At 70.6% G+C, this 111,589-nt stretch carries 115 protein-coding genes, 2 tRNA genes and 5 pseudogenes (2 of these 122 running past the window's edge); 50 read left to right on the top strand and 72 right to left on the bottom strand.

The genetic code is table 11. The features are described 5' to 3' along the window. Positions 1-201 carry the end of a hypothetical protein gene (locus BS80_RS30160; RefSeq protein WP_035803955.1) on the top strand. 339 nt of this gene lie to the left of the window's left edge, so 201 of the gene's 540 nt are visible here — the last part of the coding sequence; its start codon lies off the left edge, out of view; it ends in the stop codon at positions 199-201. 505 nt (positions 202-706) lie between these two features. On the opposite strand, the gene BS80_RS30155 is transcribed toward BS80_RS30160, so the two are convergent. The 4 genes from BS80_RS30155 to BS80_RS30140 form a co-directional block, all read right to left on the bottom strand. Continuing rightward, entirely contained in the window at positions 707-1,312 is a 606-nt protein-coding gene (locus tag BS80_RS30155) for a hypothetical protein (protein ID WP_035804350.1), read from the bottom strand. 432 nt (positions 1,313-1,744) lie between these two features. Continuing rightward, positions 1,745-2,476 (bottom strand): hypothetical protein, encoded by a 732-nt coding sequence (locus tag BS80_RS30150; protein WP_035803954.1) that lies wholly within the window; start codon positions 2,474-2,476, stop codon positions 1,745-1,747. Positions 2,477-2,530: 54 nt separating this feature from the next. After that, a complete protein-coding gene (locus BS80_RS30145; protein WP_035803953.1) occupies positions 2,531-3,025 on the bottom strand; it encodes a DUF4265 domain-containing protein in 495 nt (164 codons plus the stop codon). Positions 3,026-3,276: 251 nt separating this feature from the next. Beyond that, positions 3,277-3,813 carry a hypothetical protein gene (locus BS80_RS30140; RefSeq protein ID WP_157536677.1) on the bottom strand — a complete coding sequence of 179 codons (537 nt, stop codon included), beginning with the start codon at positions 3,811-3,813 and terminating at the stop codon, positions 3,277-3,279. Positions 3,814-3,893: 80 nt separating this feature from the next. Between BS80_RS30140 and BS80_RS30135 the strand changes: the two genes are divergently transcribed. After that, positions 3,894-4,175, top strand: coding sequence for a hypothetical protein (locus BS80_RS30135; protein ID WP_035803952.1), 282 nt, complete (start codon positions 3,894-3,896; stop codon positions 4,173-4,175). On the opposite strand, the gene BS80_RS30130 is transcribed toward BS80_RS30135, so the two are convergent. Next, positions 4,156-4,827, bottom strand: coding sequence for a hypothetical protein (locus BS80_RS30130; RefSeq protein WP_035803951.1), 672 nt, complete (start codon positions 4,825-4,827; stop codon positions 4,156-4,158). The genes BS80_RS30135 and BS80_RS30130 overlap by 20 nt on opposite strands. An 83-nt stretch (positions 4,828-4,910) precedes the next feature. On the opposite strand from BS80_RS30130, the gene BS80_RS44295 reads away from it, so the two are divergent. Then, positions 4,911-5,974, top strand: a protein-coding gene (locus BS80_RS44295) for an IS630 family transposase (RefSeq protein ID WP_456298582.1) whose coding sequence is annotated in 2 segments (ribosomal slippage) — positions 4,911-5,358 and positions 5,358-5,974 — 1,065 coding nt in all. Because the reading frame shifts where the segments join, the coding sequence is not laid out codon by codon here. 6 nt (positions 5,975-5,980) lie between these two features. Here BS80_RS44295 and BS80_RS30115 read toward each other — a convergent pair. Next, positions 5,981-6,469: an SUKH-4 family immunity protein gene (locus tag BS80_RS30115; RefSeq protein WP_232246699.1), complete on the bottom strand. Its 489-nt coding sequence runs from the start codon at positions 6,467-6,469 to the stop codon at positions 5,981-5,983. A gap of 262 nt (positions 6,470-6,731) precedes the next feature. Next, the gene (locus tag BS80_RS38250) at positions 6,732-7,427 is read right to left on the bottom strand and encodes an SMI1/KNR4 family protein (protein ID WP_198045651.1); all 696 of its coding nucleotides are present in this window, start codon (positions 7,425-7,427) and stop codon (positions 6,732-6,734) included. A gap of 254 nt (positions 7,428-7,681) precedes the next feature. Here BS80_RS38250 and BS80_RS30105 point away from each other — a divergent pair, with 254 nt between their 5' ends. Further along, positions 7,682-8,209, top strand: a complete 528-nt coding sequence (locus tag BS80_RS30105; protein ID WP_035803950.1) for a hypothetical protein — start codon at positions 7,682-7,684, stop codon at positions 8,207-8,209. A gap of 64 nt (positions 8,210-8,273) precedes the next feature. Here BS80_RS30105 and BS80_RS30100 read toward each other — a convergent pair whose 3' ends face one another. Beyond that, complete coding sequence (locus tag BS80_RS30100) at positions 8,274-8,708, bottom strand: hypothetical protein (RefSeq protein WP_035803949.1); 435 nt, start codon at positions 8,706-8,708, stop codon at positions 8,274-8,276. Then, positions 8,705-9,064, bottom strand: a pseudogene (locus BS80_RS39875) (transposase); the annotation flags it as partial. The gene BS80_RS30100 and the pseudogene BS80_RS39875, both read right to left, overlap by 4 nt. Before the next feature lie 324 nt (positions 9,065-9,388). Here BS80_RS39875 and BS80_RS30095 point away from each other — a divergent pair. Beyond that, positions 9,389-10,666 (top strand): Fic family protein, encoded by a 1,278-nt coding sequence (locus BS80_RS30095; RefSeq protein ID WP_232246698.1) that lies wholly within the window; start codon positions 9,389-9,391, stop codon positions 10,664-10,666. Here the strand turns inward: BS80_RS30095 and BS80_RS30090 are convergent. Then, positions 10,651-12,138 (bottom strand): NF041680 family putative transposase, encoded by a 1,488-nt coding sequence (locus BS80_RS30090; protein WP_035804344.1) that lies wholly within the window; start codon positions 12,136-12,138, stop codon positions 10,651-10,653. The genes BS80_RS30095 and BS80_RS30090 overlap by 16 nt on opposite strands. 314 nt (positions 12,139-12,452) lie before the next feature. Here BS80_RS30090 and BS80_RS30085 point away from each other — a divergent pair, with 314 nt between their 5' ends. The 4 genes from BS80_RS30085 (at position 12,453) to BS80_RS30070 (ending at position 17,273) form a co-directional block, all read left to right on the top strand. Beyond that, positions 12,453-13,064, top strand: coding sequence for an SMI1/KNR4 family protein (locus BS80_RS30085; RefSeq protein WP_035803947.1), 612 nt, complete (start codon positions 12,453-12,455; stop codon positions 13,062-13,064). Between the two features lie 569 nt (positions 13,065-13,633). Further along, positions 13,634-14,212, top strand: coding sequence for a DUF4328 domain-containing protein (locus tag BS80_RS38245; protein WP_051967368.1), 579 nt, complete (start codon positions 13,634-13,636; stop codon positions 14,210-14,212). 388 nt (positions 14,213-14,600) lie between these two features. Next, positions 14,601-14,861: a hypothetical protein gene (locus tag BS80_RS30075; protein ID WP_035803946.1), complete on the top strand. Its 261-nt coding sequence runs from the start codon at positions 14,601-14,603 to the stop codon at positions 14,859-14,861. Between the two features lie 234 nt (positions 14,862-15,095). Beyond that, on the top strand, positions 15,096-17,273 hold the full coding sequence (locus BS80_RS30070) for a TerD family protein (protein WP_035803945.1): 2,178 nt from the start codon (positions 15,096-15,098) through the stop codon (positions 17,271-17,273). 163 nt (positions 17,274-17,436) lie between these two features. Here the strand turns inward: BS80_RS30070 and BS80_RS30065 are convergent, their stop codons facing one another. Then, positions 17,437-17,703 (bottom strand): hypothetical protein, encoded by a 267-nt coding sequence (locus tag BS80_RS30065; protein WP_035803944.1) that lies wholly within the window; start codon positions 17,701-17,703, stop codon positions 17,437-17,439. Positions 17,704-18,023: 320 nt separating this feature from the next. Here BS80_RS30065 and BS80_RS30060 point away from each other — a divergent pair, with 320 nt between their 5' ends. After that, positions 18,024-18,476 carry an NUDIX domain-containing protein gene (locus tag BS80_RS30060; protein ID WP_232246697.1) on the top strand — a complete coding sequence of 151 codons (453 nt, stop codon included), beginning with the start codon at positions 18,024-18,026 and terminating at the stop codon, positions 18,474-18,476. Positions 18,477-18,552: 76 nt separating this feature from the next. On the opposite strand, the gene BS80_RS30055 is transcribed toward BS80_RS30060, so the two are convergent. The 3 genes from BS80_RS30055 to BS80_RS30045 all read right to left on the bottom strand — a co-directional run bounded on the left by BS80_RS30055 (position 18,553) and on the right by BS80_RS30045 (position 20,672). Next, positions 18,553-18,885: a hypothetical protein gene (locus tag BS80_RS30055; RefSeq protein WP_035803943.1), complete on the bottom strand. Its 333-nt coding sequence runs from the start codon at positions 18,883-18,885 to the stop codon at positions 18,553-18,555. 194 nt (positions 18,886-19,079) lie between these two features. Beyond that, complete coding sequence (locus tag BS80_RS30050) at positions 19,080-19,946, bottom strand: YhjD/YihY/BrkB family envelope integrity protein (protein ID WP_232246696.1); 867 nt, start codon at positions 19,944-19,946, stop codon at positions 19,080-19,082. 66 nt (positions 19,947-20,012) lie between these two features. Then, positions 20,013-20,672 carry a hypothetical protein gene (locus BS80_RS30045; RefSeq protein WP_157536676.1) on the bottom strand — a complete coding sequence of 220 codons (660 nt, stop codon included), beginning with the start codon at positions 20,670-20,672 and terminating at the stop codon, positions 20,013-20,015. A 328-nt stretch (positions 20,673-21,000) separates the two neighbouring features. Between BS80_RS30045 and BS80_RS30040 the strand changes: the two genes are divergently transcribed. Together BS80_RS30040 and BS80_RS38240 are read left to right on the top strand one after the other, a co-directional pair. Beyond that, positions 21,001-21,288 carry a hypothetical protein gene (locus BS80_RS30040; RefSeq protein ID WP_035803941.1) on the top strand — a complete coding sequence of 96 codons (288 nt, stop codon included), beginning with the start codon at positions 21,001-21,003 and terminating at the stop codon, positions 21,286-21,288. Positions 21,289-21,296: 8 nt separating this feature from the next. Beyond that, a complete protein-coding gene (locus tag BS80_RS38240) occupies positions 21,297-22,259 on the top strand; it encodes a hypothetical protein (protein ID WP_051967366.1) in 963 nt (320 codons plus the stop codon). 18 nt (positions 22,260-22,277) lie between these two features. On the opposite strand, the gene BS80_RS30030 is transcribed toward BS80_RS38240, so the two are convergent. The 4 genes from BS80_RS30030 to BS80_RS30015 all read right to left on the bottom strand — a co-directional run bounded on the left by BS80_RS30030 (position 22,278) and on the right by BS80_RS30015 (position 25,314). Further along, positions 22,278-22,517 (bottom strand): amphi-Trp domain-containing protein, encoded by a 240-nt coding sequence (locus tag BS80_RS30030; RefSeq protein ID WP_083975575.1) that lies wholly within the window; start codon positions 22,515-22,517, stop codon positions 22,278-22,280. A 45-nt stretch (positions 22,518-22,562) separates the two neighbouring features. Continuing rightward, positions 22,563-22,973: an SHOCT domain-containing protein gene (locus BS80_RS30025; RefSeq protein ID WP_035803939.1), complete on the bottom strand. Its 411-nt coding sequence runs from the start codon at positions 22,971-22,973 to the stop codon at positions 22,563-22,565. 471 nt (positions 22,974-23,444) lie between these two features. After that, on the bottom strand, positions 23,445-24,296 hold the full coding sequence (locus tag BS80_RS30020) for an IS5 family transposase (protein WP_035803938.1): 852 nt from the start codon (positions 24,294-24,296) through the stop codon (positions 23,445-23,447). 97 nt (positions 24,297-24,393) lie between these two features. Then, positions 24,394-25,314 carry an SDR family NAD(P)-dependent oxidoreductase gene (locus tag BS80_RS30015; protein ID WP_035803936.1) on the bottom strand — a complete coding sequence of 307 codons (921 nt, stop codon included), beginning with the start codon at positions 25,312-25,314 and terminating at the stop codon, positions 24,394-24,396. A 168-nt stretch (positions 25,315-25,482) separates the two neighbouring features. Here BS80_RS30015 and BS80_RS30010 point away from each other — a divergent pair, with 168 nt between their 5' ends. Together BS80_RS30010 and BS80_RS30005 are read left to right on the top strand one after the other, a co-directional pair. Further along, a complete protein-coding gene (locus BS80_RS30010) occupies positions 25,483-26,088 on the top strand; it encodes a TetR/AcrR family transcriptional regulator (RefSeq protein WP_035803929.1) in 606 nt (201 codons plus the stop codon). Positions 26,089-26,820: 732 nt separating this feature from the next. After that, complete coding sequence (locus BS80_RS30005; RefSeq protein WP_035803927.1) at positions 26,821-28,656, top strand: glycoside hydrolase family 15 protein; 1,836 nt, start codon at positions 26,821-26,823, stop codon at positions 28,654-28,656. Here the strand turns inward: BS80_RS30005 and BS80_RS30000 are convergent. Beyond that, positions 28,631-29,056: an arabinofuranosidase catalytic domain-containing protein gene (locus tag BS80_RS30000; protein WP_035803925.1), complete on the bottom strand. Its 426-nt coding sequence runs from the start codon at positions 29,054-29,056 to the stop codon at positions 28,631-28,633. The genes BS80_RS30005 and BS80_RS30000 overlap by 26 nt on opposite strands. Before the next feature lie 365 nt (positions 29,057-29,421). Between BS80_RS30000 and BS80_RS29995 the strand changes: the two genes are divergently transcribed. Further along, on the top strand, positions 29,422-30,816 hold the full coding sequence (locus BS80_RS29995) for an extracellular catalytic domain type 1 short-chain-length polyhydroxyalkanoate depolymerase (protein WP_035803923.1): 1,395 nt from the start codon (positions 29,422-29,424) through the stop codon (positions 30,814-30,816). 37 nt (positions 30,817-30,853) lie between these two features. Next, positions 30,854-32,665 carry a ricin-type beta-trefoil lectin domain protein gene (locus tag BS80_RS38235; RefSeq protein ID WP_051967364.1) on the top strand — a complete coding sequence of 604 codons (1,812 nt, stop codon included), beginning with the start codon at positions 30,854-30,856 and terminating at the stop codon, positions 32,663-32,665. Between the two features lie 289 nt (positions 32,666-32,954). Here the strand turns inward: BS80_RS38235 and BS80_RS29985 are convergent, their stop codons facing one another. Continuing rightward, complete coding sequence (locus tag BS80_RS29985) at positions 32,955-33,356, bottom strand: transglycosylase family protein (RefSeq protein WP_269676129.1); 402 nt, start codon at positions 33,354-33,356, stop codon at positions 32,955-32,957. Positions 33,357-34,306: 950 nt separating this feature from the next. On the opposite strand from BS80_RS29985, the gene BS80_RS29980 reads away from it, so the two are divergent. Next, a complete protein-coding gene (locus BS80_RS29980; RefSeq protein WP_035803921.1) occupies positions 34,307-34,525 on the top strand; it encodes a hypothetical protein in 219 nt (72 codons plus the stop codon). Positions 34,526-34,558: 33 nt separating this feature from the next. Here the strand turns inward: BS80_RS29980 and BS80_RS29975 are convergent, their stop codons facing one another. Next, positions 34,559-35,464 carry a spherulation-specific family 4 protein gene (locus BS80_RS29975; RefSeq protein ID WP_035803919.1) on the bottom strand — a complete coding sequence of 302 codons (906 nt, stop codon included), beginning with the start codon at positions 35,462-35,464 and terminating at the stop codon, positions 34,559-34,561. A gap of 366 nt (positions 35,465-35,830) precedes the next feature. Here BS80_RS29975 and BS80_RS29970 point away from each other — a divergent pair, with 366 nt between their 5' ends. After that, entirely contained in the window at positions 35,831-37,144 is a 1,314-nt protein-coding gene (locus tag BS80_RS29970; RefSeq protein ID WP_051967363.1) for a Tim44 domain-containing protein, read from the top strand. Between the two features lie 22 nt (positions 37,145-37,166). On the opposite strand, the gene BS80_RS29965 is transcribed toward BS80_RS29970, so the two are convergent. Next, the gene (locus tag BS80_RS29965; protein WP_035804330.1) at positions 37,167-37,409 is read right to left on the bottom strand and encodes a hypothetical protein; all 243 of its coding nucleotides are present in this window, start codon (positions 37,407-37,409) and stop codon (positions 37,167-37,169) included. Continuing rightward, positions 37,396-37,683: a DUF6400 family protein gene (locus BS80_RS29960; protein WP_051967425.1), complete on the bottom strand. Its 288-nt coding sequence runs from the start codon at positions 37,681-37,683 to the stop codon at positions 37,396-37,398. Before BS80_RS29960 ends, BS80_RS29965 begins: the two co-directional genes overlap by 14 nt. A gap of 30 nt (positions 37,684-37,713) precedes the next feature. Here BS80_RS29960 and BS80_RS43920 point away from each other — a divergent pair, with 30 nt between their 5' ends. The 3 genes from BS80_RS43920 to BS80_RS38225 all read left to right on the top strand — a co-directional run bounded on the left by BS80_RS43920 (position 37,714) and on the right by BS80_RS38225 (position 40,105). Further along, positions 37,714-38,142 (top strand): LacI family DNA-binding transcriptional regulator, encoded by a 429-nt coding sequence (locus BS80_RS43920; RefSeq protein WP_157536675.1) that lies wholly within the window; start codon positions 37,714-37,716, stop codon positions 38,140-38,142. Next, positions 38,132-39,121, top strand: a complete 990-nt coding sequence (locus tag BS80_RS38230) for a helix-turn-helix domain-containing protein (RefSeq protein WP_051967362.1) — start codon at positions 38,132-38,134, stop codon at positions 39,119-39,121. The genes BS80_RS43920 and BS80_RS38230 overlap by 11 nt, the downstream gene beginning before the upstream one ends. Positions 39,122-39,322: 201 nt before the next feature. After that, a complete protein-coding gene (locus BS80_RS38225; RefSeq protein WP_157536674.1) occupies positions 39,323-40,105 on the top strand; it encodes a hypothetical protein in 783 nt (260 codons plus the stop codon). A 198-nt stretch (positions 40,106-40,303) separates the two neighbouring features. Here BS80_RS38225 and BS80_RS41255 read toward each other — a convergent pair. Beyond that, positions 40,304-40,395 (bottom strand) — tRNA-Gln (locus tag BS80_RS41255). Positions 40,396-40,624: 229 nt separating this feature from the next. Next, a complete protein-coding gene (locus tag BS80_RS29940) occupies positions 40,625-41,899 on the bottom strand; it encodes a glycosyltransferase (RefSeq protein ID WP_232246695.1) in 1,275 nt (424 codons plus the stop codon). A gap of 607 nt (positions 41,900-42,506) precedes the next feature. Here BS80_RS29940 and BS80_RS29935 point away from each other — a divergent pair. After that, complete coding sequence (locus BS80_RS29935) at positions 42,507-43,442, top strand: hypothetical protein (RefSeq protein ID WP_051967360.1); 936 nt, start codon at positions 42,507-42,509, stop codon at positions 43,440-43,442. 109 nt (positions 43,443-43,551) lie between these two features. On the opposite strand, the gene BS80_RS29930 is transcribed toward BS80_RS29935, so the two are convergent. Both BS80_RS29930 and BS80_RS29925 read right to left on the bottom strand, forming a co-directional pair. After that, on the bottom strand, positions 43,552-43,932 hold the full coding sequence (locus BS80_RS29930) for a hypothetical protein (RefSeq protein ID WP_035803912.1): 381 nt from the start codon (positions 43,930-43,932) through the stop codon (positions 43,552-43,554). Between the two features lie 34 nt (positions 43,933-43,966). Beyond that, positions 43,967-45,586, bottom strand: a complete 1,620-nt coding sequence (locus BS80_RS29925) for a restriction endonuclease fold toxin-2 domain-containing protein (protein ID WP_157536673.1) — start codon at positions 45,584-45,586, stop codon at positions 43,967-43,969. On the opposite strand from BS80_RS29925, the gene BS80_RS29920 reads away from it, so the two are divergent. Next, positions 45,585-45,836 carry a hypothetical protein gene (locus BS80_RS29920; protein WP_157536672.1) on the top strand — a complete coding sequence of 84 codons (252 nt, stop codon included), beginning with the start codon at positions 45,585-45,587 and terminating at the stop codon, positions 45,834-45,836. The two genes, BS80_RS29925 and BS80_RS29920, sit on opposite strands and share 2 nt — an antisense overlap. A gap of 33 nt (positions 45,837-45,869) precedes the next feature. Here the strand turns inward: BS80_RS29920 and BS80_RS43670 are convergent, their stop codons facing one another. From BS80_RS43670 to BS80_RS29895, 6 genes are all read right to left on the bottom strand, one after another. Continuing rightward, complete coding sequence (locus BS80_RS43670) at positions 45,870-45,992, bottom strand: hypothetical protein (RefSeq protein WP_269676128.1); 123 nt, start codon at positions 45,990-45,992, stop codon at positions 45,870-45,872. Then, entirely contained in the window at positions 45,992-47,059 is a 1,068-nt protein-coding gene (locus BS80_RS29915) for a hypothetical protein (RefSeq protein ID WP_035803902.1), read from the bottom strand. Before BS80_RS29915 ends, BS80_RS43670 begins: the two co-directional genes overlap by 1 nt. 739 nt (positions 47,060-47,798) lie before the next feature. Next, the gene (locus BS80_RS29910) at positions 47,799-47,987 is read right to left on the bottom strand and encodes a hypothetical protein (RefSeq protein WP_157536671.1); all 189 of its coding nucleotides are present in this window, start codon (positions 47,985-47,987) and stop codon (positions 47,799-47,801) included. A gap of 53 nt (positions 47,988-48,040) precedes the next feature. Then, positions 48,041-48,286, bottom strand: a complete 246-nt coding sequence (locus tag BS80_RS29905) for a hypothetical protein (protein ID WP_035803896.1) — start codon at positions 48,284-48,286, stop codon at positions 48,041-48,043. Positions 48,287-48,432: 146 nt separating this feature from the next. Next, on the bottom strand, positions 48,433-49,509 hold the full coding sequence (locus tag BS80_RS29900; protein ID WP_035803895.1) for a hypothetical protein: 1,077 nt from the start codon (positions 49,507-49,509) through the stop codon (positions 48,433-48,435). A gap of 289 nt (positions 49,510-49,798) precedes the next feature. After that, on the bottom strand, positions 49,799-49,981 hold the full coding sequence (locus BS80_RS29895; protein WP_035803893.1) for a hypothetical protein: 183 nt from the start codon (positions 49,979-49,981) through the stop codon (positions 49,799-49,801). A gap of 83 nt (positions 49,982-50,064) precedes the next feature. On the opposite strand from BS80_RS29895, the gene BS80_RS29890 reads away from it, so the two are divergent. From BS80_RS29890 to BS80_RS29875, 4 genes are all read left to right on the top strand, one after another. Continuing rightward, positions 50,065-50,358 (top strand): hypothetical protein, encoded by a 294-nt coding sequence (locus BS80_RS29890; protein ID WP_035803892.1) that lies wholly within the window; start codon positions 50,065-50,067, stop codon positions 50,356-50,358. Positions 50,359-50,499: 141 nt separating this feature from the next. Continuing rightward, positions 50,500-50,856 (top strand): PadR family transcriptional regulator, encoded by a 357-nt coding sequence (locus BS80_RS29885; RefSeq protein WP_232246694.1) that lies wholly within the window; start codon positions 50,500-50,502, stop codon positions 50,854-50,856. 1 nt (position 50,857) lies between these two features. Further along, positions 50,858-51,415 (top strand): hypothetical protein, encoded by a 558-nt coding sequence (locus tag BS80_RS29880; RefSeq protein ID WP_035803890.1) that lies wholly within the window; start codon positions 50,858-50,860, stop codon positions 51,413-51,415. A 461-nt stretch (positions 51,416-51,876) separates the two neighbouring features. Continuing rightward, on the top strand, positions 51,877-52,653 hold the full coding sequence (locus tag BS80_RS29875; RefSeq protein WP_035803888.1) for a hypothetical protein: 777 nt from the start codon (positions 51,877-51,879) through the stop codon (positions 52,651-52,653). Between the two features lie 244 nt (positions 52,654-52,897). Here the strand turns inward: BS80_RS29875 and BS80_RS29870 are convergent, their stop codons facing one another. Further along, a complete protein-coding gene (locus BS80_RS29870) occupies positions 52,898-53,815 on the bottom strand; it encodes a S1 RNA-binding domain-containing protein (RefSeq protein ID WP_232246693.1) in 918 nt (305 codons plus the stop codon). A 1,010-nt stretch (positions 53,816-54,825) separates the two neighbouring features. Here BS80_RS29870 and BS80_RS29860 point away from each other — a divergent pair. Then, positions 54,826-55,500: a formylglycine-generating enzyme family protein gene (locus BS80_RS29860; RefSeq protein WP_035803886.1), complete on the top strand. Its 675-nt coding sequence runs from the start codon at positions 54,826-54,828 to the stop codon at positions 55,498-55,500. Positions 55,501-56,049: 549 nt separating this feature from the next. Here BS80_RS29860 and BS80_RS29855 read toward each other — a convergent pair. Then, entirely contained in the window at positions 56,050-56,418 is a 369-nt protein-coding gene (locus BS80_RS29855) for a hypothetical protein (RefSeq protein ID WP_035803885.1), read from the bottom strand. Positions 56,419-56,749: 331 nt separating this feature from the next. On the opposite strand from BS80_RS29855, the pseudogene BS80_RS29850 reads away from it, so the two are divergent. From BS80_RS29850 to BS80_RS29830, 5 genes and pseudogenes are all read left to right on the top strand, one after another. Beyond that, positions 56,750-57,253: pseudogene (locus BS80_RS29850) on the top strand (GNAT family N-acetyltransferase); the annotation flags it as partial. A gap of 339 nt (positions 57,254-57,592) precedes the next feature. Beyond that, complete coding sequence (locus BS80_RS38220; RefSeq protein WP_157536670.1) at positions 57,593-58,813, top strand: sensor histidine kinase; 1,221 nt, start codon at positions 57,593-57,595, stop codon at positions 58,811-58,813. Further along, positions 58,810-59,496, top strand: coding sequence for a response regulator (locus BS80_RS29840; RefSeq protein WP_035803883.1), 687 nt, complete (start codon positions 58,810-58,812; stop codon positions 59,494-59,496). Before BS80_RS38220 ends, BS80_RS29840 begins: the two co-directional genes overlap by 4 nt. A 73-nt stretch (positions 59,497-59,569) precedes the next feature. Next, positions 59,570-60,112: a DUF1453 family protein gene (locus BS80_RS29835; protein WP_035803881.1), complete on the top strand. Its 543-nt coding sequence runs from the start codon at positions 59,570-59,572 to the stop codon at positions 60,110-60,112. Positions 60,113-60,230: 118 nt separating this feature from the next. Continuing rightward, on the top strand, positions 60,231-61,265 hold the full coding sequence (locus BS80_RS29830; RefSeq protein ID WP_035803879.1) for an alpha/beta fold hydrolase: 1,035 nt from the start codon (positions 60,231-60,233) through the stop codon (positions 61,263-61,265). Here the strand turns inward: BS80_RS29830 and BS80_RS29825 are convergent. Then, positions 61,240-62,190 (bottom strand): hypothetical protein, encoded by a 951-nt coding sequence (locus BS80_RS29825; RefSeq protein ID WP_035803876.1) that lies wholly within the window; start codon positions 62,188-62,190, stop codon positions 61,240-61,242. The genes BS80_RS29830 and BS80_RS29825 overlap by 26 nt on opposite strands. On the opposite strand from BS80_RS29825, the gene BS80_RS41250 reads away from it, so the two are divergent. From BS80_RS41250 to BS80_RS29815, 3 genes are all read left to right on the top strand, one after another. Then, positions 62,185-62,361: a hypothetical protein gene (locus tag BS80_RS41250; protein WP_157536669.1), complete on the top strand. Its 177-nt coding sequence runs from the start codon at positions 62,185-62,187 to the stop codon at positions 62,359-62,361. The two genes, BS80_RS29825 and BS80_RS41250, sit on opposite strands and share 6 nt — an antisense overlap. Positions 62,362-62,457: 96 nt before the next feature. Next, complete coding sequence (locus BS80_RS29820) at positions 62,458-63,270, top strand: DUF6193 family natural product biosynthesis protein (RefSeq protein WP_157536668.1); 813 nt, start codon at positions 62,458-62,460, stop codon at positions 63,268-63,270. 523 nt (positions 63,271-63,793) lie between these two features. Continuing rightward, complete coding sequence (locus BS80_RS29815) at positions 63,794-64,489, top strand: alpha/beta hydrolase (RefSeq protein ID WP_035804313.1); 696 nt, start codon at positions 63,794-63,796, stop codon at positions 64,487-64,489. A 109-nt stretch (positions 64,490-64,598) separates the two neighbouring features. On the opposite strand, the gene BS80_RS29810 is transcribed toward BS80_RS29815, so the two are convergent. From BS80_RS29810 to thpR, 6 genes are all read right to left on the bottom strand, one after another. Then, on the bottom strand, positions 64,599-64,991 hold the full coding sequence (locus BS80_RS29810; protein WP_083975539.1) for a transcriptional regulator: 393 nt from the start codon (positions 64,989-64,991) through the stop codon (positions 64,599-64,601). Further along, complete coding sequence (locus tag BS80_RS29805; protein WP_035803872.1) at positions 64,988-65,491, bottom strand: hypothetical protein; 504 nt, start codon at positions 65,489-65,491, stop codon at positions 64,988-64,990. Before BS80_RS29805 ends, BS80_RS29810 begins: the two co-directional genes overlap by 4 nt. 250 nt (positions 65,492-65,741) lie before the next feature. After that, positions 65,742-66,206 (bottom strand): hypothetical protein, encoded by a 465-nt coding sequence (locus BS80_RS29800; RefSeq protein WP_035803870.1) that lies wholly within the window; start codon positions 66,204-66,206, stop codon positions 65,742-65,744. Positions 66,207-66,731: 525 nt separating this feature from the next. Beyond that, positions 66,732-66,820: transfer RNA gene (locus tag BS80_RS41245), tRNA-Gln, on the bottom strand. A 217-nt stretch (positions 66,821-67,037) separates the two neighbouring features. Next, a complete protein-coding gene (locus BS80_RS41240) occupies positions 67,038-67,379 on the bottom strand; it encodes a hypothetical protein (protein WP_035803869.1) in 342 nt (113 codons plus the stop codon). A gap of 236 nt (positions 67,380-67,615) precedes the next feature. After that, on the bottom strand, positions 67,616-68,224 hold the full coding sequence (gene thpR / locus BS80_RS29790) for an RNA 2',3'-cyclic phosphodiesterase (protein ID WP_035803866.1): 609 nt from the start codon (positions 68,222-68,224) through the stop codon (positions 67,616-67,618). 218 nt (positions 68,225-68,442) lie between these two features. Here thpR and BS80_RS29785 point away from each other — a divergent pair, with 218 nt between their 5' ends. Beyond that, positions 68,443-68,874 carry a DUF6228 family protein gene (locus BS80_RS29785; protein WP_035804309.1) on the top strand — a complete coding sequence of 144 codons (432 nt, stop codon included), beginning with the start codon at positions 68,443-68,445 and terminating at the stop codon, positions 68,872-68,874. Positions 68,875-69,168: 294 nt separating this feature from the next. Here BS80_RS29785 and BS80_RS29780 read toward each other — a convergent pair whose 3' ends face one another. Both BS80_RS29780 and BS80_RS29775 read right to left on the bottom strand, forming a co-directional pair. Beyond that, positions 69,169-69,456 carry a hypothetical protein gene (locus tag BS80_RS29780; protein WP_035803865.1) on the bottom strand — a complete coding sequence of 96 codons (288 nt, stop codon included), beginning with the start codon at positions 69,454-69,456 and terminating at the stop codon, positions 69,169-69,171. A gap of 146 nt (positions 69,457-69,602) precedes the next feature. After that, positions 69,603-69,965, bottom strand: coding sequence for an MDR/zinc-dependent alcohol dehydrogenase-like family protein (locus BS80_RS29775; protein WP_035803863.1), 363 nt, complete (start codon positions 69,963-69,965; stop codon positions 69,603-69,605). 123 nt (positions 69,966-70,088) lie between these two features. Here BS80_RS29775 and BS80_RS29770 point away from each other — a divergent pair, with 123 nt between their 5' ends. Beyond that, positions 70,089-70,403: a hypothetical protein gene (locus BS80_RS29770; RefSeq protein WP_035803861.1), complete on the top strand. Its 315-nt coding sequence runs from the start codon at positions 70,089-70,091 to the stop codon at positions 70,401-70,403. 39 nt (positions 70,404-70,442) lie between these two features. Here the strand turns inward: BS80_RS29770 and BS80_RS29765 are convergent, their stop codons facing one another. After that, a complete protein-coding gene (locus BS80_RS29765) occupies positions 70,443-71,006 on the bottom strand; it encodes a hypothetical protein (protein WP_157536667.1) in 564 nt (187 codons plus the stop codon). A gap of 205 nt (positions 71,007-71,211) precedes the next feature. Between BS80_RS29765 and BS80_RS43190 the strand changes: the two genes are divergently transcribed. The 4 genes from BS80_RS43190 (at position 71,212) to BS80_RS29745 (ending at position 76,451) form a co-directional block, all read left to right on the top strand. Beyond that, positions 71,212-71,535: a YciI family protein gene (locus tag BS80_RS43190; RefSeq protein ID WP_035803857.1), complete on the top strand. Its 324-nt coding sequence runs from the start codon at positions 71,212-71,214 to the stop codon at positions 71,533-71,535. Then, positions 71,532-72,770 (top strand): RNA polymerase sigma factor, encoded by a 1,239-nt coding sequence (locus BS80_RS29755; protein WP_035803855.1) that lies wholly within the window; start codon positions 71,532-71,534, stop codon positions 72,768-72,770. Before BS80_RS43190 ends, BS80_RS29755 begins: the two co-directional genes overlap by 4 nt. A 502-nt stretch (positions 72,771-73,272) precedes the next feature. Further along, positions 73,273-75,372 carry an alpha-L-fucosidase gene (locus BS80_RS29750; RefSeq protein ID WP_083975537.1) on the top strand — a complete coding sequence of 700 codons (2,100 nt, stop codon included), beginning with the start codon at positions 73,273-73,275 and terminating at the stop codon, positions 75,370-75,372. Beyond that, on the top strand, positions 75,369-76,451 hold the full coding sequence (locus BS80_RS29745; protein WP_051967356.1) for a lactonase family protein: 1,083 nt from the start codon (positions 75,369-75,371) through the stop codon (positions 76,449-76,451). The genes BS80_RS29750 and BS80_RS29745 overlap by 4 nt, the downstream gene beginning before the upstream one ends. On the opposite strand, the gene BS80_RS29740 is transcribed toward BS80_RS29745, so the two are convergent. The 10 genes and pseudogenes from BS80_RS29740 to BS80_RS29705 form a co-directional block, all read right to left on the bottom strand. After that, on the bottom strand, positions 76,445-76,810 hold the full coding sequence (locus BS80_RS29740) for a DUF1304 domain-containing protein (RefSeq protein ID WP_035803853.1): 366 nt from the start codon (positions 76,808-76,810) through the stop codon (positions 76,445-76,447). The genes BS80_RS29745 and BS80_RS29740 overlap by 7 nt on opposite strands. Positions 76,811-76,850: 40 nt before the next feature. Beyond that, a complete protein-coding gene (locus BS80_RS29735) occupies positions 76,851-77,366 on the bottom strand; it encodes a universal stress protein (RefSeq protein ID WP_035803851.1) in 516 nt (171 codons plus the stop codon). 4 nt (positions 77,367-77,370) lie between these two features. Beyond that, positions 77,371-78,633 (bottom strand): SLC13 family permease, encoded by a 1,263-nt coding sequence (locus BS80_RS29730; protein ID WP_198045667.1) that lies wholly within the window; start codon positions 78,631-78,633, stop codon positions 77,371-77,373. A gap of 179 nt (positions 78,634-78,812) precedes the next feature. Further along, positions 78,813-79,031 (bottom strand): annotated as a pseudogene (locus BS80_RS41235) (DoxX family protein); the annotation flags it as partial. Between the two features lie 193 nt (positions 79,032-79,224). Then, positions 79,225-79,539: a glycoside hydrolase family 95-like protein gene (locus BS80_RS44180; protein ID WP_035803849.1), complete on the bottom strand. Its 315-nt coding sequence runs from the start codon at positions 79,537-79,539 to the stop codon at positions 79,225-79,227. A 6-nt stretch (positions 79,540-79,545) separates the two neighbouring features. Continuing rightward, positions 79,546-79,776: pseudogene (locus BS80_RS44175) on the bottom strand (glycosyl hydrolase family 95 catalytic domain-containing protein); the annotation flags it as partial. A 50-nt stretch (positions 79,777-79,826) separates the two neighbouring features. Next, positions 79,827-80,015 (bottom strand): annotated as a pseudogene (locus tag BS80_RS44170) (glycoside hydrolase N-terminal domain-containing protein); the annotation flags it as partial. Positions 80,016-80,163: 148 nt separating this feature from the next. Then, positions 80,164-80,796, bottom strand: coding sequence for a LutC/YkgG family protein (locus BS80_RS29715; RefSeq protein ID WP_035803848.1), 633 nt, complete (start codon positions 80,794-80,796; stop codon positions 80,164-80,166). After that, the gene (locus BS80_RS29710; RefSeq protein WP_035803846.1) at positions 80,793-82,229 is read right to left on the bottom strand and encodes a LutB/LldF family L-lactate oxidation iron-sulfur protein; all 1,437 of its coding nucleotides are present in this window, start codon (positions 82,227-82,229) and stop codon (positions 80,793-80,795) included. The genes BS80_RS29715 and BS80_RS29710 overlap by 4 nt, the downstream gene beginning before the upstream one ends. Beyond that, entirely contained in the window at positions 82,226-83,005 is a 780-nt protein-coding gene (locus tag BS80_RS29705) for a (Fe-S)-binding protein (RefSeq protein WP_035803839.1), read from the bottom strand. The genes BS80_RS29710 and BS80_RS29705 overlap by 4 nt, the downstream gene beginning before the upstream one ends. Before the next feature lie 112 nt (positions 83,006-83,117). On the opposite strand from BS80_RS29705, the gene BS80_RS29700 reads away from it, so the two are divergent. Beyond that, positions 83,118-83,789, top strand: a complete 672-nt coding sequence (locus tag BS80_RS29700) for a GntR family transcriptional regulator (protein ID WP_035803836.1) — start codon at positions 83,118-83,120, stop codon at positions 83,787-83,789. A gap of 228 nt (positions 83,790-84,017) precedes the next feature. Here BS80_RS29700 and BS80_RS29695 read toward each other — a convergent pair whose 3' ends face one another. Beyond that, positions 84,018-84,893, bottom strand: coding sequence for an amidohydrolase family protein (locus BS80_RS29695; protein ID WP_035803834.1), 876 nt, complete (start codon positions 84,891-84,893; stop codon positions 84,018-84,020). A 444-nt stretch (positions 84,894-85,337) separates the two neighbouring features. Here BS80_RS29695 and BS80_RS29690 point away from each other — a divergent pair, with 444 nt between their 5' ends. Together BS80_RS29690 and BS80_RS29685 are read left to right on the top strand one after the other, a co-directional pair. Further along, on the top strand, positions 85,338-85,775 hold the full coding sequence (locus tag BS80_RS29690; protein WP_035803832.1) for an alpha-amylase family protein: 438 nt from the start codon (positions 85,338-85,340) through the stop codon (positions 85,773-85,775). Between the two features lie 87 nt (positions 85,776-85,862). Next, complete coding sequence (locus BS80_RS29685) at positions 85,863-87,656, top strand: alpha-L-fucosidase (protein WP_035803829.1); 1,794 nt, start codon at positions 85,863-85,865, stop codon at positions 87,654-87,656. 109 nt (positions 87,657-87,765) lie between these two features. Here BS80_RS29685 and BS80_RS29680 read toward each other — a convergent pair whose 3' ends face one another. The 8 genes from BS80_RS29680 to BS80_RS29645 all read right to left on the bottom strand — a co-directional run bounded on the left by BS80_RS29680 (position 87,766) and on the right by BS80_RS29645 (position 94,642). Further along, positions 87,766-88,551 (bottom strand): superantigen-like protein SSL4, encoded by a 786-nt coding sequence (locus BS80_RS29680; protein WP_035803826.1) that lies wholly within the window; start codon positions 88,549-88,551, stop codon positions 87,766-87,768. Then, on the bottom strand, positions 88,548-89,078 hold the full coding sequence (locus BS80_RS29675; protein ID WP_035803822.1) for a SigE family RNA polymerase sigma factor: 531 nt from the start codon (positions 89,076-89,078) through the stop codon (positions 88,548-88,550). The genes BS80_RS29680 and BS80_RS29675 overlap by 4 nt, the downstream gene beginning before the upstream one ends. A 100-nt stretch (positions 89,079-89,178) precedes the next feature. After that, the gene (locus BS80_RS29670) at positions 89,179-90,207 is read right to left on the bottom strand and encodes an expansin EXLX1 family cellulose-binding protein (protein ID WP_035803818.1); all 1,029 of its coding nucleotides are present in this window, start codon (positions 90,205-90,207) and stop codon (positions 89,179-89,181) included. Between the two features lie 143 nt (positions 90,208-90,350). Then, the gene (locus BS80_RS29665) at positions 90,351-90,662 is read right to left on the bottom strand and encodes an L-rhamnose mutarotase (RefSeq protein ID WP_035803815.1); all 312 of its coding nucleotides are present in this window, start codon (positions 90,660-90,662) and stop codon (positions 90,351-90,353) included. Next, entirely contained in the window at positions 90,659-91,672 is a 1,014-nt protein-coding gene (locus BS80_RS29660; protein WP_035803813.1) for an aldo/keto reductase, read from the bottom strand. Before BS80_RS29660 ends, BS80_RS29665 begins: the two co-directional genes overlap by 4 nt. Next, positions 91,669-92,430, bottom strand: a complete 762-nt coding sequence (locus BS80_RS29655) for an SDR family NAD(P)-dependent oxidoreductase (protein ID WP_035803811.1) — start codon at positions 92,428-92,430, stop codon at positions 91,669-91,671. Before BS80_RS29655 ends, BS80_RS29660 begins: the two co-directional genes overlap by 4 nt. After that, positions 92,427-93,704, bottom strand: a complete 1,278-nt coding sequence (locus BS80_RS29650; RefSeq protein ID WP_232246692.1) for an enolase C-terminal domain-like protein — start codon at positions 93,702-93,704, stop codon at positions 92,427-92,429. Before BS80_RS29650 ends, BS80_RS29655 begins: the two co-directional genes overlap by 4 nt. An 86-nt stretch (positions 93,705-93,790) precedes the next feature. Further along, positions 93,791-94,642 (bottom strand): fumarylacetoacetate hydrolase family protein, encoded by an 852-nt coding sequence (locus BS80_RS29645; protein WP_035803807.1) that lies wholly within the window; start codon positions 94,640-94,642, stop codon positions 93,791-93,793. Positions 94,643-94,957: 315 nt separating this feature from the next. On the opposite strand from BS80_RS29645, the gene BS80_RS29640 reads away from it, so the two are divergent. The 4 genes from BS80_RS29640 (at position 94,958) to BS80_RS29625 (ending at position 99,409) form a co-directional block, all read left to right on the top strand. Next, a complete protein-coding gene (locus tag BS80_RS29640) occupies positions 94,958-96,004 on the top strand; it encodes a sugar ABC transporter substrate-binding protein (protein WP_035803805.1) in 1,047 nt (348 codons plus the stop codon). Between the two features lie 81 nt (positions 96,005-96,085). Continuing rightward, positions 96,086-97,630 (top strand): sugar ABC transporter ATP-binding protein, encoded by a 1,545-nt coding sequence (locus BS80_RS29635; RefSeq protein ID WP_035803803.1) that lies wholly within the window; start codon positions 96,086-96,088, stop codon positions 97,628-97,630. After that, on the top strand, positions 97,614-98,633 hold the full coding sequence (locus BS80_RS29630; RefSeq protein ID WP_035803801.1) for an ABC transporter permease: 1,020 nt from the start codon (positions 97,614-97,616) through the stop codon (positions 98,631-98,633). The genes BS80_RS29635 and BS80_RS29630 overlap by 17 nt, the downstream gene beginning before the upstream one ends. Before the next feature lie 29 nt (positions 98,634-98,662). Then, positions 98,663-99,409, top strand: coding sequence for a FadR/GntR family transcriptional regulator (locus tag BS80_RS29625; RefSeq protein WP_035803799.1), 747 nt, complete (start codon positions 98,663-98,665; stop codon positions 99,407-99,409). 126 nt (positions 99,410-99,535) lie between these two features. Here the strand turns inward: BS80_RS29625 and BS80_RS29620 are convergent, their stop codons facing one another. Genes BS80_RS29620 through BS80_RS29600 form a run of 5 tightly spaced genes read right to left on the bottom strand, consistent with a single transcriptional unit; the run spans position 99,536 to position 106,107 of the window. Continuing rightward, the gene (locus BS80_RS29620) at positions 99,536-101,353 is read right to left on the bottom strand and encodes an RICIN domain-containing protein (RefSeq protein WP_232246691.1); all 1,818 of its coding nucleotides are present in this window, start codon (positions 101,351-101,353) and stop codon (positions 99,536-99,538) included. Positions 101,354-101,411: 58 nt separating this feature from the next. Next, positions 101,412-103,103, bottom strand: coding sequence for an amylo-alpha-1,6-glucosidase (locus BS80_RS29615; RefSeq protein ID WP_035803796.1), 1,692 nt, complete (start codon positions 103,101-103,103; stop codon positions 101,412-101,414). A 36-nt stretch (positions 103,104-103,139) separates the two neighbouring features. Continuing rightward, positions 103,140-103,961 carry a carbohydrate ABC transporter permease gene (locus BS80_RS29610; RefSeq protein ID WP_035803793.1) on the bottom strand — a complete coding sequence of 274 codons (822 nt, stop codon included), beginning with the start codon at positions 103,959-103,961 and terminating at the stop codon, positions 103,140-103,142. Beyond that, entirely contained in the window at positions 103,958-104,884 is a 927-nt protein-coding gene (locus BS80_RS29605; RefSeq protein ID WP_035803790.1) for a carbohydrate ABC transporter permease, read from the bottom strand. Before BS80_RS29605 ends, BS80_RS29610 begins: the two co-directional genes overlap by 4 nt. Next, a complete protein-coding gene (locus tag BS80_RS29600) occupies positions 104,881-106,107 on the bottom strand; it encodes a sugar ABC transporter substrate-binding protein (protein ID WP_035803787.1) in 1,227 nt (408 codons plus the stop codon). Before BS80_RS29600 ends, BS80_RS29605 begins: the two co-directional genes overlap by 4 nt. A gap of 182 nt (positions 106,108-106,289) precedes the next feature. Here BS80_RS29600 and BS80_RS29595 point away from each other — a divergent pair, with 182 nt between their 5' ends. Next, positions 106,290-107,363, top strand: coding sequence for a LacI family DNA-binding transcriptional regulator (locus tag BS80_RS29595; protein WP_035803785.1), 1,074 nt, complete (start codon positions 106,290-106,292; stop codon positions 107,361-107,363). Here the strand turns inward: BS80_RS29595 and BS80_RS29590 are convergent, their stop codons facing one another. The 3 genes from BS80_RS29590 to BS80_RS29580 form a co-directional block, all read right to left on the bottom strand. Continuing rightward, positions 107,364-109,787 (bottom strand): SpoIIE family protein phosphatase, encoded by a 2,424-nt coding sequence (locus BS80_RS29590; protein WP_035803782.1) that lies wholly within the window; start codon positions 109,785-109,787, stop codon positions 107,364-107,366. A 379-nt stretch (positions 109,788-110,166) separates the two neighbouring features. After that, complete coding sequence (locus tag BS80_RS29585) at positions 110,167-110,838, bottom strand: FadR/GntR family transcriptional regulator (protein ID WP_035803779.1); 672 nt, start codon at positions 110,836-110,838, stop codon at positions 110,167-110,169. Between the two features lie 74 nt (positions 110,839-110,912). Further along, positions 110,913-111,589, bottom strand: partial view of an ROK family protein gene (locus BS80_RS29580; RefSeq protein WP_083975573.1) — the 3' portion only. It continues 487 nt past the right edge of the window; only the last 677 of its 1,164 coding nucleotides appear in the window; the start codon falls outside the window, past its right edge; its stop codon occupies positions 110,913-110,915.

Genomic DNA, 111,589 nt, shown 5'->3' with positions numbered 1-111,589 from the left:
CCCGACACTCTGGCCCAAGACGACAACACTCGCGCCACTGAGGCCTGCGGCACTCTGGCTGACATCATGGCCGCGCGTCCGAGCGACCCGCAGACGGGCGCCGATCGACCTGCCGCCAACGGCACTTGGTTTAACGACGCTGTCGGGCACCTGGCCCGAACGGTGCGAGATGACAACGGCGCCGACCACACGACCACATGACCACCACCAGGCGCCCGAAGCCGTCACCCTGACCACGCAGGTCACCGTCGCGGCGGGCGGGCACCAGCTGCACTCCACGGCTGGCCGATTTTCTGCTTGCCCGCGCCCCGTCCCCGCACACGCCCGGGGGCGGGGCGTCGTCGTTCGTCCGGCTGCTGGTGCTCGGGTGAGACATTCCGCACGACATGCCCCTCCCGTAGGCGGCCGTGCTGATGCATCAACGGAAGCGCTCTGCCCCAGTTCCTGCCCTGCAGCTGAGGAGGCCAGGTCCCACTTCAGGGCACCACGAAGATCAGACCCGCTGCGGGCCCGAGCTGTAGCGGCTTCGTTTCGGGAAGCGATCACTCGCCGTACGGGAAGCGATCTTCGCTCGCTGCCTTCCCATGCCGGTCAGATCTACTCGCCAACACCCCACCACGGTTTCCTCGGCTCGCCGCACGGTCAAGAGGCCCGACGCCATGGCGGGGAGCGGCCACCGTATGGATGGGAAGCACTGATCGCTTCGTCAGCACTCGACGTGACACCTGATATTGACGACGCGATTGGGACGGCCGAGCCCGCTGGTTTGGATCCAGTTCCGGCCGCGTACGTGGCCGGCGGCGATCAAATTCTCCGCTTGGCCCTGGGGGGCCAGCGTCTGGTTGTAGCTCTGGCACAAGCCTTCCCCAGTGTCGGCAAACAGGTACCGGTCCGCGTAGACCTGCCCGTTGTGCTCCCACTCATGTCGCACGATGGGCTTCCGCAGGACGGCCTCGAACCACGTGGCGGTGTGCTCGGCGAGTTCCTGAGGGGAACCGGTCGCCTCCATCGCCAGATCTGTCGGCTGATCCGGAAGGAAGTACAGCTGATTGCAGAGACGGTCGCCACGGACGGTGGAACCGATCACATGCACCCCGATGTCCACGAGTGAGATCCGGTATCCCTGATCGCTCAGCCCGACGAGGGCCAGGAGTGATGAGTCATCCTCAGGGCGTCCCACCCAGCTGTGGGCAAGCGGGACAGTCCAGGAGCCGGCGCGCTCTCGGAGTGCCGCCGCGAAGGCAAGCTCGGCAGCACTGAACCCGAACTCGTCGTCAGGGTCATCTATCTCGAACCACGGATTCTCAGGCACGGCGGCCACTGTAGAACGCCAGCCGAGGCGTGAGCAGTATCAGCCCAGATTTGGGAAACGATCACTCGACGAACGGGAAGCGATCTACGGCGACCCTCCAGCACGGCTGGCCAGCCCTACTCGTCAACACCCCTTGTTCTCCAACTCGTCGACCAGTGCCGGGACTATCCGGCCGTCGGCAACGAGCACGACGCTCCCTGGCTCTTCCCGAGCCAGCGGCCGGCACGACCGCTGACCGCGCGCCACCTCGGCGCCCGGCTCCGAACGATCGGCCTTCCGCCTGGAGTCGGTCGGAAGGCAGCTCTGCTTGATCTCTCCGCTCAGATGCCTCCCGCCGTCCTCCAGCGGCTCCTGGGGATCAGCATCGCCAGTGGTCAGTTCTGGTCGGCAGGAGCCAACAGGAACGAGTACGCAGCCGAGCTGGCTCGGCGACTATGAGCATTCCCAGAAGAAGCGTCCTTCGCGGCGATCGGGGCTGACGAAGGCGAATCCGTAGCCGTAGCCGAAGTTGAGGAAGTACGGGTCGTCCTCGGCTTCGCCACCGTCGCTGATCTTGAAGAGGAACTGCCAAGGGGACTCGACGCGCGCGTAGCAGTTGGGGTAGCAGGCGGCACCACCGAAGTAGTCATGCAGGTCCTCGCCGCCGGGAAGATCGACGTCAGGACCGTCGCCACGCATGCTCCGCTCCCAGGCGGCCTGCTCATCAATCGAACGGGCGACCTCTGGCGATACCGGTTGGAGATCGACGTGCCACTCGACGGGGATCTCCGATTCGTCGGGCCCCCAGCGCCAGAGCGTTCGACCGCGCGTTCCGGGCGGCCCGACATCTGCGAAGGAGGGGATACGGCCTCTAGGCTGAACCAGTAGGACGCCGTCTCCGGCCTCCGGGTCCATCCCACCCATGCAGATGTCTTCTTCGTGGAGAAAGAGGTAGGCCAGACGGAGCTCATCGCCGGGGATGGGGAACTGACCGACGAACACTAAGGGCACCTTGGTGCGCGGGTCCACGGGCCACGTGGGCTCGGAGAGCCAGACAGGCTCTCCGCCGAGCTTCGCCACTGGCTCAGTGATCGGTCGCTCGGGCGCCCGAAGGACTATCTGCTGACGCGGTAGGAAGGCGGCGTCGTACGGCCCATCCGCCTGCCCCGTGGGACGGGTGATCATGCCGTGGACCCTACGACACCGCGCTGACTTCGCTGACCTGAGCTGAGGTGGCGCTCAGTCGTCCTCGGTTGCACTGGCGTTCCAGACGGCGGTGACACATCCCTCTTCCCAGTGCCACCAGCCTTTCGCGTCGCCGTGTTCCAACAGCTTGCGTATCCGCTGGATGTCCGCTGCCGGCGGGATGTCCAGCGCGACCATCCGGAACTGCTCGATGCCCTCGCCGGTGGTGCCGAGGCGGTGGAAGGTCTCCAGCACGGTCTGTCGGGCCGCAGCTGAGCCTCCGTCCTTCAACACGATCAACCGGATGGTGCAGTTCTCCGAGGCGTGAACAGTCTCCCCGGCCCAGCGCAGGCCGTCGCTATCGATGTCCACGCGGATGACATCGCCGCTGGCGACCCCGCGGACGAACCATGGAGTGTTGTCGAGACGCACCGTTCCGTCGCCGAGGTCCACTACCCACAGGCTCTCGACGCTCGCCGGCGGCCAACCGTCCTCGTCCACCTCCATTCGGAAGTGGACCTTCACGTAGGCATCACTGATGTTCGTCACTGGGCCATCATCCACGCTGACTAACCGCCGCTGACCACGGCACCTGAGCGCCTGCTGCCGGTCTATTCAGCGCCACCGAATATCGGAGACCACCAGTACTGGCCGCCTGGGCGGGCAAGGCGGACTACGTGAAGCGGTGCACCGTTGTCCGCGCCGAGGGGATGGGACCGGACGGCAGCGGCCCGGGTACGGCGCTCTTCGAACTCGACCTTCTCTGCACCAAGAGGAGCTACGCTCCAATGCTTGGGAGCTCAGCCGTTAGCTGGCTTGAGGTCGATCACGACCATCTTGTCCATCCGGTAGCTGTCGAGGTCGGGGTTGTTCCACGACTCACCCGCACGGATCTGGTGGAACCTGAACGTCGCGTTGGTTTCGTTGGCTCCGACGATGCAGCGCACCGGACTTGGGCGATGCAGCCCGTTGATGAGCTGTCGGAACTCCACGGCGAGTGCGATCCCGTGGAGGAGAAGGACCCGCTGATCGTCCTCCGATATCTGCGGAGCGTCGTCGATGATCCGAACTTCGACGGGCACGTAGTCCTCCAGGTGGAAGGAGCTGTCTGCGCACTCCCAACCCGTGAGATCTCCGAAGAACGATGGAGCGTCGTTGGCGTTGCCCGTCGAGTTGGCCCAGGTGAGTACGGAGCCTTGGGGGGTGATCCCGTCCGCAAGCCGATCACGCAGGCCAGGGGCAAGGCCGCCCGGCGGCGTCAGGGTGGCCCGACCGGCGAGCACTCCCAGCAATTCGTCCGCGGCGTCGTTCATCCTCAGGGACAGCATGTGGCTCATGATCGCAGTCAACGGCTGAGCGCGTTACCGAATAAGCGGCTGGTGGTCTCATCCGTCCCTGCCACGGCTGGCAGTGCTCGATGATGACGATCGACCAACTCGCGGTGCTGGCGACGTTCGGATCAGTGTGGGCCGTGCTCGCGGTCAGTCACAACCTCGCGGACCACGTGTTCGGCCAGAGCGACCATCAGGCGGCGAACAAGGGGGCGCCGGCGGCCGAGGACGTGGCCGCCGGGGCGAGCCCGCGGCGGGGCTGGGCCGCCTGCCTGGCCCACGTCGGCCAGCGGCCGAGGTGGCCCGCCGATCAGACGCCGGCGAGACTGTGGATCAGTCCTGATGTCCTCAGCTGGTGCTTTCCTTGACGCCTCCTCTCAGGCCCCAATCATCCAAGCCGGAATAGATCAACGCAGTGCGGCCCCGCGGAAAGGAGAGGGCCTCGGCCTCACCTGTATAGACCGCCACCAGTGAGTCGGCTCCTCGCCACCAGGCGTCGGCCAGGCCCATCACTTCGCGGACCGGCTCGAACCCGTCCAGCACGATGTCATCGACATCGTCGCCGGTGACCTTGGTGATCTGCTTCGCCCACATGGACGCATGGTGGGTCAACGCGAGCGACTCCACCCAGCCCCCGACAGTGGCATGGAGAGGCACCCACTGGCCTGCGTGAATGCCGAACTCACCCGACGGCCCGATCGCGAACCCGTACGGGACCGCGGTCCGCTGCATCCCGGCCTCGAACCACCAACCTTCAGATTCAGAGCCTTCAGGGGAGTCCGCTTCCAGATACCTCGGGCCACCGTCGTACTGAGACGCGGGTGGTAGGACCAGACCGCCCCAGCGCTCTTCATAAGCCGCCATCCGGTCGATAACCCCCGCCGGGATATCTCGCTCAAGCCACCACTGTCTGTGGTCCTCGACGTGCCTGACATCGACCTTGACACCGTGCGCCTGGACGAACGATCGAGCTCGTTGAGTCAGGCCGTCGGGCACATCGTTGAAGAGGTTGAGATTCACCGGAGGGACGCTACTGAACTTGATTGGGTGATGTCGGGCTGTTCGCCGGACAGCGTGCGGGTGGTTTCGGTAGTCCTGGTGGGGTGAGATATCCGCAGGGCGGCGGCTTGACCGACGCCGAGAGTGCCGGGCGAGAGCGGGTCCGGCTCCAGGCCGTGACTGGCTTCGAGGCCGGCGAGAAGAACCGGGAGATCGCTGCGGTGTTGCGGGTCTCGGAGCGGTCGGTGGAACGGTGGCGGTGCCAGTGGCGCGAGGAGGGCCTGGCCGGGTTGGCGTCGAAGGGATCGCCTGGCCGACCTCGACTGTCGGAGACGCAGATAGCCAGGCTGGAGCAGGAGTTGGAGCGAGGCCCGCTGGCCCATGGGTGGGCCGACCAGCGGTGGACGCTGGCCCGGGTGAAGACTATGATCGGCCGCCTGTTCCACGTCTCGTACACCGTGGAGGGCACGTGGCGGCTGCTGCGGCGGCACGGCTGGTCGTGGCAGCAGCCCGCCCGGCGCGCGATCGAGCGCGACGACGACGTGGTGGAGCTGTGGAGGCAGGAGGTCTGGCCGCGGGTAAGAGCACCGCGGCGGTGAACAACGCCTGGGTGGTCTTCGAGGACGAAGCCGGCCAGTCGATGACGCCGCCGCGCGCCAGGACCTGGGGCCGCCAGGGCGTCACCCCGGTCGTCCGCGTGCGCGGGCGGGGCTCGGGCCGTGTCTCCATGGCGGGGATGACCTGCTACAAGCCCGGTGAGCGGTCCCGGCTGATCTATGCGATCCGCGAGTACCGGGGCCGCAAGGACGAACCGAAGGGCTTCGGGTGGAAGGACTACCGCGACCTGATCGTCCGTGCCCACAGCCAGCTCGGCGGTCCGATCGTCCTGGTGTGGGACAACTTGCGCATGCACCTGGTCGCGCCGCTGCGGGAGTTCTTCGAGGCCAACGCCGCCTGGCTCACGGTGTTCCAGCTACCGACCTACGCTCCGGACCTGAACCCGCAGGAGGGCGTCTGGTCGCTGGTCAAGCGGGGCATCGGTAACCTCGCCGCCGCTGACCTCGGCCAGATCACCCGCGCGGTGAAGCGCAAGCTCAAGATGCTGCAGTACCGGCCGGAGGTGATCGACGGCTGCCTGACGGCCACGGGTCTGATGCTGGAGAGCTGATGTGCTTCAGTCCTCCCAGTTCGCGTAGTCGCCCATCGCGACGTCGTCACACAGGGTCTCCCAGAACCCGTTGTGTGCCAGCGCGGTGGCGTCGAGGGTGGCGAGGAGCTCGCGAAGGTCGTCCGCTGCCGGGTCGAACCGGTCCTCCTCGTGTTCTTCGTAGAAGGGGAAGCGGGCGATAGTGGCTGCCACGCACCGGTGGAAGGCCCCGAGGTCCCGGTTCACGTGGTTGACGACCGAAGCCTCGGTGCTGGGGATGTGCACGATGAGGCGCGAAGCCACATCGATGCCGATCAGCCCGAACAGACTGCAGGACCCGAAGACGACTACCCCGCACTCGCCGAACCCGTCCAGAACTGCCGCCTCGGCCAGCGGTCGGTACTCGTAGCCGATCAGTCCCGCCGGTACGCCGGTCTGCCGCAGATCGGCGGCGATCTCTGTGGGCACCCGCGGCGAGCAGCCGATCCGGACCACGGCGTACTGGGGCAACGGCAACGGCGGCAGGTCTCGAACTCACGCGGACATCATCCTCGTACTCCCGCGTCGTGGGGAAGCCGCAAGTCGGGCCCCATCACCGAGCAGCAGACCCCGACATCACGGATTCAAGTTCAGTGGCAGATGGCGAACACCCGGTGCCCCCGTGGCACGACGCGCTGATCACCGGGAAGCTGCATTCCGCGATGGGTGCATTTCCTTTCAAGGGAAGGGGTTGAGTTGGCCTCGATGCGTGGGTCGGGCGAGGGCCACCAGCTCTTGATCATCGTGCTGCGTTCTCGCGTTGCTCAAGCCACTCGAGGTACCAGGTGTGGAAGGTGTGGCGGTTCGCCTTTGAATCGACGTACGGCTCGAAGGGCGGGTTGGTTGCGCAGTCCCGGTCGCGTAGTTCTCCGCGGTGCGGGCCGACGATGATGAGCCAGCCGGTCATCCCGCAGCCGTTGTCGCTGATGAGGATCGCGCCCCGGCCGCGTTCCAGGTACCAGGCCTCGTCGCCGGCGTCGCCGAAGACGTTGCGGTAGTCGTCCAGGTAGTCGTCGTCTTCGTCGCGGGTGGTGGGTTCGTACCCGGCGGCGCGCAGGGTCGCTATCTGCTGGTCGGCCCAGTCTTCCGTCTCGACGAACGGCGCGCTGGAGTCCAGCAGCCAGTGGTACCCCCCGTCCCAGAGCCATCCCCATGTTCCGTCGATGCGGCACAACGACGTGAGGTGGAGTGCCGGGCCAGGACCGCCGGCCCCGACCTCCGCCAGAAACGTGCGGTACTCGTCAGGGAGCGTGACGCCGAGCTGTGCTTCGACCTCCGCGATCTCAGCGGGTGTCAGGACAGGTTCGAATGTCGGGTATCCAGACGGCTCGTAGCCACGGGCCCGACGCTCGGCTTCCTCTACGGCGATGACGCGTTCCCGGACTCCGGACCAGTCCACGTGCGTGTTCACGGCTCTCCTATCGACGGCGAGCACGGACATTAGTGCCTGCCGCCGACATCTGACCTGTGGATCGCCAGGGTCACCGGATGCTCTCCCGCAGTGATCAAGAAGCATGGCTGGCAGAGCAGACTCCGATAGGACGGAAAACCTCGAAGTCGAGATAAATGACCGGGGGATGCCTATCACCGGGGCCCAAGCCGACCAAGGCGAGGGCGCGTAACTGCCGTGAGTTAACCTCCACCCGCAGGTGCACCCCGCCCTGCAGAGCGACGGCAGAGGGAACACGGATGCCCATCGATGACTTCGACGCGTGGCGAAGCGAACTGCTGGCCACCGGCAATATCGTGCAGGACGCGGACGATTCAGTCCCGCAACCGGAGGCCGAGCGGCGCTTCCACCGCTACCGCGAACTGGCTGATCTTGTCGACGGCACGGAGGGCCCCAAGGCGGTCGCGGCGCTGGTCAGCTCGATGCAGGCTCGCCACGACTACGGTGCGTACCAGGCAACACACAGCGCGCTCGCTAGATTTCCCCTTGCCGAACTGGCGCGCGGCATGATCTTGGCGGCGCCCGCTCTGGTGGCCATGAGCAGAGACCGTGCCGGCGAAGTTCTCCTGCCAGTGGCTCTTGCAGAGACTGCGATCGTTGAGGATTTCACCCATGCTGCCGCTGACCTCGACCAGCAGATGCGCGATGAGCTGGCTGCCGTCATCGCCAGTCAGGAGGAAGAAGGCGGCTGGTTCGATCGCCCGCGCGCACGCGGTCGACTCCGCGTCGGACCGTTCGAAGCAACCCTCGCGGATGAGCTGCGATGACAGTGGGGCAGCGGGTGGCAGGACACGCTATTCATCGGGAAGCCCCGGGCCTCGGGAGCAATAGTCAGGGGTTGTGGGCGGGGCTCTCCAGCTCGGCTGCTGCGAGTCGGGCTTGTTCGCGCACCTGTGGGTCGGGGTGGCGGAGGAACGGCTCGATCAGCGGGCTGGCCTGCGGGTCGTGGGTGGCGCCGAGGATGTAGAGGGTGTGTTCGAGGAGCTCGCGCTCCATCGTCGGCATGGCGGCGGCCAGGGGTTCGACGAGGTCTAGGGGCAGGCAGTGGTGGTTGAACGCCTCACCGATCGAGTTCAAGGCGGACTCGCGGACCTTGGTCACCGGTTCGTTGACAGCCAGGCTGACCAGGCGTCCGACGACCAGGTTGGCAGTGTCCGTGTCGAGTGCGGTGCCGCGCAGGAGATCCCCGAGGGTGTCGGCGGCGACATCCCGACGGTTCGGACCGCGGTGGGTCAGCGTTTCCAGCGCCGCGAACATGTCGTTCATGCCACCGCCTCGGACCGACCGACCAGGACGCCGTTCCCGAAGCGCCCGCGAGCGCGGACCAGGGGCACCAGGTGGGCTCCGGTGATCGCGCACCATCGTGCCTGGGCGGACTCGACGAGCTTGAACACTACCGCGAGCGCGGCCGTCGGGCTGCCGGCGCCGCGGGTGACCTTGGTGCGGAGCTTGACCCTGGAGAAGGTCGACTCGATGGGGTTAGTGGTCCGCAGGTGGATCCAGTGCTCGGCCGGGAAGTCGTAGAACGCGAGCAGTTCGTCCCGGTCGTCGGTGATCTTCGCGACGGCCTTCGGGAACTTGGCTCCGTAGGTCTTCGCGAACGCCTCGATCGCCTTCTCAGCATGGGTGGGCTCACAAGATCTTTGACCCCGAGGTCTGACCGCCCCTCAGCTTGCCGTTTAACCTTGGCGAGCTTGGTGCTCCTCGACCGACTTGGCGGGCCCTCTTCTCTGCCCGGGCCATGCTCCCGGCCGGGGACGACTCCGCGCAACGCAAGCGGCGCCCGAGTCGCATTCCTCGTTGACTCAGCCGGGGAAATGCCGTTGCACGCACCGCCGGTCTCCGTGCACCCTGGCCGGGTGTCCAGAGTGCCTTACCCCAGAGACCTGTCCTGGGACGATGTCGATCCCGCCAGCCATCCCTTCGACCCCGATACGGTGGCGCAGGTGGTCCAGTCCTTGGGCCCGGCGAGGCGGGTGCCCTCCCGGACGGATCCGGACATCGACCTGACCAGGGTCAACTGGGCTCACGAGGTGGCCAAGCCCTGGTCCGACGCCATGACGCATGCGCTGGTCGAGCACTACGGCCCGTGGGCGGCAGGATGGCGCTGGTCGCACGGCGAGGGAGACATTGACGGAGGGCCGATCGGGAGCTGGTGTTGCGGCTCGCACTCGATCGCCACCCCGCAGCAGACCCTCGACCGGGTCGTGGCGGCGCTGTGCGAGTGGCGTGACTGGCTGGAGCGTCTCGTGGAGTGGTTCGAGGCCTACCCGCTAGACCCGGAGACCGTGACGGCCGACCGTGTCTTGTGGGAGAGCGCCGCCCGCAACGTGATCCTGCAGGTGGCGGACTGGACAGGTGCCGAAAGTGGCTGGCACGGGCACTGCCAGCAGGTCCTGGGTTGGTTCCTCACCTACTGGGGTGTCGCCCCGGAGACGGCCAAGAACCTGGTAGGTCAGGCGGTCGGGGGCCGGTTCAAGAGTTGGACCGCGCCGGACACCGTCCTGGCTGATGACATCGCGGAGCGGCTCGTCGGCCCCTTGCGACCTGAGGACACCCGCTGGTCGCCTGAGCCCGGCGAGTTCCCGGACCACTTGGCGCGCTGGCTGGTGGTGCGCGAGACCGTGCCGTGGCCGGAACACGAGGTCAGTACGGACGACGGACCGGTGGTGCCCGCCCGGGATGGCGCGGTCGAGGAGTTCCGCTTCTTCGACACAGCCGTGGACGCCGCTCGCGGAGCGGGCTTGCTTGCCGCACTCGAACTGGTACGGGCCGACGCCGCACGAGGCGCCGCACTCGACTTCGAGTTGATACGCGGCTGGCAGCAGCACGTACTTGGCACCCCTGAGCTGCCGCTGCTGCGCACCCACCCCGCCTTCGCCAAGGGCGGTGCCGAGCGCTACGGGATCGGCCCCGACACCCGCGCCCGCCTCGACACCTGCTTGGCACAGGCCACCGACGGCCGGCTCTCGCTCGCCGCCAGGGCGGCCCGCGCACATCTGGACGTCTGCTTCTTCCACCCGTTCGACGACGGCAACGCCCGCGCTGCCCTGCTCACCCTGCTGTTCGTGCTGGCCCGCGAAGGCGTCACCCTCGACTCAGTGCTGCTCATCCGTCGGTTCAGTCACCGGGCCGACGACCCGCAGGACGCCCTGGGCCTGTGCGGTTCCGTCAAGTTCCACCTTGAGCAGAGCCGTGCCTCTGTCGCTCAGCTTGACGGTTGACCGTTTGTAGCGGTTCGTCGTGGTTTGGTGCCCTTCTTGTGGTGGGCGGGCCGGGCGTACGCCTCGCCAGTGGCCAGGACTCTGCCCACCTCGTGGCGGGCGGCGGATCGTTGGTTCTTCGAGCCGGGCGGTCGGCCGGGGCCGGGGCGGGTGGGTTTCGGCGCTTGTGCTGGTGAGGGGGCCTTCGTGTGCAGGTTCCTGAACCCGCGTCGGACGCGGGCGGGGGTGAGCTTGTTCGGTTCCGCCGGTCGTTCCCACGGGCGGCGGAGGTCCGCGACGAGCGGTCGGGCGAGACGGAGCTGGGTGTGGGCGGCGATCACCAGCCAGGTCCAGCGGTCGGCCGCCGCGGAGTCGCGCAGGCGGGGCCGGGTCCAGCCGAGGGTCTGCTTGAGCAGGCGGAAGGTGTGCTCCAGATCGAACCTTCGCAGGAACACCTGCCAACAGCGGTCCACATCGGCTGGATCGGCGTCGGTGCCCGACCACCAGAGCCAGACCGGCCGGTTGACCCCGCCGCTGGGTAGCTTCTCAACGGCCAGCCGGATGACTGTGCCCTCGATGACCGGCAGCGGCCCGTCATGGTCCAGCCAGGCTGCCCGTTTCGTGAGACGGGGGTGGAGCCGGTCCCAGGCCCGGGCAACGGCGATACCGTAGCGGCGGGTGACGGTGGTGGTCACCACCTGCTCGTTGCCCCAGGTGGCCGGGTCGCCGAAGACGAACTCGCCACCGTGCTTGGGTAGTCGGCCCCCGGCTGGGTTGGCCGCGGCGAACTCCGCGCGGGTCGGTGCCGGTCGGCGCATCACCCGGTCCGAGCGGAGCCGGCCGAGGATCTGCACCGGTAGGTCGGCCAGCAGGTGGGCGATGCGCGGGGCGTCGTAGCCGGCATCCATGACGACCAGCACCTCCGGATCACCCGCCCTCCACTGCTCTGCGGCGATCAACCGGACTACTACGTCCCGGAGTTGGGTGGCGGTGACGGCGGCAAGATCGGCGCCGGGCTCCAGCCGCACGACGTCGAGGATCGCCGTCCAGGAGGTGCGGCCGCTCTCCAATGCGACGACGAAGGAGTACGGCCAGCCCGGGATCATCTGGTGCTTGGCGTCGCCGCGGCCGTAGGTGTGGCAGAACGAGCGGTCCGGGCAGGTGGCAGCGTCCGGCCGCAGCCACGGTGAGACGTCGACGGCGAGCACCAGGCGGCCACCGACGCGCGGTAGCGGCAGGCCAGCCAGCTCGGCCCGGAGCCGGTCGGCGTCCAGGCGACCCTTGTTCAGCGCGCCGTACAGGGAGCCGTGACCGCGCCGGTGCTCAGGCGCCAGCGCCAGATCCACCAGCGTCTTCACCGGCCCGTCGGTGCACAGCACCGCGTCGGCCAGTTCGAACAGTGCGTCGCGCCGCCCGGTCAGACAGTCGTAGAAGACTCCCCGGAAGCGTGCCAGGTCTGCGACCGGCTCGCCCTGCTCCACCAAACTCACCAGCACGGCCTTCGCGTTGAATCCTACTTCTCATGGTCGAGTGCCAGGATCACGCGACGGGCGTACCGCCGTCCCAGAAACACCCGCACGAGTGATCAAAAGGGCTGTCTGTTCGAAGCCGGACGTTAAACGTCAAGCTGAGAGCCTGTGCCTGAAGCGCTCATGCCATGCGAGGGTGAGCCAGGCGATGGTGTGAGTGCGTACTGCACATTCGTGCAGGCCGTGATGTCGTTCCTTCCGGTTACCCTCTCGAGGCCACGGCATTCGCGGTGGCGGCGGTGCGGCGTCCAATGCCCTGAATCTGATGAGGAGAGCCGGTGCGCGACTATCTCGCTGAGGTCTTCGCCATGCTCGGCCCTGGCGGCGATCGGTTCGCCAATCCAGAGGCGTGGGCCGGCTTGGAGGCCGAGCTCGGCACCAAGCTTCCCGAGGACTACAAGGCGGTGATCGACGCCTATGCTCCGATGCAGGTCAACGGGCACCTCTACCTCAAGCACCCGGCCACCGAGCGCTGGAACCTCGGGAAGGAGATCCGCGAGACCTCCCGAGCCTGGGCCGAGCTCGACTGGGAGCGCGAGGACTGGCTGGAGCCGGAGGAGAACGCCCGCGCCGTCCTCGGCCTGAGCGAGGTGACGTTCGGTACGAAGGACGGCCTGATCCCGCTCACCAGTACCGATCGGGGTGAGTACATCTTCTTGGCCCCGCTGCCTGACGGGACGGGACGACGGATCTGCGCGGTCGAGCACGACGGCTCCTGGTACGAGTACCGGATGAGCTTCGCCGAGTGGCTCTACCGCTACCTGATCGGTGAGGACATGGTCGGCTCGAATAGCTCCGCCTTCTACCCCGGCCCGGTGCTCCTGGAGCCGCTTCCGATGTCACCCGACGACCGCCCCACGCCGACGCACGGCCCACACCGCGGCATGTGACGGACGCGAGCACGTCGACTGACTGTGAATGTCGCCACGTCAACTGCAAGGGGCGTGCCCGTTCTACGCTGGCCGGGTGACCGGTGATCTGGTGCGGTCGTGCCCGGCGTGCGGTGATCGGCTAAGCACGGGGGCTCGGGCGGGGGCGGTGTTCTGTTCGGCGCGGTGTCGGTCGGCGCATTGGCGTTCCGTGCGCCGTACGGGTGTCAAGGTGGCCGCGATCCGGGCGGGTCGCACAGCGGTGTGCCCGGAGTGCGGGCTCTCGTGGACAGTGGGCCTGGAGCGGCCTGCGGGCACCGTGTTCTGCTCGGGGCGGTGCCGAACCCGGGCGTGGAGGCGTCGGGCGGGGCGTGCGAGCGGCTGCGCGCAACCGGAGTGACAGTTCCCAGCTGTCCGGGCCGACCTCACTCTCGGGCAGGTGGCTGGACCACACCAGCCACCAACGACCTGACCAGGGATCCCCTTGGCACTGCGCCAGGCGATGCGCCGATGTCTGCACTGATCGCGCTGGACAGCCGAAACGATCAACACATAGCCTCCCGACGACTATGACGTTGAGAGGAACACCAGTGGCATCCATCCAGCCCGTCGACCCCCGGGAACCGGCCACCAACCTCAAGGTGCTCACCGGTCTGACGAACGTCTGTCTCGTCCTGATCTACACGGCCTTCCTCTACTCGCCCTCACCAGCCGTGCTGGGCCTCCTCTTCCTGCTCACGCTGGGTGCCATGGCGGCCAGCTTCATCGTGCGCAGCGTCTGGATCCGGCGCTGCTGGACCAATGCCGAGGTGCTCGCCCCGGGCAGCCAGCGCAGCAGCCGCAGCTGGGCGGTCGGCGTATGGTTCATCCCACTGGTGCAGCTCTGGCTGCCGCGGCGGGTCACGCTGGACATCCGGCGCGCGAGCGGGCTGCCGGACAACGGGACCGTGAACCTCTGGTGGGGCGTCAGCGTCGCCACCTTCGTCATCGGTACGGCGGCGGGGGTCCGGAGCCTGCACCAAGTGGCCATCCTCGTCGCGTGTGCGCTGGCGCTGGTCAAGGCGGTGGCCTTCATCCGGATCATCGGCCAGGTCACCTCCCACCAGGTCGAGGCCCTCAACCTTCCCCCCATCCCAGAACTCGGAGAGCGGGCCAGCCGGCGCGCCTGAACTCACCCGAGCAGGGCAGCGGCACCCGCTTCCTGGCCTTCTCCGTACTCTGGATCGTCGTGGTCCGTGCCTTCTCTGAACTAGCTGAGCCTTGCGGCACCGTGGCGGGCGGACGGTTGATCCGTCCACCCCAGCCCAGCGGTCCTGCCTTGCCTGCCGACACCCGTGGAGACCGCCTGCGGGGGCGCCCGTGCGCAAAGGACGCGAGCGACTATCGAACTAGTATTCGAGCAGGTGTCCTGCTGGCTCCTCCCCGCGTGCTGTCGTCGCCACTGCGGACGGCCAGCACCTCACTGTCGACATCCCGGCCCGCAGCAGGCGACCGGACGGCCGATGGTGGTACGCGGTCCGAGCCTGCCTGCTCCCCGACCTGACCGTGGAGACCTGGGTGCCCTACCCCACGGTCCAGCCGATCACCGGAGAGTCGCACGCCGCTCTGGACACGGCATCGACGCCGCCGACACCAGAGTCGGTTGCGTGGCTCGTGATCACGATGCCCAGCCACAAACTAGTCCTGCACCGCGACAATGCCACCTGCTGGCTTGACCTCACCGGTTCCCGTCCCATCCCCGCCGACCAGGCACCCGCGCTGGTGGACGCCGGAGCCGAGTTGTGCCATGTGTGCCGGTATTGCGCGGCCCACCAGTGACTCGGGGGCGAGGGTGGCGTGAAGAGCGAGCGGCACGGCCTGCACCTTCGCCAACCTCGAGTGGAGCGGAGTCCGACGGCGTTGCACGCGCCACCCGTGGCACCTCAGGAGTTAGCGAGGGTCAGCCGAGCTCGATCGGGTCCTGGATCATCGATGTCCTCCAGGACGACGATGAGCGCTACCCCTCCCCAAACCCGGGTGCGTCGGCCTGCGGGGTTCTGCCAGCATGTGCGAATGCCCCAGCGTTTCGAACACATGGTCATCCGGCACACGTCCCGCATCCCTGCCCCGACCGGGCCCGTCGGGCAAGGGGGTTCCGCAGCACGGCAGTTCGACGCCGCGCTGATGTCCGTGGGCTTCAAGCTCTCGGCGGATCTTCTGGAGCATCTCTCGGGACTGTCCGAGAAGACGGTGGTCGAGACTGCCGCGCGGGCGATGGAGACCGTGCGCGCGATGGTCGGTGACCATGTCCGGCACAACGTCTACTTCATCGACTTCCCGGCCAACGTGCCGGACACGTTCGACTTCTGGATGCGGTGCATCGCCGGGGCGCTCGGCGACCGCGCCTTGCGCGCGGGCACGGTGGCCCAGCTCCGTACGGGTGTGGTCGACCTGCTGACGCTCCCGTCGTACGGCAACTACCGGCACACGTACGCCGAGATGCTCGCCGCGCACGACGAGCTGATCGCCGTCGCCGGCGACCGCCTGACGGTGCTGCACCTGGGCGGCAGGCCGCACGACGAGGTGACGGCGCTGTACCTGGCCCTGGCGGGCAGCAGCACCCCGCTGGGGGAGGAGGGTCTTGCGGACCTGCGCTCGCTGGCCGGGTACTGCGTCGACGGGCCGCAGCCCGCGGCGATCCCGGTCCGGGAGAACCGCGCCGTCGTCAACGTCGCCCGCCTGGAGGCCGGCGCGGACCTCCTGCTGGACACCGTGACCGACGTGCTGCGCCTGGCCTGCGCGCTGTCGGACGGTGACGTGAGCCTGCTGGAGCCGACCCGGTTCCGGCCGCTGTCCCGACCGGTGCGCCGCGCCCTGCTGGCAGGCCTGGACGCGGTGGTCGCGGCGGCCCCCGGCAAGCTCGCCGACGTCAACGCGCACCGCGAGGCGTTCAAGCGTCTCGGCGAGCGGCTCCACCCGCACGAGTACCCGCGCCGGCCGCACGCCGCCGAGGTCTTCGCGGTGGCGCGTGGTGACCAGGAGGCCAGGTCCTTCGACAGTCGCGTCGAGGAACTGCTCGGTGCCGGCGACGTCACCGGGGCCGTGCGGCTGCTGACAGCCGCGCCGGGCAGGCTGTTCCGCTCGCTGGACCGCCTGCTGCGCGCGTGCTCCACGCAGGACGAGCGCGACGCCGTGGTGGCCGCCGCCGAGCAGGTCGCCCCGCAGGTCGCCGGCCGGGTGCTGCTGTCGGTCCGCGAGCACCTGCAGAACCGCGCGGCGCAGACCGGGTCCGGCGCGCGCCGCGTCTTCGTCAACCGTCTGGGCAGCGCCTGGGTCGCCGACGACACCCGCCCGCCCGTGCCGGCGCCCGAGCGGGGGCGCCTGATCGCCGTGCTGGACGCCGAGACGGGCCGCCGCCTGCCGGAGCCGGGGCACCTGCTGATCGACCCGGACGTCCTGGACGTCGCGCTCCCGCTCAGCGGCAGGGCGACGTCCGGCGGCTTCGGCGTGCTGCCCCGAGGCTCGCTCTCCCCGGTCGACGGCGAACTGCTGCGGTTCTTCGTCTACTGGAAGGAGAGCAGCAGCACCACCGACTTCGACCTGTCGGCGCTGCTGCTGGACGCCGGGTACCAGACCCTCACCTGGCTGTCGTACACCGCCCTGCAGGCAGTTGGGGGCGAGCACTCCGGTGACATCACGGCCGCGCCCGACGGCGCCTCGGAGTTCATCAACCTGCGGTTGGACGTGGTGCGCGGCAGCTTCATCGTCCCGCAGGTCAACATCTACTCGGGGGAGGGGTTCGACGAGGTCGAGGAGTCGTTCTTCGGCTTCATGCTGCGCGACGCGGAGCAGGTGGGCCGCCCCTTCGAGGCGCGCACCGTGCGGATGAAGTCCGAGCTGCGCGGTCCGGGCAGGGTCGCGCTGCCGCTGGCGTTCCTGCGTGGGCGCGACGGCCGCTGGCGCGCCAAGTGGCTGCACCTGTACCTGCGGGGCAACCCGAACTCCAACCAGGTCGAGGGGAACCGGGTGTCGGTCGCCACGCTGGTGCGCGGCGTCGTCGAGCGCGACCACCTCACGGTCCGGCACCTCACGGAGCTGATGGGTCCGCGCGCCACCGCCACCACACTGTGGGACGGCACGACCGTCCCGGACGGCCCGGTCACGTACATCGGCCTGCAGCGTCCGGAGGGACTGCACCCGGACTCCGTGATCGTCACCCCGGAGAATCTGCGCGCGCTGATCCCCGGGTAACTGCTAGCTTTGGTCCCGGCGAGGCCATGGACGGACTTCCTTCTCAACTCACTTGCGATTAGTCCCTCCGCTTTCCTCGCCCTCGACATGACGCCGGGGTGCCGAACAGCACCCCGGCGTCGTCGTCTCCCCCGGTCGGCTCTCTGCCAGGGGAGGCCAGCGGCTACGGGACGTCGCCCTGCCACTGCCACCGCCGCGGATCGGCGTCCGGTCCGTAACAGGCCCGTCCACCGGAGCCGTGGATGCCGATCTCAGTGCTCAGTGCCGCACCGCTGGCCAACTCCTCCTCGCTCCAGCCCGAGACGTCGAGCAGCAGTCCGTCGAGCGGGCCGGCCACCAGCTCCCGGTACACGTGCCCCTCGCGCGGGCCGGTCTCGTCGTCGTGATCCGCACCGTAGACCCGGCCCCGCAGCAACGCCTCGTCGTCCATGCCCGACAGGATCCCAGCCTCCACCGACACCGCGGCCAGCGAACGACAACCCTATGCACCGGATCGCCAGCAGCGCGAGGAAGCGACGTAGGCGTCGCCCCGTGCCCCCGCCCTGCCCAAGGCAGCACCCCGACCGGCACGTCTGCCGCTCGGTGGAAGAGGATGGTTCTGACCTCTTATCAGAGTTTTGTCCTGGGTTGGCTGCAGAGGCGCGCTTCACCTCTCGGGTCGTCGGGGGCGCCCTAGGCTCAGGCGGCATGAGTGCTACTACTGCGCGTGATGCCGGTCCTCTGGCGCAGCTGTCGGAGTACGACCGGGGGTTGCCGCGTAGGAGATCGGCCGCCGGGGTGCTGTTCTTCGACGCCGAGGGGCGGGTCCTGCTGGTTGATCCGGTCTACAAGGAGCCGTGGGAGATCCCGGGGGGCGGGGTGGAGTGGGACGAGTCCCCGAAGGCCGGCGCGGTGCGGGAGGTCAAGGAGGAGCTGGAGCTGTCGCGGCCGGTGGGACGGCTGCTGGGGATGGACTGGGTGGGTCCGCAGCCGGGCCGCAGCGAGGGCGTCATCACGGTGTTCGACGGCGGTGTGCTCACCCCCGAGGACGTGGCGCAGATCCGGCTGCAGGCCGAGGAGCTGAGGGCGATGGAGTTCGTACCGGTGGAGCAGGTGCATGAGCGGCTGATCCCGCTGCTCGCGCGGCGGGCGGAGGCATGCGCGCAGGCCCGGGGGGACGGGACGACCGTCTACTTGGAGAACGGCGTGGCGACGCTGGACTGAACCCTCCCCGCGCGAACGCCGAGGCCCGGTCTCCAAGCATTCGGGGGCCGGGCCTGGGTGTTCGTCGGATCGCGGGTCAGGCGACGGGCGCGTGTGCGGGTTCGTGCTCGGCGGTGCGCGGGGCTGGGATGCGGGCCAGGGTGGTGAGGGTGCGGCCGGCCGAGCGGAGCGGGGAGTCGTGGATGCCGTCGGCGTAGAGGAGGCCGCCGAGGTCGGCGCGGGCCTTGGCCAGGGTGGAGTGGGCCTGGAAGCCGCTGGCGCCGGCGAGCAGGGACAGCTCGGCGACCGCGCGGTTGGCGGTGTCGACGACGGTGGCCTTGACGGAGCGGGGCCAGGTGTCGGCCTGGGGGTGGCGACAACAGGGCAGGACAGGCGGCCGAACACGCGCTGAGTGCCCGGCCGGGGACACAACACGGCGGCCTCCACGTGGGCGCCCACCCGCGCGCGAACACGCGGGCCCAGCGTTCGAAGCGACGGCCGGGCCGCCACCCACAGCGTCCCGGCCCCGATACCGATCACCGCCGGCGCGGTGCCACTGAGCCAACCGTGGCGATCACGGACGCGGCGGGCAGGGAGCCGCTGCTGCCGTTCGGCGGACACGGCTCAGGGCCGCTTCGACTTCCTGGCCGAGCGTAGCCGGGAGATCCTTCCCCGGCCGGCCTGCCAGCGCTCGCGCATCTGGCCGACCACGTTGTCCCATTCGCGGCGAACCTCGTTGTCGGGCGGCCGCTGCCCTTGGCGGATGCGGGCCGTCTCGTCCCGCACCTCCCGGCCGAGCGCCGCCGACCCCACGATGATCAGAACGACCACGAAGAACGCCGAGAGCATCGCGAACACCACACCCACCGCGCCGTAGCGCGCGGCGTAGGAGTTGAACAGGCGCGGCAGGTAGAGCTTCGCGCCCACCGAGTAGACCGTCGTCATCGCGGCCGCGATGACGCCGAACGGTACGAGGTCCCGCAAGACGACCCGCCTCGCGGAGAGGATCCACCCGCCCCAGACGAGGAAGATCCCGGTCAGCGGCACCTCCACCAGGTATGTCCAGAACCCGAGGCGCCCGCGGCCCACGAAGCCGAGAAGCCAGCCGCTCACCGGCACGTAGAGCATGAACGCGAGCGCCCATCGCAGGTCGTTCGCGGTGTTGCGCACACTCAGCGGCTTGAGCTGCCAGGTCTGCTCGAAGAGCCGCTGGACCGCCCGCGCGAAGCTCAGCATGGAGATCGTCAGGAACAGGGCGCCGAGCACACCGGTACTCGTGTCGGTGACCGAGGAGAAGATGTGCCTGACCGCATCGGCCCCACTGCCCGTCAGGCCGTAGCGGTCGATGATGCGCTGAGCCACGTCACTGCCCCCGAAGCGGGCCAGCACGGAGCCGTAGACGATCGCGAGTGGGATCATCGCCGTCAGCATGCTGGAGGCCAGTGCCATCGACCGGTCGAAGCCCGCGATCCGCTGGAAGCGGTTGACCACGCGGAGCGCGAATGCCGGACGCAGCCAGAACGTGAGGTTCCTGACCAGGCGCTCTCGGTTGATCTGCTACTCCCCCGTGTCCTGGCCCGCGGCCGCCTCGTGCTGCTCGGTCACCCGGCCGCTCGCGGCCAGCAGCGCGGGCACGGCGAGCAGGATGAGCAGGATGAGCAGGGTGAGCACCAGGAGCGGCACGGTCAGCACCGTCGGACAGCTCCACAGCGCGAGCACCAGCCCGAGCACCAGGCAGGCTGCGGCCGCGCCCAGCCCGGTCGTGACCAGCGCGCGGCGGCGCCGGCGGGCGAGCGGCACCCCGATCGCGCCGAGCACCACCGTGAAGATCGGCACCCAGTTCCCGAGGACGTCGAGGAGGTGGGCTGCGCCCTGGATCTTGGCGAGCTTGTCCGACTGGAAGAGCACCAGCTGCCTCTCGACCTGGGGGATCTTGTCGGCCGGAGTGAGGCCGGCACTCACCAGGTCCTGCTTGACCGTGTCCACGGCGGTGCCGACGTCGAGGGTGACGGTGCCAGTGCCGCCCTCCACCGCACCCCGGCCGCGGCCGCTGAGCGCACGGACCACGGCGGTGGGGTGCGCCTCGTCCAGGGCCTGCCGACGGACCCTGGATGCGTCCCGCTCCCGCGTGCAGAGCCGGGCGTTGTCGATCGAGACGGCGGTCCGGGTGGCCAGCAGGGACAGCGGCACCAGGATGCAGGTGAGTGTGACGAACACGACCGGCACCGCGCTCATCGCGATCGGGCCGGCTCGCGATGAGCGCGGTGCCGCGCGGCGGGTGTCGAGTCGGGCGCGGGTGTTCTTTCGGACGGCTCGGGCGTGCTCATGGCGCTCCAGGGATGACATGCGGCAGGACACCGCTCGCCTCCATTGACACCCAGGGCGACCGGATCCGCACACGGGGTTGCATGCGATCGGCGGACCGCACCAGTCCCTGATGCCTGCCGCGGCGTGCCGGAGCGGCCGATGGCACGGATCCTGGCATTGCGGGCGGCCGCTGGAGCAGGCGCCCGGCGGCCACCTGGGCGAATCGGAGGGAGCGGGAGTGGCATCGACCGATTCCCACGCGCCCGCGCGCAGCCGTCTGCCGACCCGGCTGGTGCTGCTCTGCCCGCTGGGCTCGCCGGTGGCGCTGCTGGTCGTGAGCGGACGCGGCGGCCTGCTGATCCTCGCCAGCGGGGTGGCCGGTCCGGCGGTCGCGGCGGCCGGGATCTGGTGGGCACTGTCGCACCACGGCGTGGTGCGGGTGGCCGGGGCACTGCTCGCGCTCGCCGCACCCGTCGGCGCCGTGGTGCTCTACGCCTGGGCACGTCTGTGGCCGGCCAACGGGTGAGGCGGCCCATGAGAGACGAGGACGACCGGGTGGAACCGGACCGAGCGGAGTCGGGCAGGGCCGGCTCGACGCGCAGGCTGCTCGCCGCCGTGCGGGCCGATCCCCGGCACATGCCGGAGCTGATGGCCGTGTTCGCCGTCGAGTTCCTCGGCGAGCGCGCGGCCACGACCGTGTCGGACCTTCGCGAACGACATGCCGAGGCGCCGGAGCACGCTCCCGAGCCGGCCGCTCGGGTGGTCCGCGGCGGGGTCCAGCGGTCGGTCGTGGAAGGGTCCTTCCTCGGCGGGCCGTTCATGCTGCTGCTGCCGATCGCCTTCTGCGCGGCGCTGCTGGCCCAGCTGCGGATGATCCTCGAACTGGCCGCACTGGCCGGTCGCGACCCGCGCGACCCGGCGCTGGCGGCCGACCTGCTGGTGGTCCAGGGCGTGTACGGCGATGTCGTCACGGCCGAGGCGGCCCTGCGAGCGGCTTCGAGCAGTCCCGTCGAAGCAGGTGACGTCGAGGCCGGTGACCGGGCCGGGTGGTGGAGCACGGTCAGACGGCAGGCGTACCTGCTGGGTCTGGTGGCCCCCGAGGACCAGCCGCGCGGGCGACTACGCCGGGCCGCCGGGTGGATCGGCATCGGCGTACTGGTCCTCGTGGGGCTGGTGCTGCCCCTCATCTGGGTTCCGGCCTGCGGTGAGATGTACCGGCGGGCGACCGGCCAGCTGGCCGAACGGGGCGCCGCGTACTTCGCGCTGGACCATCAGCAGCAAGCGGCACCGGCGGCCGAGCGGCGCTTCGCGGTGCGTCCGGGTGCGGTGCTGGTGGCGGTACGCACGCTGGTCGTCGGCGTGGTGTCGGTCGGAACCGTGCTGGTGGTCCTGGTAGCGGACCTGCGCCTCTTCACGAGCCACTGGCTCATGGCCATGCTCATCCTGTTCGTCGCCTCCGGTGTCGCCGCTGCTGTCTGGTACCGCCGGCGGCGCTGACCGAGCAGGGCCCGGCGGCTACGACTCGACCTGTCCGGTCGGCCACTTCAGCTCGATCTCGAGTTCGATCTCCCCGTCGCCGACCTCGATCTCGACCTCGCTGCGCAGTTCCTCGGGGATCCGCAGGCTCAGCGTCCCGGGACCGAAGTCCAGTTCGGCGTTGCCGCCGTGCCTCAGCGCGTCCGCGAGCGCCGACAGGCGGTCGGCGGCCTCAAGACGCGAGAGTGAGCTCTTCTGCTCGAATTTGAGGTCCTTCACGACCGCCTCCAATGTCATCGGGTCCTACCGTGCCGGACAGGTCGCTCAAGCAAGGACCTTCGCCTTGGCCTGGGCGTACTCCTCGTCCGTGAGGTCGCCGCTCTTCCTGAGCTCGGCCAGCCGTGCCAGTGCGTCGGCGTGCCCGCCACCCGTGTCGGCGGCGGAGCGGACGTACTCCTGGAACTGCTGCTCGTTGCGCTTCATCTGACGGACGTCGCGTTCCTGCATCCCGCTGCCCCGCACGATCAGGTACACGAAGACGCCGAGGAAGGGCAGGACGACGACGAAGATCGACCAGCCCGCCTTGCCCCACCCCTTCAAGGTGTGATCTCGGAAGATGTCGCCGAAGACCCGGAACAGCAGCATGAACCAGAGCACCCAGAGGAAGAAGATCGCCATGGTCCAGAACAGGTTCAGCATCGGGTAATCCGATGCCAGACTCACCGTGTTGTTCATGGTTTTCTCCGTCGGTCGCAGTCGTAGAACGCTCCCTGAATCCACCATGCCCCGGAATCCCGAGGCGTGCATCACCCCGCCGGTAGGCTTTCCTGCCGCGCCGCCATTCGACTGACCGGCGTGGCGGGTCGCCGGTCCGCGCCCCCGGGCGCGCTCGGAGCATGGCGCCCATGGCAGCCCCTGAGAATTCGACCGCGCCAGGTCTCGTCCTGCTGACGCTGGGGCCGGGCAGTTCCTGATGCTGCTCGACGGCTCCGTCATGAACGTCTCGATCGCTCGGCTGCGGTGGTCTCGACGGGGGCGCCGCTCCGGGACTCCTCAGCTCGGCCAGGCGGCGAGGTCAGTGCGCAGGGCCCGGACCCTGTACCGCTCGAATCCACCTGGCCAGAGCGTTCAGGCGATGATCGTCGGCGCGCGGTGCGGCCCGCTGTCGCAGCGCTTAGAGCGTCCGCCAGTAGGCGTTGACCTGGGCTATCGGATGCGGGGGCTGCGCGGGCGGGTGTCCCACCGGTGGGTGTACCAGGCTCGTCGGATCAGGCTACGGACGGTGATGATGGCCGTGGCCAGAGCAAGGAAGAACTCGGTGCATGCGCGTCGCCGCTCGGTGTTGCGGCGAAACTTGCCGAAGTTGTTCATCCACGAGTTTGTGTGCTCGACCACCCAGCGGCCGTCGGCCTGGATCGGCGTCTTCGTGCCGCGCTTGCTGATTCGTGGCCTGATCTCGCGTTCGGCCAGGGCGGTGTGGACGGGCTGGTAGTCGTAGCCGGCATCCAGGCTTAGCGCCGGGTTCTGCGGTGCGTGGTCCAGGCGTTCTGTCAACTCGGTGAACTCGTCGAGGGTTTCGGGGAGCAGCGTGTGGTCGCGAGTGTTCGCGGCGGCGGGCACCGTGACCACGGGTATCCCGTGACCGTCGGTCAGCTGGGACCGCTTCGTGCCCTGCTTGCCCCGGTCCACCGGAGACTTCCCCGCGCACTGGCCGCCCGAGGGTGCCTTGGTGATGCACCCGTCCGCGGCCAGATCCTCGAGTTCCAGGCCCACTATCTGGTCGTACGCTCGCAGCACCGCGAGAAGCAGGTGGCCGATGACACCGGCCTCGATCCACTCGTCCCGCCGCCGGCGGATCGTGGTCGCCGAACAGGCCCGGTCAGCGACCCGCTCGTAGCTCATCCCCGAGACCAACGCCAGGACAAGCCGGTCGAACACGACCGCGTCCGCGATCCGCGGGTTGTCGCACCCCAACGGGTGCGAATCGGGCCGGGCAGGGAACAGCCCCAGGAACTCCTCACGGCTCGGGTCGATGATGGACGCGGGCACGACGGACACGAACCCCCCAGATGGTCACATAGCGTAGGCAACTCCATGATCATCAAACCCGTCTCCGTCGTGCCATCCTCTCCGTTCTGGCCTACTGGCCGACGCTCTACACGATGAAGCGGTGGATGGCCTCGTTGGCGTGGTCCTGAAACGACGGGTTGGCCAAGTCGGGGAAGATGTCCGCTTGGTCGACCAGGGGGCCCTTCAGCTTGTTGGCCGCGCTGGCGTAGAACACGCCGCTGGACAGGGTCGGGTCGGTGACGCCGTCGACCAGTCGTTTCGCGCCGACCTCGAGCTTGTGGGAGATCCCCAGGGCGGGCAGGACGTACTTGGACGCCAGACGCAGCGGTAGGGCGATGTCGTTGGAGGCTTGGGTGCCGGTGGTGGCGCCGGGGCTCACGGTGATGAAGCGGCGGTCGGGGTGCTGGCGGGCCAGGTAGGCCATCCATAGGGCCCCGATGTACTTGGCCTGCCCGAAGGCGAGGTTGAAGTCGGTCTTTCCGTCGGCGAAGTACCTGCCGTCGATGACGGTGGCGAGTTCATCGGCAGAGGTTGAGGCGAAGGACGGCCGCTTCATCCGCAGCATCGGAAGTCCCCTGGCTGCTTCGCTCCCGGCGAGGACCGCGACCTCGCCGAGCCGCCCCTCGGCCAGGAGTCCTTCGAGGAGGACGACGTGGCCGAGAACATTCGTCGCGAAGACGTTGGTGACCCCGTCAGCGGTCAACTCCATCGACCGCGGGCCGATGACGCCGGCGTTCATGACCAACGCGTCGACGGTTCCGTCGACGGCGGCAAGGCCGGCTCGCACCGAGCCCAGATCGGCGACATCCATGACGACGATGTCGAAGATGCGCCGCCCGGTGACGGCTTCGAGCTCGGCTTTCGCCGTTGTCGCCCGGTCTGGGTTGCGGCAAGCCAGGTAGATGCGGGCCGTCTCCGGTCGCAGAGCCAGTTGCCGGGCCACGTCCTTGCCGATCCCGACGTTGGCGCCCGTAATCATCACGGTCTTTCCCGGGAGTGTGCTCATCGGGATTGCCTCTCATCTTCTGCGGGGCTGCTCAGGTTGGACGGCTCATGCTGATTCGCGGGGCCGGTGCTGCGTTGACGAGTCACGCGGCCCTCAAAGTGGGTTGTGCAACTCAGTCTGACCCGGGTCAGACTGGGCTGTCAAACTCAGAATCGCTACCATGGGTGCATGGCGAACAAGACGAACGATCGGCCGCGGCTCACCGCGAAGGGCGAGCGCGTCCGGGGCCGAATCGTGGAGGGGGCTGCGGCCCTGATCCACGAGCGCGGAGTCGCGGGTACCACCCTGGAAGACGTCAAGGGGGCAGCGGAGGTCAGCGGCTCGCAGCTCTACCACTACTTTCCCGACAAGAACGAGCTCCTGCAGGCGGTCATCGACTACCAAGCCGACACCCTCGTCAATCACAATCGGCAGGCGCTCAGCAGTGAAGACGGAGTCGCAGCCTGGCGGGACATGCTGATCGCCGGGGTGAAGCACGGCCAGGCAAAGGGCGGCTGCCCACTCGGTTCGCTCGGCGGCCAACTCGCCGAGAGCGACCCCGAGGCCCGAGCCCTCATCGCCGCCGGATTCGAGCGATGGTCAGCTGCCATCAGCGAAGGACTCACATCGCTTCACGCCGACGGGAAGCTCGCACCCGGCATCGACCCGGACGCCCTCGCCACCACGATGCTCGCCACCCTGCAAGGCGGACTGCTACTCGCCCAGGTACAACGGAGTACGCGCCCCTTCGAAGTTGCAATCGATACCGTCCTCGCCCTTGCCATCCGGACTTGAGACTCGAAGACCGGTCCCGATAGAAGGGCAACCCCCGGATGGTCCCCGAAGCCACCGGCCTGGGGCCGTCCGTGACAGCTAGGACAAGTCGCCCGTGGGCTTCCCCGCGGCTCACCAACGGGTGCCCCTCTCCCGAGGGTGCCGCTGGGCCCCCAGCAGCCACTCACGCGGCGGAGCCACCGCTGAAGATGAGCGACCTGGTCGCGTCCGTCACCAACACGGCCGACGTCTCCCCCGAGTTCGCCCTGCGCAGCTGCCGGGCGCGCCTGGCAGCCCTGCAAGTAGCCGAGTGGACTCCGCCATGGGCCGCTGAACGATGCGTAGCAATGCCACCAGGCCACCCTCCGCGCGCCGCCCGACGGCTCTGGCCTGGCCCCGCTTATGCAGTTCCTCGGACTCATCGTCGCGTTGAGGCAGAGCGGCACGACCCCGCCGAGCGGCGGCGATGCGGTCCTCCACCTGAGGCACGGCCGTCATCACCGTCCGTAGCCTGATCCGAGCCTGATATACCCACCGGCAAGACACCCGCCGCCCAGCCCCCGCATCCGATAGCCCAGCTCAACGCCTACTGGCGGACGCTCTTAGAGGGCAGAGCGCGCTTCAGCCGGGTCCAGCCGACGTCACACGAGGGGCTGCTCCGCACGCTCCACACCGCCTCCGCCTCGAACAGCGATCTAGCATGAAAGCAAGACTCCACCTCGAAGCCCGCGCCGCAGCGGCAGGGAGAGCGACATGGCGTTCGACACGACCGGCTTCGAGCAGTCGGACAAACGCCGCTACACACCGATCTCCGAGCACGGCCTGATCGGCGATCTTCGGACGACCGCCCTGGTCGGCACGAACGGCACCATCGACTGGTACTGCTGCCCGCGCTTCGACGCGCCCAGCGTCTTCGGGTCCATCCTCGACGCCGACCGGGGCGGGTCGTTCGAGTTGGCCGCCGAGGTCCCGACCCGCACCCGGCAGTTCTACTTCCCCGACACGAACGTCCTGATCACGCGGTTCTTCGCCGCGGACGGGGTGGCGGAGATCCAGGACTTCATGCCCGTAGTCGACGAGTCGCGCGAAGTGGCCCGGCACCGGCTGATCCGACGGGTGCTCTGCGTCCGCGGAGCGCTCCCGTTCAGGGCGCGGATCGCCCCGCGCTTCGGCTACGGCACCGAAGCGCACACCACGCACCTCGATGGCCACGAGGCGGTGTTCCGCTCCCCGTCACTGACCCTCGCGCTGACCGCCACCGCACCCCTGGAGAGCGACGGCCAGGACGTCTGGTCGGACTTCAAACTCCTGGAGGGCGAGTCCCACGTGTTCGCCCTCGACCAGATCGGCGACGACGTCCCGGCCCGGTCGTGTCCGCACGCCGAGGCTCAGGAGCAGGCCGACGCGACCGTCCGGTTCTGGCGCCGCTGGCTGTCCCGCTCGCAGTACCACGGGCGGTGGCGCGAGATGGTGAACCGTTCCGCACTGCTGCTGAAGCTGCTCACCTACGCGCCGACCGGCGCGATCGTCGCCGCACCGACCACCAGCCTGCCCGAGCAGATCGGCGGCGGGCGCAACTGGGACTACCGGTACGTCTGGGTCCGCGACGCCGCCTTCTGCGTCTACGCGCTGCTGCGCCTGGGGTTCACCTCGGAGGCCGAGGCGTTCATGGGGTTCCTCGGCGAGCGTGGCATCATGCGCGGCACGGGTGCGACCGGACCGCTGCAGATCATGTACGGCATCGACGGGCGCACCGAGCTGCCCGAATACGAGTTGCCGCACCTGGAGGGCTACCTCGGCTCCGCACCGGTCCGGGTCGGCAACGCCGCCACCGGCCAGCTCCAGCTGGACATCTACGGAGCCCTGATCGACTCCGTCTACCTGTACGACAAGTGGGGACAGCCGATCAGCAGCGCGCGCTGGGACGAGGTCGGTGCGATGGCGGACTGGCTCTGCGAGCACTGGGACCAGCCCGACGAGGGGATCTGGGAGACCCGCGCGGGCCGGAGGGACTTCGTGTACTCGCGGCTGATGTGCTGGGTGGCGCTGGAGCGGGCGATGCGGATGGGGAACCGTCGCGGGCTGCCTGCCGACCTGCCCCGCTGGCGCCAGTCCCGGGACGCGATCTACCGCCAGATCATGCGGCGCGGCTGGTCGGTCGACCGGGGAGCGTTCGTGCAGGTCCTGGACGACGGGCAGCTGGACGCGTCGCTGCTGATGATGCCGATGGCCAAGTTCATCTCGCCCACCGACCCCCGGTGGCTCTCCACCCTGGACGCCCTCACCACGGATCTGGTCTCCGACTCGCTGGTCTACCGCTACAACCCGGCCACCAGCCCGGACGGCCTGCACGGTCCCGAGGGCACCTTCTCGATCTGCTCCTTCTGGTACGTGGAGGCGCTGGCCCGCGCGGGCCGGCTGGAGGAGGCCAGGCTCGCCTTCGAGAAGATGCTCACCTACGCCAACCACCTCGGTCTGTTCGCCGAGGAGATCGGCCCGACCGGTGAGCAACTCGGCAACTTCCCGCAGGCGTTCACGCACCTCTCGCTGATCAGCGCCGCCTTCAACCTCGACCGTGCGCTGGGCTGACACGGATTCCGCTCGTCCTCGGGGAACGGAGGGGCGGGGTCTCGGTCGAGCTCCCGGCGCAGAAGGACGTCTGGGCCGACGCGTCGGCGAAGCCGCCGGCGGAGTGCAGGCCCACGTCGTGGTACGCGTGGTCGGAGGCGCGCTGCACCTGGTAGAGCGGGCCGTTGTAGCCCGCGAACAGCGCCCGCGTGGTGGAGTGGGCTGCTGTGCAGGGCGTGCCGCCGGCCGCGTAGAGGTCGCAGGGCAGTGCCGTCGCGGCGGCGGCCGCCCTCGGTGCGGGACCGCTCGCGGTGGCCCGGTCGCCGAGGGCGACCACCACCAGCGCGAGGACCAGCACCAGCACAATGGCCGGTCTGACCGGGCGTGAACCGGTGGGCACCGAGGACGGGCGCTGGTGCATCGGTGGCCGGCACTCACACCCCTGGCCTGCGTAAATTTCACAGCGGGACACCCGGCCCGACGAGCCACGATGCCGGGGAGAGCGCGAGCGGCCGCCACAACTCCTTGACAGGTCACGATCATTGATGCAGCGTCATCAGTCCGAAACATGTTCGGAACCAGGGACTCGACAGCCGCGGGTGCACGATCGGGATTGTGAGCGCTCACTCCGCTCCGGCGAACCGGCTGAGGGCCTGCGACCCGTGCGACGGACCCGCTCCTCGATGACCCCGCCGCGGTGCCCCACCAGCACCGCGAACTCCCATGGGGCGTCCGGTGACTTCCACACCTGCCGACGCCCCCCAGCTGCCCGCGGAGGAAGATGCCATGCTGCGCCCCCAGAGCCTCACATCCCGTCTGGTATCCCGTCTGGTATCCCGCCTGCTCGCCGTGCTCCTGGCGGTCGGCGTCGCGATCGGGGTGGGTCTGCCCGCCGCATCCCCAGCCGCTGCAGCATCCCCGGCCACTGCCGCATCCCTGACCCAGATCACGAACTTCGGCACCAACCCGACCGGCCTGCAGATGTCGCTCTACGTGCCGAATCGTGTCAAGGCCAACCCGTCGATCCTCCTGGCCCTGCACGGCTGCCAGGGCTCCGGGCCCTACCTCTACTCCAGCACCGACTTCGCCGCGCTGGCCGACCAGTACGGGTTCCTCGTCATCTACCCCTCGACCAACCCCGCCGGCAGTTGCTGGGACGTCTCGTCCGACCAGGCGCTCAGCCGCAACGGCGGCAGCGACCCGGTCGGGCTGATGTCGATGATCACGTACACCGAGCAGCACTACGGCGGGAACCCCAACGCCGTGTTCGTCACCGGCGAGTCGTCGGGCGGCATGATGACCAACGTCATGCTCGCGGACTACCCGGACGTGTTCAAGGCGGGCGCGGCCTTCATGGGCGTGCCCTACCACTGCTTCTACACGGGCACGGTGCGCGGCTGGAACGGGCCGTGCGCGGGCGGTCAGGTCTCGCTGACCGCGCAGCAGTGGGGCGACCTGGTGCGCGGCGCCGACCCCGGCTACACCGGGCCGCGCCCCCGGGTGCAGCTGTGGCACGGCACCGCCGACACCACCCTGAACCACAACAACCTCGCAGAGGAGACCAAGCAGTGGACGAACGTGCTCGGAGTGAGCCAGAGCCCGTCGTCGACTGACACCCCGGTCACCAACTGGAATCGGGCCCGGTACGACAGCAGCCCCGGCACCCCCCAGGTCGAGAGCTACAGCATCGGCGGCGCCGGCCACCAACTTCCGGTCCAGGGCACGCCGATGGCCGCCTACGCGATCCACTTCATGGGGCTGGACGGCGGCGGCTCCAGCACCGGCGGCACCGGGGCGCTGCACGCGGTGGGTGCGGGCAAGTGCCTGGACGACCCGAACGCGACCACCACAGCGGGCACCCAGCAGCAGACCTACAGCTGCTCCGGCGCGGCCAACCAGACCTGGACACACACCTCGTCGAACGAGCTGACGCTCACGCTCGGCGGCGCCACCCTGTGCCTGGACGCCAACGCCCGTGGCACCGCCAACGGCACCAAGGCGATCGTCTGGTCCTGCAACGGCCAGACCAACCAGCAGTGGAACCTCAACGCCAACGGCACCGTCACCAGCGTCCTTTCCGGCCTGTGCCTCGATGTGACCGGAGCCTCCACCGCCGACAGCGCGCCGGTCGAACTCTGGTCGTGCGACGGCGGCAGCAACCAGCAGTGGACCCTCGGCTAACCGGCCCACCCGTACCCAACTGAGAGGCCCGACACCGATGTCAAGGGGAATACGCCGCGTCAGCCTGGCCGCTTCGCTGGCCGGCGCGCTCGGACTCACGCTGGCGGTACTGCCGGCACCGCCCGCCTCGGCCGCCGGTCAGCCGGTCCAGAAATGGCTGACCACCTCGGACCTGAGCCAGCACCTGACGCAGCAGAGCGACCTCGCCTTCACCGCCTCGTCCGGTCCCGGGACCATCAGCGTCGATGACACGCAGACGTTCCAGAGCATCGTCGGCTTCGGTGCCGCGATGACGGACACCTCCGCCTGGCTGATCTCCGACAAGCTGAGCGGCACCGCGCACACCAACCTGATGAACGCACTGTTCAACCCGAGCCAGGGCATCGGCATGAGCTGGGTCCGGGTGCCGATGGGCTCCTCCGACTTCTCCGCCACCGCGCAGCCGTACTCCTACGACGACGGCCTCTCGGTCTCCACCGGCAGCACGGTCGGGGTGGGCTCCGGCCGCTGCCTGGACGACACCGGGAACCCGGCGAACGGCACCCAGGTCTACATCTGGGACTGCACGAGCGGCAACGCCAACCAGCAGTTCGGCTACACCGCGGCGGGGCAACTGCAGATCGCCGGCAAGTGCCTGGACGCCAACGGCCAGGGCACGGCCAACGGCACCAAGGTGATCCTCTGGACCTGCAACGGCCAGCCGAACCAGCAGTGGAAGCTCACCGGCAACGGCACGATCACCGGCCTGCAGTCCGGTCTGTGCCTCGACGTCACCGGGGCGTCCACCGGCAACGGTTCGCCGGCCCAACTCTGGGGCTGCAGCGGCCAGTCCAACCAGCAGTGGACCCGCCCCGACCCGGCGCTGGCGAACTTCTCGATCGGCCACGACCTCGACTACATCGTTCCGGACCTGAAGGAAGCGCTCGCGCTCAACCCCGGGCTGAAGCTGATGGCGAACCCGTGGAGCCCGCCGGGCTGGATGAAGGCGAACGGCCAGATGAACAACACCAACCACGCGGGAACGCTGCTCCCGTCGAGCTACGGACCGCTGGCGCAGTACTTCGTGAAATTCCTCCAGGGCTACGCCGCCCAGGGCGTCCCGATCTACGCGATCACCCCGCAGAACGAACCGGCCTACGCCTCCGCCTACCCGGGGATGGAGCTCAGCGAGCCCCAGGAGGCCGCCTTCGTCGCCAACAACCTCGGCCCCGCGCTGGCCCAGGCGAACCTCTCGCCCGCGGTGCTCGGCACGGACTTCAACACCAATGTGCTCAGCGACTACGCCGAGCCGCTGATGCGGGACGCCGGCGCCGCCAAGTACCTGTCCGGCACGGCCTGGCACTGCTACGCGGGCGGTCTGGACGCCCTCGGGACCATGCAGGCCGCCTTCCCGGCCAAGGACACCTACGAGACCGAGTGCTCCGACGGCATCGACCCGCAGAACGCGATCGAGACCTTCATCCAGAGCACCCGCAACTGGGCGCGGTCCGCCACGATGTGGAACATCGCCGAGGACCGCGACAACGGCCCGGTGATCCCCGGCGGCTGCAACGCCTGCACCCCGCTCGTCACCATCGACCAGAGCACCGGGAACGTGGCCTACGGCGCCGGCTACTACTCCGTCGGCCACTTCAGCAAGTTCGTGCTCCCCGGCGCCAAGCGCATCGCCTCGACCATCACCGCGAACCTCGACGACGTCGCGTTCCGCAACCCCGACGGCTCCCTCGTGCTGATCGTCGACAACACCTCCGGCTCGGCCCAGTCGTTCAGCACCACCTGGGGCGCACAGCAGATCAGCGACTCGCTGCCCGCCCACGGCATCGCCACCTACGAGTGGAAGCCGGCCTGACCGGAACCGTAGGGCTACCAGGAGTAGCCGTGATCTGACTGATGCCCGATTGGGCGCGCGGCCCGGCCGCGAGGCCCGTCCCGACGGGCACCGGGCCGGTTGGGAATCCAAGATCCCGAACGCGCTCGCCGGGGCCGACGCGCCAGGCCCGGCGCGACAGCGTGAAGCGCCCGGCTGCACGGTGGGCAGTCGGGCGCTTCACGGGGGTCGTTCAGCCGCTCGGGCGGTCAGGCTCGGGCGGTCAGGCTCGGGCGGTCAGGCTCGGGCGGTCGGGCTCAGGCGGTCGGGCTCAGGAGAGGCCGGCCTTGACCGAGCAGATCGGCCAGGCACCGGGCCCCTGCGCCGCCAGCACCTTCTCGCCGATGGAGATCTGCTGCGCGGGCGTGGCCTGGTTGGCCTGCGGCGCGAACTGCGTACCGCCGAAGGCCGCCCACGTCGAGGACGTGAACTGCAGACCGCCGTAGAAGCCGTTGCCGCTGTCGATCGACCAGTTCCCCGTGCTCTCGCACTGCGCGACCTTGTCCCACGTGCTCACCGGCGCGGCCGACGAAGCGGTAGCCGTCACCAGACCCGCAACCGGCACCACGGCCAGCGCCCCGCCCAGCACAGCGATCCGCACACGGTTGCGCCGACGAGCGGAGGCAGGGGTGGCAGCGGTGGTGGCAGCGGTGGTCTCGTTACGGAAGGTCATGCGGATCCTCTCGGAAGTACCGAACACGGGCACACGGAACCAGGCCCGCAGAGCGGTGTCGTTCGGGGAAGGTGCGACGGCCTGTCGTGCTCGCCGCTGCAACCGAAGCTACGCAAAGCCCCGCACCGCCACAAGGTTTCCACACGAACACCCAGCTCAGAGGCCCATTACCGGCGGTAAGCGCGGGCATCGCCCCCGAAGAACCGGCCCTCGGAGCACCCCCCGCACCCCGAATGTGGCCGCCGTCACCGACCGCCCCGCGTGAGGCCCGCCACAAAGTCGACCCAGCGTGAGCAGCACCCCACACCCAGCCCACCCCAGCACCCGTCGATCAAGGCCCCGGAATGAAGCAGGTCACACACGCAGCAGCGCACCGGGACTCGCCCGCCCCCTTCAGGACCCGACCGCGCCGGGCGTCGGTGCGCAGCGGCAGAGTGGCTGCCATGACGCCGACCCCGATGACGCCCGATGCGCTCAAAGCCGCCTGCCTGGCCCTCAACGGAGGTAGACGTTGTACGCGCCGTTGGCAGGCTGCCCCGGCGCGACGTCGGCCGCGCCGCTGGAGAACACGACGTACCGGTTCGATCGGTCTCACGGTGATCGGTCCTCCCCGGGACGACTGCCCGACCCACCCCCCGCCCCCGTCGATGGGTCCTAGGAGAGCCCATCGCCGGATCCCGCCGACGGTCAACGAGGTGACCGGACCCCGGCCGAAAATCGCCCTCGCCGACGGCCGCGCCCGTTCCACCCGGGCGACCGCTGCCCCGGCGCTTCGGTCAACTTTCGTGACATACAGGCGTTGTGACTGTGCGTCAGAAATTTATGCCGGACCATTCGCCTCGGCTGGGACGACGCGACAGTCCTGGTCGGACCGGACGGCCCGGACTACTCGGTGTCGGGTCGGTACTCGGCCCGGACGTGGCCCGCGGGGGTGCCGGCGAGGGGCCGGGATGCCGCGCGCGGCGCGCCCCGCCGACGGCGGGGGCCTCGGCGCCGGGTCAGGGGCAGGAGAGCACGGTGCTGGTGGTGGCCGTCGGGGCGGCCCCTTCCCGGACGGGCACGAGCTGCTGATCTCGGCGCTCTCGGACGGCAACGCGACCGAGTCCGCCGGCATCGCCGTGGTGCAGTCGGCGGCCCAGGCGGCGGCAGGCTCACTGACCGGCGGGTGAGCCCGCCGGGCACCACGTACCCGGTGCTGCCGCTCAGCCCAGTGCGGCGGCGTGCGAGGTCTCCGAGCTGAAGCCCCAACTCGGTTCGGAGTCCCACGGGTCGGGGAGGTCGTCGTCGGTGGCGTAGGCGTAGCCGGCGCCGCGGGTGAAGGCGGTGTCCAGGGCTGTGCGCATCGCGGCGGCGTCGGGTACGGCGTCCACGAGGTGCCAGAAGGACGTCCCCGCCGGGTCGAAGGCGGCGCCGGAGTAGTAGCCGGCGTCGTCGTTGAAGACGTTGCCGCCCAGCCAGCCGCCGCCGGTGTAGTCGGCGTAGCTGCCCTCGTACGTGACGAAGACGTCCGCGGTGCGGTGGTCGGCCTCCAGGTAGCAGTCCGCGACCGCGGTGCCCGGGTTGTCGACCACCAGGTCGCGCGCGTCCGGGTCCAGCCGGTAGACCGCCTCCTGGACGTAACTGCGGAGCGTGGCGTAGTAGTTGCGGGTCACGTCGGCGTCGCCGCAGTCGCGTCCGGTCTGGTCGAAGAAGATGCCGTCCACGTGCAGCCGGTGGTCGGCGGTCCTCAGGTAGTTGTCGACCACCGCCTCCACGTCGTCCAGCGAAGGGGCGCCATGGCTGGTGTTGACATAGCCCAGCACCTTGGTCCGGCCGCCGACCGCCGTGGTGCGCCCGCGCAGGGCGTCGGCCTGGGCCTGCCAGGCCGCGTCGAACGGGGCGTCTCCGCTGTCCGGGTTGAGCACCACGACGGCCGGCGCGGGTGAGGCGGACAGTGCCGCCGTCAGCATCGCGGAGCCCGGCAGCGCGTAGGCCGGAACGGCGACCTCCAGACCGCGGGCACCGACGCCGGCCCGGCCGTCGGCCGTGGCGGCCGTGCTGCCACCCACCGCCACGGTGAGCGCGCCGCCGATCAGCAGTGAGGCCAGTCGCTTGGTCAGGTGACGCATGGTGCCTCTCGGGGGCGTCGGCAGGCAGCGGTCCGGAACCACCGCGGGACAGGCCACTCCGGTGACTCCGCGTGGGACTGCGCCATTCCTACCGCATCCCGCGGCCGCCGGTGGCCCGGATGCCGCCTTCGGCCCCTCCGGCGTCACCGGAGAGCCCGATCGCTCGCTCACCTGGGCATGTACTGGTCGGACGTTCGACAGTGACGGCGGTGCCGTCAGGCCGGCCGGGGCGGCGGGTGCGCGCGCCGGTAGGACCCGGAGACCGCCACGCCCCGGGAATTCCCCGGGCGCCCCGGCTTGTAGGCTCACGCGGAACAGTTCTGCTGGTGGAAAGGGGGGCCCGTGCGCGCCCGTCGATGGATAACCGTGGTTGCCGGCGTCGTCGCGCTGAGCAGCCCTACGGGCGCGTATGCCCGCGGCGGGGGCGGTAGCCACGGGTTCAGCGGCGGCGGGGGCAGCCACGGCGGCGGGGGCGGCAGTCACAGCGGCGGCTCGCACGGGTGGACCGGCGGCGGACTCCCCTACGGTGCCGGAACCGGTGGCGCCGGGTTCCTCCCCCTCCTGGTGGTCGTCGCCGTCCTCCTGCTGGTCCTGTGGCTCGCGTACCGGCGCCGGAAGGCACGGCAGGCAGTCGGCCTGAACACCGTGTCGGACCGTACGGCGCACCGCGCGGACGCGCAGGCGCGCGAGCGCGCCGCCCAGGTCGGGGCCCGGGTCGACGCCGTCGCCGACCTGGACGCGACCTTCGACCGCGCCGCGCTCGAGCGCCGGGCCGTCTGGCTGTACGTGACCGCCCAGCAGGCCTGGAGCCGGCACGACCACGCCACGCTGCAGCAGATCCTGTCCCCGGTGCTCTACGGCAAGTGGGCCGACGAGCTGCGCGACTACGCGTCCCGCGGCGAGACCAACGTCGTGGAGATCGTCTCCGGGCCGGTGGTCGAGCTGGTCGACGTCGCCAATCGCGCAGGCGAGCTGAACGACACCGTCACCTTCCGGGTCACCGCGACGCTCAGGGACTACGTACGCCGCGACCACGGCCCGGACGCCGTGCGCAAGGACGGCTCGACGCGCCCGGTCGAGTACTGGACGCTTCGCAAGAGCCGGGACGGAGCGTGGATCGTGTCGACGGTGGAGCAGGCGGCCGAGGGCGCGCACCACCTGACCGACGCCATCGAGACGGACGGCTGGGACCAGCGGGAGGTGGCCCGCGAGGCGGTGCTCGAGGTGGCCGGACGGACCGCGGCCAAGGGAGCCACGGACATCCTGGCGCTCACCAACGTCTCGTGGAGCACGGATGCCGACGCCGCCGTCGGCGATCTGAGCGTGCTCGACGGCCGGTTCGACAGGGCGGTGCTCGAGGTCGCCGTCGAACGGTTCCTCGAGGAATGGGTCATGAACGACGGCAGCCTGGACTTCACGTCCGTGCGCACGGTCCATCGCACGGTCATGCGTGATGCCGTCGTCAGGTCGGTCACCGTGCGCTCACTCGTCTCCCGCGCCCCGATCGTCTTCCGTGTCGCGGTCGAAGCGGAAGGCGTCTGCTACGAGGTCGACCGGCGCACCGAGCAGGTGCTCCGCGGCGACCCGCACCGGCGCAGGCCGATCCCCTTCGCGTTCGACCTGCGGCTGGACGACACGTCGGCCGAGGCCTGGACCGTGATCGCCGCCGACGTGGAGTAACCGGGTACCAGCGACGCGACCGTCAGGCGCGCCCGCCGGGGCTCGGGCCGCGGGTGGCGCCGAAGCCGCTCTCGTGGTCCCAGTGGTGGGTGCAGCCCGGGCACTGGAGGTGCAGCAGGCTGCCGGTGTGGGAGATCAGGTAGCGCCAGTGGTCGGGGCAGTGGCGCCGCTCGCCGCAGGGGACGCAGTCGCGGGCGTCGTCGCAGCTCGGGCAGGGCACCCAGGCGCGGCGGCCGATGTCGGCCAGCGGGTCAATGGGCAGCAGCACGGTTCGGCCCCTCGTCCGGTGCGGCGGGCAGCACGCCGGCCGCCACCAGGTCGTCGTGCAGCCGCTGCTGCTCGGCGTCGAGCCCCGAGTACAGCAGCGCGTAGGCCGCGCGCTCCTCGCGCAGCACGGCCAGCGGGTCCCAGTCCGGTCCGAGCGCGGCGACCACCTCGGCGCGGCGGCGCAGCTCGTCGGCGGTGAGGTCGACGGAGAAGTCCACGAGCTGCGGTGACGGGTCGGCCGGGCCGGTGACGGGGGCGGTGTTCGAAGCCATGGTCGCCATGGTTAGGCAAGCCTTACTTCGATGTCAACGTGTTCTCGGCAACAGCGGCGGGCGCACCGGCCGCCCGGCGTCGCTCCGGCGACCCGGGAGCGGGTGCCGGCGGCGGTCAAGGCGTTGGGCTACCGGCCCAACGCGCCGGCCCGCTCGCTCCGGATGAGTCACACGATGACGCTCGGCCTGATCATCGCGGACAGCGCCAACCCGTTCTTCGCCGAGCCGGCCCGGGGACTGGAGGACCAGGCCTGGGCGAACGGCTACACCCTGCTGGTCGGCAACACGGGCGACGACGCCGCCCGCGAGATGGGCTACCTGCACACCTTCGGCGGGTGCCGCCGAACAGGGCGGTCGCCGGTAGTCGGCCGAAAAGTGCTATCCGCGCCGCCGACGGACGTGCCAGAGTACCGACCGGCGTGGCGGAGTTCGACCGGAAAGAGCAGGGATGGGCCGTAGACAGCGCGACTTGGACATATCCGGCGGCCCGGTGGCGGAGTTCGCCGCACTGCTGCGGGCGGCTCGCGAAGCTGCCGGCAATCCCACGTTCGCCACCATGAGCCGACGGGCACACCGCTCCATCTCCGCGCTCTCCGACGCGGCCGGCGGGGTGCAGTTCCCGACCTGGGCGACCGTCGAGGCGTTCGTGAACGCCTGCGGTCACGAGGAGACGGGCCCGTGGCGGGAGTCCTGGGAGACGGCGCAGGCCGCCATCAGCCGGGCGCCCGTCCCTCAGCCTCTCCCCGAGGCGGCGGAAGGGGTACCGGCGGCCGGTGCGCGGGCGGCGGTGCATGAGCCCGACACCGCCCCCGGCCTCCCGTCCGTCCCGGCGTCCGGGGGCCACGCCACGGCGGAGGCGGCGCCGCTGACGCCTCGCCACCGGCCGCCCAGGCTGCCGTCGCGCCTGCGGACACTCGCCGCCCTGGTGCTGGGGGTGGCCGTCGGCGTGCCGGTGGGAACCCTCCTGCCCAGGGACGCAGGCCAGGGGGCGGCGGCCGCGGCCGTCCCCCGCCCGATGCCCTCCGTCGTGGTCGTCCCCGCGCCGTCGCCGCCGCCGTGGGCCGCCGCGGGCTCCGGATGCCAGGCCCGGACCCACTGGGTCTACCAGTACACCCAGACCTTCACCGGGCAGGTCTACGTCCAGCTCGCCGTGCCCACCGCGCAGTCCGCCGAGATACCGACCACCGTCACCTGGGGGCAGTGGGTCTGGCGCCACTCGGTGACCGTCAACCCGGGCGACCCGGCGCAGGCGGTCGGCGGCACGGTCCTGCTCTTCGCCAAGCTCGACACCGGCCCGCGCAACCCGCTGGTCGTGGTCGACACCGCGACCCCGGTCTGTGTCACCTTCGGCACCGCCGGCGGCACGTCGGTCGCGCCGCTGGCTTCCGTGGACGCCAATCAGGGCTGGGTGAGCAGCAGCCCTGCTCCGACCGGCTGAACCCGGCGGCTCATTCGGCCGGGAGACCGGGCGGGCGGGAGAGCGGCGATTTTCCGCGATTGTTTGTCCGAGCCCGGTCGGTGTTGGCTACCGCGCCACCGGGCCCCACTGTGGGTGCCGAACCGCATGGCCGCGACCGCTCGGCCATGACGGCTGGTCATGGCCGGTCCGCCCGGACCGGGACGAGAGAAGTGGGGACGCATGAAATTCGCAGGAATATGGCTGGGCCGTCTGGTCGCCGTGCTGGCGATGGTGGCCGGAGGCCTCGTCTGGTTCGGTGGCGCCGCGCAGGCGGCCACCGTGTGCGGCAGCCAGACGGTGCCGCCCGGCTACGTGATCACCTCGGAATCGCTCACCTCGGCCTGTACCGGCGGCTACCTCACGGAGACCATCCAGCTCCCTTACAACGGGATCGCGATCTGCGACAACACGCCGATCCCCGGTGGCTACGTCCTCACCGCCAACTACACGACCAACAACTGCGGCAGCTACCAGGGCGGCACCCTCAACACGCCCTACAGCGGCATCACCATCTGCGGCAACGGCAACGGGGCGATCCCCGGCAGCTACGTGATCACCTCGGAGGGGCCGTCCGGTCCCTGCGGCCAGTACTACAGCGAAGTGATCAGGACCGTGGCCAACGGCATCCAGATCTGCGGCAACTCGCCGATCCCCGGCACCTACGCGATCACGTCCAACTACACGCTCAGCGCCTGCGGGATCTACCAGGCCGCGACCATCACCACCGCCTACAACGGCATGTCGTTCTGCGGGAACTCGCCGGTCCCGGCCGGCTACGTGATCACCGGCAACCGCACGATCAGCAGCTGCGGCCAGTACCTGGGCGGCACCCTCAGCACCGTCTACAACGGCATCACCGTGTGCACGGACTCGCCGATCCCGGCGGGCTACTGGGTCTCGGCCGGCTACTTCCAGTCCACGGCGTGCGGGATGTACCAGGCCGAGAAGCTGAGCAACAGCTGATCCGCCCCAAAACCCCCGCGCCGGGAGGTCGCCGGGCCGGGTGACCCCCGGTCGGCCGGAAGGCAGCCCTGCTCGGGCAGCGCCTCGCCGCGCCGATGAACGCGCCGCGCGACGGCCGGCTGAAGGCGCAGGGCCGCAGCTCCAGGACCCGTGCCTGGAGCTGCGGCGGACCGCTGTCCCGGGCAGGCCGGTGACGGGCGGAGAAGGCAGGATTCGAACCTGCGTGGGCCACAAGGACCCGACCAGGACCAGAGCCCCGGCCCCCGATCAACCACTCCGGGCACCTCTCCCCGCTCGGCGAGGCCCCTGTCCCGCGGGCCCCTCCTCACGCCCCTGACTATCCGCCACCCACCTGACGCCCCTCTGACACCGCACTGACCCGCCGTCGGCACGCCGCTTCCCCTCGCCGCCGCCGGGCACCGGCCCCGCGGAGTACCACGGCGCCTCGTACGTGCCCGTTGCATCGTCCACGGTTCCCCCGGCGCTTCGGCATCGGCATGACGACTGCCCGCGTACGTCTCAGTCCGCTGTCGGGCGGCGTGCCGGGGTGGTGCCCAGGCGGTTCACGGCGGCGACGACCGGGGCGGCGCCGTCCTCCTGGCGGATGCGGGCTGCCAGGGCCTGGGCGCGACGGGTGTAGGAGGGGTCGGTGGTGGCCTGGAGGAGGGCCGCGGTCAGGGCCTGGGCGGTGAGTCTGCGCAGCGGGATCGCGTCGGGGGCGACGCCCAGGGCGGTGAGGCGGGCGGCCCAGAACGCGGCGTCGAACTGGACGGGCAGGGGGACGGCGGGGATACCCGCGTGCAGGGCGGCTGCGGTGGTGCCCGCCCCGGCGTGGTGGACGGCTGCGGCCATGTGGGGGAACAACAGCTGGTGCGGCACCTCGTCGATGGTGAGCATGTCCTCGTCCTCGAAGCACAGTTCGCTCCAGCCACGCTGGATCACCCCGCGCAGTCCGGCCGCACGCAGGGCGCGCACGACGGTCCGGCTCAGCCGCTCGGGATCGGGAACGGTGGCGCTGCCCAGGCCGACGAAGACCGGTGGCGGTCCGGCGGACAGGAAGGCGCGCAGCTGGTCCGGGAGTTGTGCCTGGGGCGGGTCGTGGGGCCACCAGTAGCCGGCGATCCGAAGACCGGGGCGCCAGTCGCGGGGGCGTTGCACCACCAGGGGGCTGAAACCGTGGAAGATCGGCCAGTCCTGGCGCTCGCGGGCCCGGCGGGCTGCGCGCGGCCCGTGGCGGGGGAGGTCGAGGCGGGCCTGCACGGTGCGGACGGTGTCCGCGAAGATGCGGTCCACGGCGGCGTTGACGGCCCGTCCGGCCGCCCGGTTGCCCAGGGGCCCCCAGGAGCGGGTGCCGGTGACCGGGGGTGCGAACTCGCCGGTGGCAGCCAGTGGTTGGAGGTACACGCCGATGCTCGGCAGTCCGAGCCCCTGGGCGATGGTGTGGCCGAGCGGGCCGAGCGAGCTGGACAGCAGCAGGACGTCGCTGGTGCGGGCGGCCTGGAGCAGGTCGTCCGTCGTCCGGTCGATCGCGGATCGGGCCAGGGCGATGACCCGCAGCAGCTTCCCCGCGCCGGTACTGCTGCGGTGCAGGGCCTGCCCGCGCGCGGACCGAAGCTCCGCGAGCGGGTCGACCGGCAGGGCGTGGAACTCCATGCCTGCCGCGGCCGCGAGCGGCGCGAAGCGGGTGTGGGTGACGAGCGTGACCTGGTGTCCGCCCTGCACCAGAGCATGGCCGAGCCCGGTGTAGGGGGCCACGTCCCCGCGCGAACCCGCCGTCATGACCGCCACTCGCATGCCCGCCATTGTCCCGCAGACGTCACCCGCTGGCGGCTACGCCGCGCAGGGCGTCGGCGGTCAGGGTGATCGGCCCACTCAACGGGGGCTGACGTCCTCGGGGCTTTCGGCCCGCGACCGGCTCGGCGCCGGCTCGGCGCCGGCTCGGGGCCGGTTGCACAGCTGGCATGTTCCCGCCATGGCGTATTCATGCAGGACCGCCACTCTTCTCAACTCCCTTGGGGGAGGTCGACGCTGGCCAACAAGTGCGGAGCGCGGAGCACCCCAGGCTGATCCCCCGCTCCGTGGATCCCCCACGTCGGCAGGAGATCGACCATGGCCCGACACCTCTTACGCATGGCCGGGGCCGCGGCGTCCCTCGCACTCGCCACCACCACCGCAGCCACCGCGCTCGCCGCCCCCCGCCCAGGCCGCGCCCGCAGCTGCCCGCCCGCGTGCCCACCCCGGCACGCATTTCGGACCCGCGAGCGTCCAGCACCGTGACGCCAAGGGCCGGCGCAACTCCACCACCACCAGGCCGGCCGTGCCGCGCTACTGACCCGCGCCACCCCCGCAACGGAACGCACACACCTCCGCCTCTCCACCGATCTCCCGAAATGCGAGTGCCATGAGACTCTCCTTCCCCTCCCGGACCCTGCGACGGCCCGCAGCCACGCTGGGCGTCACGGCGGCTGCCGCGCTGCTCGCGGCGGTCCAACTCGGCGGCTCGCCCGCGGCCTTCGCACAGAGCCCGAACGCCGTCCCGAACGCCGTCGCGCACGCGGTGTCCGGCCACTCCTCCCCCACCGGCAACCGGTACGGCGCCTCCCCGGCCGCGGCTTCGAGCGGGATGCAGTACGGCGGCGGCCCGGTCCAGCACTCCCCCAAGGTCTACCTCGTCTACTGGGGATCCCAGTGGAACACCGACACCAACGGCGTCAAGCCGTACATGACCAGCCTGTTCAACGGCGTCGGCACCAGCTCGGACACCTGGTCGAGCAGCACGACGCAGTACACGGATTCCAGCGGCACCGGTCCGACCTTCACCGGCCCGGTGCTCGCCGGGAGTTGGAACGACAACCGGGCCAAGGCGCCGACGTCGGCCGGGCAGCAGAGCATCGCCTCCGAGGCCGACAAGGCCGCCGCGCACTTCGGCGTCACCGGGAACCCGGACGCCCAGATCGTGGTGATGAGCCCGCACGGCACCCACCCCGACGGCTGGCCGTCCTCCGGCTTCTGCGCGTGGCACGACTACACGGGCAGCGTCTCGTACACCAACATGCCCTACCAGCTCGACGCGCCGAGCGGCAGCCGCTGCCCCAACTCGGCCCTGGGCGGGACGTTGGACGCGTTCAGCATCGTCGAGGGGCACGAGTTCGCCGAGTCGGTCACCGATCCGCAGCCGTCGAGCGGCTGGGTGGACAGCAACGGCGAGGAGATCGGCGACCTGTGTGAGAGCAACTTCCAGCGGGTGGCGCTCTCCACGGGAACCTTCGCCATGCAGCCGCTGTGGAGCAACAACGACGGCGGTTGCGTGATCACGCCGGGCGGCCCCGTCAGCTGACCCACCCTCGCACGCCGTGCCGTGCCGTTCCCGGGTCTTCCGCGGGTAACGGCACGGGCCTCCCCCACCGGCTCACGAAGGGCCCGGCCCGGCACCGTGCCTGAGCGTTCTAGTCCGACGTGAGTTCGTCGATGAAGTCATCGACGCTGCAGGCCACGTCGAGCGCATGGACCACGCCCTCGAAGTCCGCGAACCAGACGGTGGCCACGTCCGGCGCCAGCCGCTGCAGCAGCTGGAGCACCATGGCGGCCGGGGCTTCGAGGTCGTCCTGTTCGCGGAACACCAGCACCGGCTTGCCGCTGTGATACAGGACGCTGTGGTCGCGCCGCTCCCCCGGCAGCAGGATCTCGACCGTCCCGTGCGAGCCGGACGGTGCGGAGACCATGGCGTCGGGCCGGAGTTCGACGGCGACTCGCGCCAGGTCGTCGGCGGTGAAGGCCCACCGCGCGCCCTGCGCCTCGTTCGCACTCACGTAGTAGCTGCCTGACATCGGCTCTGTCCCCTTGTGCCGGTCGTGTTCGCGGTCACTGCACGATACGGGTCTGCCCCGGCACGCCGTACGCCAGGCGCATCGCCTCGAAGTAGGCCGCGGCCTTCGGATCGTTGGTGTCGATCTCCAGATGGTTGACCTTGTTGCGCGGGTCGTTGATCGCGGAACCGTAGCGCTGCATCTCCCACTGCTGGTCGGCCTCGTTCTGGTTGTAGAGGAACTCGGGCACGTTGTCGACATTGTCGAGCCGGTACGGGGAGCAGTTGCCGGGCTGCTGACTGACGTACTTGGCGTCGATCGCCGCGCCGTCCTGGGGGCGGACACCGTCGGCGTTCATGTTGAACTGGCCGCCCTGCGCGTTGTCCCGGTCGATCGTGGTGTACAGGCTGTACTCGGTGTCGCCCGCGATGCGCAGCTGGTAGGCGCGCGCGTCGATGATCTGCTGCTTGGTCGGTTTGCCTTTCGCGTTGAGCGCCGGCGGCATCGCGACGCTCATGGTGCGGCCGTCGGTGTTCATCTGCGCCATCCACTGGCGGAAGTCGGTCTCCTGCGTAGGTGTGAGGTCGGGGAACGGGGAGTTCGGATCAGGGGCGACAGGCCCGATCACGCCGCCCCCCGGCACCGGGCCGCCGGGGGGCGTGGTGGCAGCCATGGCGTTCGGGGCCGAGGCGAGGGCGAGCGCGGTGCCTCCGACTGTCACCACGGCGGCGGTGGTGATCGGGGCGAGGCTCGCGGCGGCCGCGTTGACGACGGCTTCGGCCTCGGCGAGTACGGCGAGTTCGGCGCTTCCCTCGATCTCCGCCGTCATCGCGGCCGCCGCGGCACCGGCGTCGGCGGCTATCGCGGCATCACCGGCGGCCGCCGCGGCGTCCGACCCGCCGAACGTGAAGAACGTCAGGGCGATGCCGACGCCGGCGACGACGCCGGCGCCCGTGGCGAGGTCCTCAAGTTTGGAGCGCAGGTCGTCGACGGCCTGGGCGTAGGAGTTGCAGGCGGCCCCGAGCTTGGAGGCGGCGTCGGAGATGCTGTTGAGCAGCGGGCCCCGCACGGAGCAGTCCTGGTACATCGTGGCCCAGTTCGCGGTGAAGCTGTCGACGGCCGCGGAGGTGCTGCCTGCGGTGACGGTCTGGACCTGCTTGTCGCCTTGGAGGCCGAGGGCGTTGACGAGTTGGCCCAGCTTCTGCCAGTCGGATCCTGCCTTGCGGAGCTTGTCGGGGTCGCCCTGGGGCCAGAACTGGGCGATGATCTCGTCGACGGTGGAGCTGTTGTGGCCCACGGCCGAAGGTATCTGGACGTTGAGCGGATCCTCGTCGCAGGCCGGGTTGCTCTCGGCCGGCAGCTGCTGGGGCTGCATGAGGGCGGCCGCGATGTCGCTGTCGGTCTTGATGTAGTTCAGGGCCATCGTGTACAGGCCGTTGGCAGTGCCGCCGAGCTGCGCGACGGCCTGCCCGACGGCGGTGACGACGGACTGCGCCACCGGATCGTACTTCGCGGCGAAGCTGTGGCCGGCATCGTCGTCCCCGGCCATCCCGGCGGCGTCGTCCATCGATCCGACCAGGCCGCGGTGCATCTGGGAAGCCCAGGTCTGCAGGTCGGTGAAGCCGGCGGACGATATGAGCATGTCGGGCGGAACGACGTGGAATCCCCCTGCCATGACACTCCCCCTAGATGTGCACGGTCTGCCCCAGACCGTAACACCGGCCCCCGTCACCGCCTCCCAACAGATTCGAACCTGTTACCGGCTCGCCGCTTCCGCCGACAACGTCAACCACGTCTTCGTCACCACCACCGACCACCACCTCCAGGAGACCGACGGCGACCACACCGCCGGCACCTGGAACAGCTGGGCCGCTCCCACCGGCGCGAGCGACGCGAGCGGTGTCACGACTGCCCTCACGCACTGAGCTCAGAACGGGGGCGGTCGGGGCGGCCGCCGCTCAGGCCCTGCCGAGCTCGTAGGAGCTCTGCACCCAGTCGCACAGGTCCGTGAGGTCCGCCGCGATCTGCGCCCAACTCTTCAGCCTGCCGCCGAAGGTGCGGATCTCGAACGGAACCATCATCACCTCCTCCTCCGGATGCGGAGCGATCTCGCGCATCCCCCGAAGACCCGCTGCTGCGCGATGGCGGTCTGCCCCGTGAAGGCCGCCGTCGTGTAGTCGAGCAGCATGACCGGCGTGAAGTCCCCGACGGCGCGGACGGCCTCCTCGTAGAACGTCCGCTTCTTCTCCGCGAGCCCCTCGTCGTGGTACTTGTCGGCGAGCAGGGTGGTGAGCCTGTCGTGGTTGTCGCGCAGGTAGCTCTGCACCAGGGGATCGAGGAGGCCGAACACGTCGGCGAGCTGCGAGCGGCTCAGCACCACGGTCCGGTTCTTGATGCCCGAGTCCTTCTCCCCCTTCTCGACCTCGTCGGCGTGGTCGGCGAACGCGGTGACCTGCATGAACACCAACTGAAGGTAGCCGAGTACCTCCCGACGGCGCTGCGCCTGCGCACTGAACAGCACATCGCGCCGCACCGCCGCCTTCAGACTGCTCCGGGCCACGAACGCCTCGGCCGCCTCCTCGGCGAAGTCGTTCGCCTGCTGCAGCCGGTGCCGGGCGTCCTGCAGGGGAGCGGATTCGCGCAGCGGCGCCGCCGTGCGCAGCCGGTCGAAGAACGTCGCCATGCCGCTGAGCGGCACGCCGACCGAGTAGTGGACGAACAGGCCGTCCCCGTTGCCGACCGTGCCCGCCTGCTCCCGGTACCCGTTGCCGGGGGCGAGCTTGGCGCCCGCTCCCTTGGGCAGCATCGTGATCAGGCCGCCGGCCGAGTCGGCCAGCTTCACCGCCCCCGCGGCGTAGAACGCGTCCCGGACCGCCCGGATGCGCGCCAAGGTGTCCAGGAGCCCCGCGAGCCCGGTGGTGTGCCCGTCGCCCACCACCGCCCAGGGCTTGGTGACGAACTCCAGGTTGGAGTACTTACCCCTGCCCTGCGGCAGGCTCCGCGAGTCCGACACCACCCGGAAGTACGGTTTTCCGGCAGCCGAGTTCGGGTAGCGGGCGGTGCTCTCCGCCAGCTTGGTGTCCCCGGCGATCTTTTGTCCCGACCCGTCGGTGACGGGAAGGCTGATCTCGATCTCGAACCCGATCACACACAACTCCTTCGCACTGACCCTCTTCCCGGGACCACGGGCATCTGCACAACCGCACCACGCCGACAGCCCCGGGCCGCGCCCACCTGCGGCGGCCGCTCGAAAGGCATCGTGGTGCGCCCGGATACACAGCGGATAAGCAGGCCGGTCAACACCCCTGCTCCGCGCACGAACCCGCAGGCGGTCCGCTCCCGCCACCCGGTGGCCGGTGGCGTGAGGCGCTGCTCGAAGTCCCGGTCGCGCTCGAAGATCCCCGGGGCGGGCAGTTCTCCGCACGTGTGGTCGCTGCTGGCCGCAGCCCTGCCGCAGCTGCTCACAGCAACGCCCGCACGGGGCACGGGCGAACTGCTCGCGGTGGCATCCGACTGCGCGCGGCGCAGCGGCGCGCGCGGAGCGATTTGCCAACACTGTCGGCCGCCTGCAGGGCCCGGAATTCAGTTCCTTCCCTGCCAATCCCGTCCCTCCACGCGAGCTACACCCCCGGACCCTGGCCGACCACGGACGTGCGGCGGACTCGTGGTCAGAGGCACGTATGGGTGAAGGGCTCCAACGTCTGGAAGGTGGAGCACGGTGGCCTCGGCGGCCGGGGAGACGTCGTAGGAGCGCGGGCGTGGGGTGTGGCCCTTGAGGCCGCCTCTGCGGGTGAGAGGCGTAGGGGTCAGCGCGGCGACGGGCCTGTCTCTCTGGAGTTGGCCGGGCCGGGTGTCATGTGCCGTTCCCGATGGCCTGGGTGGCCGGGTCAGAACTGGAGAGCAGCGAACACAAGAAGGTGGCTGGGCAGGATGACGTAGTGCGCGATTGCGTCGGCGGTGGTGACGACTCGGACGGTCGGGTCTTCGTCGTAGCGGTCGCCTTGGGGCCAGGCGTAGGGGTCGGTCTCGGCCTTCTCCAGGGCGCTGCGCAGCTGATCGCGAACGTGTGCGGGCATGGCACGGATGGTCTGGCCGGCTTCGTTGGAGAAGCGTGCCGGGTGACGCTCGCTCACCCGAAGACCTCGTCCATGGTCATCGTGCCGCTTTCGGGGCGGCCTGCGGCGGTCCAGGCCTGGTAGGAGGTCCGGGCGAGCGCACCGGCTCGCTCGATGCGGGCCTGGCGGCTGCCGCCGGCCGCGTCCTGGTCGGCGGTCAGGACCCTGAGCACGTAGTCCTGCACGCTCATGCCGGCGTGGGCTGCGGCTCGGGTGATGCCTTGTTCGAGCTGCTCGGGCAGTTCCAGCTGGATCGTCATGGTGTTCACGGTAGCGGGCACGGGTGGCGGGGCACCGGGCGTTGCCGGGATCGAGCCTGGTTCGCACACCGTGCGGTGTCGGTGGCCGACCGGGATTGGGCAACTGGCGGGTCCGGCTGCCTGGGCCTGGCCGGCTGGGGCGAGGGTCAGGCGATGTGCGAGAGCCCGGCAGGCGGGCTGCCCGGTCCGTCCCCGGCGCACGAACCGGTGCCGGCGGAGTTCGCGATGCGGTACGCGGTCGCGAGGTCGCTGTTGAGGCTGTCGATCGCGCTGTTCGTCGTGGCGACGGCCTCGGTGTCGTGCTGCTGGGCGGTGGTGATCGCGTCGCCTGCCCCGGGCGTCGCCGGAAGTCCGGCCGTGCTCAGGGCGGCCTCTGCGCGCTGGACTGCCTGGATGTCGGACCCGGCCGAGGTGAGGGCGCTCCGCTCCTGGCCCACGTCGTACGAGGCCGAGGTGGTCACGTCGTAGCCGACGTTCGTCCGGGCGTCGTACGCGACCGTGACCTGGACGTTGTAGCAGTTGTCGCCGTTGCCGTTCACGATGTCCTGGCGCTCTTGCTGCAGGTCGGAGTTCGCTTTGTCGCTGTCGGCACGGACGGCTTTCGCGTTCGTGAACCCGTTGTTGTCCGCCTGCAGAGTGCTGAGGGCCTGCTGGGCGGTGGTCCGGAGGGCGGCCTGGGACTGCTGCTGCTTCTCCTGCGTGTCCGCGCTGCCGGCCGTCTGCTGCAGCTGGGACAGGGCGGTGTCGTAGTCGGTGGCGCTCGCCCGGTGGTAGGTGACGGCCCGGATGCTGCCGTCCTGCTGGATCACGTTGAGCGTGAGGGTGCCGCCCGTCAGGACGCCCTGATCGGTGTGGCCGGCGATGTCGAGTGTGACCGCGCTGCCGTTGACCTGGCCGCTGATCGGGCCGGTTGCGGGCTTCACGGTCTCGTCGGGCGGTGTTCCGTCGGCCGTGGCCTCCAGGGCGGTGCCGCTGAACTCGCCTCTGCTGTCTGCCTGCCACTGCAGGTAGGAGACCGTGCCGGAGTCGGTGGTGAGGAAACCCACGGTGCCCGGCACCTGCACCGGCGAACTCGCACCGCCGCCTGTGCCACCCGCAGGTGCGTCGGGGACGGAGCCGGCCTGTGTCACTGCGCCGGGGACGGCGGAGTGCGAACTGCCGCAGCCTGCCAGGGCGGTGGCCGCGGACAGCAGGAGCAGGACAGGCAAGGGTCGGCGGTGCATCGGCGGTTCCTCCCGGCGGCGGACGCGCGGGCTCGAGCCTCTGTCAGGCACGTGTGTGCCTTCGTCGCCCGGCCGGCAGTCGTGTGCCTCACGCTGGACCGGTGAAGCTACCCGCGGTGGCGGAAACGATATCCAGTGCGACAACCCGTCGTCACCCCATTGCCGATATCACGCCGGTGTGCAGCCGACCAGGTGGGTGCGCGGATCCGCGTGGACGTGAGTGGTCTTGCCGATCACACGGACTGGCGGTCGCACCTGACGAACCGACCGGCCGTCAGCCGACGACCCGTCAGGTGGGCGGCTGGAAGTGGCGGATCGCGCTCGCCTCCATGTCCGCCACCCAGAAGCCGCCCTTCGGGTCGATCGCGATGCTGCCGAGCTGCCAGGTGTTCAAGCGTCCGAAGGTCACGACCACCTCGGCTATCAGACCGCCCACCGCTCCGCACGCCGCGGCCTCGATCCACGTCAGCATCCACCCACCTCAGGCGAGAGTTCGTGCCCAGCCTTGCCTGGCGGCGTCTTACGGTACGTCATCCTCGCCCCTACGCCAGCAATTTGGGCGAACCCGATCTCCTCACCGCCGATCAGGGCTCGCTGCGGCACGCCGCCGGATCGATGGGGCTGCGTTTCCGGCCGACCCCCGCACACGCACAGGGACAGTACTCCGGCCTGTTCGGCATCGGCCTGGGCCTCTGCTGCACCCTCGCCCCGGGCCTGCTGGGCCTGCTCTGCCTGGGCTGGGGCGCCCCCGGCTGGCTGGTCATGGGCGGCGTGTTCGTCGTAGCCGGCCTGGCCATGCCGGTCGTGACCAGGTGGGCCGGACAATCCCGCGAACTCGACGCCGGCTGAACACGCGAGGGGCCCGCGCACCGGACGGGAGCGCCCTACTCCCAAGCGGTCGTCGAGGCCCTGACCCAGTCTCGGTGCGGCCCTGACGGAGACCGTCGCAGCTACTTGACATTGCCCACTACCAGGAACAGCATGGTAGTCGTGACCTCCAGCCATGACCCGCAACTGCTCAAAGGCGTCCTGTCGCTCCTTCTGCTGCACCTGCTGGCAGAACAGGAGTCCTACGGGTACGAAGTTGTCCAGCGCCTGCAAGGGGCCGGATTCGCCGACGTCCTGGAGGGCACGGTGTATCCCGCCCTGGCCCGGCTCGAACGCGAAGGGCGGCTGGCCTCCCGGCTGGTCGCCTCCTCCAGCGGCCCGGCGCGCAAGTACTACCGGCTGACCGGCGCCGGGCACGTGGCCCTGGCCGCCGGCGGCGCCGGCTGGGCCCGACACGTCGCCGCAGTCGAGGCCGTCCTGTCCCGTCCCCTGTCCGCCACACTGCAGAAGGGCTCCTGACATGCCGAACACCGTCTCCTGGTACGACCGCCTACGCGTCGAGCGGGTCGTCTGGTCACTCGACCAGCGCCTCTACGACCTGCCCAGCCGCACCCGGATCGCCCACCGCCGCGAGGTCCGCGCCAACCTGCTGACGGCCGCCACGGAGGTCGGCGCCGGCGAGGCGCTGCGCCGCCTCGGCAGCGTCCGAGACCTGGCCGAGCAGTACCGGGACGCCGAATTCGGCGAGGGCCCGAGGCACTCGTGGTTGGCCGCCGCGCTGTTCGCGCTCACCACCCCGCTGATCCTCAACTTCTTCCTGAGCGAGGCGGCCAACGCCTACCAGCAGGCCATCACCACGGGTACGCACACCGACGGCAGCTACACCTGGGGCGGCGTCACCTGGCTCCAGAGCCCGCTGACGTTCGCCCTGCACCAGGGCCAGGCCACCCACGTCGGCGGGGCGTACACCCCGCTGACCTACGTCCTGCTGGTCGGCGGGACGATCGCCTGCGGTCGCCTCTGGCGCGCCCTGCCCCACCGGCGCACCCCGCGCCCGGCCATGCCGGCGGCGAACTGACAGCCGCTGCGCCCGCCCTCCCGGCGGGCGCAGCGGCGCCGACGGCGCTGCCGCCGCCGAAGCAGGCGCACTCGCCATGTGCCAACGCCTGCGCCGAAACTAAGCAGCTCGGCCCCAGCGCTGACGCCGGGTGCCGACCTTCGGGGTGCGGGGCAGGACCGGGGCGATCGGGTGCGGGGAAGGGTGGGACGGGTGAGGAGTGCGGTCGCCTGACTGTTGGAGGTCGGGCCGGCCGTGCGCGGGAGCGGCTGAGGCCCGCCCCGACGTGGCCGCCGGGCGGGGCCTCGGTGCTGCTGCTGGTGGGTCAGAACGGGCAGTCGCCGTGGTGGACTTCGGGGCGCTGTCCTCGGGGCCTCGTCGGTGAATCAGCTCGACACCCGACTGTGCGTGCAACCCGGATGCATCGGCGTTCCTCGGTTCGGCAACATGCAATGAGCCAAGGGATGAAGAGGGAAAGTCCGATGTCCACGTTCGACATGCTCGTCGTATTGCCGCCGATGCGGCCGGAGCACTACCGCGAGGCCGCGGTCGCCGCACTCGGGCCGTACCGCAGCGAACGCGAAGTTCCCCCGTACCGGGACTATGAGGCAGCAGACCCGAACAGCGTGTACTGGGTGCAGGCCAACAAGGAGCACGGCCTCCTGCCGAACCGGGAGGGCCTCGGCTGGAGCGAGATCGCCGACCTGATGAACGCCGTGGGCGGGAAAACCCCCGACCACAGCAGCTACCTCTACGTCGACGACACAGAACGCGGGTACTTCCTCAGCACCCACAACCCCCAGAGCGAGTGGGACGGCCTGGGGCTCCGCATCGGGGGTCCGCGCCTCCTGCACAGGCCATCCGCCACCGGAGACCCGCTCCTGGCCAAGTACGAATACGGGGAAGTTCTCCAGGACCGCGACCTGCTCGCCGGCCTGACGAACCGCTGCGACGGCGGCCCGCGCGGACTGCTGGACTTCGACGCGCTGCGCGCCGCGCACGAGCGGCTCGCCGGAGAGCGGCACGACGCGTGGGTGGCCGGCGGCAAACGACCGCAAGCCTGGCCGTTCAGGTTCACCGAGGACCGGACCGAGAACGTTGCGCGGGCCCACGCCAACGCCGTGCCCGGCTACGCATTGCTGCGGCTTGACGGAAGCTGGACCGACGAACGCGATGACGGCTACCTGCAGGACGCCAACGCCTACCTGGACGCCCTCGACCCGGAGTCCGTGGTGCTGGACGTGTCGTGCCACTGCTGACGGGGAGCCAAGTGGGGCCGTGATCATGCGGAAACCAACAATGCGGAAACCAACAATGACGAGAAACGAACCAGTGGCGTGGCAGTCACTCCAGCACCCGACACCGGCATGGGAGAGGTCGGGCGGCGACGGGCCGCTCCCCCGGGTGGCTGACTGAGTAGGCGCAGGGCCAAGCTCGGCAATGGGATGTCGGCTGGCGGACACCAGTCCGAAGAGGTGGCCGCCCTGCAACCGACCCAGCGCGTCAGACAGGGCGGTTCCCCTGCGCACGCAAGCCGTGAGCCTGCGTACGCGACAGCGTGATCCGGCGCCGCGTGGGATCGACATCAGTGATCTTCACGGTGAGCCTGTCGCCGATCTGGACGGCGTCCTCGGGTCGCTCTACAGGCGCCGTCGCGAGTTCGATGTTGTGCACCAACCCTTCGAAGCCGTCCTTCCGGTCTTCGATGCGGACGAATGCACCGAACGGTGCGAGCTTGGTGACTTCTCCAGTGACGATCCGGCCTACCTGCTGCGCGATCTGCAGCATCGGATCTTCGTGCAGTGCTTTGAGGGACAGTGCTACCCGTTCCCGCACCAGGTCGACGTCGAGGATCGCCGCCGTGATCTGCTGGCCGACCGCGACAACGTCGGATGGGTGGTTGATGGGGCGCCAGGACAGTTCGGGGATGTTGATCATCGCGGTGAAGCCGCCGATATCGACGAACGTGACACCGAAGTCAGCGATCTCGGTGACGACGCCGGTCACGGCCTGACCGCGGCGCAGGGTCTTCAGAAAGGCCCAGTCCCGGTCACTCGGGGTCGCCTCCGTTCGCCATCGGGCGCGCAGGGCGCCGTCGTCATCGGGCAGCACGGCCGTGAACAGAGGGCTGCGCTCGTCGACGTACACGGGCAGGACGGCAACGGCACGCGCGCCGGCGATCCGCGCGGTGAGTTCCGCGAACTGGGTCTCGTCAGCAACCGTGCTGAAGATCCGGCCGTCTTGCTCCTCCCACACGAATTCGACCAGGTCCTCGTCGGGGAGAGAGGCCAGGACCGCAGCGAGATCGGTGGAGAGGTCCGGCCAGAGGGCCAGCCGGGCACGCGGGACCAACCGCCCACGCACCGCCCCAAGGGAGTCGTCGCCGAGCCGGTGCCAGCGGGAGGCGTTGTCAACGTGCATCTCTCCAGCCGACACCAGGCACCGTTGTCGCGGAGCATCGCCCGCACCAGCTCCAGGCCGACCGGCACCGGCACTTGGGCCCCGTCGTGGAAACCGGTCAGCTCGGGCGGGAAGAGTCCCGCGAGGCCATCTCCCTCGACCGCCGGTTCCAGACCGAAGTGCACGAAGCCAGGCGCGACCTGAGGTTCGCGGATCGAGAGCTGCCGCACGCCGGTGTCCTCGGCGAAGGCGGCAACAGCCTCAAGATAGGCGGCCTCGATCGGCCCATGGTCACTGACCGTCTCCTCCGCCCCCGTGTAGCAACCCCGCTCGTCGCGGTCCGCGGGGTCGTACTTGGTGACCCGGTACATGTACGGCAGCACGCGTTATAGTCCCACAACTGCCAAAAAGCGTCGGACTCCGCTGCGTTCTGTGGGTCGGCGAGACCCTCGACGTCCCAGGCCGCGGACTCGGCGAACTGCCCGAGCCATTCCAGCAGCGCCGCCCTGAGCGGCCGCCTGCGGTCGTCCCACGGGAAGAAGCTCTCGTGAACGGCCGGCGTGCCCGGATGCGGGAGAACCCCAGCGATGAAAAGGGCCGCCGGCGCGGTCGCGGAGTAGAGCGAGCCCTGGTGAAGAACCGACATCTCCAACCGGTCCAGCGCCGCGGCCTGGACCTCAGGATCCTCCTCCAGCAACCCGCGCAGATCGTCCGCAGTTGTCGCGGCCGGGCCGTAGGCGTGGGCAAGCGCCGCCCAATCGGTGCTGTGAAGCACCATGGCCGGGTCCAGGCCCGCCGTAGCGGAGATCTCGTGTGAGGACATGATCCGTATCCTGCACCCGGCCTCGGACACCCCGCGCCGCCCGAACCACCGTTCCTGTCACAGGCGACGTCGAAAACCCGCCGGCCTGCGATGCTGCTCTTCAAGACTGACACGACATCATCGTTCAACGACCCAAGGCACTGACGGGCAGCGACCACCACCCGGCCACTCAGTTGTCGAGGACAGGTGCCCGTAAGATCACGTGCCTATGGACGCGCACGCGGAAAACGAGATGATCGCCATCCCGCCGGGGCAGATAACGCTGTCGGACCGGCGGACACAGCACAGTTGGTCGGTCGAACTTGCGCCCTACCAGCTCGCGGCGTTCCCGACCACCCAGGCGCTGTACGCACAGATCACAGGCCAGCGGCCAAGCACTGCCGATGGGGATCAGCTGCCCGTCGAAGGCGTTTCCTGGTGGGACGCCGTCCGGTTCTGCAACGCGCTCTCCCAACGCGACGGGTTCGCGCCCGCCTACCACGTCCACGCCAACGGCGAAGGCATCGAGTGGGACGCCTCCGCCGACGGGTACCGGCTGCCGACCGAAGCCGAGTGGGAGTACGCCTGTCGTGCCGGTACGACAGGACCGCATTACGGGCCGCTCGACGAGATTGCCTGGCACCGAGGCAACTCGGACGAGCGAATCCACGACGTGGGCGGAAAGCGGCCCAACCCGTGGGGCCTTCACGACATGCTCGGCAACGTCTGGAACTGGTGCTGGGACATCTATGACGCAGAGGTCTACGGCACCTACCGGGTCCTACGTGGCGGCGGTTGGTTCGACGAGCACTGGAGCTGCCGAGCCTCCGCGCGGCGCCGCAGTCACCCGAGCTTCCAGGTCGACGACGTAGGGTTCCGCATCGCACGGTCGGTCGTGCGCTGATCCGCGTCGTGCGCGATGACCGCCTTGATGAGACATCGGTGTCACAGGTCAGCGGGCGACAGGGCGACAGGGCGACAGGGAAACGCGACAGCACGCCGGGGCCCGGGCCGCCTGCCGACGCAGTTCCCTGCCAGCTGATCATGTCCGGCGTGGTGAGAGTACTGCCGATATTCGGCTGGCTGCGCGCGGGTGAGTTCGCTCCACCGCCCGAGTTCCTCTCGGTGGCTGCCGACCGCCGTTGTGAGGGCCAGGAGGAGCGGCGCTACTCAATCCGCGGGCCGTGCCGGAGAACCCGTCAGAGTCCATGCAGCACCACCTGCGCCCAGCGGTTGAACACCCGCGCCGCCGAGCGCTGGCCGCAGGCGGCCCGGTCCACGTCCGCTTTCGCGCAGGATTCGCCTACGTGGAAGGTGAGTTGAGGAACAGCGACCGCCTGCCGCCTCTACCTCGACAGCCCGGCGGCCTGCCCCCTCCACGAACGTGCACGGAGCAGCACTAGATCAACAAGCAGAGGGGCAGGTCCGCTGGGCCGCAGCCGGAGTCGCCGGATCAGGAGACGCGCTTCAGCTGCCAGGCGTTGTTGTTGAAGCTCGGGTTCGACCAGGCGACGCAGCTGCTGCTGTAGTACGAGCCGGTCTGGACCCAGCCCGCGGGCGGGTAGGTGGTGCCGCAGGCCTGGACCACGGTGCCGATGGGAAGTCCGGTGAGCTGCTTTATCTGCTTGATGTTCGGACTGAAGCTCTGCGTACCGCAACTGCTGCTGTAACCCCAACTCACGTCGACGTAGCCGGTCGGGGTGAGCGTGCTTCCGCACACGGTCGTGACGTCGCCCGGGGCGGCCTGGGCGGGCGCCGCGGTCAGGGCGAACAGGGCAGCGGTGCCGGCGATGGCCATACAGGTGGTGCGGAGGCGAATCATGGGTGATGGCTCCTTCGATCGGGGGTGGCCTGTCCGGCCGTGGAGCCATTCCTATGGTCTGATCACCGGTTTCGGATAGCGACTTTCAGGCCTAACGATCCACCGTGCAGATCTCCTCTTCCGCCGGCACGGCACCGCCTCGATCGTCGCCGCCCTCGACGTGACCTACGACGGCACCCCGCTCAAGACAACGTGATCAACATCCCTCCACGAGCTTCCGCGGAGCAGCACCAGCGAGAAGGCATCCGCTGGGGCGCCAGACCCGTTTCGCCGCGTGATCGGGCCATCAGAACATCAGCCTGGGCCAGCACCATCCCTGGACAATAAGGCCATGCGCATTCGAGAAGTTCGCTTCGAGGAACTGCCCTTGCTCCAGGACATCGAGCGAGCGGCCGGACGGTGCTTCCGCGACATCGGCATGCCCGAGATCGCAGACGACGAGCCGCTGCCGCTCGATGAACTCGCTCGATACCAGCAGGAGGGGTCGGCCTGGGCGGCCGTCGACGAGGCCGATACTCCCGTGGCCTATCTCATCGCCGACCACGTCGACGGGAACCTGCACGTCGAACAGGTATCGGTGCACCCCGACAGCGCACGCCGAGGCATCGGACGGTCGCTACTGGATCACCTCGCCGAACGTGCGGCAACCCATAACATCCCGGCCCTGACCCTCACCACCTTCGCTGACGTGCCGTGGAACGCTCCCTACTACGGACGCTGCGGCTTCCAGCCGCTTGACGACAACCTGCTCAGCCCCGGTCTGCAGGACATCCGCGCACGGGAAGCGGCCCATGGCCTGGACAGATGGCCGCGGCTCTTCATGCACCGAACTGTGTGTGGCAGCGGCCTCACATCCACGAGCAGCCACGAGCAGCCACTAACAGCCACGAGCAGCCACGATGCCGACCGACTTACCGGCGCCAACCCGGTGAACCATCGCGGTCGGATCACCAGTTCGCCGACTCGAGCGGATGAAGCGGGCGGGGCTGGCCAGCGAGCGCGGCACGGCACGGCACGTGCCGACGCCACGTATATGCTCGCCGCCGGGCGCCGCCGGCCGTGACGGCGGGGGTCGAGCGATGGCGAACGGAGCGCGGGAATGGTGAGTAGGTGGCCCGACGTGACCCGGTCCGCGGCCGATCCCGCCCGCCGCCGGATCTTCGAGCGTGGTGACGTGATCGGCGCGGGTGCGTTGATTGCCTGCATGGTGGTGTCGGTGATCGCGGCTGACGGAGCGGCACTGAAGGTCGTCGTCGGCGTGCTCGGGCTCTGCGCGGAGCTGGGCATGGTGCTCAGTGGCCGGGCCCTGCCGACGCCGCTGACCTGGTTCGGCGTCGCGCTGACCATCGGGACCGGCTTCGCCATCATGGCTCTCGTGCACGACGGGCTCGGCGAGGTTCCCGTGCTGGCCGCGGCCGCCGTGCTGCCGATGTGCATCCCGGCCGGGCCGGTGCGCAATGCCTGCACAGCGCTGCTGGCGGTCGGCTTCGGCGTCGCGGTCATGGTGATCTCCGACAGCGTGGCCGGCCTGCTGGCGGCCGTCGGCGTGTGGCTGCTCGCCGACCGTTCGATCGAGCACGCCGCGCTCCAGGCCGAGCGGGACCGCGCGGTCGCGCTGCTGGCCGAAGTGGAGGCGTCCCGTGCATCCCGGCAGGAGGCGGCGGCGCTTGAGGAGCGCAGGCGGATCGCCCACGAGATGCACGACGTGCTCGCACACAGCCTTGCCGGCCTGTCCATGCAGCTGCAGGCGATCAGGGCGATCGCGCGGCGTGACGGTGCTCCGGCGACGCTGACCGAGCCGCTCGACCGCGCTGCCGGGCTCGCGCGCGACGGAGTACAGGAGGCCCGCGCGGCGGTGGGTGTGCTGCGTTCCGTACCGCTCCGGGGCGTGGCCGATATCGACGGCCTGACCAGGGGTTTTCCGGGCGAGGCGCGGCTGCGTGTCAGCGGCCGGGCCGGTCGGCTGACACCCGAGGCCGGGCATGCGGTGTACCGGGCGGTACAGGAGGCCATGACGAACACGGCGCGGTACGCGACCGGTAGTGCCATCGACGTGAACCTGGTGTGGGAGGGCTCCGAGCTGCGCGCCGTCGTGCGGGACCGTGGGCTGCCGGCCGGTCGCGGCCCGTCGGGAGTCAAGGGCAGCGGCACGGGACTGCGCGGCATGGCCGAGCGGATCGAGGCCGTCGGCGGCTCATTGACCGCCGGACCTGCGCCCGAGGGACCGGGCTGGCGGATCGCGCTCCGTGTCCCGGTCCTGGAGGAGGACGATGGCGCCGCGGCGGACACCGCTTCTGGGGACGTCGCCGCAGCGCGCGGCGCCGGCGCAGGCGGCACCAACACACCTGGCACCAACGCCGGCGGCATGACGGCAGACGGGAAGGCAGACGCGTGACAATTCGGGTGCTGGTCGCGGACGACCAGGCGGTGGTGCGGGACGGGGTGGTGCTGCTGCTGACCTCGGCGGAGGACATCGAGGTGGTCGGGCAGGCCGGCGACGGGAACGAGGCGGTGCGGCTCGCCGTGGCGCAGCGGCCCGACGTCGCCCTCGTCGACCTGCGGATGCCCGGGCTCGATGGCGCGCAGGTGACGGCCGAGATCCTGGCAGCGGGCATGGAGACACGGGTGCTGATCCTGACGACGTTCGCCGACGACGACGCGGTGATGCCCGCGCTGCGGGCCGGCGCGCTCGGCTACCTGACCAAGGACGCAACCGGCGAAGCGGTGCTGGCCGCGGTCCGGGAGGTGGCGGCCGGTCGGACCGTCCTCGACCCGGCCGTACAACGGCGCCTCGTGCAACTCGTCGTGACGGAGCCCAAGGCGCCCGCCGCCGCGCCCGCGTCCTCACCGGCGACGCTTCCTCCGGAGGCCGAGGGGCTGACCAGGCGGGAGGTCGACGTCGTGCGGCTCCTGGCGAAGGGGCTGAACAACCGGCGGGTGGCGAGCGAGATGGTCGTCAGCCAGGCGACGGTGAAGACGCACCTCAACCACGTCCTGGCCAAGCTGGCGCTGGAGGATCGCGGCGCGCTGATCGCCTGGGCCTGGCGCTTCGGCCTGGTCGACAACACCGAGGAGTAGCCGCGCGGACTTCAACCCGGGTTCCAACTCTGGGTTGAAGGAGTGCGGGGCACGTCGGCGGATGCTCTTAGGCATGACAACGACCGACTGGTTCATCGACATCGCGCTCCTGCTCATCGTTCTTCGCCAGATGCGTGAGGAGCGACTGACCACCCGCACCATCCTGCTCCCGCTCGGCATGATCACCTGGGCCGCCGGCAACTACCTGACGAACATCCCGACCGCCGGCAACGACGTGCTGCTGGCCGTGATCTTCGCGGCCACCGGGGTCGTCTTCGGCCTCGCCGGCGGCCTGCTCACCCGCGTCCGGCACGCCGGCGGGCACGTGCTGATCAAGGCCTCCCGCGGCGCGGCCGCACTCTGGATCATCAGCATGGGTTTCCGTCTGGGCTTCGCGGTCTGGTCCACGCATGCCTCCGGCGCCGCGCACCTGACCAGCTTCTCCGCCGCGCACAACATCACCAGCGGCCAGGCCTGGGCTGTCGCCCTGCTCCTGATGGCAGTCGGCGAGGTCGTCGTCCGGCTGGGCACGATCATCATCCGCGGCCAGCTGCTGAAGACACGGGTCGACCGCAACGCGAACAAGCCGGCCCACCGCCCCGGCGCCTACGTCTGAGCCGTGAAACAGCGCGCGGCACGACGCCCTACCCGCGCGCCGCACCCACCGCACCCACGGCACCCACGGCACATCTTGCTCAACCCCCACCCACACATGATCAGCACGGAGGTCCCTCATGTCCGCATCGCACCGCACGCTGCGTGCCCGCACCCTGCCTCGGCTGACCGTGGCCGTCGCCACGGTGGCCCTCGCAGCGGTCGCCTGTTCGTCCGGCGGCGGGCACGCGACCAGCGCTTCGAGCAGCAAGCCGAGCACGCAAGCCGCGGCAATGACCGCTACCACGGCGGCGTCCACCACCGTCGTGAACTCCGCCCTGAGCGGGCCGGGCGCGTTACTCGGGCCGGTGCGCCAGATCCCGGTCGACGGCATCAAGATCGGCTACCGCCAGTTCGGCTCCGGCCCCGACCTCATCATGGTCATGGGCGACACCGGCACCATGAGCGACTGGACGATCGACCTGCTGAGCCGGCTCGGCCGGCATTACCACGTCACGATCTTCGACAACCGCGGCATCGGCTACACGACCGACGACACCTCGGTCCCCGACACCATTCCGCTCATGGCGGACGACACCGTCGGTCTAATCAAAGCACTGGGTCTGCGGCACCCCACGCTGCTCGGCTGGTCGATGGGCGGCGAGATCGGTCTGACCGTCGCCGCGCTCCACCCGGGTGCGATCAGCGCGCTCGTGAGCACCGGCGGTGACCTCGGCGGCAGCCACGCCATCAACACACCGCCAGCCGTGGCCGAGGAGCTCAACAGCCCCAAGACCACGGGGCCGCAGATGCTGGACCTGCTCTTCCCTGCCGACGCCACAGCCGCGCGGACCGCGTACCGGGAGCAACTCGGTCTGATCCCACCGGAGAAGGTCGACAACGAGACGCTGCTGCGTCAATACCAGGCCGGACAGGCGTACGAGTCCTTCGAGGGCACCTGGGACAAGCTGCCCGACAGCACCATCCCGATGCTGATCACCAACGGCTCCCTCGACGAGATCACCCCGCCCGGAAACGCGAGCATCATCACTCACCGGGCCAAGCACGCCAAGATGGTGATATTCCCTGACGCCGGCCACGCGATGCTCGTCCAGGACTGCGGCCGGTTCGTCTCCCTGATGACTCAGTTCACCAAGGCGTCAGGCATCGAATGACTTCGACTAACAGACCACGTCGGGGCCCGCCGGGGCGGGCCCCTTCTCGTCGCAGGGTGTGGCTACAGCGTTGAGCACTGTCCCAGACGCGGGCCGTCACGGTGTTCGGGTGCCCGTCGTTGGTGGGCGGCGGGGTGTTGCCGGAACAGGACAGCGTCCCGCCGATGGTGTTGCCCTCGATCTCGGCCCGGGTGTCCTCGGGGAACGGGCCGGCACCGGTCGTGCCTTGTACCTGGACCGAGCCGGTCACATGGTTGGCGATGGCCTCCAGGCCACTATGATTGTCGTTCAGTAGCAGGTAGCCGTTGAGTTGGTTGCCGGTGCGGCCGTCGTCGGCGGGGTCGCCCACGACCACGCAGCCGGTCGAGCCGGAGACGGTCGTGGTGGTCCCGATGGTGCTTGCGGAGAAGGTGAGCGTCGACCGTGTGACCTGCGGGACGCTGAAGAAGATCGTGTCGGTCGGCTGCGCGGTGGTCTGCGTCAGGCCGTTGAGGTTGCCGATGAAGGCGCCGTAGAAGGTGTTTCCGACGGCCTTGAGTTGCTGGTAGTCGCCGAACAGCCGCTCGTTGGGGTTGCCTGCGGTGCCCACCTTCGTGGTGTAGGACTGCAGCACGGTGTCGGCGAAGGTGGCGCCGTGGTCGGTGCTGCGGGCGAGGTGGGCCGAGAACTCGGGGAACCCGCTGGTGTTGTTACGGTCGGCCGCCAGGCGCAGACCGCCGTTGATGACGCCGCAGCTGAGCGTTCCGGTGCCGGCCGGTTGGTCCTGGGTGATGTTGACCGGGCTCGCGTTGTTGCGGGAGATGGCTACGTGATCGTGCGGGACGCCGTTGCGGAAGTCCTGGTAGCCGACGTAGACGTTGACGGCGTCGAGACTGCGGCGCTGTGGGGCGGCGTCACGGAGATATCCGTCGATGAAGCCGTGCACGACATCGCGGTCTACCTCCGCTACAAGTTCCAGCAGAAGGCCCGTCTCGGACTCGGGCGAGCCACCTTCACCGCAGCCGGATCACCACCCGAACTCCCGGTCAGGGCAAAGCTGGGCCCGTTCAACCAGAGCCGCTTCCAGGTCACCGTGGAGACACCTGCAGCGCACTGAGCGGGGCTCCCCCGTCATGTGTTGATGGCCGCAGATCGGCCATCGCCTGCTCGTCAGTGGGCTGCGGTGGCAGGCTGCTCTGGCAGACTCGACCGTATGTCCGACCAGCTTCCAGGTGTGACACCCGCCAGAGTCGCCAATCCCTTTCACGTGTACGAGGAGCCGCTTCCAGATGTGGCGCCGACCGATGCCGCCCATCCCATGCACGAGTACGCCGCCCTCTATCCCGAGGTGGTGAAAGCGGGATCGCTGCAGAATGCTCTCCAGGCGGTGGTCGATCGTGCGAACCGTGGGCTCACGGTCGAGCTGACGTCCTCACCGGGCTGGCGCTATGTGGCCGCGACGACAGAAGCCGACGGCCGCTCGGCGAATGTCCTGATGGCCAGCAGCGAGCGCACCTTCTTGGTCGACTGCTGGGCGCACGGCATCCACATGGTCTCGGGCAGCACGCAGGACCTGTCCGAGGCCGCCGGTGCGATGCACTCCTGGCACCAGGGATCCCGAGTGCGCGAACTCGTCGCGCAGTGGGCATTCCTGAGGACCTGGGAGCTGGCCGAAGCCCACGAGCGGGGCGAGGCCGTGCCGGCACGGTGGCAGATGATGCGCCAGGCCGCCGAGCTGTACGCCGAACGCAGACAGGAGCCCGACTGGCGGGCCCTCGTCGAGGCCGCCTTCGCACAGCCGCGCCTGCGGGCCCTGTCGCCCGGCAAGGCCATGTACTGGCTCACCTTTAGCCGCCGGGCCGCACCGCCCATTTGCAAGGACCTTCCGAGGACCAGGCCGCTCGGCAACGGCCGCTTCGAGGTGACGTTCGCCGAAGGTCGAGTACAGGAGGTGGACGGTGCAGCGGCGGCCGTCGCAGTGATTCTGGATGGCCTGCCTGATGACGCTGTCCCATATCCCGCGTAGCCTCAACAGCGGTCGGTCAGGCAGGCCGATATCGACGCTGCGGATACCCGGCTCGAACTCGGCGAAGGACTGCTCCCAGGCCGCATCCGGCCAGTGGTAAGTCACCCGGCCCTCCGCCGGTCGGTAGACGGCGGTGTAGACGGTGCCCAGGCACTCCGTGTACCGCCCCTGGTAGAGAGGCGGCCGCAACAACGCACGCAGCACCGAGCCGACGCGGTCCTCGGCGGCACCCGTCGCCGCGCGCGGCGGCGAGTCGCTCGTGGGTCCGGGTGAACGCCTCCTGGCCCGGCGGAACCGGGTCCGGAGCGACCAAGCCGGCTGGGTGGCGGTCCCCTGACCGCTTGCCAAATGAGCTCGACGGGCGACAGGTGACAGGCAACATCGCGGCACCGTGGGGAACGGCCAAGTGCCTGAGCACGCCTGCGTGCGTCCTCGCGCGATCCGCTCGCGGTCGAGGTCGCGTGCGTGCCAGCCTGTGATCGCAGGTCTGCGCTTTCCGGGAGTGGCCGACGTGGAGGTGGCGATGAGGGTCGTGTTCGTGCACGGGGCGTGCGTGCGGGACGGGTCGTGGTGGTGGCACCGCACCGCCGAGTTGCTGCGGGAGCGGGGGGTGGCGAGCGTGGCCCCGGCGCTGCCGAGCTGCGGCGAGGCGGGGCCGCCCAGTGGTGTCGGCGGGCCCGGGCTACCCGAGGATGTTGCTGCGGTGCGGCAGGTGTTGCGGGCCGGCGACGAGCCGACTGTCGTGGTCGCCCACAGCTACGGCGGCATCGTCACCGCGGAGGCCGCTGCGGGGATCGGGTCGGTGCGCCACCTGCTGCTGGTCTCCAGCTACCTGCCCGAGGTCGGGCAGAGCCTGTCGGAGTTCGGGGACGGCAGCCCCGCCCCGTTCCTCGATGTCGACCTCGACGCCGGCACGTTCGGGGTGCGCCCCGAGCTGCTCGTGGACACGTTCCTGCAGGACTGCGACCGCGACATCCAGGCGAAGGCGGCGGACCATCTCGCACGGCAGAGCGTCCAAGTGACCGCGCAGCCGGTCGGGGCGGCCGCCTGGCAGCAGCTGCCCTCGACGTACCTCGTCTGCACCCAGGACCGGGGAACCCCGGCGCGGCTGCAGCGCGAGTTCGCCCGCCGGGCCGGCAACGTCGTCGAACTCGACGCCGGCCACCACCCGTTCCTGTCCCGGCCCGCAGCGGTCCGCGACCTGTTGCTGAGCCTCTGACGGCAGCGACGGCGACGGCGACGGCAGACGGACGCCGAGGAACTGACGGTCTCCGGGTCGCGGAGTGTTCGCGCGTCAGGACAGCGTCGGGGCCATCCGGTGGGCCGATTCAGCCGGTGTGAGGCGGCTGCGCATCGGCGTCGGGGCGGGCCGCGGCGGCATGCTCGGCGCGGTCGGCGATCTGTTGGAGCGTGGCCAGGTGGGCGCGCAGCCGTTCGCGGCCGGCGGTGGTGGCCCGTACCCAGGTGCGGGGGCGCTTGCCGACGTGGCCCTTGCGGATCTCGACGAGCTCGGCGTTGCCGAGGGTGGTGAGTTGCTTGGACAGCGCCGAGTCGCTCAGCCGGGCGTGGTCGCGGACGAAGGCGAACTCGCACCAGGTGGTGGCGGACACCAGCGCCACGATGGTGAGCCTGGTGGGGTCCAGGAGGAGTTGTTCCAGGCCGCCGACGGCGTCGGGGACAGCATCGGGCGCGGCGTCGGCGCCCTGGCCGCTCACGCTCATCGGGCCGCTGCACGATGGGCCATCCGGCGCAGCACCACGTTTATCAGCAGGCCCACGGCGACACTGAGGACGGCGTACGGGAGGGCGGTGGTGGTGGAGGGGTGGTCGTGGATCCAGGCGGGCATGCCGGAGCCGGTGAGCGCGCGGTGCACGGGTGGTTCGGCGAAGAACCGGAGGGTACCGAAGGCGAGGCCGATCAGGAGGACGGGCAGCCAGGCGTAGCCGGGCAGGGCGCTGCGGTGCAGGGCACCGGAGGCGGCGGCCACGCGCGGGCTGCGGCGTCCGGCGACAGCCCAGGCGACGGTGAGGGCGCCGAGCCCGAGGGAGGCAGCCTCCTGGACGGCGGAGCCGAAGTCCTCGGCCGCAGTGACCAGGGCCAGGACGGCGCCGAGCGCGGCCCACAGCCACCAGGGGGTGCGGAGTGAGCCGGCCGTGTCGAGGCGGACCTCGCGGACGCGGGCCAGGGCGTCCCGGGCTTCGGCGGGGCTGGGGGTACTCATGGCGTTCCTCCTCAGGCGAGTACTTTCCTATGGAGAAAGTAGTGCGTACTTTCCTGCGAGGCAAGTAGACACGCCCACGGGGTGGCGGACGGCAGCGCTGTGGAGGCGTAGCAAGCCCCCGCCAAGCCAGGGCCACGATCAGCCTTCCCGGGCGCAGGCCCGCATGGCGGCGAGGTGCTGCAGCGGCCGCCCCGCCCGCGTGGTGCTGTGCGGGCGGGGCGGCTCAGTTCTGCTACCGGCGCGGCGCCGTTCAGTACAGGAGGCCGCAGCCTGCGTAGCTGGCCGCCAGGTGGTTCGAGGCCAGGTTGATGTCCATCTCGCTGACGCAGACGTAGTTGTAGCTGCCGGCGGTGCTGTCGGCGACCCAGCCGCCCTGCGCGCCGGCACCGTTGGCGACGGTGTAGCTCGGCCCGGTCGGGCCCGTCTGGTAGGTGTAGAGCTGAGCCGTACACGTGACCGCCACCCCGGTCGGGTTGTCGGCGTTCACGGCGACCTGGACCTGGCGGGTGGGCTGCCAGTCGGTGTTCATCACCGCGTGGCAGTAGTTCAGGTTCGGAACCGGGTAGACGTTGTCGGGTGCCTGCGCGGTCTGCGCGGTCTGCGCGCCCTGCGGGGCGGCGGTGGCGCTCGAAACGGCGAGCGCGCCGAGCGAGAAGGCGGCGGCAGCGGCGAGCACAGCGGTCCGCTTGACGATGCGGTTGATGGCGTCCTCCAAAGACGTGAATCGAGTACGGGCCGGCCTGCGGCCGCTCGGCACGGGCAGCGTGCTGCGCGGCGTCACGGTCGCAACGGCGGTGGCACGTGCATCGGGTATGGATGTTCTTCGTAAAACCGTAGATAACGGGCGTTCATACGGCGCGCCTCTTCACGAGGTTGTGCCGATGGTGAGGTGGGTGAAGGCGCCCGGCTGGTCCCCCCATCGCGCTGGTCCCGCTCTCCGTGCCTTCACTCTCATAGACGTCCATCCCTGCCGGAGGTTGCAGGTGGTTTCGAAGAGATTCCGGAGCGGGCGAGGACGGCGTGCACGAGGGGTCACGGCCGGACAGGCGAGGCAGGCCGGACTGGCGGGCCGGACAGGCGGCTCCGAGAATGACCGGGCCCTCGATCGGGCCACCCGGGCCGTCAGCCGCGGGCAGAGCCGACACCGTAGTGACGGGGATCGAGGGGCTCCGACCGGTTGCTGGTCGGATGGGGGGCCTCGATGCCCGCGGGCCGGTTCGGCGGAGTCAGTTCGTCCAGGCGGAGAAGGCAGGATTCGAACCTGCGTGGGCGTGAACCCGACCGGAACCAGAGCCCCGGCCCCCGATCAACCACTCCGGGCACCTCTCCCAGCACCGCCTACCGAGGCGGTACTTCATCGGACCGGCCCCGAACTCCGCGGCCCTTCCGACACCCATGACTATCCACCACCACCCTGACCAGCCTCTGACACCGCTCTGACACCTACCGAGCCACCCCATCGGACGAGCGACGGCTCGCTCAGGGCCGAGGCGACCGGACGCTTCACGACGCCCCCCGCCGGTCCAGGTCGGCTCAGTCAGTTCAGTCAGCTCAGCAAGAACCCGAGCAGCACGGCGCCCATCACCAGCGCGGTCAGCGCCGGCGCCCCCATCCGGGCCCTCGGACCGGACGTCACGGCGACGATGGACACGACCGGCACCGCGAAGGCCAGGCCCACCGCCAGGACGGCCAGCGGGCCGGACTGTGCGCCAGCCACCATCGCCCCCCAGACCACCGTGACCATCAGCACCATCCACGCTGTGGCGGTCACCAGCAGCCAGGCTGCCCGCGCGGTCCACCGGGCCACCACGTCATCGGCGTAGAAGTTGGCGCGAGCCGTCGTCCAGAACCGCAGCAGAGGCCGGCTGGGCCGAGCAGAGATCATCATGGCGTCAGTCTGGCGTGCCCCGAGCCGTCACGGCACCCCCAACCATCAACTGGCTACGGCCGCCGGGACGCGGGACGCGGGACGCGGGACGCCAGGAGCGTAGCCGTCGCCCTGCTGCTCTCGGTAACGGTGCCGTCCTGACGGCCGCGCCCGCTCGGAACAACCGAGTCGAAGGATTCTGCGGAACCGCGGTCGGAGCCGGTTCGGGACGTCGGCGACCTCGGGCTCGGCGTCGGTCAGGACCCGGACTCGGACCCGGAGCGGACCGGGGTGGCCAAACGCCAGGCCTCGATGTCGCGGTACCGGACAGGCCCCGGGCCATGGCCGATGGCTCCGCCGACCAGATGCAGACGCTCGGCCCGCCACGCGCGGCCCACGAAGCCGGCCAGTCCGGCCGCCGTCTGCGGCACACTGGCCGGGTCGCCGCGACGGGCGCGGGCCAGCGTCAGGTGGGGGTACAGCGGGCGGTCCCTGAAGGCGATCCCGCAGGAGGCGACCTGGTCCCGGACATCGGCGGCCAGCCGCTGCAGACCCTCCAGGTCCCCGTCCACCCCGCTCCACAGCAACCGCCCGTCGAAGTGGCCCGCACCGCGCAGCCCCAGCTGGAGGGCCGGATGCGAGGCCGCCGTGTCGGCCAGCACCGAGCGCAGCAAGGGCACCGCGGTGGAGGACAGCTCACCGAGGAAGGCCACGGTGATGTGCCAGTCCTCGATCCGGTTCCACCGCAACTGCGGGGAGCCGGCGCTTGCGGACCACAGGGCCTGGGCCAGTTCCTCCTTGGCGTCGTCGGGCGGCGCCAGCGCCACAAAGACACGCAGCTTGGAAGGCTCGCAGTGATCGTCCACGAGGCATTTCTAACACCCCGCCGACTTCCCCCACCTCCCGGTCCCAACAGGCCCGACAGGCCCCACCCGACGGCAGCCGCAGCGAACAGGACGGGCGCAGCGACGGACAGCAGACTCCGCACGACGGCATGCCGATGCACCGGATGAGAAGTAGCAGCGGTTCCCGCGTCTGAGAAATGGCGGTGACGTCGACTTGGTGGCGTCCGTATCCTTCGCTGGTGAGTCTGATCGAGATGGTTCCAGGGCAGGTCGAGCTCGTCGTTCAGGGGTCAGGGGCGTCGGCGCCCGCTGTCCGGTTGTTCGATTGGTCTCGGGCGGAGTGCGAGGTCAACTTCGCTGTCGAGGCCATAGATGACGGTGTGCGTGCGCGGGTTGAGACCGTGACCGTGACCGTCTGGGACGGCATGAGCGAGTTCTTCGACGGCCTCGCACGCGACTTCCGTGGTTGGGAGGGCGAGCGAACCTGGGTCAATAACCACCTGGCCGTGACGGCGACGTTCGGCTCGGGTGGTCATGTGTATCTGGGCTGGACCCTGCGATCCGGCTTCTTCCCCGGCGACTGGCACTGCACCGTGACGACCGTGATCGAGGCCGGCGAAGGGATGACAGCCGTAGCCGCCGACCTGCGGGAATTCCTGCGCGAAGAGTAGGTCATCAACAGTCGGGCCGTCCCGAGCGCATTCTCAGCCAACGGCATATTGTCGGCGCCGGCTCGGGTGATGGCGAGGCGGTAGGAGTCGGTGCGCCCCGGGCGCACGCGCTGCTGGAGAGCACCACTGACCTCGTGGGCCAGGTCATACTCAAACCGGCGTCGTCACACTCCGGGAGGCGCCCGGTTGAAGAGCTGACAACGGGTTCCAGCCCAACTGCTGTGGTCTGTTGACGCTCTGTGAGATCGAGACCTGAGCTGCGTGCCCAGCGACGTCACGCACCGGCCGGTGGCGTCAGACGCGTTCCTGCTCGCTCGTCTCCTCGGTGGCTGCGGCCCGGGTGCGACGGCGGTTCAGCAGCGTGCATCCCACGGTCACCAGGCCGATGGCGACGACCTTGGCGGCCTGGTAGTAGCCCCCTGCCAGTTCCTCCGGGGTGCCGGGGAGCCTGAACGAGACCCAGGCTGCCGCGACTGCCCCGAAGGCGATCAGTGCGACGGCTCCCCATGTTCCGAGCTCCGCCCACCAGGGGCCCTGGACGTGACCCCGCTCGTCGGTCTGCTCAACGTCCTTGTCGGCCATGTTCTGTTCTCCTGGGTGTGTGGTGACTGGCGGTCGCGAGGGAAGACGCGGGCCGGTGCGGAAGGTTCACCGGGCCGAACGTCTGCCGGAGTCGACATTCTGTCAGCCGACGAACTACACCTCGGCGCGCGGTGGCCGACTGGACGTCAGGCCGTGACGTCCACGTCCACGTCCACCAGGACCTTGCCGACCGTGCCGCTCTCGACCGCGCGGTGCGCGTCGGCGGTGCGGTCGAGGGGGAAGCCGAGCAGCGGCAGGCCGTACTCCTCGCCGACCGGCAGCGCGCCGTCGCGCACTGCGGCGCCGACGTCCAGGGCGGCCGCGGCGCGTGCCTCGGGGCCGGCCAGGTAGAGGGTCAGGAACTGGAAGTGTGCGTTGAGCACCATGTTCTGCAGGACGTTCAGTTCGACCGGCATGCCGCCGTCGTTGGCGTAGGTCGAGATCGTGCCACGCGTACGCAGGACGGCCAGGTCCAGGGCGAGGTTCGCGCCGAGCGCCACCTCACGCATCTCATGACGCACTCGTGGCGCTGGGTTTCCTGATGGACCTTCACCCTCAAGGGGTGGCCGGATAATGGCATGCCCGGTGTGTCGCCGGCGCCGGGGAAGAAGTCCACAGCGAGGAGTCCGCGCGTGTCCGCCTACGGGATCATCAGCCTCTACCGCATGGTGGAGCGGGACGGATCGCTGTCCACCCTCAGGGTGCTGATCGACGGCGCGGTGGCGGGCAGGATCCGGGTCGGAACGCGCGTGGAATTCCCGGTCGCGCCCGGGACCCATCAGGTGCGACTCCGCTGGTGGGCCGGGGTCGGCAGCGCCCCGCTGCTCCTCGACGTGCCGCCCGGCACTCACCACGTGCTGCTGGCACGGAGCGCCGGTCTCCGCGAATCGGGCTTGCGCCTGGGCCGTTCGATCAGCCTCACCGTGGTCTCCTCGTTCGAGGCCTGACGGAGGACGTGGCCGGCCCCGACCGAGCACTACCTGGTCTCAGCTGGTCAGGCTGCCGACCAGGATCGAGGTCCACCACGCCGCCTGGGAGACGAGCGCCGCCGCGCAACCGCGCCACAACAGCGACGGAGGCAAGTCGTGCCAGGGCCGCGTCCGCAGCTGCGGCGGGACGCCGGTGCGCAGCGCGTGCGCGAAGACACCGTTGAGCGCCGCCACCAGAACCGCGACGAAATTGACCGCCGTCCACCCGCTCGAGAAGTCCGGACGCAGCCACACGCCGGAGACGGCCAGCCCGACGAAGCCGCCCCAGATCAGCCGGTCCGCGCGCGCCGAGAAGGCCAGCAGCCTCTCCACCCGCGCCCACCCCAGCAGGACCGCCAGGCCCATGGCGTCCACCGCCAGCACGGCGCCGAAGCCCAGGGCCAGGCTCAGCAGGTGCAGCGCCAGCGCGGCGTCGCGCACTCCTGCGCCGGGGTGGGCGTGAAGCGAGGCGAGGATCAGGGCATACCAGCCGACGCACACGGCGCTGGCGCTGTACAACGGCCGCTGCCATGAAGACGCGGCGGCGTACGCGCCGGTGGTGTGGGGAGTGTTTGCGCTCACAGCGGCGATATTAGCTTAGCCAAACCTTAGTCACTAGGGAGGGTGGTTGAACCGCGTCGGCACGGCGGCGGGCGAGCCTTCTCAGCCTCCGGGGATCCGTGGAAGAAAATCCGGGCACCGGTGTCGGATCGGGGCACCGGTATTCGTCGTACGGGTGAGAGGCCGCCCGCCAGGGGCGTCCCCGAGGCACAGGAGATGAACCGCCATGCAGTACCTGGTTTCCGTGATCACCAACTCCACCGAGCTCGCCACCGACGAGGAGGGCGCGGCGATCGACGTGTTCAACAGCCGGCTGCAGGCCGAGGGCCACTGGGTCTTCGCCGGCGGCCTCGGCGGGCCCGACACGGCCACGGTGATCGACAACCGCGGCGGGCAGCCGCTGGTCACCGACGGGCCCTTCGTGGAGTCCAAGGAGTACCTCATCGGCTTCTGGATCATCGAGGCGCCCGACCTCGATGTCGCGCTCGCGCTGGCGACCGAGGGGTCGAAGGCCTGCAACCGGAAGATCGAGGTCCGGCCGTTCCTGTGAACAGCGTCGATGTCCCCGCGGCGATCACCCGCGCCCACCGTGAGGAGTGGGCGCGTGTGGTCGGCGCCCTGACCAGGCGCTTCGGCGACCTCGATCTCGCCGAGGAGGCAGCGGCCGAGGCGTTCGCCACGGCCGTCCAGCGCTGGCCCACCGACGGCGTACCGCCCGCCCCCGGCGCCTGGCTGACCACCACCGCCACCCGCAAGGCGATCGACTCGATCCGGCGCGAGAACAAACGCGGCGGCAAGCAGAAGGAGGCGCAGCTCCTGTACGACGACGGCCCCGGCGAGCCGCTCGGCGCCGTCGACGACGAGCGGCTGCGGCTGATCTTCACCTGCTGTCACCCGGCGCTGGCCATGGAGAGCCGGGTGGCACTGACCCTGCGCATGGTCGCCGGTCTGAGCGTGGCCGAGATCGCGCGCGCGTTCCTGGTGCAGGAGAGCGCCATGGGCCGGCGGATCACCCGTGCGAAGGCCAAGATCAAGCTGGCGCGGATCCCCTACCGGCTGCCGTCCGCCGACGATCTCCCGGCCCGGGTGTCGGGTGTCCTGGCCGTTCTCTACCTGGTCTTCAACGAGGGGTACTTGGCCAGTGGTCCCGGCACCGACCCGGTGCGCAACGAGCTGACCGCGGAGGCGATCCGGCTCACCCGCCTGGTCCGTGCCCTGCTGCCGCAGGACGGCGAGGCGGCCGGGCTGCTGGCGCTGATGCTGCTGATCGAGGCCCGCCGGGCCGCCCGGCTCTCACCGGGCGGCGAACTGATCGCCCTGGACGAACAGGACCGCACCGCCTGGGACCGCACGCTGATCGCCGAGGGCCACCGCCTGGTCCGCGAGCGCCTGGCCGCCGGCGCCGCGCCGGGCCGCTACCAGCTCCTCGCGGCGATCAACGCCGTGCACACCTCCGCCCACGACGCACGCTCCACCGACTGGAGGCAGATCCTCGCCCTCTACGACCAGCTCCTGCGCCTGGACCCCTCGCCGATCGTCGCCCTCAACCGGGCCGTCGCCGTCGCCGAACTCGACGGGCCGCAGGTCGCGCTGGGCGCCGTCGACCGCCTCGCGGACACCCTCGCCGGCTACCACGCCTACCAGGCGACCCGGGCCGACCTGCTGCGCAGGCTGGGACGCGGCGAGGAGTCGCGCGCGGCGTACGACCGGGCCATCGAGCTGACGGGCAACGCCGCCGAGATCGCGGCCCTCCGGCGCCGCCGCGACCGGTCCCGCACCGGGTAGTGAAGGAGAGGCCTCGCGGAGGACCCACACGGTTCACCCGGCGTGGCTATCGTACGAGCACCCCCGATCCCGCCTCCCGAGGATCCCCAGCTGAGCACGGCGTGGACCTGCGGGGCGCCCTCGTCCGGCAACCCAGGAAACGCGGTTTCCCGAGCCGCGTCAAGACCAGGCGACATCAGCACGGGTCAGATCGATCCGATGTATGTGTTCCACCGCGAATCATCCCGCCAGGTGACGTCGAACCGCCGGAGCTCCGGCCGACCCTCCATCGATCGGCGAGCCAGGCAACAAGTGGCCGTTCCACCTGGCTATTCTCCCGTCGGAACGCACTGTCGAAGACCGTCGAATCGACGCCTACAGAGTAATGTCAGCGACGGCGCATGCCGCCAAACATCGGGTTAATCGGCGCCACGCGTCTTGACACACCACCGCAACGGCCGCGATACATGTACCTGACCCGCAGACCCCACCCCCTGAGCGTCCCAGGACGATCGGAGCCTCCATGTCACGGTCCATCAGTCGCAGAAGCGTGCTCACCGGTCTGGCAGTCGCGACCGTCGCCACCACCGTCGGGGCGGTCGGTTCGCCGGCCGGAGCCGCGGTCGTCGAGGGGGACCCGCTCCCCCTCGTCCCGTTACGCGTCCCGCAGTTGGACCAGGGAGTCTGGCAGCAGCCGGACAGCAAGATCCAGTGGATGCGCGACAACAAGCTGTCCATGTTCATCCACTGGGGTGTCTACTCCGCGGCGGCCCAGGGCGAGTGGTACCAGTTCAGCTCGAAGGTCCAGCCGACCGCCTACCGGGCCCAGTGGGCCGCTTCCTTCGCCACCCAGTCGCAGTCCTTCGACCCCACCGCGTGGGCCCAACTGGCGGGTGATCTCGGTGCCGGGCACGTGGTTCTGACGACGCGTCATCACGAGGGCTTCGCCCTGTGGCCCAGCGGGCACCCCAACGCCTGGACCGCCGGTGACACCCCGTTCCCGGCGGGCACGGACTTCGTCAAGGGCTACGTGAACGCGGTGCGCGCGGCCGGTCTGCGGGTCGGGCTCTACTACTCGCCGATCGACTGGCGCTACCCCGGCTACTACGACGTGTCCGGCTCGAAGCCACCGAGCCCCGCGCTGACCTCCGACTGCGTGCTGCCGAACAGCCTCTACCCGTGGAACTACGAGGGCCCCGACCCGGCCGGCCTCGACTACCACGAGAACGCCCGGATCATGAAGAACGAGGTGTACCAGTCCGTGAAGGAGCTGGTCACCAACTACGGCGCGGTGGACATCTGGTGGGACGGCGGCTGGCTTGCGCAGCAGGGCACCGACGCACAGGGATCGTTCTTCTGGGAGCCCGGGCAGTACCGGGACTCCGGCAACGGCTGGCAGGTGGACGCCGCCTACGGCGAGAACGAGACGGGCACCGGCAAGCCGCTGGGCCTCACCGGCCTGGTGCGCCGGCATCAGCCGGACTCCGCGGCCAACTCGCGTTCGGGGTGGGTGGGCGACTACGACATCGAGGAGGGGGGCTACCTGTCGACCGGGCCGATCAAGTCCGGCCGCCTGGTCCAGAAGGCCTTCAGCCTGGGCGGCGCCTGGGGGTACAACGGCAGCAACAGTTCGATGTCCTTCTCCTCGGCCCTGGCCGTACTCGTCAACGCCTTCGTCCGCGACATGTGCGTGATCGTCAACGTCGGCCCGGACGCGACCGGCACCGTCCCGAGCAAGCAGGCGGCGGTGCTGCGCCAGCTCGGCGGCTTCATGAGCGCCAACCACGAGGCGCTCTACAGCACCCGCGGCGGCCCGTGGAACCCGGTGGACGGCCAGTACGGGTTCACCTTCACCAACCGGACCGTCTACGCGCACCTGCTGGCCGGCTACAGCGGCGGCTCCAGCTTCACCACACCGTCCCTGGGCGACGCGAAGGTCACCGCGGTGTACGACGTGGTCTCCAAGAGCGCGCTCGCCTTCAGTGCGACCGGCGGGAACAGCGCCACCGTCACCGGCATCGACCGCACCCGCTACCCCGACGACACCGTCGTGGCGATCGTGCTCGACCGCCCGGTGGTCCCCACCGACATCGCCCAAGGCCGCCCGGCCACGTCCGACAGCGTGGAGATCGCGCACGGGAACCTGGCCGCCAACGCGGTGGACGGCGACACCTCCACCCGCTGGTGCGCGACCGACGGCAACACCGGCCACTGGCTCCAGGTCGACCTCGGCTCGGTGCACCCGGTCACCGGAGCGCGGATCGCCTGGGAGCAACCCGCCAAGGCCTACCGCTTCCGGATCGACGGCTCCACCGACGGCTCCACCTGGACGACCCTCGCCGACCAGAGCGCGAACACCACCACCGCCCAGGTCCAGGCCCTGACCTTCACCGCCCAGACCCGCTACGTCCGAGTGACCGTCACCGGCGGTCTGGACTCCAGCACCTGGGCCTCGATCCGCACACTGGAGGTCTACGACCGCCCGTTCCTCGACCCGTCCCTCTCCGGCGCCGACCTCGCGCTCGGCCGACCCGCGAGCTCCTCCCCCGACGAGAACGACTCGCTGGCGGCGGCCAACGCCGTCGACGGCAACCCGGCCAGCAGAGAGCAGGATTCCCCTTGAACCACCCCGGGACCACGACGACCGGCGGCTCGTTGATCATCGGCAGCGCCGCCCCCGCCCGCGCCCCCGGGGCCGGCCTGTGCACCGTTCACTACGACGGCCAGGGCGCCATGAGCCTCGTCAGCACCCTACCGGTCGACCGTCCGTCCTATGCGGCGGTCGACCCTGGGCGTGCGGTTCTGCACACCGTGCTGGAACAGCAGGCCGGACGGGTGCTGTCCCTGCGGATCGACTCCGGCACCGGATTCCAGGGCCCGTCGGCCACGGCTGCCAGCGGCGGCGCCGGGCCGTGCCATGTCGCCGTCCACCCGAGCGGTTCCCACGTCTTCGCGGCCCACTACGGCGACGGCGTTCTCTCGGTCATCCCCACCGACGCCGACGGGATGGTCCGCACCGACGGACCGGTGCAGATCATCCGCCATCCGGGCCGGGAGACCCACAGCGAGCTGCGTGACTCGGCGCACGCCCACATGGCCGCACCCTCCCCGGACGGCCGGTTCCTGCTCTGCACCGACCTCGGGACCGACCGGGTCTACGTCTACGCCTTCGATCCGGCCACCGGCCTGCTCAGCGAGCACCAGGTGGTCCAGCTGCCCTCCGGCAGCGGCCCCCGGCACCTCGCGTTCCACCCGTCGGACCATCACGTCTACGTCCTGGGCGAGCTCTCGTCCACCCTCACCGTCTGCACCTGGGACCCGCTCCGGGGCGCCCTCGAACCCACCGCCGAGCTCACCACGCGACAGGACCCGACCGCGCCGACAACCAACGACGCGGCGGCCGTCCGGCTGTCGTCGGACGGCCGTTTCCTCTACACAACCAACCGCGGTGACGACGCGATCGCCGTGCACGCCGTGCACGACGAGGGCGCGTCCGTCGAGTTACTCAACACCGTCTCCTGTGGCGGAGCCTGGCCCCGCGACATCGCCCTCAGCCCGGACGGCCGGCTGCTGTTCTGCGCCAACCAGGGCTCCGACACCCTCACGGCCTTCCACCGCGACCCGTCCACCGGGACCCTGACCCCAGCCGGAGCGCCCCTGGGGGTCACCGAGCCCACCTCGGTCCTGCCCGTCGGTCAGTAACGGGCCGCCAGGACCAGGGCGAGGCCGATCAGCGCCGGAACGGTCTGGACGAAGAGGATCCTGCGGCTGGCGGTGGCCGCGCCGTACACGCCGGCCACCGCCACGCAGCCCAGGAAGAACACCTTCGCCTGGAAGCCGACCGGGTTGGAAGCCACCGCTCCCCACAGCAGACCGGCGGCGAGGAACCCGTTGTACAGGCCCTGGTTGGCCGCCAGCGCCTTCGTCGCGGTGGCGAACTCGGCGGTGGTTCCGAAGGACGCCCGGGCCCTCGGCGTGGTCCACAGGAACATCTCCAGGACCAGGATGTACACGTGCAGCGCGGCGATGAGCAGCACCACCGTAGTTGCGGCGATCGACATGGCAGCATGATCACACGGATCGGCGGCGGCTGTCACCGCCCTACAGGTGACGCGCGGGTGGCGGCGGGGGTGGGCCGACAGGTGCCGCTCCGGGCCAGACCAGCAGGACGGGGCACGGGGCGTGGTCGACCACGAAGCGCCCTGCGGGGCCGAGGCTGTGGGGCCCGAGATGGGTGCGGTCGCCGTCCCGGGCGAGCACGAGCAGCTCGGCTCCCCCGGCGGCGGCCACCACCTCGCGCTCGATCCGGCCGGTCCGCGCCCACTGGACGCACGGCCGTCCCAGCATCTCGGCGGCGGCCTGGAGCAACTGCCGGGCGGCGTCGGCGGCCAGGCCCTCCAGGCGGGTGCCCGGGTCGCTCCCCCAGCCCGCGGCCGGGTGCTGCCCCTTCGGGTGGCCGCGCCCGAGCAGGCCGGCGAACGCACCGTGCGCCAGAGCGGGCACCTCGGTGCCGGTGACGTGCAGCAGGGCGATCTCGCTGCCCTGCGGGGCGTGCGCGCGGGCGGCTTCGACACAGGCGGGCCAGGTGCCCTCGGTGATCCACACGACGACGGCCACGGCCTCACCCTCCGACGATCTGCAGCGATCCCCACAGTGCTACCACAGCCAGCACCAGGGCCGGTGGCACGACGAGCAGTCCGAGCCGGGTGAACTCGCCGAGCCCGACATCGGTGTCGTGCTCGCGCACGATGCGCCGCCAGAGCAGGGTGGCCAGCGATCCGGCGTAGGTCAGGTTGGGACCGATGTTGACCCCCAGCAGCACTGCGAGCACCGCGCCGGGTCCGCCGGGGGCGGCGAGCGGCAGCAGCACGAGGGTGGCGGGCAGGTTGTTGATGACGTTCGCCAGGACGGCGGCCAGGGCGGCGGTGCCGAGCAGGGCGGGCAGTGCGGTGCCGTGCGGCACGAGGTGCGCGAGCCCGGACGCGAGCCCGTTGTCGACCACGGCGCGCACCACGATCCCGAGCGCCAGCACGAAGGCGAGGAAGGGCACGGCCGCGGCCCGGCCGATGGCGGCCACGGTGGTACGGCGCCGGGCCAGGCCCCGCACCGCGAGCGTCAGGGCGCCGGCCAGCGCGGCCCAGGCCGGATCGATTCCGAGCGCGGAGGCGAGGACGAAGCCCGCCAGCGTCCCGGCGACGGTGAGCAGCGCGAAGAGCGGCGTCTGCGGTGCCGGTCCGCCCTCCGGCGCCTGCGCGCCCGCGTCCAGGTCGGCCGCGAAGAAGCGGCGCAGCACCACGTACTCGACGCCGATCGCCACCAGCCACGGCAGGGCCATCAGCGCGGCGAACCGGGTGAAGCCGAGCCCGCTGGCCGCGAAGGCCAGCAGGTTGGTCAGGTTGGAGACCGGCAACAGGAGTGACGCGGTGTTCGACAGGTGGGTACAGGCGTACAGGTGCGGCTTGGGCCGGGCACCGAGCCGGGCGGCGGTCGCGAAGACCACCGGAGTGAGCAGCACCACCGTGGCGTCCAGACTCAGCACCGCCGTGATCACCGAGGCGACCGCGAACACCTGCACCAGCAGCCGTCGCGGACGCCCGACGGCGCTGCGGGCCATCCACGCCCCGCAGGCGTGGAAGAGGCCCTCGCCGTCGCAGAGCTCGGCGAGCACCAGCACGGCGGCCAGGAAGCCGATCACCGGCCCGAGCCGGGCGGCCTCGGCGGCGGCGTGGGCCGGCGAGATGGCACCGGTGGCGACCACCAGCGCGGCGGCCGGCACCGCGACCACGGCCTCCGGCCACCCCCAGGGCCGCGCCACGGCGCAGACCAGCACCACCACCAGCAGGGTGACGGACAGGACCTCGGCGGCGAGCGTGTTCAGGGTCATCTCCCGGGGGACGGCGACGGAGGGGCCCGGGTCGAGGCGGACGGCCCCGCAGATCGGGCAGGCGGCCCGCCCCGGCGGGGGCGGACTCACTCGGCGTCACCATCGTGACATCTGCGGCTCCTGGGGATGACACAGGCTCCCCGGGAGCTCGGCTCGGCCCTCCGTCGCCGGAGCGCCGGCTACCGCGCCAGGGCGGGCTGCGGGGCGCGCCGCAACAGCCGGTCGAACGCGAGGCTGCCCGGACCGTTGATCGCGATGAGCAGGAAGACCCAGCAGAACAGGACCGACAGTTCACCGCCGTTCTCGATCGGCCACAGGGCGTGCTGCTGGTGGACGGAGAAGTAGGCGTAGGCCATCGAGCCGGAGCGGAGCAGGGCGGCGGGCCGGGTGCCCAGGCCCCCCGTGGCAGCTGAAGAGCAGGGCGACGACTATCCGCAGGGCGGCGGTCGCGTGCGGCCCGACCCGGCTCGCGAACGCGTCGTCGGTGGCGGGGTGAAGGACATCGGAACTCCAGAGGGTCACACTGGTGTGGTTGGGGGGTGGATGAGATGGGCACAGCCGCTGGTGGTACGCACCGTGCGGCCCGTGGGTTCACCGCAGGTGGTAGCGACCACCGGCGGTCAGGTGGAGCCGGAACCGGCGGTCGTCGCCGGGGACCGCCGCGAGCGGGACGGTGTTCCCGGCGGCACCGGTGAGCACCGGGCTCGCCAGGTCCTCGGGCAGCCACAGGTCGACCGTGCCCGCCTGGGCGGCCAGCAGGTCGGCCCCCGTCAGTCGCCCCTGACGCCGGCTCAGGTCGACGGTGAGGCCGCCCCGGGCGCGCAGCCCGCGGACGTCGCCCTCCGGCCAGGACGGCGGCAGTGCGGGCAGCAGGCGCAGCACGCCGTTGTGGCTCTGCAGCAGCAATTCGGCGATCGCGGCGGTGATGCCGAAGTTGCCGTCGATCTGGAAGAGCCGGGGCGGGTGCAGGTCGAAGAGGTTGGGGGCGATGGAGGTGGCGAGCAGGAGCTCGACGGCGTGTCCGGCCAGGACGCCGTCGCCGAGGCGGGCGGCCAGCGCCGCGACCCAGGCCAGGCTCCAGCCGGTGCCGCCACCACTGTGCTCCAGGCGGCGGTCCAGGGCTCGGCGGGCCGGTCCGAGCAGCTTGGCGGCCGCACCGGCGCGCGGCCGTGGATCGACAGGCCGCCGCGTTCGGGGTCGCAGCTCTGCTGCGGGTCCTGGTGGAGCGTCGTGAAGCCCGCCCGGAAGGAGAGCGCTCCGGGGGCGTCGGCGGTCAGACGCACGACCAGGACACCCGCCGGGGCGGAGACGATGGCCTGGTCTGTCAGTGACACAGCGACAACCTCACAGGTCGTCCTATGTCTTGGAAGGGATGAGGTCATCCAGGACTGGCGTGGACACCTCAGGGTTCCCTCAAATAACCGAGCCGATCTGTGGTTTCGCAAAACTTCCGCACCGGAGCCCTGAGCCGCCAAGGCCGCGTCGCCTATACATACACCCAATGTATCGGGCGCCGATTCGCTGTCCTCGCTACCCCTCGACCAGGACGACCGTCAACCGGCGTGGGCCGTGGACGCCTTGCACGCGGATCATCTCGATGTCGGCCGTGGCGGACGGTCCGCTGATCCACGTCAGGGGCCGGCGCGGGTTCAGCGCTCCGATCGCCTCGGGAATCGAAGAGACCACCTGATCAGCCTGGACGACACAGAGGTGCAGGTCCGGGAGGAGGGTGGCGGCCCGTCGGCCTTGGCCCGGGCCGCCGTCCAACACGAGAGTGCCCGAGTCGGCGATGGCTGCCGCGCAGGTGGTCACGACGGCATCCACCGTGTCGAGTCGGCCGGCCGGGAGCGGCGGGGTGTCGGCGATCACGGCGCCGGTCCACTCGGCCAGCCAGGGCGCGGGGAAGCCGCCCGGGACCACCGCGCTGCCCTCCGGCAGGGCAGCGGCCAGCACGGCCGCGACGTCGGCCGACCGGACCCGGTGGACGGTGGCGCCGTACTCGACCAGCCGCTCGGCGAACAGTGCGAGCACCGCTGCCCGGTCTGCCGGGTCGATTCCGGGAGCATGCCGCAGGTACGTGCGTGGCACGGCGCCCGGCTCCGCACGCTGAGTGGCGTTGGCCGCGCGTACCCGGGCCAGGATGTCATCACGGGCGCTGCTCACTCGGTGCCTCCATCGGTGCGCTCCCACCAGGCGCGGAACGATTCCTTGGGAATGCCGGGGACGATCCGGCTGTCGGTCCAGCCGGAGAGCGGCTTTGGCAGTTTCTTCTTCGGAATCAGCGGGCCGGCCTTGCCCGCGGCCCGGATCGCCGCGTTCCAGGCGGCGGGGTGCTCCATCACTGCGCCGACAGCGCGCAGCGCGGCCTTCTCACCGGGGTGCTTGACCTTCGCGTCGCCCTCCGCGACCTGGTGTCGCAGTTCCAGCAGGACGTCCGTGAAACGGATCCGAACGGGGCAGACGTCGTTGCAGGCACCGCAGAGCGAGGACGCGTAGGGCAGGGAGGCGGTCTGCGGATCGTCGAGGCCCTTGAGCAGCGGGTTGAGAATCGCTCCGATCGGGCCCGGATAGACCGAGCCGTAGCTCTGCCCACCGGTGCGTTCGTAGACGGGGCAGATGTTCATGCAGGCGCCGCAGCGGATGCAGCGCAGGGCCTGGCGTCCGACCTCGTCAGCGAGGGCGCGGGTGCGGCCGTTGTCGACCAGGACCAGGTGGAACGTCTGCGGGCCGTCGCCGGGGGTGGTTCCGGTCCAGGTGGTGGTGTAGGGCGCCATCCGCTCACCGGTGGCATTGCGAGCCAGCAGTTGCAGGAAGACCTCCAGGTCACGCCAGGTCGGGACCACCTTCTCCAGGCCCACGAGGGTGATGAGGGTGTCGGCCAGGGTCAGGCACATGCGTCCGTTTCCCTCGGACTCGACCACGACGGCCGTGCCGGTCTCGGCCACGAGGAAATTGGCACCGCTGACGGCAACCTTGGCCTTGAGGAACTTCTCCCGCATGTGCAGGCGGGCGGCCTCGGCGAGCTGCGGCGGGTCGTCGCTGAGCCCTTCGGGAGCGGGGCGGCCGTGGCGGCCCATCTCGCGCACGAAGATGTCGCGGATCTCGGCACGGTTGCGGTGCAGCGCGGGGACCACGACGTGCGAGGGCAGGTCGTCGCCGAGCTGCACGATCGCGGCCGCCAGGTCCGTCTCCCGAGCATCGATCCCGGCGGCCGCCAAGGCGTTGTCGAGGCCGATCTCCTCCGTGAGCATGGACTTGACCTTGACGATCTCCCGCTCGCCGGTGGCGCGCACCAGATCGGTGACGATCCGATTGGCCTCGGCGGCATCGCGCGCCCAGTGGACGGTGCCGCCGGCGGCGGTGACCTTCTCCTCGACCTGGAGCAGGTAGGTGTCGAGGTGGGTCAGGACATCGTCCTTGAGCGCGGCGGCGGAGTCGCGCAGCTCTTCCCAATCGGGGCGCTCCGCAACGAGCTTGGCTCGCTTGGCGCGGATGGTGCCGGTGGCGCGCGCGACGTTGGCGCGCAGTTGGGCGTCACGCGTGGCGACGGCGGCGGCCTGCGGAAAGGCGGGCCAGCCTACGAAGGTGCGGCTCATCGGGTCAGCTCCCGCGTCGAGTGGGGCAGGTCCAAGACCGGGCCGTCGGCCCGGGTGCGGGCAAGGATCTCGGCCAGGTGCATGGTCCGAACGGTGTGCCCGTCCTTGGCGAGACGGCCTCCGATGTTCATGAGGCAGGAGTTGTCGACGGCGGCGAGCACGCTGGCGCCGGTCTCCAGGACGTGGCGGGCCTTGTCGGCGTTCATCGCTCCGGACACGGCCGGATTCTTCACCGAGAAGGTCCCGCCGAACCCGCAGCACTCCTCCTGCGCGGGAAGTTCGATGAACTCGATCCCGGCCACGGCCCGAAGCAGCCGGTACGGCCGGGCGCCGACCGGCGCGGCGCGCAGGCTGTGGCAGGTGGGGTGGTAGGTGACGCGGTGCGGGAAGTAGGCGCCGACGTCCTCGACGTCGAGCACATCGGTCAGGAAACCCGTCAGTTCGTGGACCCGGGGCGCGAGCTCGCGCACGGCGCGGGCCAGGCCCGCGTCGCCGACGGTCTCGGCCGCACGCTCGTAGGCCTCGCCCGGCATTCCTCCACAGGAGGCGGAGGGGACGACGACGGCGTCGTACTCGCCGAACACCTTCACGAAGTGTGCGGCCAGGCGGGCGGTCTCGGCCCGGTAGCCGGTGTTCCAGTGCATCTGCCCGCAGCAGCTCTGCGCCGGGGGGAACTCGACCTCGACCCCGAGCCGGCGCAGCAGCTTGACGGTGGCCTGCCCCGAACGCGGGAACAACCCGTCATTCAGGCAGGTCACGAAGAGAGCTGTGCGCACGGGGAGCCTTTCGGTGGGTGGTCTCGACCTCGGCTGCGCCCATGCAAGCATGCATACAAGCATAGATGCAAGCTTGGATGCCGAATCCACCCGAACGGGCCAGACTGGTGCCGTGTCAAAGCCACAGCCTGCCGCTGACCTCGCCTACGCCCATCTGCGCGATCTCCTTCTGAGTGGTGCCTACCCGGGCGGCGAACTGCTGTCCGAGGGGACCGTGGCAGCCGAACTGGGCATCTCGCGTACCCCGGTGCGCGAAGCGTTCCTGCGCCTGGAGGCCCAGGGCTTCCTCCGGCTCTACCCCAAGCGCGGCGCGATGGTCACCCCGGTCAGCCCCGGCGAGGCCATGGCCGTACTCCAAGCCCGGCTGCTGATGGAACTGTTCGCCCTCGACTCCCTGTCGACCGAGCCCGACGAGGCCGTGCGCGCCGTCGGCGAGGACCTGCTCGCCCTGGCGGCGCGCGAGGCGACCGAGGGATCCGCGTCGCCCACCGGCCCGATCCTGGACACCGCCCGCGACTTCCACGCGCGTCTGATGCGTGCCGGCGGCAACAGCGTGCTGGCCGCATCCCATGCCGCACTGTGGGACCAGCAGATCCGGGTCAGCGCCGCCTCCACCTCCCGTCCCGCCCACGTGGCGGCGGACATCGAGGAACACACCGCACTGGCCCGGGCCCTGGCCGACGCCGACCGGGCGGCTGCCCGCGATCTGCTCACCCGGCACATCGGCGCCGTGGGACACCGCATCGGCCTGGCACGGGAACCCCGGCTTCCGTCGCCATGCTGACCGGCCATCGGGACGCCACGAACGGCAGCCTCCGGCCAGGCCCGGCTCACCTCGCCGGTCGGCGTCGGCCCGGGCCTGGCCACCCGGCTCGGCCTCGATGTCCCCGCCGCCCCCGCCGAGCTGCCGACCTTCTCTGGTGACCAGTTGGACCAGGCCCGCGGCGGCGTACCTGCTGCTCCAGTTGTGCGCCTCCGTCGAGGCCGGTCATGCCGCAGGCGAGTCGGCCCCTCACACCGCGGTCTCCTCGGACGGCCCGGCCGTGGCGACCAGCCGGTAGACCCGGGCCGCCGTGCCACCGAACACCAGCGCGCGCTCGTGCGAGCCCAGACGATCCGTCAAATCCTTTGCTGTGCTGATGACTTGACCGTACGATGCGGCCAGCAGGCAGACCGGCCAGTCGGAGCCGAACATGACCCGCTCGGGACCGAAGGCGTCCAGCGCGACCTCCGCGTACGGGCGCAGGTCCGCGACGGTCCAGCGCTCCCGGTCGGCCTCCGTCACCAGGCCGGAGAGCTTGCAGGAGACGTTGGGTTCGCGGGCCAGCTCGCGCAGCCGGTCGGCCCAGGGCGCCACCTCGCCACTGGCGATCGGTGGCTTGGCGAGGTGGTCGAGGACGAACGGCTGGTCGGGCAGGGCGCGCACCGTCTCGATGGCGGCCGGGAGTTGGTGCGGCAGGGTGAGCAGGTCGTAGCAGAGCCCGGCGTCACCCACCGCGCGCAGTCCGCGCCGGACGTCGGGGCGGGCGAGCCAGGCCGGGTCGGCCTCGCCCTGGACCAGGTGCCGCACGCCGACCAGCAGGTCACCACCCGTCCCCTGCCGCAGCTCGGCCAGGGTGTCGGCGATGCCGGGGTCGGTGAGGTCGGCCCAGCCGACGACGCCGGCGACCAGCTGGTCGGCAGCGGCCAGCGCGAGGAACTCCCTGGTCTCCTCAAGATCCGGCAGCACCTGCACCAGCACGGTGCGCGCGATGCCCGCCGCCTTCGCCAGGGGCGCCAGGTCGGCCGGCCCGAAGTCACGCCGGATCACCGCCGACTCAGGTCCGTCCAGCCAGGATTGCGGGCGCCTGGCGAGGTCCCAGACGTGGTGGTGCGCGTCGATTCTCACGCGCGATCACTCCTCGGTCGACGGGTTGTGGGGCGGCGGGCTTCCGGTCGAACCGGGATCAGCGGCGGGCGGCGGTCACTCGGGTTCGGACGGGCTGGCTGGCCGGCCGGCCGGCCGGCCGGGATCCGATCCCCTTCGGCCAGGTGCTCGCGCAGCCAGCGTTCGGTGGAGTTCACGTGCAGCAGTGCTGCGGCACGGGCGAGTTCGGCGTCACCGGCGAGCAGGGCCCGGAAGATCGCCTCTGGTCTGTCAGTGACACAGCGACAACCTAACAGGTCGTCCTATGTCTTGAAAGGGCCGCGATCATTCAGCGCGCGCCAGGAGCATCAAAATTCTGCCAAATAGTAGTCTTTATCAGGAGTTTCGCACAACATCTGCGCTCCACCACTGGACCCCGAAGAGTGCGGCCTCTATACATACATCCTATGTATAGGGTTGACTCGATTGAGGAGCCGTGACCGCCCGGCTGCTGTCGGTGGGCGACGCACGCGTCTCCTGGACCTGGACCTGGACCTGGACCTGGACCTGTGGAACGTCCCGGAGCCGCTGATCGGAATCCACCTGGACCACCGAGTCCTGACCCCGCCCACCCGCGCCAAGAGGAGAGACCGTGCCGCAGCCGAACCCCCTGGACCCGCGCCGCTTCCCACAGCGGACCGTTCACCGGGACTTTCACACCGCCCCGAGCGCCACCCCGGCCTCTCCCCCGGCCTCGACCTGCTCTCCGAGCAGATCGAGGCCCTGCACGCGGTGGGGATCCGCACGCCCATCTACCTCTCCCTCCAGGTGGACGAGTACGCCGCCCGGGAGCACCCCGAGTGGGTCGCGCACGACGAGAACTGCCCTGGGAGCACGACGGCACGTACCTCCACGTGCGGGTGACCGCCCTGGAGGGACACGCGATGGTCGTGGTCGATCACTGAACTCCCCCACCCCACCCCACCCCACCCTTCCCCCGAGGAGCCGCAGATGTCACCCCATCTGAGCCGCCGTCAACTCATCCGCGCCGCAGCCCTCGCCGGAGGCGCCGTCGCCTTCGGCCTGCCCCAAGTCCTGCTGGGCGAACCCGCCGAGGCGTACTCGGTGCCCAGCAAGATGGACTGGTGGTACCAGGCCCGCTTCGGCATGTTCATCCACTTCGGCTCCTACAGCAACCTCGGCCACGGCGAGTGGGCCTTCTCCACCGAGGACTGGACCAAGGCCAACTACCAGGCCCAGGTGTCGGCGCCCTTCAACCCGGCGAGCTTCAACGCCGACACCATCGCCGAGCTGGCCCAGAACGCCGGCATGAAGTACCTGGTTATCACCGCGAAGCACCACGAGGGCTTCGCGATGTACAACTCCAGCGTCGCCGGATTCAGCGACACCACCGGCAACAAGCTCTACAACCTGCCCCACTACACCGCCTACCAGCACGACCTGCTGGCCGCGCTGAAGACCGCCTGCGAGTCGCGCGGGATCAAGTTCGGGCTCTACTACTCGATCATGGACTGGAACCACTGGTCCCAGACGGTGGACGACACCACCAACTACACCGACATGGCCTCGATGGCCGCGCGCACCTCCTACATCAGCGACATGAAGGCCCAGTTGCAGGAGCTGCTCACCACCTACGACCCCGCCATCCTCTGGTTCGACGGCGACTGGTGTGCCAACGCCGCCACCCCGACCCTGACCGACTGGTGGGTCGAGTCCGACGGGGTCGACCTCTACAAGTGGCTGACCGGCCTCAAGCCCGGCCTGATCGTCAACGAGCGGGTCAAGCGGGACCTCGGGCTCGGCGACTTCGCCTGCCCGGAGCAGACCGTGCCCGCCGAACCGCTCGGCCGCCCGTGGGAGACCTGCGCCACGATGAACGGCGCCTGGGGGTACACCTCCTGGGCCGAGAACTCCTACCGGTCCGTGCAGACCATCCTCCAGGAGTTCGTCACGGTGGCCTCCCGTGACGGCAACTACCTGCTCAACATCGGTCCCAAGGGCGACGGCACGCCGACCCCGGGCTCCGTCACCATCCTCCAGGGGCTGGCGAGTTGGATGGCCGTCAACAGCGACAGCATCTACGGCACCAGCGGGAGCCCGTTCACCGCCGAGCCGTCCTGGGGCAAGTTCACCAGGAAGTCGGGCAAGCTCTTCGCCCACGTGTTCAGCTGGCCCAGCAACGGCACCCTGCAGATCCCGCTGATCCAGAACACCATCAACCGGGTCCACCTGATGAGCGACCCCGGCACCTCGCTCTCCTACACGGTCAGCGGCGGCACCATCAACGTCTCCGTGCCGGCCACCGCCCCCGACGCCAACGACTCCGTCGTGGTCGTCGAGGTCACCGGGATGCCGGCCGTGGTCGCCGACGGCGTCTACCAGCTGGTCTGCGCGCGCAGCGGCAAGGCCCTGGACGACGACAACACCTCCAGCGCCGGCAGCCAGGTGGTGCAGTGGACCGTCAACGGCGGTACACCGCAGCAGTGGACGCTGACCGGGCTGGAAGGGGGCCGGTTCAGCCTGGTGTGCTCCCGCAGCGGGATGGCCCTCGACAACGGGGGCAGCACCAGCGCTGGCACTGCCCTGGTCCAGCAGCCCTACAACGGCGGCAACCAGCAGCAGTGGAGCATCCTCGCGCTGGGCAGCGGCTACTACCAGCTCACCAACCGGGCAAGCGGGATGGCCCTGGACAACGGCAACGGCACGGCGGACGGCCAGACAGCGGTCCAGTGGACCGTCAACTGGGCCAGCCCGCAGATGTGGCAGCTGGTCAAGGTCGGCTGAGCCGGCACGCACCGATGGGTGCGGGAGGCCCTGCGGGCTTCCCGCACCCATCTCCTTTCGCGCCGACCGGAGTTCGGGCCCGCCTCAGAACCCGGTGTGCCGCGCGGGCTCACCGCCCCGGAGCGAAGCCTCCCTGGACCGAGACGGACCCGCCCGCTCCCTGCGCGTCCACCCGGTAGGCGTCACCGGCCGCACTGCGCACGCCGGTGGCGTGGTTGAACTGGCCGGCGAACTCCTGCTCCCCGGCCGGCACGGTGCGGCCCGGCTTGAGGACCCAGCGGTAGACCAGCGTGCCCCCGCTCTGCTGCACCGTGACGGTGAAGTCGTCGGGAGGCAGCGTGCGCCAGTTGCCGGTGTCCTGCACCCCGCCGGTCTGCGCGAAGCGCAGTTCCACCGTGAGCGAGGTGAGCGGCTGGGTCGTCTTCAGGGTCAGGTTCTCCTGAGTCCAGTAGACGGTGCTGTGCGGATCCACCGAACCGGCCGACCAGAGCGGCCCGTTCTGCGCCTGGACAGCGGCCGACGGGGTCGGGTGCGGGCTGCCGGGCGCCGCCGCCGAGGGCGGCACCACCGGGACGGGCCGGGACGACGGCGTCTCAGGCGCACTGGTGAGCGCGGACGGCGACGGCGACGGCGACGGGCCGGCCGGCACGGTCACCGTGTCCGAGGACGACGAGGTGACGACGATGCCGGCGAACGCGAGGCCGCCCGTCGCCAGGAGACCGGCCGCGGCGAGGCCCGCGAGCGCGGCCCTCGGCAGGGACCGCAGGCGCGAGGGCGGGCGGCGGCGGACGACGGGGCCACTCATGCCGCGCTCGAGCCGGGCCAGCATCCTGGCGCGGTCGGGCTGGTGGGCCCAGCCGGCCTCCCGCAGCCGCTGGGTGATCTCCTCGTTCATCGGTTCCTCCTCCCTGCCACCAGTTCTCCGGACGCTCGTACACCGAGTATCCCTTCCAGCTCGGCCATCCCTCGCGAGGTTTGGCTCTTCACTGTGCCCACCGATATACCGAGCGCCAGCGCGGTCTCCTTCTCCGACAGGTCGAAGGCGTGGCGCAGCACCACGCAGGCTCGTTTGCGGAACGGCAGGCGGGCGAGCGCCGACCGCATGTCCAGCACGGCCGCAACGTCGGGTCCGTCCGTCCGCTCCGGGCTGCGGGTCCAGAACAGCGTGATCCGCCGTCGCTCGCGGACCGCGCTGCGGATCCGCTCCCGCGCCATGTTGGCCACCACCCCGCGAGCGTAAGCCACCGGGTGGTCGGCGCTGCGCAGTCGGTCCCAGCGCTGCCACAGGGCGACCATCGCGTCCGCGGCGAGGTCGTCGGCGGCACTGCCCTCGCCGGTCAACAGGTGGGCCAGGCGGGACAGTTCGGCGTAGTGGCGTTCGAAGAAATCGTGGAACTCCGCGGACGCGTCATCGAGGAGCATTCCTCGGTCGCCCTCTCATCAGTACAGGTCACACGCTTGTGCGCGTTAACAACGGGGAGGCAGCATAACAGCGCCGGGCAACGCACCGGTTCAGCCGGGATCAGTGCCGGGCGAACTGCACGCGGGCCGGCTGCACGACATCCGACTGCACCGTGATCCCGTCCACGGTCAGTTGCTGGCCGTAGATGTCGGTGAGCCTGATCTCGCCGCCGCAGCCGGTACCGTCGGCGGAGACGAAGTAGTTGTAGTCGGCCCGCGGCAGCTGCCGCCAGCCGCCGGCGGCGCGCACCTCCAGCGTCGCCAGCGGGTTCCGGTGTCCGATCGCCTGGATGGCGCACCACCACTGGGTGGACCCGGTCTTGTAGCGGATCGAGATCGTGCCCGCCGACTCGGGGCTCAGCAGCGTCCAGGTGATCGGGAGCCGACCCACCGACAGGTCGGCGAGCTTGGCGAACGCCTGCTGGCTGAGGTCGAGTTGGCCGGGCGCGCAGGGCGCCGGGCAGTCGTTCACGATCCGCACCGTGAGGGCGGCGCCGCTCGCGGTGCGCACCGACACGTAGGCGCCGCAGGCCTTGGACGACTCGTAGTCGGTGTAGTTCATCGCCGCGACCATCATGTCGTCGGAGGGACCGTACAGGCAGGAGCCGTTGCCGTCAGCGGCGGCGTAGGCGGTGGCGACGCCCTGGTTGGTGACACCCGGCTTGATCCGTCCCGCCAGGGTGGCCGCCGCGGGAACCGCGCCGGCGCTGCCGCTCGCGGCGGCCGACGCCGCCGGCACCGGCGTGCGTGTGGGTGCGGCCGAAGGCGCGGGTGAGGCCGGGACCGAGCGCGCGGGTGAGGGCGAGGCCGATTCCCCGGCCGAGCTGGTGGCGGTGGGCGGTGCGTCCGCGCTCGGGCTCGCGCTGCCGGGCGCCGCCGAGGCGTCGGCGCCAGACGACAGGCCCGCCCGAACCGCCGTGCCGGGGACGGAGGACGCCGAGGTGGCGTGTCCGGCACCGGTACCGCCCCCGACCCCGAACAGCAGGGCCAGGCAGACCAGAACACCGACGGCCAGCAGCGCCAGAGGGACGCGGCCGGTCGGCCCGCGTCCCTGCCACGGTCGCGGGGCGGAGTGCTTCGTTGCCTTCATGGCCATCCATTCGGTCGATCGAGCCGGTGTTTCACCGCTCGGTTGCCGCCGCTGCCCAAAAGGTTGCCACCCCGTTCTGATTTTTTTCGCCGAAACCGCCCGACCGGGGAGCTACCCCGGTCGGGCGCTGCTCCGAGCGGTTGTCACAGCTCCCAGACGACTGGGATCCCGGCGTCCGTGCCACCGGCCGAGTAGTCGTGGACGACGTCCAGCAGCTCGCCCATCCGGGCCTGCCAGGCGATGTTGACCGGCAGGTGCTCCAACTCGGCGAGCAGGCGGGCGTAGTCCTCACACTCCAGCACGTGGAACAGCTCGCAGCCGCTGCGCCAGATGGTCCAGGCGCGCACGCCGGCGGCCCGGATGGCGGCGGTGAGCTCGACGGGCACCTCGCGGTGGGCCGCCTCGTACTCGTCGATCCGGTCCTCGCGGACGCGGGTGTGCAGGGCGACCCTCATGACTGCTCCTCCGATCCGTCCCCCGGGGTCGGCGCGCCGGTCGGCAGCAGCCCCAGGGCCCTCAACTCGTCCCACAGCGCGTCCGGCACCGGGTGCCGGAGCATCGCGGCGGCGTCCGCCGCCTGCCCGGCGCTGCGCAGGCCGACCAGCACGCCCGTCACCGCCGGGTGGCCGAACGGGAACTGGAGCGCCGCCGCCCGCAGCGGCACCCCGTACCGGCCACAGACCTCCTGCAACTCGAATGCGCGCGCAACCAGTTCAGGTGGTGCCGCAGCGTAGTCGAAGGTGGCGTCGGGACTCGGGTCGGCCAGCAGGCCGGAGTTGAAGACGCCACCGACGACCACGCCGACGCCGCGAGCGCTCGCCGCCGGCAGCAGTTCGGCCAGGCCGCGCTGGTCCAGCAGGCTGTAGCGGCCGGCCAGCAGCACCACGTCGATTTCGGTCTCGTGGACGAACCTGGTGGGCAGTTCGGCCTGGTTCATCCCGATGCCGATCGCTCCGATCACGCCCTCGTCCCGGAGCCGGTGGAGTGCGGGGTAGGCCTGGTCGAGGGCCTGTTCGGCGTGGTCGTCGGGGTCGTGCAGGTAGGCGATATCGATCCGGTCCAGGTCGAGCCGGTTCAGGCTCTCCTCGATGGAGCGGCGCACCCCGTCGGCGCTGAAGTCCCAGCGACGACGGTGGGCGGCCGGCACGGCGAAGCCGTTGGCCAGGTCGTCACCGCCGGCTCCCGGGGTCGGCTCCAGGATGCGGCCGACCTTGGTGGAGAGCACGTACTCGCTCCGCGGCCGGCTGCGCAGGGCCTCGCCGAGCCGGTGCTCGGAGAGGCCGAGCCCGTAGTGCGGGGCGGTGTCGAAGTAGCGGACCCCGGCCTGCCAGGCGGCCTCCACCGCCTCCTCGGCCTGCGCGTCGTCGACGGGGGTGAACAGGTTGCCGATGGCGGCGGCCCCGAAGGCCAGTTCGGTCACCGCCACGCTGCTGCGGCCGAGCCGGTTGCGGCGGAGCGTCGTCATCTCGACTCCGGCCGCAGGCGCAGGCCGGCCATCCCGCCGTCGACCGCGAGGGCGGTGCCCGTGGTACTGCCGGCCGCCGGGGAGGCGAGGTAGGCGATCGCGGCCGCGACCTCCTCGGCCGCGACCAGCCGGCCGGTCGGCTGGCGGCCGTTCAGCGCCGCCCGCTCCGCTGCCGGGTCCGGCGCGGCGTCCAGCAGCCGGCCCACCCACGGCGTGTCCACCGTGCCGGGGTTGACGCAGTTCACCCGGATCCCCTCCCGCACATGGTCGGCGGCCATCGCCAGAGTGAGCGAGAGTACCGCGCCCTTGCTCGCCGAGTAGAGGGCGCGCTGGGGCAGGCCGGCGGTGGCGGCGATCGAGCAGGTGTTGACGATCGCCGCATGCTCCGAGTTCCGCAGGTGCGGGAGGGCCGCGCGGGTGGTGCGGACGATGCCCAGCACGTTGACGTCCAGCACCCGGTGCCACTGCTCGTCGGGGTTGTCCTCGACCGTGCCTGCGGCGCCGATGCCCGCGTTGTTGACCAGGATGTCGAGGCCGCCCAGCGCCTCGGCCGCCTGCCCGACGGCCGCGCGCACCGAGGCGTCGTCGGACACGTCGGCGGTGAAGCCGAGCAGCGGGGCGGGTGCGCCGCTCGGGTCCAGGTCGAGCACGGCCACCTGCGCGCCGCGCTCGGCGAGCAGCCGGGCCGTGGCCAGGCCGATGCCCGAGGCCCCGCCGGTGACCACCGCCTTGAGAGCGCTCAGGTCGAGTGTGCTCACGCGGTCAGCTCCTTCTCGGCGCCGGCCTGTGCGGGCTGCCGGGTGCCGGCGAGGTCGGCGGCCCAGAACTCGCCCTTCGGGTACTCGAAGGTGGCGATGGTGGCCGCGTGCATCTCGGCGGAGAAACCGGGCAGGGTGGGAGCCCGGTAGTGGCCGGCCTCGATCACCACCGGGTCCAGGAAGTGGTCGTGCAGGTGGTCCACGAATTCGATGACCCGGTCCTCGGTGGTACCGGAGAGCGCGACGAAGTCGAACATCGACAGGTGCTGCACGAGCTCGCACAGGCCCACGCCGCCGGCGTGCGGGCAGACCGGCATGTCGAACTTGGCGGCCAGCAGCAGGATCGCGAGGTTCTCGTTGACCCCGGCCACCCGGGCCGAGTCCAGCTGGAGCACGTCGATCGCGCCGGCCTGGAGCAGCTGCTTGAAGATGATCCGGTTCTGCACGTGCTCGCCGGTGGCGACCTTGATCGGGGTGACGCCCCGGCGGATCGACGCGTGACCGAGCACATCGTCGGGGCTGGTGGGCTCCTCGATCCAGTACGGGTCGAACTCGGCGAGCGCGTTCGTCCACTCGATGGCCTCGCCGACGTTCCAGCGCTGGTTGGCGTCGATGGCGATCCGGATGTCCGGGCCGACCGCGGCGCGTGCCGTGCGGCAGCGGCGGATGTCGTCCTCCAGGTCGGCGCCGACCTTCAGCTTGATCTGGGTGAAGCCGTCGGCCACGGCCTGGTGGGCCAGCCGGATCAGCTTCTCGTCGGAGTAGCCCAGCCAGCCGGGCGAGGTGGTGTAGGCGGGGTAGCCGCGCTCCAACAGCAGCTGGGCCCGCTCGGCGGCGCCCTCCTTGCCGCGGCGCAGCAGCTCCAGCGCCTCGTCGGGGGTGAGCGCGTCGCTGATGTAGCGGAAGTCGACCTGGGAGACCAGCCACTCGGGGTCGGCGTCGGCCAGCAGCTGCCACAGCGGCTTGCCCTCGCGCTTGGCGGCCAGGTCCCAGACGGCGTTGACCACGGCGCCGATGGCCATGTGCATCACGCCCTTCTCGGGGCCGAGCCAGCGCAGCTGGCTGTCGCCGATCAGGTCCCGGTAGAGCGAGCCGGGGTCGCCGCACAGCTCGTCGACCGACCGGCCCACCACGTGGCCGCGCAGCGCCTCGATCGCCGCGACCTGCACGTCGTTGCCGCGCCCGATGGTGAAGGTGAAGCCGTGGCCCTCGGGGCCGTCGTCCGAGGTCCGCAGCACCAGGTAGGCGGCAGAGTAGTCGGGGTCGGGATTCATCGCGTCGGACCCGTCCAGCTCCCGAGAAGTCGGAAAGCGGACGTCGTAGGTGTCAATACCGGTGATAACGGACAACGTGCTGCCTTTCACGCGTTCACGAAGGTCTGGCGCTGGATACCGAGGCCGTCGATGGACAGCTCGACGGTGTCGCCCGCGCGCAGGTACGGGTTACCGGGCAGGCCCAGGGCCACGCCGGCCGGGGTGCCGGTGTTGATCACGTCGCCCGGGTTGAGCACCATGTACTGGCTCAGGTACCAGACCAGGTATTCGACGGCGAAGATCATGTGCTTGGTGTTGCCGGCCTGCCGGACCTCGCCGTTGACGGCCAGGCCGAGGCCCAGTGCCTGCGGATTGCCGAGCTCGTCGGGGGTGACCAGCCAGGGGCCGAGCGGGTTGAAGGACTCGCAGGACTTTCCGAGGTCCCACTGGCCGGAGTACTCCAGCTGGAACTCGCGCTCGGAGACGTCGTGGCTGATCGCGTAACCGGCGATCACCCCGCCGGCCTGGGCCGGCTCGGCGAGGTACTGCGCCCGGCGGCCGATGACGACGGCGAGCTCGACCTCCCAGTCCGTCTTCACGGAGCCGCGCGGGATCGGCACCTGGTCATACGGTCCGACCACGGTGGCCGGGTCCTTCAGGAACACCACCGGGCGCTGCGGGATCGCCGCACCCTGCTCCTCGGCATGGTCGCGGTAGTTCAGCCCGATGCAGACCACCTTGCCCGGCCGGGAGACCGGCGCGCCCACCCGCAGTCCCTCCGCGTGCAGCAACGGCAGCGTGCCCGCCGCCAGCTCCCGGCGGACCCGCTCGATGCCGCCCCCGGCGAGGAAGGCGCCGTCGATCCACGCGGTCAGTCCGGAGAGCGCGTAGGTGCGTCCGTCCTCGGCAAGCACCGCCGGCGTCTCGGCCCCGGAATCGCCGAGCTGCATCAACTTCATGGCATATCTCCTCACGCATCGATACATCCGATCAATGAGCGTGCTCCGAACGATACGAGCGACATCGTCACCACGCAAGGATTCGTCCGATGTCTCTCTCGCTCTGCTAGTCGGCCAGCCTCATGTCACGGTTACGAATCGTCGGAGACCCGCTCTTGTCAGCAGGATGGCCGACTCGTAATGTCCTGCCTACCGCGATCCATCCGATGACTCCGGAAGGCTCATCCCCGCCGGGCGACGAGACCGCCCCGCCGGAGACCCCTCCCTCGTCCTCATCGCGGCCCAGGCCTTCCCAGCCAAGGAGACCCACCCACCATGAAGGCTCGCTCCGCCAGAATCGCCGCCACGGCCGCCTCCGTCGTCCTGCTCGCGGGCTTCGCCACCGCCTGCAACCGCGGCAGCTCCTCCGACACCGCCGCCGGTGGCAAGCCGAAGCTCGGCATCGACCTGCCCCGGGCCGACACCGACTTCTGGAACTCCTACGCGCAGTACATCAAGTCCGACGCCTCGTCCCAGGGGCTGAACACGCTGCCCGTCAGCAACTCGCAGAACGACATCACCAAGCTGGTGTCCAACGTCCAGGTCTTCGAGAACACCGGCGCCAAGGCGGTGGTGATGGCCCCTCAGGACACCGGAGCGATCGCCTCCACCCTGGACACGCTCGCCTCCAAGAAGATCCCCGTGATCAGCGTCGACACCCGCCCGGACAAGGGGCAGGTCTACATGGTGGTCCGCGCCGACAACAAGGCGTACGGCACCAAGGCCTGCGAGTTCCTCGGCAAGCAGCTGGGCGGCAAGGGCAAGGTCGCCGAACTCCAGGGCGACCTCACCTCGATCAACGGACGCGACCGCTCCGAGGCCTTCGCCGCCTGCATGAAGAGCGAGTTCCCCGGCATCCAGGTGATCGAGCTGGCCACCAACTGGGACGGCGCGGTCGCCTCCAGCAAGCTGCAGACCACCCTGGCCCAGAACCCGGACCTGAACGGCATCTACATGCAGGCCGGTGGCGCCTTCCTGCAGTCCACCCTGGCCCTGCTCCAGCAGAAGAGCCTGCTCAAGCCGGCCGGCCAGCCCGGCCACATCACCATCGTCTCCAACGACGGCATCCCGCAGGAGTTCGACGCGATCCGCCAGGGTCAGATCGACGCCACCGTCTCGCAGCCGGCCGACCTCTACGCCAAGTACGCCCTCTTCTACGCGGAGGCCGCCGCCGAGGGCAAGACCTTCCAGGCCGGCCCCACCGACCACAACTCCACCATCATCTCGCTGCCCAACGGCCTCGAGGACCAGCTGCCCGCCCCCCTGGTGACCAAGGACAACGTGGACGACAAGTCCCTCTGGGGCAACAACGTCGGCCACTGACCGGCTCCCGGCACCCGCCTCCGGCCGCACCTCGCGGCCGGAGCGGCCGAGCTCGGGAACCACCTCGAAAGGACACCCGCCATGGCGGACCCCAGCCCCGTCGTCGAGGCCGACGGGATCAGCAAGCGCTTCGGCGCGACCGTCGCCCTGCGCGACGCCCGCATCACCGTGGCCCCCGGCGAATCGCACGCCCTGGTCGGGCGCAACGGCGCCGGAAAATCCACCCTCGTCTCTATTCTGACGGGCCTTCAGCAACCCGACACCGGCACGCTGCGTTTCAACGGCGAACCCGCCCCGGCTCCCGGCGACATCGACGCCTGGCGAGCCCGGGTGGCCTGCGTCTACCAGCGCTCCACCATCATTCCCGCGCTCAGCGTCGCCGAGAACCTCTTCCTGAACCGGCACACGAACGGCGGGCTACGACCCATCAGGTGGCGGGAGCTGCGCAGCCGTGCGGCCGACCTGCTCGCCGAGTACGGCGTGGACGTGGACCCCGCCGCCCGTGCCGGGCAACTGACGGTCGAGCAGCGCCAGTTCGTCGAGATCGCCCGGGCCCTCTCGTTCGGTGCCCGGTTCATCATCCTGGACGAGCCCACCGCCAAGCTGGACGCCCGCGGCATCGAGCGGCTCTTCGCCAAACTGCGCGAGCTCCAAGGCCAGGGCGTGGCCTTCCTCTTCATCTCGCACCACCTCCAGGAGGTGTACGAGCTCTGCGACACCGTCACGGTCTACCGCGACGCCCGGCACATCCTCACCGCCCCGGTCGTGGAGCTGGACCAGCACGCCATGGTCGAGGCGATGACCGGCGAGCAGTCCAAGGGCACCGAGCCGGCCTGGTCGGCCGGCGAACGGTCGGCCCCCGTCGGCGAACCGCTCCTGGAGGTGGCGGACCTCGGCCTGCCCGGTGTCTACGAGTCCTGCTCACTGGCCGCGCGGGCCGGCGAGGTGCTCGGCCTGGCCGGCTCGGCCGCGAGCGGGAACATCCAGTTCGGCGAGACGCTGGCCGGCCTGCACCGGCCGCGGTCCGGCACCGTGACGGTGGCCGGCCGCGCGGTGCGCACCGGCCGGGTGCCGGCCTCACTGGCCGCCGGGATCGGCTTCGTGCCCGAGGACCGGCACATTCAGGGCCTGATCCCGCAGCGCAGCGTGGCGGAGAACGCCACCCTCACCGTCACCGACCAACTCGGGCCGTTCGGCACGGTGTTGCCCTCGCGCACCCGGGTCTTCGCCGAGCGGATGATCACCGACCTCGACATCAAGACCCCCGGCCCGGCCACCGAGGTCTCCGCGCTCTCCGGCGGCAACCAGCAGAAGGTGGTGATCGCCCGGGCGCTCGCCACCGAGCCGCAGGTGCTGGTCGCCGTGAAGCCCACCAACGGAGTGGACATCAAGTCCAAGGAGTCCCTCCTCGGCACCGTCCGCCAGGTCGCCGACTCCGGCCGGACCGCCCTGATCGTCTCCGACGAACTCGACGACCTGCGCGTCTGCGACCGCGTGCTGGCCATGTTCCACGGCCGCATCGTCGCCGAATTCACCCACGGCTGGACCGACGAGCAACTGGTGTCCGCCATGGAGGGCATGACCGGCACCACCGAAACGAAGGAAGACCATGTCACCGACCACTGAGCTGAGCGGCACCGTGCCGGCCCCCACCGGGCGCCGGATCGACCTGGCCCGTTTCCGCGACCTGTCGCTGGTGCCCGTGCTGCTGGTGCTCGGCGTCATCGGCTTCGCCGTCTCGCCGGCCTTTCTCACCACCGACAACCTTCTCGGCGTCGGCCAGCAGGCCACCGAGTTGAGCCTGCTGGTACTGGCCGAGGCGCTGATCCTGATCGCCGGGCGGATGGACCTCTCCCTGGAGTCCACCATCGGCGTCGCCCCCGTCATCGCCATGTGGCTGGTGCTTCCCGACCACGGCGGGCGGTTCAACGGCATCGGGCTCTTCCCGACCTGGACCGCCATCCCGCTCTGCCTCGCCGTCGGCGCGCTGATCGGTGCCTTCAACGGCTTCCTGATCCTCAAGCTGCGCCTCAACGGCTTCATCGTCACCCTCGGCGGCCTCACCATGCTGCGCGGCCTGCAGGTCGCCATCTCCCAGGGCCAGTCGATCGTCAACGTGCCGACCTCGTTCGGCTACCTCGGCTCCGCCAGCTGGCTCGGTGTACCCGCCGCGATCTGGATCTGCGCGCTGCTGTTCCTGCTCGGCGGCTGCGCGCTGGCGTGGCTGCGGCACGGCCGGGCACTGTACGCGATCGGCGGCAACGCCGAGGCCGCCCGCGCGGCCGGGATCCGGGTGGACCGGATCACCTGGGTGGTGCTGATCATCGGCGGCACCCTGGCCGCCTTCGCCGGCGTGCTCTACACCGGCCACTACGGCTCCATCTCCGCCGGCCAGGGCAACGGCTGGATCTTCCAGGTCTTCGCCGCCACGGTGATCGGCGGCGTGAGCCTGAACGGCGGGCGCGGCACCATCTTCGGCGCGCTCACCGGCGTGCTCACCCTCCAGCTGGTCGTCAACGTGATGACGCTGGCCGGGGTGCCGCCGCTGTGGAACCAGTTCCTGAACGGCGTGATCATCATCGTCGCGCTGATCATCTCCCGGTTCGCCTCCGGCGAGAAGCAGGAGTAGCGGTGCTCTCGGCACCGGGAGGCAGGACCATGACGGTCACCGACCAGGCGATCGAGCGGATCAAGGAGATGATCGTCGCCGGCGTCCTGGGCCCCGGGGCGCGGCTGCCCAACGAGGCCGATCTGTCCGAGCAGCTCGGCCTCTCCCGCAGCTCGCTGCGCGAGGCGGTGCGCGCCCTGACGGCGATGCGGATCCTGATCACCAAACAGGGCGACGGCACCTTCGTCTCCGGCCTGGAGCCCCACCTGCTGCTGGAGGCGATGACCTTCGCCGCCGACGTCTCGCACGGCGCCAGCGCCCAGCAGCTGCTCCAGGTCAGGCGCCTGCTGGAGCCGCAGGTCGCCGCCCTCGCGGCCGGCCTGCTGACCGGGGAGCAGCTCGCCGCCCTGCGCACCGTCCTCGACCGCAGCGCCGAGGCGGCCGGCATCGAGGAGTTCATCGAGCTCGACATCGAGTTCCACCGCACCATCGCCGACGCCGTCGGCAACCCGGTGCTCTCCACCCTGCTGGGCATCCTCTCCACCCACACCCAGCGCCTGCGCATCATCCGCGGTACGACCCCCCAGCCGCCGGCCGGCGGTACCCCCTTGACCACCGCGCGCGAGCAGGCCCACCGCGAGCACTGGGCGATCTGGCGCGCCCTCGCCGCCCGGGACGCGGTGCTCGCGGCAAGCGCCGGCGCGGTGCACGTCGCGGCGGTGGAGGAGTGGCTGGCCGACGGCGCGGCCGCCCACGCCGGCCTCCTCGACACACCGACAGGACGGTCCGACAATTGACTGCTCCCCCCACCTAAGACGGGGCATCCTCCGGTCATCCGGTGAACGGCTGAGTGCGCTCGGCAGCACGCCATCGACCGTCGATGGCGTGCTGCCGAGCTGTCAACCCGTATGACTGCTCGACGATCAGCTCTTGCCGGGCAGCCGCCAGACCTGGTTGGTCTTGCTGCCGAGGGTGCTGCCGGCGTCGCAGGTCCACTGGTGGATCAGGGCGCCGGGAGCCCTGGAGACGTCACTGACGTCGACGCACTTGCCGCTGTGGACGGCGACGAGCTGGTAGTCCTGGCCGTTGCCGAGAGCGGTGACGGGCCTGAGGGTGAACTCCTGGTTGGCCCGGCCGGTGCAGGTCCACTGGACCACCGCCGCGCCGTCGGCGCTGGAGGCACCGGAGACGTCGAGGCACAGGCCACTGTGTTCGTTGACCACGGTGTAGGTGTCCACCTGCCCGACGACCGGCTTGAGGTCGAGCATCTGCTGGTAGCCGCCCTCGCAGGAGTACTGCTGGTACTGGGTTCCGGGGCTGGTGGAGAGGTTGGTGTCGTCGAGGCACTGCCCGCTGTTCTCGCTGACCGCGACCGTGGAGACGGTGGTGTCGGAGGGCGGGAGCAGGGTGACGGTGTACCCGTCCTTGGCGTTGCTGTACGGGACTGTCACCGAGGCGGCGTTGCCGCTGACGGCCAGGGTGGTGTCGGAGACGGTGACCGGACCGTCCACCGCGGCGCCGTTGTCGTCGGGGACGCGCTGCAGCACGGCGCGGACCCGCCCGTTCTGCACCACGGAGGTGGTGTTCAGGCCGGTGAGGTTGACGGTGACGTTACCGGTGCTGCCGTTGGAGCCCAGCAGGACCTTGGCGTTGCCCGCCGTGTTGTCCTTGGTGGCGAGGCCGTCGATGCCGTTGCCAGGAACGAGGTTGACGATGTTCCCGGTCTGCGAACCGTAGTAGCGGTACATGAACCACTCGCCGAGCGGCAGGTACTGGCCCGAGCCGTTCTTGGTGAGCAGGTTGGCCTCGTCGTCGTGCAGACCCGTGCCCGAGCCCCAGTTGCCGCGCAGCCCGTCGGCGTCGGACCGTTCCAGGCGGCCGATGAACCAGGCACCGCCGCCGGGGTTCTGCTGGGAGAACGCGCCGTACTCGTTGATCTGGAACGGGCGGGTGTTGGTGAGCCCGTGCGCGGCGAGGGTGGCGCCGGCGCTCGCGGTCCCGGGCACGGGATCGGCGGGTTCGTCGTGCCAACTGTAGATGTCCGGGGCGACGTTGTCGGCCTTCACGTAACTCAGGTAGGTGTTCCACCAGGAGTTGGCGGAGGTCGGCTGGCCCGCCATGCTGGGCCCGACGATGAGCTGGCCGGGGAAGTTCGACCGCACGTCGGCGTAGAACCGCGACCACATCTGCAGGTACTGGTCCTGGGACCGGGCCCAGAAGCCGCTGCCGTCCGGCTCGTTCCACAGGTCCCACTCCACCGTCATGTGGTTGGCCCTGACGTCGGAGAAGAGCTGGTTGACGAAGGCGTCGAACTGCCTCCAGTCCCCGTTGTCGCCGGGGAAGCCCTGGTTGGTGGTGCTGTCAGCCCCCCACAGGTCGTGCGGGAGCAGGATGAAGGTGCCGCCGAGGGCGGCGGTGCGCTGGTACTGGGCCAGCGTGGCGTTCCAGCGGGTCTGGTAGTCGGCGAGGCTGGTGGCGTAGCCGCCGGTGTTGAGCTGGGCTCCGCCGGCCCGCTCGAGGTGCCACTTGATGTCCTGGTAGAAGTGGTCCTGCGGCAGCGACCCGTCCGGGCTCATCCCGTACAGGGTGCCGGAGGCGTGGTAGCTGGGCGCGCCGCCGGCGGTGGCGAAGTCGACGGTCACCGAGGTGTCGGCGGCGCGCGCGGGGCCGGCGGTGAGCGGGGCCGCCAGGGCGGCGGCCAGGGCACACAGCAGCGCCCCGGCCTTTCTGGTCAGGTGCACGGCGGTTCTCCTCTGGGTGGGGAGGGGCACGGCGGCCGAGTGGCCGGGTGCGGCGCGGTCAGCCGCGGGCGATCGCGGCTTCCGCGAGCATGAGGTACGCGGCGGCGGTCCAGGTGTACGCGCGGTCGCGCAGGCCTTCGCCGGTCACGGCGTCGAAGTTCTCGGCGAAGCCCGAGCGTTCGCACAGGGCCCGGAACCGGGCGCTGATCTCGTCGGCGAGGCCGGTGGCACCGGCGCGGCGCAGGCCGTCCTCGACCAGGACGGTGCTGGGGGCCCAGACCGGGCCGCGCCAGTAGCCGTCCGGCTGGTAGTGCGGGGAGTCGGTGCGCTCGGTGGCCAGTCCGTGCGCGGTGAGGTGGGCGGCGATGCGCTCGGCGAGCGCCCCGGCCGTCCCGGGCGGCAGGTCGCTGCCGAGCACGATGGGCAGCAGGTGCAGCAGGCTCGCGGTGGTCCTGGGTGCCCCGGTGTCCGCCGCGCGGACGACGAACTGCCTGCCGTCCCAGAGCCCCTGGAGGGCCGCGTGCATCCGCGCCAGCTCCCGCCGCCATTCGGCTGCTTCGTCGGCGAGGTCCAACTCGACGGCGAGGTCGGCCAGTTCGGCCATCTGGAGAATCAGGAAGGCGGCCAGGTCGGGGGTGGCCGCGAGCCGGCCGGCGTCGAAGACGGTGGCGTTGTCCCAACCGCTGTCGTTGCCGTGCTGGTAGTGCGCGAGTGCGCTGCCCGGAGCACGCCGCTGCCGCAGCCAGAACCGGGTCCAGCGGGCGAGGCCCTGGTAGACCGTGGCGAGTTCGGCCGCCGGCAGCGGTTGCGGCAGGCGCCGTCGCAGCAGGCGCAGCGCCCAGCCGTGGATGGGCGGCTTGACGAAGTTGTAGAGGACTTCGGAGTGGGTGACGGAGTCGGGCAGCGCGCCGCTCTCGTCCTGGTGGTCGAAGGGCAACAGGTACTGGTGCAGGGCCAGTTCGGGAGCACCGGGCGCAAGGGCGAGCGCGTTGAAGCAGTGGTCCCAGCTCCACACCTTGTCCATCCAGTGCTTGGACATCAGCACCGCGGGACGTCCCAACACACCGGCGGGCCGGACGGTCGCCGACCACAGGACGTAGGCGGCCAGTTCGGCGGCGGGCGTCCGCGCGCAGCGCCAGGGGGCGATGGTGTCGGCGAAGTCGGTGAACGCGGCGCGGGCAGCGGCGGCGACCTTCTCGAACGGGACCGGGGAGGCGTAGGGCTCGCGAGCGCTGTCCAGTTCCTCAATCGCCGCCTCCCACTCGCCCGTCAGCAGCACGCCGCGCTCGGCCTCGCCGAGCGCCTGCGCGCCGAACGCCTCGGCCACGCCGGCCAGCACGGTCAGGCGGTAGCGGCGGCCGGTCTCGTAGGAGGTGAAGGTGAAGGCACCGTCGAGTGGGTCGCGGTAGAGATAGGTGCCGCTGAAAGGCGTCAGTGCCGGTGCCGCGGCGGTGACGCGCAGAGCGAGGCCGCGCCCGCGCAGCCGCACGGTGTCCGGTGCCTGGTAGGCGAGGTCGATCCGGCCGGCCGGTGCGAGCCAGCTCAACTCCCCCGGCGTCGCGTGCCATCGGGCATCACCGAGCGCGATGAGGCGCAGCACCGGGTGCATGCCGTTCTGGTGCGAGACCAGGTGCAGGTCGTCGGCGTACGTGTGCTCGCCGGTCACCGGGGAGATGTCGAACCAGGAACCATGGTGGCTGAAGGGGATCTGGCGCAGGGAGAAGGCCGGGCCGGCTGCGGCGTCGGTCATCGGGAGTGTCTCGATTCTGCAGGGCCCGAGGGGGCGTCAGTCCTTGACGGCCCCGGCCGTCACGCCCGCGGCGACATAGCGCTGGGCGAGGACGAGGATGACGGCGGCGGGGAGCGATGCGACCACGGCGGTGGCCATGATGGCGTTCCACTGCTGGTTGTTGTTGCCGATGTAGTGGTAGATGCCGAGGGTGATCGGCTGGTGGGCGCCGCCGCCGTCGAGGGTGCTGGCGAAGACGAAGTCGGACCAGGCCCACAGGAAGGCGAAGAGCGAGACGGTGACCAGGGCATTGCGGCTCATCGGCAGCACGATCGACCAGAAGGTGCGCACCGGCCCGGCCCCGTCGGTGCGGGCGGCCTGGAGCAGTTCGCCGGGGATGCCGGACATGAACGCGGTGCAGATCAGCACGCCGAACGGCACCGCCAGGGTCGAGTCGGCGACGATCAGACCGCCGAGCGACTGGAGCATGCCCGCGCCGAGGTAGATGGCGTAGAAGCCCATCGCCATGATGATCCCCGGGATCATCTGGGCGATCAGCAGCACGAAGCCCAGCGCTGCGCCCCCGCGCGGGCGCAGCTTGGCCAGCGCGTACCCGGCGGGAGCCGACAGCGCCACGGTCAGTGCGGCCGTTCCGAGGGCGACGACCAGACTGGTGGCCAGGTGCGGGAGTTGGTCGCGCAGGACGGCGCGGTAGCCCTCCAGGGTGCCGTGCAGCGGGAACCAGCTGGGTGGGGTCCGGCGCAGGTCCTGGTCACGGGTGAAGGAGGCGTTCACCATCCAGTAGACCGGGAAGAGCATGATCGCCGTGAGCAGCAGGCCGAGCGCCGTCTTCCCGAGGCGTGCGAGGTCGCGGGTCATGCCTCCTCCCGCTGCCGGCGCTGCAGATGGATGTAGGCGAGGCCGAAGACCAGGGCGATCAGGACCAGCAGGTTGCCGACCGCCGCGCCCGGTCCGAAGCGGGGCAGCAGGCTGCCGAAGCCCAGCCGGTAGGACCAGGTCGCCAGCGTGGTGGACGAGGTGCCCGGTCCTCCCCTGGTCATGATCCAGACGATGTCGAAGACCTTGAGGGTGTAGATCAGCCCGAGCAGCAGGGTGATCGCCGAGACCGGCCGCAGCAGTGGGAAGGTGATGCGCCAGAACCGCTGCCAGGCGCTCGCCCCGTCCACCGAGGCCGCCTCGTACAGGCTGGTCGGGATGGCCTGCAGCCCGCTGTACAGCACGACCAGGTTGAACGGGATGCCGATCCAGATGTTCGCGATGACCACCGAGACCAGCGACCACTGCGGCGAGGTGAGCCAGTCGACCGGTCCGACCCCGAACCACCGCAGCACAGCGTTGACCACGCCCGAGTCGCTGTTGAGCAGCCACGCCCAGGTGGACGCGGAGACGATCAGCGGCAGCAGCCAGGGCACCAGGAACAGCGCCCGCAGCGTCGCGGAGAGCCGGAAGTGCTGGTTGAAGAAGACGGCCAGCGCCAGGCCCGCGGCGTATTGGATGATCAGCGAGAGTGCGGTGAACACCAGCGTGTGCGTCAGCGCCGGGACGAACGTCGGGTCGGCGAACACGGTCCGGTAGTTCTGGAGTCCGCTGAACCGGGCCCCGCCCTGGACGAAGGACCGCACGGTGTAGTCGCGCAGGCTCAGGTCGAGGTTGCGGTAGAGCGGGTAGGCGTAGAACAGCACGAGGTAGGCGAGCACCGGGGCGAGGAAGCCCCAGGCCGCCCAGCGTTCGCGACACCGGGGGCGACGGCTCGGCGGGACGGGGACCGTCGGTCTCCTCACTGCCCGGCCGCGCTCTGTGCGGCCGCCAGCGCCGACTGCGGGGACTTCGAACCGCTGAGCGTGTTCTGCACGGCGCCCCACAACTGCTCCGAGATCTTCGGGTACTTGGTGCCGAGGTTGTCACCGGTGCGGCCCCTGGCGGCCTTGACGGCCTGGACCCACACCTGCAACTCGGGGTTCGCGGCCACCTGCTTGGCCTGCACGGCGTCGGTGGCGCCGATGTAGGAGAGCGTGGTGTCGGTGGCGTAGGCGTTGTCGGCGCTGGTCAGACAGGCGACGATCTTGTCCGAAACCGGGTAGCGGCCGGTCTCGTGCTGCACCGGGACGGTGACGAACTCGCCACCGGTGGGTGCCGGGGCGCTGTCGCCCGCCTGTCCGGGGAGCGGGATGATGCCGTAGTCGAGGCCCGCCTTCCTGGCGTTGGCGAGCTGCCAGGTCCCGTTCTCGGCGAAGGCGTAGTCGCCGGTGGCGAACTCCTGCCAGCTGGTGGTCTGGGTGTTCTGCAGCACCGAGTTCGGGGCGTAGCCGTCCTTCAGCCAGCCGTCCCACAACGACAGCGACGCTGCGGCCTGCGCGGAGTCCAGCTTGGTCAGCTGCGCCCCGGAGCCCCAGAACCAGGGCAGGAACTGGAAGCTGCCCTCCTCGGTACCGATCGCCGAGAAGGTGATGCCCTTCTTGCCGGCGGCCTTCACCTTCGCCAGCGCGGCGGTGAGCGAGGCCCAGTCCTTGACGGAGGCGATGTCCACTCCGGCTGCCCGCAGCACCGCCTTGTTGTAGTAGAGGGCCAGGGTGTTGGCGCCAATCGGGACGCCGTACGTCCTGCCGTCCTGCTGGCCCGCGGCGAGCAGGTTGGGCTGGACGGCAGAGGTGTCGAGCGGGTTGTCGGCAGTGCTGGTGAGCACTCCGGCGTCGGCGAGGGTGGGGACGACGGGGTTGTCGAGGAGCAGCACGTCCGGCGCGGCGCCCTGCTGGGCGGCGAGCAGGGTCTTGTTGGTGAGGTCGGAGGTGTCGTAGGCGGTCCGCTTGACCGTGACGCCGGCCTGGGCGCCGCAGGTGTCCAGCAACTTCGCCCACGCCGAGCCCGCGTCGAACTGCGGGTAGGGGTCCCACACGGTGTAGGCACCGCCGGAGGCGGAGGTGGTGGAGGCGGAGCAGGAAGTGGCCGCCACCACCACGGCGGCAGCGAACGCCGCGGCGGCAAGCCGACGGACGGATCTGGGCATGGCGAACGGGTCCCTTCGGTCATCGAACCGGTTCGGCGAACCGGTTCGAATGGACCGTAGGGATACTCCCTCCGGACCGTCAAGAGGTCGGACAGGAGCTGGTTCTTTACCGGGCCACCCTGAGCGGCTATGCTCGTCGAATCGGTTCGACAATGACGGCGACACCCAGCACCGGGAGAACGATGAACATCGGGGAGATCGCGCGCCGCGCCGGCGTGTCCCGCAGCACCGTCTCGTACGCGCTGAGCGGCAAGCGCACGGTCTCCGAAGCCACCAGGCGGCGCATCCAGGACGTCATCGACGAGCTCGACTACCGGCCCAACGCCGCGGCGCGCGCCCTCGCGGAGGGCCGCACCCGCACCATCGGCCTGGTGATCCCGCCCGCCACCGCCCGGCTCACCCACATGCAACTCGATTTCGTCGCCTCCGTGGTCGAGGCAGCGGCCAGGTCCGACCTCGACGTCCTGCTCTCCCCCTCCGGAGGAGACCACGAGCGCTCCTTCGAGCGCCTGCTCTCCGGTCGCCGGGTGGACGGCGTGATCCTGATGGAGATCCGGGTCAAGGACGCCAGGGTCGATCGGCTGCTGCGCGAGGACCTGCCGTTCGTCGGCATCGGCCACACCGCGGGTGATCACCGGATGTCCTGGATCGACGTCGACTACACCACCCTCATCGCCCGCTGCGTCCACCACCTGGCCGACCTCGGACACCGTGCCGTGGCCCTGATCAACCGTTCCCCGGAGCTGGTCGCCGCCGGCTACGGGCCCGGCCTGCGCGCCGCCGAAGGTTTCGCCGCGGCGGTCGCCGAACGCGGCATCGCGGGCTTCGAGTACGCCTGCGGCGACGACACCGCCGCCGGCCGCGCCGTGGTCCGGCGCATCCACGCCGAACACCCGGAGGTGACGGCCGCCGTCACCCTCAACGAGGCCGCGCTGCCCGGCATCCAGCAGGCCCTGGAGGACGCGGGCGTGCGCGTGCCCGGTGGCTTCTCGATCACCGGCGTCGCCGCCCAGCGGTGGGCCGAGGACTTCCGCCCCCCGCTCACCGCCGCCGACGTCCCCGCGCAGCAGATGGGCGCCCAAGCCGTCGAGCTGCTGGTCGAACGGATCGCCGCGCCCGACGCGCCGCCGCGCCACATCCTCCTCACCCCGCCCGTCTCGCTGCGGGCCAGCACCGCCCCGGCGCCCTCCCTCGCCGAGAGCACACAGGCCCGGGTGTCCGGCTCCGGCGGATCCACCGCGCCGAACGGCCGGTGACTACGTCAGGCCCAGCGTCTGGGCGCACCAGATCGTCTTGCCGTTGGTGCTGTGCCGGGTGCCCCAGGCCTGGGTGAGCTGGGCGACCAGCATCAGGCCGCGGCCGCCCTCGTCGACGTCGCGCGCCCGGCGCAGGTGCGGGCTGGTGTCGCTGGCGTCGGAGACCTCGCAGATCAGCTCGGTGTCACGGATCAGCCGCAGCCTGATCGGCGGCTCGCCGTACTTGATGGCGTTGGTGACCAGCTCGCTGACGACCAGTTCGGTGACGAACTCCGCCTCCTCCAGGCCCCAGGCACGCAGCCGCTCGGCGGCGAACCTCCTGGCCCCCGCCACCTGCGAGGTGTCCGGCTCGATGACGCAGTCCGCGACGTGCTCGGGATCCAGTGCCCGGGTGCGGGCGAGCAGCAGCGCGGCGTCGTCCGTGCCGGCGACGGGCTGCATGGCGTCCATCGCCGTGTCGCAGAGCTCTTCCAGCGAGGCCGACGGCCCGGTCAGCACCCGCAGCAGCTCGGCGACGCCCTGGTCGACGTCGCGCTCGCGGCTCTCCACGAGTCCGTCGGTGTAGAGGGCGAGCAGGCTGCCCTCGGGCAGTTCGAGCTCGGACGCCTCGAACGGCAGCCCGCCGATGCCGAGCGGGGGCCCCTGCCGAGCGGGGAGCGGGACGCTGGTGCCGTCCGGCGCGATGACCAGCGGCAGCGGGTGGCCCGCGCTGGCCAGCGTGCAGCAGCGGGAGACCGGGTCGTAGACGGCGTACAGGCAGGTGGCACCGGACTCACCGGCCGCCTCGGGGCCGTCCTCGGGCTGCAGGTTGCCGGGCAGGCGCAGGACCAGGTCGTCGAGGTGGGTCAGCAACTCGTCCGGCGGCAGGTCCACGTCGGCCAGCGTGCGCACGGCCGTGCGCAGCCGGCCCATGCTGGCCGAGGCGTGCAGACCGTGGCCGACCACGTCGCCGACGACCAGGGCGACCCGGGCGCCGGAGAGCGGAATGACGTCGTACCAGTCGCCGCCCACGCCCGCACCGGCTCCGGCGGGCAGGTAGCGGGACGCCGCCTCGATCGCCTTGTGGCCCGGCAGCCGGTGCGGCAGCAGGCTGCGCTGCAGGGTCAGCGCGGTCGTGTGCTCGCGGGTGTACCGGCGGGCGTTGTCGATGGCGACGGCCGCCTTGGCGGCCAGCTCCTCGGCGAGGATCAGGTCGTCGGCGGTGAAGGCCTCGGGCCGGTCGCCGCGGGCGAAGATGGCGACCCCGAGCAGGGCGCCGCGCGCCCGCAGCGGCACGATGATCCGGCCGGTCAGCCCCAGCGCGCCGAGGGTTCCGTCGATCACCGGGTTGCCCGGCGGCCAGTGGGCCGGGTCGGCGGCGAGGCCCGGGCCGAAGCCCCATTCGCCGCCCGGGACGGGTTCGGCGGCGAGTTGCGCCGTCGACCTGCCGGCGGCCATGCATCGGGCCGCGACGGACTTCGGCGAGTAGTGGACCGGCGGCGGGGGCTCGGGGCTCCGGCCCTCGTCCTTCTTCCCGCCGTACCGGCAGGCCCGCCTGAGGGCGACGGTCGAGGTGAAGGCGAGTGTCGCGGACAAAGGCGGTTCGTCGCCGCGCAGTACCTCCTCGAAGAGGTCGACCGTGACCAGGTCCACGAAGCCCGGCACCGCGGTCCTGGCCAGCTCCTCGGCGGTGCTGATCACGTCGAGGGTCTGTCCGATGCCGCTGCTGGCCTCGTTGAGGATGAGCAGGCGCTGCCGCGCCCAGTACTCGGCGCTCATGTCGAAGCCCCAGTTGGCGACCGCGCGCACCGTGCCCTCGGCGTCCCGAACAGGCCACATGCTGGTGGCCCAGGCGTTGGCGTAGTCGCTGCCGCGCGGACGGAAGACCGTGATCAGCCGGGCCGGCTCGCCGGTCCTGGCGACCTCGGCGAGCCGGTTGGTGTAGGCCATACCGTCCAGCTCCGGGAACAGCTCGCGGTACTTCTCACCGAGCACCTGCTCCTCGGAATGGGCGATCACCGCGCAGGCGACGGGGTTGACCCAGAGGAACCGCAGCTCGGCGTCGTAGATCCCGAGGGCGAAGGGGCACTGCTGGAAGGCCCAGTCGGCGATCACCGGGCGGCGGTCCCAGCGCTGGACGGTCACCGCGCGGCCCGGTGACCCGCCGTCGCCGCCCTGCAGGGGATGCACCGCCACCACGGTGTCCACGGTGGAGCCGTCCGGGTGACGGAAGGTGATCATCCCCAGGGGGTCGGGGCCGGTCGAACAGCTCTCGGGGAAGCCCGGCGGAGGATCGACCAGCAGGTCGGCGGCGGGTCGCCCGACGGCGTCCTGCGCCGTCCAGCCGAGCAGCTCCCGCGCGCCCTCGCTCCAGCAGGTCACCGTGCCGCTCGGGTCCACCACGACGACCGCCGTGGGCGCGTCCTGCCTGCCGACCGTCTCCACGCGCCACGCCTCCGTCCCGGCAGCCCGACACTCCGGAACTGGATTCCGGCGCCTGTCTTCCAGTGTTTTCCAGCCTAGGTCCGGTCCCAGCGCCACGCACCGCGTCACTCGGCCCGTCGCGACACGCCCTGCGGTGGCCTGCTCCGGGCACGACGGCCGGTCCTGTCCCACCGGCCGGTGGGGCAGGACCGGTTGTCGGCCCGACGTGGCGTCACTTACCGTGCGCGCCCCGGCGGCGGCGTCCGCGGAGCACCAGCTCCGGGGCTGCAACGCTCAGTCGAACCAGGAGTGGAACCTGGGCCGACCCGTAGCACCTGATCGGCCAGGCTGTGGCCGACGGCTCCCGCCGTCGGCCACACCCGCGCTCACAGCACCGGGCTCACAGCGCCTGGCGCAGCCAGTCCACCACGCCGCCGACGTGCACCGCCGACCGCGTCCTGGCTCCCTCCACGTCGTGCGCGACCAGCGCGTCGAGCAGCCCGCGGTGCTCGGCCATGGTGCGCTCCACCGCCTGCGCCTGCGTGACACCCCGCCAGACCCGGGCCCGGGCGGTCCGGTGCGCGAGCGAGTCCAGCAGCGAGGCGAGTACGGAGTTGCCGCCCGCCCGGGCGATCAGGCGGTGGAACTCCAGGTCGTTGGCCACCAGTTCCTCGATCGTCGGGTCCGGCCCGACCGAGTCGAGCAGCTCGGCCAGCTCGGCCAACTGCGCCTCGGTCGCCCACTGGGCGGCCAGCGCGGAGGCGGCCGACTCCAGCACCGCCCGCACCTGGAACAGCTCCACCACCGACTCGTCCTGGTGCAGGTCCAGGATGAAGGTGAGCGCCTCCAGGAGCAGCGACGGCTCCAGGCTGGTCACGTAGGTGCCGTCGCCCTGGCGCACGTCCAGGACGTTGAGCAGCGACAACGCCTTCACCGCCTCCCGGAGCGAGTTCCGGGACAGGCCCAGCTGGGCCGCCAGGTCGGGCTCCTTGGGCAGCCGGTCACCGGGCTTGAGCCGGCCGGAGAGGATCATCGCCTTGATCTTCTCGATCGCCTCGTCCGTCACGGCCACGACTGTGCCTCCCAGTGATCCGATGTCTGACCGGACATTATGCACGGTGGGCAGCCGGCCGCCCGAGCCGGTCGTCAGGCTACGGGCAGCAGGGTCGGGTCCGCGATGATCCGGCGGACGGTCAGCAGCGCCGCACCGAGCAGGGCGCCGCGCCGCCCGAGCGCCGAGCAGTGCAGGGCCTCGGGGTCCCAGGGCCGGACGGTGACGCGGGCGGCGAGCTCCGCGCGGACCGCCGGCAACAGCCACTCCCCGAGTTCGGCGTAGGCGCCGCCCAGGACCAGGGCGTCCGGATCGATCAGGTTCACCGCCGAGGCGAGGGCGAGGCCCAGGGCGCGCCCGGCCCGGTCCAGGGCCCGCAGGGCCGCCGGGTCCCCGGCTGCCGCCCGATCGGCCAGCAGGACGACCGGGTCGGCGGTGGCCGCGAGCCCGGCCTCGCGCAGCACCGCCGCCTCGCCCGCGTACTGCTCCAGGCATCCGCGCGCACCGCAGGGGCAGGGCACGCCGTCCGGGTCGACCGGTATGTGGCCGAGCTCGCCGGCGAAGCCCCGGGCGCCGCGGAACAGCTGCCCGTCGACGATCAGGGCGGCGCCGATCCCGGCCTCGGCGGAGACGTGCACGAAGGTCTCGGCGCCGTGCTCGGCCTGCCAGTACTCGGCCAGCGCACCGAGGTTGGCCTCGTTCTCGGGGACCGGCACGGTGTCCGGGTCGGGCCAGTGGTCGGCGGGCCGGACCGCGTGCCAGCCGAGGTTGG

The organism is Kitasatospora mediocidica KCTC 9733 (genome assembly GCF_000744225.1).
GTDB classification, from domain to species: Bacteria; Actinomycetota; Actinomycetes; order Streptomycetales; family Streptomycetaceae; genus Kitasatospora; species Kitasatospora mediocidica.
This window is presented reverse-complemented; position numbering and strand designations above follow the sequence as displayed.

What these genes read in the sequence shown, in the direction of transcription:
- BS80_RS30150 (WP_035803954.1), bottom strand. Translation starts at nt 2,476, where the DNA reads ATGATCACCCGTCCCACGGGGCAGGCGGATGGGCCGTACGACGCCGCC.
- BS80_RS30140 (WP_157536677.1), bottom strand. Translation starts at nt 3,813, where the DNA reads ATGAGCCACATGCTGTCCCTGAGGATGAACGACGCCGCGGACGAATTG.
- BS80_RS30135 (WP_035803952.1), top strand. Translation starts at nt 3,894, where the DNA reads ATGATGACGATCGACCAACTCGCGGTGCTGGCGACGTTCGGATCAGTG.
- BS80_RS30105 (WP_035803950.1), top strand. Translation starts at nt 7,682, where the DNA reads ATGCCCATCGATGACTTCGACGCGTGGCGAAGCGAACTGCTGGCCACC.
- BS80_RS30100 (WP_035803949.1), bottom strand. Translation starts at nt 8,708, where the DNA reads ATGAACGACATGTTCGCGGCGCTGGAAACGCTGACCCACCGCGGTCCG.
- BS80_RS30070 (WP_035803945.1), top strand. Translation starts at nt 15,096, where the DNA reads ATGCCCCAGCGTTTCGAACACATGGTCATCCGGCACACGTCCCGCATC.
- BS80_RS30065 (WP_035803944.1), bottom strand. Translation starts at nt 17,703, where the DNA reads ATGGACGACGAGGCGTTGCTGCGGGGCCGGGTCTACGGTGCGGATCAC.
- BS80_RS38240 (WP_051967366.1), top strand. Translation starts at nt 21,297, where the DNA reads ATGAGAGACGAGGACGACCGGGTGGAACCGGACCGAGCGGAGTCGGGC.
- BS80_RS30025 (WP_035803939.1), bottom strand. Translation starts at nt 22,973, where the DNA reads ATGAACAACACGGTGAGTCTGGCATCGGATTACCCGATGCTGAACCTG.
- BS80_RS30015 (WP_035803936.1), bottom strand. Translation starts at nt 25,314, where the DNA reads ATGAGCACACTCCCGGGAAAGACCGTGATGATTACGGGCGCCAACGTC.
- BS80_RS30010 (WP_035803929.1), top strand. Translation starts at nt 25,483, where the DNA reads ATGGCGAACAAGACGAACGATCGGCCGCGGCTCACCGCGAAGGGCGAG.
- BS80_RS30005 (WP_035803927.1), top strand. Translation starts at nt 26,821, where the DNA reads ATGGCGTTCGACACGACCGGCTTCGAGCAGTCGGACAAACGCCGCTAC.
- BS80_RS30000 (WP_035803925.1), bottom strand. Translation starts at nt 29,056, where the DNA reads ATGCACCAGCGCCCGTCCTCGGTGCCCACCGGTTCACGCCCGGTCAGA.
- BS80_RS29995 (WP_035803923.1), top strand. Translation starts at nt 29,422, where the DNA reads ATGCTGCGCCCCCAGAGCCTCACATCCCGTCTGGTATCCCGTCTGGTA.
- BS80_RS38235 (WP_051967364.1), top strand. Translation starts at nt 30,854, where the DNA reads ATGTCAAGGGGAATACGCCGCGTCAGCCTGGCCGCTTCGCTGGCCGGC.
- BS80_RS29985 (WP_269676129.1), bottom strand. Translation starts at nt 33,356, where the DNA reads ATGACCTTCCGTAACGAGACCACCGCTGCCACCACCGCTGCCACCCCT.
- BS80_RS29980 (WP_035803921.1), top strand. Translation starts at nt 34,307, where the DNA reads ATGCCGCGCGCGGCGCGCCCCGCCGACGGCGGGGGCCTCGGCGCCGGG.
- BS80_RS29975 (WP_035803919.1), bottom strand. Translation starts at nt 35,464, where the DNA reads ATGCGTCACCTGACCAAGCGACTGGCCTCACTGCTGATCGGCGGCGCG.
- BS80_RS29960 (WP_051967425.1), bottom strand. Translation starts at nt 37,683, where the DNA reads ATGGCTTCGAACACCGCCCCCGTCACCGGCCCGGCCGACCCGTCACCG.
- BS80_RS43920 (WP_157536675.1), top strand. Translation starts at nt 37,714, where the DNA reads ATGTCAACGTGTTCTCGGCAACAGCGGCGGGCGCACCGGCCGCCCGGC.
- BS80_RS38230 (WP_051967362.1), top strand. Translation starts at nt 38,132, where the DNA reads ATGGGCCGTAGACAGCGCGACTTGGACATATCCGGCGGCCCGGTGGCG.
- BS80_RS38225 (WP_157536674.1), top strand. Translation starts at nt 39,323, where the DNA reads ATGAAATTCGCAGGAATATGGCTGGGCCGTCTGGTCGCCGTGCTGGCG.
- BS80_RS29940 (WP_232246695.1), bottom strand. Translation starts at nt 41,899, where the DNA reads ATGCGAGTGGCGGTCATGACGGCGGGTTCGCGCGGGGACGTGGCCCCC.
- BS80_RS29935 (WP_051967360.1), top strand. Translation starts at nt 42,507, where the DNA reads ATGAGACTCTCCTTCCCCTCCCGGACCCTGCGACGGCCCGCAGCCACG.
- BS80_RS29930 (WP_035803912.1), bottom strand. Translation starts at nt 43,932, where the DNA reads ATGTCAGGCAGCTACTACGTGAGTGCGAACGAGGCGCAGGGCGCGCGG.
- BS80_RS29920 (WP_157536672.1), top strand. Translation starts at nt 45,585, where the DNA reads ATGACACTCCCCCTAGATGTGCACGGTCTGCCCCAGACCGTAACACCG.
- BS80_RS29925 (WP_157536673.1), bottom strand. Translation starts at nt 45,586, where the DNA reads ATGGCAGGGGGATTCCACGTCGTTCCGCCCGACATGCTCATATCGTCC.
- BS80_RS43670 (WP_269676128.1), bottom strand. Translation starts at nt 45,992, where the DNA reads ATGATGGTTCCGTTCGAGATCCGCACCTTCGGCGGCAGGCTGAAGAGT.
- BS80_RS29910 (WP_157536671.1), bottom strand. Translation starts at nt 47,987, where the DNA reads ATGCCCGCACACGTTCGCGATCAGCTGCGCAGCGCCCTGGAGAAGGCC.
- BS80_RS29905 (WP_035803896.1), bottom strand. Translation starts at nt 48,286, where the DNA reads ATGACGATCCAGCTGGAACTGCCCGAGCAGCTCGAACAAGGCATCACC.
- BS80_RS29900 (WP_035803895.1), bottom strand. Translation starts at nt 49,509, where the DNA reads ATGCACCGCCGACCCTTGCCTGTCCTGCTCCTGCTGTCCGCGGCCACC.
- BS80_RS29895 (WP_035803893.1), bottom strand. Translation starts at nt 49,981, where the DNA reads ATGCTGACGTGGATCGAGGCCGCGGCGTGCGGAGCGGTGGGCGGTCTG.
- BS80_RS29880 (WP_035803890.1), top strand. Translation starts at nt 50,858, where the DNA reads ATGCCGAACACCGTCTCCTGGTACGACCGCCTACGCGTCGAGCGGGTC.
- BS80_RS29875 (WP_035803888.1), top strand. Translation starts at nt 51,877, where the DNA reads ATGTCCACGTTCGACATGCTCGTCGTATTGCCGCCGATGCGGCCGGAG.
- BS80_RS29870 (WP_232246693.1), bottom strand. Translation starts at nt 53,815, where the DNA reads ATGCACGTTGACAACGCCTCCCGCTGGCACCGGCTCGGCGACGACTCC.
- BS80_RS29860 (WP_035803886.1), top strand. Translation starts at nt 54,826, where the DNA reads ATGGACGCGCACGCGGAAAACGAGATGATCGCCATCCCGCCGGGGCAG.
- BS80_RS29855 (WP_035803885.1), bottom strand. Translation starts at nt 56,418, where the DNA reads ATGATTCGCCTCCGCACCACCTGTATGGCCATCGCCGGCACCGCTGCC.
- BS80_RS29835 (WP_035803881.1), top strand. Translation starts at nt 59,570, where the DNA reads ATGACAACGACCGACTGGTTCATCGACATCGCGCTCCTGCTCATCGTT.
- BS80_RS29830 (WP_035803879.1), top strand. Translation starts at nt 60,231, where the DNA reads ATGTCCGCATCGCACCGCACGCTGCGTGCCCGCACCCTGCCTCGGCTG.
- BS80_RS29820 (WP_157536668.1), top strand. Translation starts at nt 62,458, where the DNA reads ATGTCCGACCAGCTTCCAGGTGTGACACCCGCCAGAGTCGCCAATCCC.
- BS80_RS29815 (WP_035804313.1), top strand. Translation starts at nt 63,794, where the DNA reads ATGAGGGTCGTGTTCGTGCACGGGGCGTGCGTGCGGGACGGGTCGTGG.
- BS80_RS29810 (WP_083975539.1), bottom strand. Translation starts at nt 64,991, where the DNA reads ATGAGCGTGAGCGGCCAGGGCGCCGACGCCGCGCCCGATGCTGTCCCC.
- BS80_RS29805 (WP_035803872.1), bottom strand. Translation starts at nt 65,491, where the DNA reads ATGAGTACCCCCAGCCCCGCCGAAGCCCGGGACGCCCTGGCCCGCGTC.
- BS80_RS41240 (WP_035803869.1), bottom strand. Translation starts at nt 67,379, where the DNA reads ATGATGATCTCTGCTCGGCCCAGCCGGCCTCTGCTGCGGTTCTGGACG.
- BS80_RS29780 (WP_035803865.1), bottom strand. Translation starts at nt 69,456, where the DNA reads ATGGCCGACAAGGACGTTGAGCAGACCGACGAGCGGGGTCACGTCCAG.
- BS80_RS29775 (WP_035803863.1), bottom strand. Translation starts at nt 69,965, where the DNA reads ATGCGTGAGGTGGCGCTCGGCGCGAACCTCGCCCTGGACCTGGCCGTC.
- BS80_RS43190 (WP_035803857.1), top strand. Translation starts at nt 71,212, where the DNA reads ATGCAGTACCTGGTTTCCGTGATCACCAACTCCACCGAGCTCGCCACC.
- BS80_RS29750 (WP_083975537.1), top strand. Translation starts at nt 73,273, where the DNA reads ATGTCACGGTCCATCAGTCGCAGAAGCGTGCTCACCGGTCTGGCAGTC.
- BS80_RS29740 (WP_035803853.1), bottom strand. Translation starts at nt 76,810, where the DNA reads ATGTCGATCGCCGCAACTACGGTGGTGCTGCTCATCGCCGCGCTGCAC.
- BS80_RS29730 (WP_198045667.1), bottom strand. Translation starts at nt 78,633, where the DNA reads ATGACCCTGAACACGCTCGCCGCCGAGGTCCTGTCCGTCACCCTGCTG.
- BS80_RS29710 (WP_035803846.1), bottom strand. Translation starts at nt 82,229, where the DNA reads ATGAGCCGCACCTTCGTAGGCTGGCCCGCCTTTCCGCAGGCCGCCGCC.
- BS80_RS29685 (WP_035803829.1), top strand. Translation starts at nt 85,863, where the DNA reads ATGTCACCCCATCTGAGCCGCCGTCAACTCATCCGCGCCGCAGCCCTC.
- BS80_RS29680 (WP_035803826.1), bottom strand. Translation starts at nt 88,551, where the DNA reads ATGAACGAGGAGATCACCCAGCGGCTGCGGGAGGCCGGCTGGGCCCAC.
- BS80_RS29675 (WP_035803822.1), bottom strand. Translation starts at nt 89,078, where the DNA reads ATGCTCCTCGATGACGCGTCCGCGGAGTTCCACGATTTCTTCGAACGC.
- BS80_RS29670 (WP_035803818.1), bottom strand. Translation starts at nt 90,207, where the DNA reads ATGAAGGCAACGAAGCACTCCGCCCCGCGACCGTGGCAGGGACGCGGG.
- BS80_RS29665 (WP_035803815.1), bottom strand. Translation starts at nt 90,662, where the DNA reads ATGAGGGTCGCCCTGCACACCCGCGTCCGCGAGGACCGGATCGACGAG.
- BS80_RS29660 (WP_035803813.1), bottom strand. Translation starts at nt 91,672, where the DNA reads ATGACGACGCTCCGCCGCAACCGGCTCGGCCGCAGCAGCGTGGCGGTG.
- BS80_RS29650 (WP_232246692.1), bottom strand. Translation starts at nt 93,704, where the DNA reads ATGAATCCCGACCCCGACTACTCTGCCGCCTACCTGGTGCTGCGGACC.
- BS80_RS29645 (WP_035803807.1), bottom strand. Translation starts at nt 94,642, where the DNA reads ATGAAGTTGATGCAGCTCGGCGATTCCGGGGCCGAGACGCCGGCGGTG.
- BS80_RS29640 (WP_035803805.1), top strand. Translation starts at nt 94,958, where the DNA reads ATGAAGGCTCGCTCCGCCAGAATCGCCGCCACGGCCGCCTCCGTCGTC.
- BS80_RS29635 (WP_035803803.1), top strand. Translation starts at nt 96,086, where the DNA reads ATGGCGGACCCCAGCCCCGTCGTCGAGGCCGACGGGATCAGCAAGCGC.
- BS80_RS29630 (WP_035803801.1), top strand. Translation starts at nt 97,614, where the DNA reads ATGTCACCGACCACTGAGCTGAGCGGCACCGTGCCGGCCCCCACCGGG.
- BS80_RS29625 (WP_035803799.1), top strand. Translation starts at nt 98,663, where the DNA reads ATGACGGTCACCGACCAGGCGATCGAGCGGATCAAGGAGATGATCGTC.
- BS80_RS29615 (WP_035803796.1), bottom strand. Translation starts at nt 103,103, where the DNA reads ATGACCGACGCCGCAGCCGGCCCGGCCTTCTCCCTGCGCCAGATCCCC.
- BS80_RS29610 (WP_035803793.1), bottom strand. Translation starts at nt 103,961, where the DNA reads ATGACCCGCGACCTCGCACGCCTCGGGAAGACGGCGCTCGGCCTGCTG.
- BS80_RS29600 (WP_035803787.1), bottom strand. Translation starts at nt 106,107, where the DNA reads ATGCCCAGATCCGTCCGTCGGCTTGCCGCCGCGGCGTTCGCTGCCGCC.
- BS80_RS29595 (WP_035803785.1), top strand. Translation starts at nt 106,290, where the DNA reads ATGAACATCGGGGAGATCGCGCGCCGCGCCGGCGTGTCCCGCAGCACC.